This is a genomic window from Pseudoalteromonas sp. MMG022 (genome assembly GCF_021654245.1).
In the GTDB taxonomy this organism is placed as follows: Bacteria; Pseudomonadota; Gammaproteobacteria; order Enterobacterales; family Alteromonadaceae; genus Pseudoalteromonas; species Pseudoalteromonas amylolytica.
Map to the genome: position 1 here is coordinate 1 of NZ_JAKFZQ010000016.1, position 115,343 is coordinate 115,343.

Below are 115,343 nucleotides of genomic sequence, written 5' to 3' on the forward strand. Positions count from 1 at the left end.
CTTGACTCCACTTTCCTACAAGGAGTTTTTGGATCAATTGAACTATTTTAATTGAAGCCAGCTCTATTTTTTTCTTATTTACATCATTGATAAAAAACGGCCAAGGATTAACTCTGTATTCATAGGTCGCCAATCTCCCTGGAGCTAGCTCAGTCAAGTTAGCACTTGATTGAGCCACTCCTTGAATATACTTACTTTGCAGTAACTCACCGTTGAGAACAGAAAGTTTACTCACATAGTTTCTTACAACACTTTCTACCACACAATTCCCCTGTAAATAACTAGATAGCTCTACTTTCCTTGATGTAGAAATGGATAGAATTTAATTAAACTGAAGATAAAATAAAGGAAAAATATAATGAATGTTTGTTCTGGAATAGTTAAACCTAAAAAGGTCCAGCTTACCTCAGAACATTCTGAAGAACCTGCAAACACTTTTGTTATAATCTGAGCAAAACTAAAGGTATCGATGAGATAGTCTAAGCTCGGCAAACAAGACGGTAGCTCCGATGCTGGTGTATTTTGTAGCCATACATGTCGCCCCGCAATCCCCATACCTGCTGCGCTGAAAAAAACACTAAACAGTCTAAAAGTAGCACTTACCTTAGCCTTATTGCGGCTTAGGTATTCCGATAATATGGTTATAAATAGTAAAACAAAAACACCTCTTTGCACTAAGCATAAAGGGCAAGGCATCATTTTAAACCCGTACTGCATAATCACAGCAATAATGAGAAATACTATGGTTAGAAGAGAGGCAACTAATGTTGCTCTCCCATAAATAAAGTCTGAATTCACTCTCGCACGCCCCTATTACTTCAAGCTTGCAACATGTAACAACAACTCTGTGAAGTACTCATCATATTGAGAGCCCTTTTTATAATCACTTACCTTGTATTTACCATTGATAATAAAAGTAGGTGTACCCTCCACTTGATATTTCGAGGCCAGTTTATTGTATTTTTTAATTAACTGCTTTTCTTCGATGTTTTTAAGTGCCTGTTGATACTGAGATTCAGATACACCTTGCTCTAGTAAATATGCTTTAACGCCTTCCATATTTTCTAGCTTGTTATAATGCTTTTCACCTTTAATCGGCATTTTGGCAATGTGGAAAGTATACTCATGTAACTCCTCCATTAAGTCCAATTCGCTTAACAGTAAAGCTGTTGTTGCAAATGAGTCTAATTGACTATATCCAAATGTTACTGGCACATGTTGTAAGATCATTCCTTTTGGCATCTGCTTCTTAAATGCTTTTACACTATGCATCGCTCTATAACAATAATGGCAATGGTAGCTGAATATTTCTATCACCTTACCATTTAAACTTTCATCAACAGTTTCCAGCTGCTCATAATCAACCCCTTCTTTAAATTCAGCAGCAACCACTGGGCCAAAAAGTAGACCAAAAAGAAAAGTAAAAATAACGCTAACTTTTTTATTCATGTTTTATCTCCATATGTAATTTTTTTTATTGATACGACTAAATATAAGGTTTAAAAAAGTAAGTCTCTCGATGACTAATTTTTCCGTCTTTGAGTTGGTAAACGTCTGAGAATCGAGTTTCTAAACTTTGCCCTTTGGAATTTTCTCCCTCAAATGCACCAATACACACCAACTTTTCTCCCTCACAAACTAGGTCATTAATGGTGTGAAGCCCCCGTCTTACAACTCTGACATTTTTATAAAAGTTTTCTAAGTCTTCCAACCCTTCAATATTTGAGTACCCGGGGCGCTGATAAACAACATCCGGATGAAAAACTTCAACTAGTCGATCAAACTCTCCTGAGTCGATAATCAAAAACATATTTTCTATTATTATTTTATTTTCCATAACTCGTCCTAAAGAATATTTAGTTTATAATTCCATCTTGTATAGTTTGGTAACTTTGCTCTTACCATAAGCTGATAGTCATTAATAAATGACTGTGTTAATTCACCTACACAGCCTTTACCAACAGTTCGATTATCAATTTCGCACACAGGCAAAATTTCAGCTGCTGTGCCCGTGATAAATACCTCATCAGCAATATATAACTCATCTCGCGTTATCCGCTTACTAACAACTTCAATTCCCGCATCTTTCGCAAGCTGCATAACGGTTTGTCGCGTTAATCCATTTAGGCAGTTCGCTAGTTCTGGCGTATAAAGCACTCCATTGCTGACCATGAAGACGTTTGCACCTGTCGCTTCGGAAACATAACCATCAGAGTCTAAGAGAAAAACATCATCAACCCCCGCATTCTTTGCTTCTCGTAATGCGAGCTGAGAGTTCATATAATTGCCGTTCGCTTTTGCTTTTGTCATCGCTATGTTGACATGGTGTCGCGTGAAAGATGACACGTTCATCTTTATTCCCTGCGCACCATTGCTTGCGTAGTTATATGCAGACCAAGCTATCACCATTAAATGAACCGTATGCTCTCGAGTATCGAGGCTTAGACTCTCACTGCCTAAATAAACCATTGGCTTGATGTAGGCTTCTTTAAGGTTGTTTGCGACAATTGTGTCTTCAATTGCTCGTTTTACTTCATCATGAGTATACGGAATCGTTATATTCATGATCAGAGCACTATCAAACAAACGCTTAACATGCTCGTCTAGCCTGAAAATGTAACTATTCTCGCCATCCGAGTATGACCGAATACCTTCAAAGACGCCCAAGCCATAATGCAATGTGTTGGTCGCACAATGAACAACCGCATCCTCATTCGATTTCAACTCTCCATCTAACCAGATTTTTTCTATATTTCTTATAGACACACATCCTCCTTCAACATGTTTTTAGTACTTAAATAGTCCTTGACGCACAGCTCTTTACAACTCCCAGCATCAAATTTGATGACGCGATCCGCAACATCAAAATAATGATCGTCATGGCTAATCACGATTAGGGTTTTCCCCTTGCTTTTCAATTCAGGAATCAGGTTTCTATAAAACGCTTTCCTAAACTGAGGATCTTGATCCGCTGCCCATTCATCTAGAATAATGATGTCACGGTCCTCTAAGATGGTATTCACCATGGCAAACCTTTTCTTTTGCCCTTGAGAAAGCGCATTAACCGCAAACCCCTCCTCATCTTCTTTAACACGGTCTGTTAGGCCAAAAACCTCAAATAATTCATTTACTTTATTCCGTTCAGCTCGTTCGCCATTATGGTCAAGAATTTCGCGGAATAAATACATATCAGAGTGAATTGCACTAAATAACTGGACATAGCGCTCGGTGTTATTCTTGCCTATTACTTCACTATCCAGTTTTATCGAACCCTGCTCACTCGCAATAAGACCCATCAATAGCTTTATGAAAGTGGACTTGCCACTGCCATTTCCGCCGATGATGAAAAGTACTTCATTACGCTTGATTGATAGGTTAATTGGGCCAAACGAGAATCCTTGGTCAGATTTTTCGCCATATTGATAAGTTAAGTTCTCGATATGTAGATGAGTCCATTGTGTAAACGACTTTACTTCCTCAGCTTTATAAGCTTCTTCAGCATTTGTTTCTTCAAATACAGCTTCAATTCTTTTCGCTGCAATAACGCCATTTGAATATACTTCGATATAACCTACTAACTCTCTGAAGACACCACTAAAATACATCACCGCGACTAAAAACTGTAATGCCACTGCGTTGCTGACAATTCCCTCACTTTTGACAACAAAGCCAAATAGCAAGAACATTGAAACTACCGCAATTGAGTTGTGCACGCCCCATACAAACTGATTACTTCTTTGTAAACGCTCCAAGTCGCTAAGCTGGGGCATAATACGTTGTTCAATTAAAAACTCATTACGCTTGGCATTTATCTGAAGCTCTTTTTTACCAAAGATAAGTCCTTTATATTTTTCTATTAGCCCATCCTTTTTACTTCTCAGACTATCTCCAATATTGGTCGCAACTTGAAAATAGCCTCTAGATAAAAAGACATTGAGTACCATCACTGCAACCAAAAACATAAATAAATACGGTGACAAACTCGCTAAATAAAGCAGTGCCAGCAGCATCGTGATCATGTTGTAGAAAAGCATGGGTAGGTTCGCAAATGTTTGAGAAACATTGTCTACGTCATTCAATAGCACATTGTAAAGCCGTGTTTCTCCAAGTTGCTGTATTCTTTGAAATCGATTACTGCCAATTTTATCAACCAAAGACTTGCGTAATGCGTACACTATCCCCGACGAAAATTTTGATAAGATATAGCGTGAACCTATCATTATCGTCAGTAGCAATATCAACATCATGAAAAAAGCAGGGTGCAACTGTGTTTGCCCTTGCTCTTGGCTGATGTTATTAGATACTTCAAATAGTAGATAAAGAGACAAAACAGCAGAGATGGTGCTTGTGACAAACGCCAAAGCACCAATGATTACCACTCGCCTATTTAGTAACCAAGTCATTAAATTACTCCTGTGAGCCGCTTGTACCAAGCGTAATAGACTTAACTGACATAGTCAGATCGCCTTGATTCCTCGGCACTGAGCGCTTTCCTCTCGCTTCAATCAGGTGTTGCTTTGACTTCGGCAGACCCATATAACTTGCCACAACCAAGACTTCACCCTTAGGTTCCTCAGAAAAATGCGCTACTAAATTCAGATTTGCACACGTATAGCCTAAACACGAATACGACAGCATGTCTCTATGCTTCGTGGTTTGCGGATCGTACACATGTTGGTGTTCACGACTCACAATTTCTGTCAACTTAGAATCAGCCGCAAAGTACACTTTTACATTCAGAAGATTATGACCTTGCTGAGCATCAATACCTAAGTGCAACTGGTTATCTATCAGTTGTGATTCAAGCTGAATATGTGGGGTTATTTGTTGCGATTCAGACTGCTCTACACGATAACGTTGTTGTTCCCATGCAAAAGGGGTGTCAACTTTCAAGTTTGGTAAAGCTTGACGTAATTCAGGTGCTAACTTTTTACGTGGCACACCCGCAATCACGCTTGCTGTAGAGTCATCTTCCATATACTGCAAGTTTAGCCCCTGAGGTTTATTTTCAGTAAATGGTTTTTGTATAAACGTCGCAGCTAAGAAGATCACACTGAATACGAGGAACAGCCTTCTTAATTTTTTTACCGGCACCTCTTTGACTGGCACAGCACTCAGTAAGCTCGCAAAAATACATCCCCAAATAAGGCCTTGAAATGCAGATAGGTTATAGCTAAATAAAATATCAGCTATTTGAATAACTGGGTAAAAAACAAACAAGACTACACAGATAGCTAATCGGTAACTCCACACCAAAGGTTCTGCATTATCTCGGTGTACAAACAGCATTATGGTTGTTATTGGCAAGATAACGAGTAACGGAATGATAAATAAATAACTCACTCCTACAGCTAGCACGGCTGTTATCGCTGCAAACATAAGGAAAAATGTTAACAAACCTAAATGTAAGTCCATACTCGTCAGCTTTTTCGCAAACAGACGACCAAAGAGCAGCAGAACAAAGCCACAGATAAACCAAATGCTAAGCGAAATGGCAATAATGGAAGAACGCCAAGGCCCTGTGCCAGTCAATGTTTGGACCACTAACTGCCATACCTGAGCGAAAATAGCACACAGTAATACTAACGCTAAAACGGTTAACCAACCGGCTAACACGCCTTTTATTGTAGCTTGCTTATGCTTACGAGCAGCATAAACTGAAGCCACTAATAACACTGACGATATACCCAGAAGCAGCATCGTAGTGCCATTTGCCCAATAAATGAGTAGCCAGCCGAACAGGTCCGTAAAAACAATGTTTTCTTTTTTGAAAGCTAAATCTTCACGCTCTAGGATTGCATCTAAAAACAGCCAGACATTGTCACCGTGGTGCTGTAAAGTCTGAAGGTTTAAGTTGTCAAAATTATCAAGCGGTGTGTGATAATGTGGTTCCATTTCTGCATTGGCAAAATTAAGCCCTGGCAATTCCAATTTATGGTATTCGTTAAAGTCCGTAAAATTTGGCATGAAACGATATACTTCACCAAACAGGGAGTTAGTCCAAATTGGTGTCATTTGCGCTGCATAGGTTTTAACCAGCTCGCCGCTATTCGTGCCCGTTTCAAACAACACACTGTAACCTGCACTGCCACGCGCTTCTATATTCAAAGCCAGTTTTACTTGCTTAGCTAACGGGTGGTGCTGTGTAAAAGCTCGCGCACCAAATAATCCGTCTTCTTCGCCTTCGTTAAATAGTAGGACCATGCCAATATTACTTTGGGGCCGATCTTTCATAAGACGTGCAACTTCAAGCAAAGTGCCCACAGCAACCCCTGCGTCAGCTGCCCCAGGACCAGCCGCTACCGAGTCGTAGTGCGCTGACAACAGCACATTTTCTTGCGGCTTTTTACCAGGTATATGCACCACAATATTACGCACTGTCATACACTCTACAGCAACGTTGCTGTATTCATTACAGTAAAATTGCTCTTGAATATCTGGCTGATACCCTAGGCTAACTAGTTTATCAACGATTGCATTTCCAATTCGCTCATTTTGGGCACTCCCACCTGGATGAGGTTTACTGTCAGGATTTAATGCCTTTAAGTCCACCAATGCCCTATTAGCAGAGAATGAGGTACTGTCACTAGGCTGAACTTCAGGCAAAGCTAAATCTCTCAGTGTCACTTGAAACGTCACCAAGATAACTATCAAGATGAAGCCAATAGTCAGTTCTACCTGACTATTGGGTTTTTGTAGCGCCGCCATTATTTGTTACCAACACGGCTTTCAACTAACGCCTGAAAGACATCCTCTATACTGCGCTTCATTGGGTGATTCGCAAGAATAGCGGGGTCAATATCTTCAGGTGAAGCGGCTTTATAAAACTTGTCCATGACATGTTGTTGATAATTTAATCCAATTTGCTCGCACAATGCCTCGATTTGTGTCAGATACGTGTCATCTTGGTTGTAAATAACGACTTGTGCCTCTTCCTCTTGTGCCCACTTCAATACTGTACGGTTATATCTCAACCAAAGCTCAAGCGCCGAGTCATAGCTGTTCATCCACCCTCTTGTCACTAATGCATGAGCTGCCGACAATGGTGGTCTAACTGAAAAAATACCCTTGGCTTTAATACCTGCCAGCTCAACGCCTTTTGCCCAAATGGAGTATAGAAACGTGATTCGTGGGTCTTTAATCCCAAATGGGAACTCTTTCAATGAAGTCATAGCAAAAGATGAAATAATAGAAAGAACCCTTTCGTCCATCCACAAGCTGTCAACATGAGGAGGATTTAGCATACTGCCAGAGCCTGGGTTTCTCGCTGTTGAGTAATGCTCCCAGCCCGAAATAGCACCTCGTAACATTTGCTCATTTAACGTCATTAGTCCACCAGATTCATACATGTAGTACTTGTCTTCGGTGATAAATTCTTCCCCTGATGACGGCGCAAAAAGCTGTAGATTTGCGTTAACATTACCTAGGTTCATTTCCAAACCCAGTTCATAAAGCGCACCGGCAAGACAAGATGTGCCAGATTTAGGCATGCCGCCCATTAGATAAAGTGTATTATTATTAGCCATTATTAAATCTAAACATCCTTAGTTGATTTACAAATTCGATTAAGATAATTACTGATTTCAGTGACCGCAGGTTGCGTCATAATTGAATAGTGGTTTGCTGATAGTGTGATTTCTTCTAATCCACCATCCGTGTATTGAGATAGCGTATCATCAAGTTTTATATCGCTTTCTCCTGCGACAAAGCGCGTGACTGCACAGGATAACTTGCCATGTGGCGTGTAATTTTCTTGTGCTATTGCATTTAATACTGCGACCTCAGAAAGCGTGTTTGAGCGACTTATCAAAGACAAATTTAGTGAATCTTTGGCGATTTGCGCGATCTCTTTATAGATCCCTTGCCATTGCTCTGAACTAAATGTCTCCTGCTCTTGAAGTGGAGGTAGCTTATTTGCAATAACTCTATGACTTGCAAAATAACTATCAAGCATGATCAAATGCGTGACCTTTTTCCCCATCGCCTCAAGATTTGAAGCCATTTCAAAAGCAATTGTTCCGCCCAAAGACCAGCCAATCAAGATCAACTCCCCATCATAGTTTTGTAAACCTTGGCAGTACGTATTCGCTAGTGTCTCAATCGTCTTGTAGGTAACTGTATCTGAATCCGCCAACTCTGGACGCTCAAAGGCTAATATATTGGCCTGTGCATCAATGCCCTCTAATAGTCGCATATAACCCCCCGCAGTGCCTTCAACGGGGTGAATGGCCACCAAAGTGGGAGCGCTTTGTGTTACTGTTCGCACTTTTTTGACAAAAGCTTGCCCTTTACTTTGCTTAGCCTTATCTATGGTTCTCGCCAATCTTTCAATGGTTGTTGCGTTATAAAGTTCAATGATAGATAGGCTTATACCAAAGCTTTCTCTTATCTGTTCAATTAACACAACCGCTTTTAATGAATCACCACCCAACATGAAAAATTCACTGTCAGCGTTAAAAGATGCTATATCTTGTGCAAATAAAAACGCCCAAATGTTTGCTATCTCTTGCTCTGTCTGTGTCGTTAATGCCCGTTCAGCATTATTCTGTTGAAGCAGCGTTAATAGTTGAGACTCATCCACTTTACCGTTTGGTGTCAGTGGCAAAGCGTCAATTCGCTGATACACGGATGGCAGCATATAGCTAGGTAGAGTGGTGATTAAATCATCATGGATTATCTGAGCTAGGCTGTTTTCATCTTTGGAATTGTCATTTGCAATGTAAAACGCGATGACCTGAACTGAGTTAATTACAACATGACTTTTTAGCACATGTGGATGCGCATTAACTTTTTCATTCACTTCAATAGGTGAAACTCTATAACCCCTTATCTTAACCTGTTTGTCTTTTCGTCCAAGATACTGCAGCTGTCCCTCATCGTTGAGCTTTACTAAGTCACCAGAGCGATAAAGCCTGCCTCCAAATACATTAAAGCGATTTTCTACAAACGTATCAGTGTCGCTATCAGAGTCCAAGTTCAAATAGTTGCCACACACCCCTTGACCACCAATTAACAGCTCCCCTACACCGCCATGAGGTACTACATCGCCTTTCTCATCCACAACAACACAAATGCTGTTGGCCAATGGACGCCCTATCGGCAACTCATTTTTATGTTCTGGAGTAACACGATAACTTGTTGTTACACATGTCGTTTCGGTGGGCCCATAGGTGTTAATTAGATCAGTTCTGTTGGCTGTAACTTTATGCCAACTTGCTGCAACCTTTTCATTCATCGCTTCGCCACCAACAATACACGTTGTTACGCTGGCAGGCATAGTGAGTCTTGCATCTTGCTCGAGCTCCAATACCATGGATGCCCAAAACCCTGTTGGTAAAGTCAGCACTGAAACTTGATGCTTTTCGAACACTTGAAGCAACTGCGCACATGACAATGATTTACTGTTGTCGATAACCAAAGTACCGCCAGCAAAGATAGACAGGCATAGTTCCTCTAGGAATATATCAAAGCTCAAGTTCGAGTATTGCATAACCCTATCTGAGTTACTTATCGCATAATCTTGTTGTGCAGACACTGCATAAGATAAAAGGTTAGCATGATCTAAACACACACCTTTTGGTTTGCCCGTGGTCCCCGAAGTGAAGATCAAACACGCCACAGAATTTGGCTCTATTTGAGTTGTACATTGAAGCTCATGCAAATTGGAGTCCGTAGGCTTTGAGATATCACCAATTGAGAACGTCTCTACCAATGCCTGTGAATTGCTTGAAAATTGTTCCAATGAGTCATGCAAAAGTAGTTTCACATTGGCATCAAGAATTATTTGCGATAAGCGATCAATTGGATGGCGAGGATCTAGGTTTACAAACTTTGCGCCTACTTTAAGTACACTAAGCACTGCAACCAAACTGTCCATTGAGCCCTTTGAATAGATAGCTATCGTATCTCCAGCTTTAACCCCTTTGGCCAACAAAGTGTTAGCAAATAGATTGCTGAGCGATTCATACTCTTGGTACGATAATGATCTATCCCCTTCAATAACGGCAAGGTTGTCTGGAGCATTTTGTAAATGCGCGTTGAATAACGTTAAAACTGACTTTTTCTCTGAAACAATATCCGCAACGCTTTGATAGTCTTCATTGATTAGAATCGAGCTGTTGCCCATGCCTTTATGGCGAGGTAGGCGGCACACCTCTTCTGGCTGAATTGCAGGGGTTGCTTCAACCATTTCTTTGAGTACTAAATTAATAAGAGACTCAAGCTCAAGGGCTTTCTCATCATCAACATGCGTGCTGAGATAACCAATACAACCCTTAATATCGCCATTTGCCATAAAAAAGTCGACACTGAGTGGGATTCCTGTGTCACCCGCAATTGAGCGTGTAATTCGACTGTTTTCGCTTTCTACCTGCTTCAATACATGAAAATCAGTGTAGTTAAACAAAATATTGCTAGCGTGAGAAAGCCCTGTTTGTTTTTGTATTTCAGCTAAAGGGTAAAACCTATGTGAATAAATTTGCCGCTCTAACTGCCATACCGACGTAATTAAATCATCCCAGCCTTGCTCTTTAATCGTCAACCTAAATGGGAGAACCGTCAAAAACAAACCAAGCACTTTATCACCATCTACGCCGTCGTTACGTCCATTAGAAACGTAGCAAGATAAAGCATCATGAGTTTTAAACAAGCCAGATAAAGCAACCATATGCGCAGTTAGCAATAAAGACTTTAAAGGCACATTCAAGCGCTTTGCTGTTGTAACGAGCTGGTTACTCAATGACGATGATAAATCTAGATAAATATCTTTCGCTTCACCCTTCGCTACCTGTGAGTTTAACTCGTTGCTGAAGTCACAATCATTAAGATAGCTGGCCCAGAAATTGCGGTGATCTGTATTATTTAACGCAGCCTGCTCTTTCTCAATGAAGCTACTGTACTGGATAGACAATTTCTCTTCATTAAGCACTCCCATGTCCATGTACTGCTGATATTGCTGCAAAATTTCAGTGACTAGTGCAGCTTCACTCCAGCCATCTAAAAGAGCATGGTGAAAACTCAGGTGTACCATGGTCTTGTCTTGCGGCAATTGGTGAATGACTACACGCCAAGGTGGTGTAACGGCCCAGTCAAAGCCTTCTCTTTTCTCCGAATCTGACCAATTATCTAGCGACCAAGCAACTTCTTGCTCACTAAGGTCCTGTAGATCTATAACAGATAATGGAGTATCAAAGTGCATTAATACTCGCTGACGAGGATTTGCAAGATCTGAGAAATCAAATACCGTACGTAGTATTTCGTGTTTTGTGATAATGGCGTTAAGCGTAACCTTGAGCGCTTCAACGTTAACGTAAAAATCGAGTTCGTAGCTACTTATATCATGGTAACAAGCCGTACTTTGATCCATGTTACTGTGGAACAACATACCTAACTGCAAACTCGATAAAGGATAACTTTGTTTACTGCTCGTTGTGCTGCCACTTTTCTCAAAATCAGCCACCTCTATCTCAGCAGCTATCTCCACTAAACTATCAGCTTCAAATATCTTTTCTATATCAATATCATAGCCAACCTTCTGTAACTCAGATTTGAGTTGAATCGCAGATAATGAGTCGCCCCCCAAATTAAAGAAGTTATCAGCTAAATTAACCTGTGGCAGATAAAGTATCTGTGACGCAATTTTTATCAGTAGCGCCTCAGATTCATTGCTCGCTTCTACAAAGCTAGACTTAGTATCATCTTCTTCCTTAGCTTTAACCATTTTGAGCTTTCTGACATCGAGCTTACCATTGCGAGTGAATTCAAATGATTCAACCTTTTCAAATACACTTGGCTGCATATTTGTCGGAAGTTTGGACTTTAGATGCTTTCGAAGTGCAGATTCTGTGACTTGAACGCTATCTGCCGCGACCCAAAATAGCGTCAGTAGCTTTTTGTCAGGCATCGTTTGTATGATTGCTTTACATTGTGCGACGCCTTCTAGCTCTAGGGCTGCGCTTTCTATAGCGGTTAATTCAATACGATGACCATTAAGTTTTACTTGCTCATCAGTACGGCCCACAAACTCTAGTTCACCAAACTGATTCCATGCTACCAAATCGCCTGTAAAATAAACGCGATCTTCTGATAACTGTCCATGAGACCAAGGTTTAAACTTATGCTTTATTACATCATCCACACCGATATAACCAACACCTACGCCATCACCAGCGATGACAAGCTCACCTATCCCACCTGGTGGTAATAGCTCTTCATTACGACCCAAAATGTACAAACGAGTGTTATCGACAGGTTTACCAATGGGGATGCTGATCCTCGATAAATCTCGTTGCTGAATAAGCTGCATGGACGAAAATACCGTACATTCTGTCGGACCATAGCCGTTGTAAATAGCTAACTCTGAAAGCTGTTCCATCGCCTTTTTGATGTGTTTGGGAGAGACGACCTCCCCTCCAATCATCAACTGTTTAAGACCTCTTAGAGCATCAATTCGATAATCTACAAAGGTATTAAACATGACAGAAGTTAACCATGCTAAAGTAATGCGCTGGTTAACTAAACAATCTTCAATTTGCTCAAGGTCAATTCGATTGTCATTCACGACTACAAGTGCGGCGCCATTTAGAAACGCAGCCCACGTTTCTAACGTACAGCCATCAAACGTAATGGGGGCTGCATGCATCACTCTATCTTCAGCATTAATAGGAAGGTAATTAGGATCACTCAAGGTTCTTAAGATATTTCCATGGGTGATCTGTACTCCTTTTGGCTTACCCGTAGAACCCGATGTAAACATGACATAGGCAAGATCAGAGTTATTGGCTATATAGCCACCCTCAACACAGTTATCGCTACACTGCGCAATGTCTTCTTCTTCCTCATCCACAGCTATGACTTCTACAAAGTTAAGTAAGAAAGAAGGCAGATTATCTAGTACATCCTCTTCACTAATAAGCGCTTGCAAAGCGGCCACTTTAATCGTTTGATCAAAGTATTCGCTGCTGCCCGCTGGGTCTAATGGAACGTAGACTGCGCCGATTTGAAGGATAGCTAATGTCGATATCGCGACTTCCATTTTAGACGTAAGTGAGATCCCTACTTTGGTTTTTGGCTCAACACCAACTTCCAGCAAGTAATGAGATAGGCGATTTGCGCGTGTGAGAACCTGTTGATAAGTAAGCTTGTTCTCTTTATAAACTAGACATTCCCTATCTGGGTGGAGTTGTGCTTGGCGATAAAAGCAATCGAAAAGGTTGTCACCGTGTTTATTTATATCTCTGGTGGTACCTTGATAAACACTGTTTAAAAACTGTTGTTGGCGATCGACCAATTCATAGTCATGCACCCTAGCTTGAGGATGAGCACATAAATTAAGCAGCGCATCGTTAAAAGCCGCGGCCAATTGTTCGATGATAAATGGGTCAAATTTGGTTTCATCAAAGAAAAATGAGCTGTCTAATCCCCGCTCAGAGACTTCAGCTGATAAAGTCAGGTCATACAAGTTTGCAGTTTCATTAAGCATAAGCCTTTGCGAAGTCATGCCAGCAAAGCCACTTTCACCGTCGCCGATTTCTTTTAGCTGCTCCGTCATAAAAAAGTTTGCCTGAAACAGCTCTGAACTTTCTCTTGCACCACTGTTTGAAACAGCTTTCTTCACATGATGGTACGAGACATCCTGATACTTCATTGCATCCAACATGTTGCTTTTCACAGACTCAAGCAGTTGAATGTTATTTGTCGTGTCATCCCATTGGTTTCTAATCACCAATAAGTTCGTAAAGAAACCAACCAGATCATGAAGCTGCTTGTTATCTCTATTCGCCACAGATACGCCAACAGCAATGTCATTTTGACCGCTAAATCGACCCAATACTAGCTGATAGCATGTTAGCAAATACATATTCAAAGTCAGGCGACTATGGTTGCAAAAATCTTTTATCTGCTTGAGTTGCTCTGGGTTCAAATTTACCTTACACAATTTACCCTGCTTTGGTTGCTTTGAATCTTTTTGTGTTTGAAATAGATTCAGTTTAGGTAAATCATGCAGCACATCTCGCCAATAAGCGATTGCTTCATCATAATAGGCTTGGCGCTGCTGACTTCGCTCCCAAATCGAATAATCCAAATAGGACACCTTTGGCTGCTTTGCTGGCAGCTCATGACCATCCGCTAAACAGCGATAGATTTTTTGAAATTCATCAGCAAGCAAAAACGCAGCCCAACCATCACATAGAATATGGTGAACAACAATTGTCATAATATAATCATTGTCACCTAGGCGGGCCAAACTAAAGCGCACTAAGCAATCATCCGTCATATTAAAAGCAGGTAAAATCTGTTCCTGCTCAATTTTCGCTATGGCTTTATCAAGATCACTTGAAAATTCAGGGTTTGACAGATCATAAAATGACACAGGCAAGACGACCTCATCATTGATAATCTGAATATTTTCCCCATCCACCTGGGCAAAGTTGGTGCGAAGTTCCTGATTTCTCGCAACCAGCTTTTCTGCGGCTTGTTTAAACAGATCAAAGTCTACCTCCCCCGTTATGCGATAGGACAGGTTAAGGTTGTAGGCATTGGCCGTAGGTTCCAAAAGGTAATGTAGCCAAAGCCTCTCTTGAGCATGAGATTGGGGACCTTGGGTTTTGTTTAATATCTTAATCTCGTTGCTATTTTCCTGCTTGAACTTTACAGACTTAAAAGCACTCTTAAGTAAATCGCTATCCATTTCTAACCTTGATTCTTATTTGTTTTAGTTATTATTTAAAGTGAGGAATAACAATGCGTTAATGCTCAACTAATTTACTCAAAACCTGTTGAGCGATATCGTTAGGAAGCGACATAAAAAACGCTTCAAACGCTTCTTCTGTTTGCTGCTGCATCGCTATTTTTTCCGCCAGTACTAGCGTCAACTCTTCTATCGTAGCGTTCTCAAAAAGGTCTTTGAGTTCAAGCTTGACATTGAACGAGCTATTCAGCTCAGACAATATCCGAACCGCTAAAATAGAGTGTCCACCAAGCGCAAAAAAGTTGTCATCGACCCCAATACGCTCCGCTGGAATATGTGTTTCCCATTGCTTGAAAACCGCCTCTTCTAAATCGAAGCTGGGCCCCTTTCTTTCTTTGTTGCCAACCTCAGTACAAAACAACTCGGTTAGTTTTTCAGTATCTATTTTATCGTTCACCGTAAAGGGTAAGTGCTCTAACCAAACGAAAGATTGAACCTGCATATAACTGGGAAGTGCAGCACGTAACCTTGTTATGATTTCTTTCTCATGCCGTGCTTTCTCATCATCAGCACATGCACTCGAGTGTGGCACCAAAAACGCAGCTATCACAGGGTGTACAGACGCCGAATTAATGACTAACACTTCACACGCTGAAATGGCATCACTGACGTTGATATGGAATTTTATTTCTTCTAGCTCGATTCGATTACCACGCACTTTTACTTGCTTATCAACGCGACCTAAAAACTCTAGCTTTTCATTGTGATTAAACCTAACAATATCACCAGTGCGATATAAGCGGCGCTTTACCCCATCCGATAAAGTCACCATAGAAAAGCGCTCTGCTGTTAACTCTGGTTGATTAAGGTATTCAATCGCAAGTTGCTCACCGCCAATGTAAAGCTCTCCCACGGCACCAAACGGCACCATTTCCTTGTTTTCATTGAGCACGAAATGGTGTGCTCCCAAAGTTGGTTTACCTATATTTACAGGCTCATTAGGAGACAATATCGAGTAACTAGAAATGACCGTGGTTTCGGTAGGCCCATAGCAGTTAACAAACTGATACTTCTCGCTCCATTCATTACATAACGCTTGTGGTACAGCTTCGCCACCAATAAACAAGTACTTTAAAGTGTATGCTTCTTTGCTTGAGATAAATTTGAATACGTTGGGCGTACAGGTAGCGTGAGTGATTTGTTCATCAATCATCTTGTTTTGCAATGTTTCACTACACAAGCGCTCTTCCTTCGTACAAAGATGTAAAGATGCACCTGAGCATAGTGCCATACACCATTCCCACACACTGGCATCAAAGCAATAAGGAAAATACTGCAGTACTTTACTGTCTGAAGACACGTCAAATGCTTGTTGTTGCCAATGTGCGAACCAAGAAACGCTGCGATGGCTAATTACCGTGCCCTTTGGCTGACCGGTAGAGCCTGAAGTATAAATAATATAGGCCGGATCATTCGCTGAAAGTTGAAAAGCGACATGCACGGAATCAATTTCGCAATCAGCAATATCTTGTCGGACTTGATTCGAATCGATTTGGATTATTTGACACTGGCTCTGAAGCTCAGCAATGTGCTTTGCTTCACCTTCACAAGTAATCAAGACTTGAGGGGCACAATCCTCAAGCATGTAGGAAAGCCTTTGAACCGGATGCTCAGGGTCAAATGGCACATAAACAGCACCAGCTTTTAAAATACCTAACAAAGTAACGAAAAACTCAGCCTGTCTCGTTAATAATATGCCAACGCGCGCATGCTTCTGCACCCCATTTTTTATCAGGTAATTTGCTAGTTGGTTGCTTCGCTCATTCAGAAGCTGGTAGGAAATTGTGCCTTGAACATCTACAATCGCGGCTCTTTTAGGATTGCACTTAGCTTGCGCATTGAACAGCTCATGAATGAGCTCAGTCCGCGGTCTTTCACTGTCGCTTTTGTGACGTGAATTAGACAGCGCCATAAGGTGATCAATCTCATCAGAAGTTGCAGCTAACAATTCAGAAACCGCAACATCATTAAGATTTTCTATCCTTGTAAACTGCCTTAAACTATCCATAGTTTGTTGCGCCATGACTTCCATTCTATGCGTACCAAACAAGTCTGTATTATACGCCCAAATAAGCTCTAACTCATTATCATAGTTACGAAAGTTTATATCAATGTCAAACTTTATTTGTTCACTCTTCGAACTATATCCGCGAGTTCCCTCTAGGACTTCAACAAACTCTTCATCCTCATTTTTCAAATTAAGCATAATTTGAAAAAGTGGATTATATAAGTTACTTCGACTCGCACCTGCAGCTTCTAGAACCAACTCAAAAGGCAGTTCTTGGTTGCTTTGTGATAGTTGATTTACTGACTGCACATGCGATAAATACTGTTCTACCGTGTCGTGACTCGTCGACGTGCGTAGCACAAGGTTATTAACAAAAAACCCCATTAGTCCAGTCGTTTCAGCATTCGTTCTGTTAGCAACGGGGGAACCGATAACAACCGTGTCATGTTGACTGTGCTTGGATATCACCAGTCCCAATGCCGCATGTAACAACATAAATAACGTAACACCACGCTTTTTAGCAAACGCTTTTAACGCCTCGGTGTCTTCACTGCCTAAAAGTAAACGGACTTCACCTGCTCGGTTAGCCGATTGCGCCTTTCTTAGACCATCTAAAGGTAAACAGTGTACATGGGGGGCATCTTTTAGCTGCTCCCGCCAAAATGCCTTCTGTCGCTCAAACCCGCCTCTGTTTTCTAATTCTTGTTGCCACTGGGCAAAGTCAGCATATTGGATCTGTAATTCAGGCAGGTTCGGTTCGCTGCCTTGTAGGAACTTTGTGTAACAGTGCATAAACTCGGTAAGGAAAATGTCGGTCGATACCGCATCTGTAACAATATGATGAAAGCAAAAATTAACAACGGTTAGCTTTTTCTCTTGGTCGTTAGCGCATTCCAATACACAGACACGCATCAACGGACCCTCTTCCAAATCAAAAGACTCTTGGTTCTCTAATTGCAGCTTCGATTGAATTTGCTCGTGTAGCTTTGCGTGCGATATATAGTTTATTACTTCAAAGTGGGTAGGTATTTGAACGCTTTGTTGTATGCATTGTTCAACGCCTACACTTGATGCCACAAATGTAGTTCTTAAGACTTCGTGTCGTTGAACAATGTGTGCCAATGCTTGTTTAAAAGCATTTTTATCTACGCCGTTGTCAATTTGAGTAGTCAAAACAACATGATTGCGAGCACTGCTCTCATCAATTTGCTGCGCAAGCCATAAACGCTGTTGCGCAAAAGATGCTAACAGAGGTTTCGTTCTGTCTGCTTTACCGATCTGGACATGATTCTGGCTATGTTGCCTTAACCAATCCACCAATACACTTTTACTTTCCTTCAGGCGACTCAAAAACTCAGAGTCTGCATTTTTGAGTTCACCTTGTAACTTCAAGTCGCCATTGGCATCTAAAGATACTTTTAAGTCTCTTCGTTGAATATCTCTGACTAATTCCATGATCATATTATTATCTCTGCACTCTCATCAGCCACGGTACCTTCCGTAACTTGGTTCCATTGGTTACCCAATAGTGATAGCTCTATCACCTCAGCTTGGGTTTTAATCGTTTGATTTTGATAAATATCTTGCAGTTCTATAGTGCTAGAAAGCTTACTGTTAATTTCTTTTAACAGCTGTAGCATTAGCAATGAGTGACCGCCTTCGGCAAAAAAGTTTGACGATGCAGACAATGATGTAACCTCAACACCAAGCAGTTCAGACCAAATATCCGCTACAGAAAGCTCCATATCACTTTCTAGACCTCGGCTTTGCTGTGCACTATGCAGGCTTTGAGTCAGCGCATTCAGATCGACTTTACCGTTCGCTGTAAGCTTAAATTCACGCTCAAAGATTATTTCGGAAGGCATCATGTAAAAGGGTAGAACCCGTGACAATGCAGTAAATAATTCATCTTGATTGCATTGGCTATGGGTGGTTATCACATGCGCGATCACTTGCCCTTTGTCCATCCTCACAACAGCGTTTTCTACTGCTTCGAACCGAAGAATTACTTCTGTTATTTCAGACAATTCAACGCGGTAGCCGTGCAATTTCACCTGTGAGTCAACCCGTCCCAAATACTGTAAATTGCCTTCACTATTTAGACGAACTAAGTCACCTGTTTGGTAAAATCTATCTTCTGCGTTTGGTAGATCAAAAATCGAACTGTGGACGAATTTACGCTCACTCTCTTGTTTCATATTGAGATAGCCTTGCGCAAGACCTGGGCTTGAAATATACAATTCTCCAGCTTGCCCTAGCGCGACGAGTTGCCGTTTCTTATTAAGTACCAAGGCTTTAACACCTGGCATTGGCTTACCGATAACAACTGAACCGGTACCACTATCACCGTCGTTTATTTCATGATAAACACAACCAACTGTCGCTTCTGTTGGTCCGTACTCATTAATGACCCTGCATTGAACAAATATCTCTCTTAGTCTCTTTACAAGGTTCCATTCCAAGCTTTCTCCACCAAGTACAAACACGTGTGCAGTTGGAATAATTTGACCCCGTAAAGAAGCGACCAAGGCACTAATGTGAGAAGGCGTTAACTTTAATAGTTGCGGCGTGTGTTCTTCACTCAATCTTGAGCAGAATTGGGCAAATTCATCATCCCCTTCTCTGACGAGTCTACAAACTCCACCCGTTAAAAGAGGCCCAAAGACTGAAGTGATGGTCAGATCAAATGCCATATTTGTGCAAATCAATGATCCAGAACATGCCTGAACATAGCATTGTTCAACGTTCTCAAGGTAATGTGATAAGCTGTGATGACTGATCATCACTCCTTTTGGACGTCCTGTTGAACCGGACGTATAAATGACATACGCCGTCGTATTTTTTGCTGAGCATGGGGTTAGATCTGAGTTCACATTATTTACTACGCCGTCTTCAACAGCACCAAGTACAGCTAAATTGACTGCAAATAACGGTGTGTCTATCCCTTCGTCTAGTGGTGTTTTATCTGTGAACATATCCGTATCCACTAACATTAACTGACTCTTAGTATCTTCAAGGATGTAACGTAAACGATCGACTGGGTTGTTCGGGTCCAATGGGACATAACCGTTGCCTGTTTTAAGCACCGCTAAGATAGCGACAATATACTCAACTGAACGATTCATGCAGATTGAAACATACTGTCCTGAAGTGACTCCTTGTTCGACTAGCTGTTGTGCCAGCTTGGAAGAGTAGTAATCAAGCGCTTGATAAGAAAGCTGTTGGGTTCCATCACAAACGGCCAATTGAGATCCTTTACTTGCTGCTATTGTAGAAAACTGCTTGTGGATCAAAGTGTCTTCATCAAACTTCACTGATTGACCACAAATCAAAGCTGCTGAACTCGCAAGCTCGCTATCGTGGTGCATCTGAAGCACACTAAGCGGCGTGACAGACGCTCGAATCGTTGACACTTTATCCTCTGCACACAGCGCAAACTGTGTAAGTATATTCAGTAGATGGCTTCGCAAGTAATGTATTTGTTCATCACTGTATAGGCCTGGCTGCGTATCTAGACTCACACGTAAACATTCATCTAAATGCGCTATCACACTTACTTTGTAGTTATTGCCTTCATAGTTAGTAATATCATTCACTTCAAGCGCCGCTTGTTGTGCATTTTTACTAATATTTTCGTCAACCGGATAGTTCTCGAAAATAAACAAACTATCAAATAGTTGCTGCTGTGTAGGCGCTAACTGCTGAATATCTGATAAGGGTAGGTAACTATAACTGTCCGCATCGACTAAATCTTTGTGTAGTTGGCGCAACCACTTTTCTAGCGTTTGTGATTCATCCACCGTAACCTTCATCGGCACCGTGTTGATAAATAGCCCCACCATCTCATCAACACCTTTGAGCTGCGCCGGACGCCCCGATACTGTGACACCAAACATTACCTGTGATTCACCACTGTAACGGCTCAATAATAGGCTCCAAGCCGCTTGGACTATCACATTCACTGTTGTTTGACACGCTCGTGCAAGCTTCACCAACGCCGCTGTTTTCTCCGCCTCTAAACTAAACCGTGCCTGATGAATACCGTTTCGTGCTTCTTCGTGCTCACTGACCTCTACCCCATACCCTACAAACGGTAAGGGAGTGACCCCTTCTACGTCCCTAAGGTGGTGCTGCCAATATTCCCTTGCCGCTGTCGCTGGCTGCTCCGCTAACCATTGGACATACCCTTTGTAAGGCTCCACCGCACCAAGCTGTGCTTCACTGCCTGTTTGAAGTGCTCGGTAATACTCTGTCACCTCTCCAAACACCTGCGACGTACACCAACCGTCTAATAGGGCGTGATGGTGTGTCCAAAGTAGTACTTGTTTTGTACCCTCTGCTGCCTCTGACAAGTTGAACACCGTCAATCGCATCAATGGGGCATGAGCCGCTATAAACCCTTTCGCTTTGTCTTCTGTTCGATACTGCTCTATCGCTGCTTGCTGTGCTACCGGCGTCAGCTCTAATAATGAGATCTCCTGCCAATCCAGCGTCACGTCCGATTGTACTAATTGGTGTGCATTACCGTCTTCTACACCCACAAAGCTGGTTCTGAAAATATCATGTCTCGCGATTACCTTTTCCCATGCTTGTCTAAAGTGCTCAACATGTAAATCCGTAAACTCTACTTTCACTTGGGTCGCGTAACTGTCTGACGACAACAAGCTATGGAATAGCATACCTTGTTGCATACCCGTCGCCGGATATAAGTCTAATAGCCGCCCCTTCGTTAAGCTTGACCAGTCTATTAATGCCTGCTCTGTAACCGTGGCCAGCGGAAAATCACTGACAGTAAACCGCCCCGCTAACTCGCCTCGGTTAACTTGCTGACAATGCGCTATTACCGCTGCCAGACCCGCTTCATAGGCCGCCATCCACTGTGCGATAAACGTTTGCGAATAAGCCGCTTTGTCATACCCTAAGCTGATATGAAGCTGTCCCTTTTCTACAAATCCATTCAATGACAAACCATACGCCTGCGTACGACGAACACTCACGCCTTGTCCTGTTGATATATCTGCTCGGCTGAATTTTTGCCGCTCCCCTGTGGACGCATCGAATTGGCCTAAGTAATTAAACAACAGTTCGCTGCCTGCATCACCTTCTGATAGCACCGCATGTCCTTCTACTGAGCCAACCCCATGGCGTAATAAACCGTACCCTATACCACCATTTGGGATCCCTCTATACTGCTCTTTTACTGCACAAATGAGCGCTGCAACATCATCACTGTCATGGCTTAACAAGCATGGATAAATACTCGTAAACCACCCTAAGGTTTCACTTAAGTCAATTTCATCGCTCAGGGCTTCTCGACCATGGCTTTCTAAATCCAATCGGATACCCGATACACCTTGCCACTGCTTCATACCCACAAACAAACCCGCCAACAACAACTCATTGATACGCGTTCTATATGCCTGATTACTCTCGTTAATTAACTGAGATGTCAAAGCCGTAGATAAACTAAAGTTGGCTTCTTCATAGGTGGTCGCCAATCCATGTTCAGGAGCCGATGCTCTCCAACGAGCAACCGGACTAGACACCACCGCTTGCCAATAACCCAACTCATCAACCACACTTGAGCGTTGGGCGTAGTCTTCCAAAAACTCTCCCCACTGTTGGTAAGATGAGCTTTTCGCACCCAGTTTCAGGGCGTTACCCGCTTGGTGTTGCTCAAATAACGTGGTTAAGTCATCCAGCAGCACCCGCCACGATACACCGTCTATCACTAAGTGGTGAACGCAAATAAACACATGCTGATCTTGCTTGGTCGGCTCTAGATTCTTAACTAGCACCGCTTTCATCAAACGACCCGCTGTGATATCTAAACTCTTATGCACTTGCGTTGCGTAATCAGCAAATTCGCTGATCTGCGCTTGAGCACTCGTAAGTGGCCATGTGATCTGTGATACCAGCGATGAGATTGATTGTGTACTGTGTGCTACATACTGTCCCTGCCACTGCTCATCACGCGATTTTGTAAACACTAAGCGTAATGCATCGTGACGCTGATAAAGCTCAGTGAACATAGCCTGTAGTAACTCCAACGTCAGCGTGTCTGGTACTTGTAATAACAAGCTTTGGTTGAAGTGATTAATATCCGTTTCATCCGTGAAGAACTCACGATGAATGGGTAACAAAGGTTGTGCTCCGCTCGTGGCTTCTTGTGGTGCAAGTACCTTTGGTCCCGTGTTCACACTGGTGGCTAAACGACGGATAGTCGGCATATCAAATAGGGCTTTAACACTAAAGAACAGCCCTGCCTTTGCCGCTTTTGAAACTACCTGAATCGATAAGATAGAGTCACCACCAAGCTCAAAGAAGTTAGCATCAATGCTAAGCTGCTCCGCTGCCAAACCTAATAGCTCAGCCCAAATCACCACCAACTGCTGTTCAATATCATTCATTGGAGCAACATAGTTACTGACTGCGATACTCGCCCAATCAGGCATAGGTAATTGCTTTTTATTCACCTTACCATTGGCTGTCAGTGGCATTTCATCCAATACCAAAATCGTACTTGGCACCATGTAATCAGGTAGCTGCTCGGTAAGTCGTAACTTCAAAGACGACACCACCTCCGCGCTAATTGCTTCCTTGTTACTCAATACCACATAGGCAACCAACTGCTTTTTATTCGGCTCATCTTCACGTGCGACCACCACACAAGACTGCACATCACTTGACTGAGAAAGCTGGTACTCAATCTCTCCAAGTTCAATACGGAACCCTCGGATCTTGACCTGATCATCTTTACGCCCAATGAACTCAATATTGTTATCCGGTAGTTGACGAACCAAATCGCCAGTACGGTATACTCTTTCTTCATGACCTTCGTACAAACTAACCGTGATAAAACGCTCTGCGGTTAATTGCGGATTATTGATATAGCCTGAAGCGACGGTCACTCCGCCAATACACAATTCGCCTACGCAGCCAGGCGCAATAACGTGCAATGAGTCATCAAGAATATATAAGTTCACGTTTGCAAACGGTTTACCGATACAAGCAACTGTACTGTCTAACTCAGAGCCTCGTTCACGTATAAAATAGGTACTATCGATCGTACATTCCGATAGACCATACGAATTGACTAAAGTAGCTCCGTCGAGAAGTATGCTTTCAGCTTTTAAATGATCATTAAGATTCCATGCATCAGAACCAACTAGCAAGAACTTGAAAGTAGATAAATGTTTATTTTCGCTAATAACATAATCGACCAAGTTCCGAAGTACCGCTGGTACAAACTCACCAATTTGAACCTGATACTTTTCAATTATGCGCAACAAGTTATTTGGGTTAAGTAGGTCGTTGTGTTGGCAAAGCACGAGTTGCCCACCGGATCCGAGTCCGCGAATTAAATCGCCAATAGAAACATCAAAGCTCATTTCCGCCATTTGCAAATGAACTTTCACGTTGTGTTCTAGTTCATATACCTCTCGCCATGCCAAGTACATTGAAGACATCGCAGCATGGCTAATTTTGACGCCTTTAGGCTTACCAGTCGTACCAGAGGTAAAAATGCAGTATGCAATATCATGATGAATAAGGTTTGGTACTGATGGACACTCACCTTTATTCATTTCAATGCTACTAACAAATATTGATTGAACATTGAGCGCGTCAGCTAAATCACTGTATTGTTCCTGTGTAATGACCTTGCTAAGCCCTGACTCTTCAACGATTGATTTCAATCTATCGGCAGGCAACTTCGGGTTTAGAGGCACATAAACTTTGCCCGATGCCGTAACAGCAATAAAGCTGGCGACCCACTCAACTGATCGTTCAAGAAGTACACCTATGCATTCACCGGTGCCCTCATCTAGAGCGCGTTGAATATGGCTACTTAAAGACATTAACTCTGCGTAGCTAATTTCTCTCGCACCGTCAACTAACGCAAGTTGATCTGGCTGACTGTTCGCGAAACAGATCACGCTTTCTAAAAAGCTGCGCTGCCCGTCTAAAGAACATATTTTCCCTTGTGTACTGGCTACAATTTGCTGCTCTTCAGCGGCACTGAGTATCTTAATATCAGCCACAGTAGATTGAACCAACATATGCTCTAAGACCATAGCGAGTTGCCCTACTAGGCTATTAATTTGGGCCTGTTCAAACAAACTTACCTTACCATCTAATATCAAGTGAAGACGATTCGTTAGGTTGGCCGTTATACACAAATTGTAGTTGGTCTGTTCATCACTAAATATGCTATCGACTTGTAAAGATGCAGCATTTGCTTTGTCACTGATTGCAGCGTCAACCGGATAGTTCTCGAAAATAAACAAACTATCAAATAGTTGCTGCTGTGTAGGCGCTAACTGCTGAATATCTGATAAGGGTAGGTAACTATAACTGTCCGCATCGACTAAATCTTTGTGTAGTTGACGCAACCACTTTTCTAGCGTTTGTGATTCATCCACCGTAACCTTCATCGGCACCGTGTTGATAAATAGCCCCACCATCTCATCAACACCTTTGAGCTGCGCCGGACGCCCCGATACTGTGACACCAAACATTACCTGTGATTCACCACTGTAACGGCTCAATAATAGGCTCCAAGCCGCTTGGACTATCACATTCACTGTTGTTTGACACGCTCGTGCAAGCTTCACCAACGCCGCTGTTTTCTCCGCCTCTAAACTAAACCGTGCCTGATGAATACCGTTTCGTGCTTCTTCGTGCTCACTGACCTCTACCCCATACCCTACAAACGGTAAGGGAGTGACCCCTTCTACGTCCCTAAGGTGGTGCTGCCAATATTCCCTTGCCGCTGTCGCTGGCTGCTCCGCTAACCATTGGACATACCCTTTGTAAGGCTCCACCGCACCAAGCTGTGCTTCACTGCCTGTTTGAAGTGCTCGGTAATACTCTGTCACCTCTCCAAACACCTGCGACGTACACCAACCGTCTAATAGGGCGTGATGGTGTGTCCAAAGTAGTACTTGTTTTGTACCCTCTGCTGCCTCTGACAAGTTGAACACCGTCAATCGCATCAATGGGGCATGAGCCGCTATAAACCCTTTCGCTTTGTCTTCTGTTCGATACTGCTCTATCGCTGCTTGCTGTGCTACCGGCGTCAGCTCTAATAATGAGATCTCCTGCCAATCCAGCGTCACGTCCGATTGTACTAATTGGTGTGCATTACCGTCTTCTACACCCACAAAGCTGGTTCTGAAAATATCATGTCTCGCGATTACCTTTTCCCATGCTTGTCTAAAGTGCTCAACATGTAAATCCGTAAACTCTACTTTCACTTGGGTCGCGTAACTGTCTGACGACAACAAGCTATGGAATAGCATACCTTGTTGCATACCCGTCGCCGGATATAAGTCTAATAGCCGCCCCTTCGTTAAGCTTGACCAGTCTATTAATGCCTGCTCTGTAACCGTGGCCAGCGGAAAATCACTGACAGTAAACCGCCCCGCTAACTCGCCTCGGTTAACTTGCTGACAATGCGCTATTACCGCTGCCAGACCCGCTTCATAGGCCGCCATCCACTGTGCGATAAACGTTTGCGAATAAGCCGCTTTGTCATACCCTAAGCTGATATGAAGCTGTCCCTTTTCTACAAATCCATTCAATGACAAACCATACGCCTGCGTACGACGAACACTCACGCCTTGTCCTGTTGATATATCTGCTCGGCTGAATTTTTGCCGCTCCCCTGTGGACGCATCGAATTGGCCTAAGTAATTAAACAACAGTTCGCTGCCTGCATCACCTTCTGATAGCACCGCATGTCCTTCTACTGAGCCAACCCCATGGCGTAATAAACCGTACCCTATACCACCATTTGGGATCCCTCTATACTGCTCTTTTACTGCACAAATGAGCGCTGCAACATCATCACTGTCATGGCTTAACAAGCATGGATAAATACTCGTAAACCACCCTAAGGTTTCACTTAAGTCAATTTCATCGCTCAGGGCTTCTCGACCATGGCTTTCTAAATCCAATCGGATACCCGATACACCTTGCCACTGCTTCATACCCACAAACAAACCCGCCAACAACAACTCATTGATACGCGTTCTATATGCCTGATTACTCTCGTTAATTAACTGAGATGTCAAAGCCGTAGATAAACTAAAGTTGGCTTCTTCATAGGTGGTCGCCAATCCATGTTCAGGAGCCGATGCTCTCCAACGAGCAACCGGACTAGACACCACCGCTTGCCAATAACCCAACTCATCAACCACACTTGAGCGTTGGGCGTAGTCTTCCAAAAACTCTCCCCACTGTTGGTAAGATGAGCTTTTCGCACCCAGTTTCAGGGCGTTACCCGCTTGGTGTTGCTCAAATAACGTGGTTAAGTCATCCAGCAGCACCCGCCACGATACACCGTCTATCACTAAGTGGTGAACGCAAATAAACACATGCTGATCTTGCTTGGTCGGCTCTAGATTCTTAACTAGCACCGCTTTCATCAAACGACCCGCTGTGATATCTAAACTCTTATGCACTTGCGTTGCGTAATCAGCAAATTCGCTGATCTGCGCTTGAGCACTCGTAAGTGGCCATGTGATCTGTGATACCAGCGATGAGATTGATTGTGTACTGTGTGCTACATACTGTCCCTGCCACTGCTCATCACGCGATTTTGTAAACACTAAGCGTAATGCATCGTGACGCTGATAAAGCTCAGTGAACATAGCCTGTAGTAACTCCAACGTCAGCGTGTCTGGTACTTGTAATAACAAGCTTTGGTTGAAGTGATTAATATCCGTTTCATCCGTGAAGAACTCACGATGAATGGGTAACAAAGGTTGTGCTCCGCTCGTGGCTTCTTGTGGTGCAAGTACCTTTGGTCCCGTGTTCACACTGGTGGCTAAACGACGGATAGTCGGCATATCAAATAGGGCTTTAACACTAAAGAACAGCCCTGCCTTTGCCGCTTTTGAAACTACCTGAATCGATAAGATAGAGTCACCACCAAGCTCAAAGAAGTTAGCATCAATGCTAAGCTGCTCCGCTGCCAAACCTAATAGCTCAGCCCAAATCACCACCAACTGCTGTTCAATATCATTCATTGGAGCAACATAGTTACTGACTGCGATACTCGCCCAATCAGGCATAGGTAATTGCTTTTTATTCACCTTACCATTGGCTGTCAGTGGCATTTCATCCAATACCAAAATCGTACTTGGCACCATGTAATCAGGTAGCTGCTCGGTAAGTCGTAACTTCAAAGACGACACCACCTCCGCGCTAATTGCTTCCTTGTTACTCAATACCACATAGGCAACCAACTGCTTTTTATTCGGCTCATCTTCACGTGCGACCACCACACAAGACTGCACATCACTTGACTGAGAAAGCTGGTACTCAATCTCTCCAAGTTCAATACGGAACCCTCGGATCTTGACCTGATCATCTTTACGCCCAATGAACTCAATATTGTTATCCGGTAGTTGGCGAACCAAATCGCCAGTACGGTATACTCTTTCTTCATGACCTTCGTACAAACTAACCGTGATAAAACGCTCTGCGGTTAATTCTGGCTGCCCATAATAGCCAAGCCCAACGCTTTCCCCACCAACAAATAGCTCACCAATGGCCCCTTGTGGCGCCAACCTCAATTCACTATCAAGTATGTATAAATTAACATTGTCCATCGCCCTACCAATTGGGGTGACTTGGTTTTCCAACCAATATTGCGGGGTCAATATAAAGTCACAGGATATATCCGTACATTCGCTTGGGCCGTACATATTCACTAGGTTAGGACGACTCTCCCCCTCACTTACCCACTTGTTTAACCAAGTTGTATTAATAGGCTCGCCACCAAGCAATATCCATGATACTTCAGGCCATGTATCACCGTTATCTGTGATATGGTACATAGTACTAGGCGCACAGTTAACATGTGATATATGCCATTGTTTGATCTTGTCTCTCGCGTCATCAGCTGCAAAATATTTGTTGCCAATCAAACACACTGCGCCACCAGAAACCAAAGGTGCGAGTAGGTTCTTTTGCGTCAAATCAAAGCCAAGTGAGCTGACAATCAGTGCTCTACTGGCTTGGTTAAAACCATACTTGGTAACATACCAATCTAATAAATTGACCTCATTGCGGTGACTTACAATCGCGCCTTTAGGTCGACCAGTCGATCCCGACGTGAAAATTAAATACAAGATGTTATCGACGTCCTGCCCTTTGGCTCGAGGGAGGTTATCAATGGGTTGGCCTTCAATTTTGCTTTGCACCTCAACATCATCAAGGATAATTTGTTTGGCACTTTCAGGCTTAATAAGGCATTCAGATAAATTCAGTAGATAATTGGGCTTGGCTACCTCCATCATTACTTTGTGCCTTGACGCTGGGTAGTCTTGATCAATCGGAACATAAGCTGCACCAGCTTTCAGGACCGCCAATATTGCAACAATCGCCTGAGCTGTTGCAGGAAGGCACACCGCTACCAAGTCATTTGGTTTGACACCTTCTTCTCTTAAATAAGCTGCCAGTTGATTCGCTCGCGTATTTAAGTCGCGGTTTGACAAAGCGCAGATATCATCAAACACCGCAATATCATCAGGTCGTCGCGCCAAGCTTGTCTCGATTAATTCATGAATCAAAGTATCCTGTTCGCAAACTAACTCAGTGATAGATTGATTAGCCAATACCGCTTGGCGCTGCGTTTCACAGAGCATATTCACGTCAGAGATGTTATTTGACTCACACAATTGAAGTAGGATTTGCTTCAAATGAGTCGCAAATTGCTGTGCAGCTTGGGGGGCATAAACTGAATTCAAAGTCTCCACTCGCAATGACAATGAATCGGCGTGATTTGCGATCACTGTTATTGGGTAGTTTGTTCCTTCAATACTGTGAACATCATCAATACTTAAGTGCTCACCGAAGTCACTTGCAAAAAGGGATTCATCAACAGGAAAGTTCTCGTAAACTAAAATACTTTCAAACAGTTCTTTATTATCATACAGCTTTTTAATGTCACTTAGCGGTAAGAAGTTGTTGTTTTCTTGAAGCGCCACATTATTGTTAATTGATTGTAGCCACGCTTTGATCTGAATCTGTTTCTTGAGATCGACAGTTACAGGTAAGCAATTGATAAACAAACCTACGATGGCATCAGAGTTGGGCATTTCAACAGGTCTGCCTGAACTAATCGCACCAAAGCGTACAATGTCTACATCAGCATAACGCGCGAGTAATATCGACCAGGCCCCTCGCAGTACCGTGTTTAATGACACTTCACTTTGTTTGGCAAACGTCGTCAGTTTTTCAATTTCTAAATCTGTCAGTGAAAACGAATAATCACTAAACCCTTGTGCGTTTGCGTTATCTGTTTTGAAAACTTGCGGCAAAGGTGTTTGCCCTGCCATAAGCGCCAATTCATTTTGCCAATAAGTTTCTAGGCGCTGCATATCCTGTTGTTCAAGCCAAACAACATAATCTTGATATTGAACTACCTCATTGAGAAGTGGTTCACTATTGTAAATTTTGATTAAGTCTGTAAACAACAGCGAACGACACCAACCATCTAATAAAACGTGGTGATAAGACCAAAAAACAATCTGTTTCGCGCCCAGGTCAAAACATGTGATACGCATCAATGGCGGCTTAACTAAATTAAAACTTGTGTGCTTATCTTGTTTTGAAAATGCCTCTATAGCAGCATCTTGTTGTGCCTCACTATGCTGTGATAGATCAACCACTTCAAAAGGAAGTTCAACATTGTCATACACAATTTGATGAATGTTACCTTCATCAAAACCGTCAAAGCCCGTGCGTAAAATGTCATATCTTTGCACTACGCCCTGCCACGCCGACGCAAACTTCTTAAAATCCAACTTTGAGAAAGTAAACTTAGTTTGCGTTACATATTTGCCAGACTCCAACAAACCATGGAATAGCAAGCCTTGTTGCATTCCCGTCGCTGGGTAAATCTCTTTAACTCCCTCTGTGTGCCAATTACTTAGCTCATTCTCAGAAGCCCTTGCCATTTGGTAACAAACACGATTTGAGGGTGTTCGTATCACTTCCTTACCCCAGCGGCAATATAACGCAAGGGAATCGGATAGTGTGTCAACAAACTTTAACGCCTCATCAGCATCAATGAGATTGGTTTGCACTCTCACTTGGCAGACGAGCTTGTCTGCTCTGATAGCAATATTCACACTGATTGGGTGTGTCGCAAAATTGCCATTCTCTTCACGTGCTATATCGACAAAGTCAAAGTGTTCACTCTGTTCTACCTGCAGCCCGACCTCTCCAATATAGTTGAATAAAACGTCAGACTTAGCATTTGCCAAGAGGGAGTCATTGTCTGCATGAGCTTTAAGGCACAAGTAGCTGTCCGCTATCTGCGATACATGATTAATAGCAAGGTCAATCCCGCGAATTTGAGCGAGGCAGTCTTCAGACTCAAATGCTGGCAACACAACGGGATAAATACTGGTAAACCAACCGACTGTGTGGCTAAAATCTTGCCCATTCGCGGCATTCAATCGGCCATGCCCTTCGAGTTCAACTAATGTAGCGCCTCGCCCTTTCCAGGCGCATATCGCATGCTGTAAAGCGCCCAGTAAAACCACATCTGCACGTTTATTTAGTAGCTTAGTTAACCCCGTCTTGAGAACATCTGTTTCTCCCTTACTCAGCTGAATTTCAAATAGCTCAATATGCTGTTCACGCGACAGTGAGTTTTCGTTACTTTCAACTAGCGTTCTAGTCGGTTTAGTTAACAACGATTGCCAACGAGCTTGATGTGCACTTGATTGCTCGCTTTTCGCCCAGTCATGCCAAAACAACGCATAATCACTATAGTTTTTCTCTAAATTGCGACTGTTTTCGTATGGATTACCTGACTTTGCGAACAATTCCAAATCAGCTAACATTATGGTCCATGAAATAGCATCTATGGCTAAGTGATGAACACATATAAAGAAATAATTTCCTTTTTCTGGATGAGATAACCAAACTGATTTAAACAATTCACCTGTATTCAAATTGATTGATTGTTCGCTTAACTCTGCTAAGCGTTGTAATTCGGATTCAACATTGTCATTCGCTGACAAAGTATGAACTGACAATGCCTTTTCGGTTAAAGCCTCATCAACAGGTAAGATATTCGCCCGTACTTGTTCTTCAGACCATAGATATTGGTATCTAAAGCTATCATACTGGGTTAGCCAGTACTTAACCGCAGCCTCGGCCATTGACAGGCTGACAGAGTCGCTCACTTTGATACAAAATGATTGGAAAAAGCGCGCATTTTTTGGAATACCGCTGTTTAAAAACCAACTTTGAATGGGGCTCAGGGGAGTCGTACCTGTGCGTTGCACATTGTCAGCACAATCTAAAAGCGGTTCATCAAGCGAATCAACTATCGCCCTAACACTGCCTTTTTGATATAGATCTGACAACGATATATCAAACCCTGCTTTTTTAGCTTGCGCAACAATTAACAATGCTTTGATTGAGTCGCCGCTTACAGCAAAAAACTTGTCTTCGACACTTATAGATTCATTGCCAATCACTTGGCACCAAACCTCTAAGAGTGCTCTTTCTCTATCCGTTACGTCTGTCGTCTTCGTTTGGCTTTGTATAAATAACTGCGCAACAATTTCCGCTTGGTTGACCTTCCCATTTACGGTCAGCGGAAGGTCATCAAGAAGAAGAAGCCTTTTAGGTATCATATATTCAGGCAAATGCGCTTGCATATATGCGCTTATCTCTTCTTCTGAGTGTTCTGAAACTAGCGCGGCAACCAAAAGCTTACCCGCTTCTTTTAAGTCAGCCTTAAATACCGCAACTTGTGAGGCTATTTTTGCCTGTAGTAACAGTTGCTCAACTTCACCAGGCTCTATACGATATCCATTGAGATCTATCTGCTCATCCGCTCGCCCAATAAAAATCAACTGCTTAGACTCATTCCAACGAACTAAATCGCCAGTCTTATACAGGTGTTTGCCTAACCCATTAACGTTTATAAACTTTTCAGCCGACAGCGACTCTTGACCAAAATATTCTGGAGAAACACTGTCACCACCGATAAGCAACTCACCAACCGCACCATCTGGTACCAAGCGATTTTGCTGGTCAACAACATAGAGTTGGTAGTTTGGTAATGCTGTACCAATCGGAACCGCGTGACCTTGTGGTAATTGCTGTTGTTTACTGTTCCAGTTAGTGCACCCAACAACAGTTTCAGTCGGACCATATTCATTAATGAAGGTCGCTTTTGGGAAGACTTTAACCCACTTAGCTAACTGTGCTGCTAAAAGTTGCGAGCCGCCAATAACGAACACATGCTCAAGGTCAATATGCTCACAGTTCAAAGCGATTGAATCAAGGTGTGCAGGGGTTAGTTTAAATAATTTAGCGCTGTTCGCGTTGTGTAATATATCTTGTAACTCAGATAGATCGCGCTCTTGAGGCAATAACGTAACAGACTTAGAGACTAACAACGGGCTATACAATGTCGTAATGGTGGCATCAAAAGCAATTGAAGAACTAACAACACTTCCCTCTACATCACCTAAATAGCTTTCTTGTGCATGATGCAGGTAGTTCATTAAACCTTTATGTGTGATCACGACCCCTTTAGGCTGACCTGTGGAGCCCGAAGTGAACATGATATACACAGGGTCCGTCTCTTGTACATCAATCGCGTATAAAAACGCCTGTAACTCTGAGATTTCAACAAACTCAGAAAGATTAGCTGCCGTTAATTGCGATAATGACAATAACGTGACTGGCAAATCGGGAGAAACCTGTAAGCCTTGCTCATAAACAAAGAATTTACTGTTGCTTTGTGCTACGACCGCCTTTTGTCTGTTTGCTGGCGACTCAGGATCAATTGGCACATAAACAGCCCCAATTGCTTGAATAGCGAGTAATAATGCCGGTAAATCGCAAGTTCTTGGTAGGCAAACAGATATAATATCTCCCTTGCTAACACCATTTTCGCGTAATTTACTTGCTATTTGGTAAATTCGACTACCTAGCTTATGGTAGGAGTAAGTTGTGGTGCCATCCGTTAGTGCGATGGCCTGAGAAGTGCTCAGTACACTAGAAAATACATTCTTGATCAACACATTATTTGTGGTGCGACGAACGGTGCCCAAGGCTCTGTGCTTACTGAGCTCTAATTTAGACTCTATGCCCAACGTTTCGACCAAATGCAAAGGCAATGCGGGCTGGCGGAGCAACGCGCTTAAAAACTCATTAAATGCCTTAGCAAACTGATCGATCGTATTTGTCGACAAAATAGCAGCGTTGAATTGCCATTCAAGCTCTAATTCATTATTCGCTTCTGTAATATTCAAAATCAGATCTAATTTCGCACTATCAAACTGGCGGTCTAATACCTCAACCGTTAGATCTGATAAATTTACCTGAGCCTTCTCATAGTTGTGCATTGAGATCATAACTTGATAAATAGGGCTGACATGCGTCAATCGCTCTACTGATAAGTTATCAGCCAAAAACTCAAACGGATATCGATTAAATAATGAGGCTTCATATTCCTCATTTTGAGTTTTCATTATGAGCTGGGAAAAGCTCGCCTCCTCGTCTACCTTAATGCGGCAAACTTGGGTATTCATGATCATCCCTACAATGTCCGCTAGCTCTTTTGAGTCTCGACAGGCGATAGGAAAACCTAACACCACATCGTTACACTGGGTCCAACGTGATAAAGCTAGCCCCAGAACCACCTTTAAGGCAGTAAATAAGGTCACGTTCTGTTGATAGCAAAATGCTTTTAGTTGACTCGCTAACTTGCCTGATATTGCTGTGTTTATATGCGCACCGAGATAGCCATTTTCAGTTCGAGAATGATCCAAGTTAAGCGCATGACAAGCAGGGATGTCCGCTAAATATTGATGCCAATACTCTAGCGCGACATCTGCGGCTAGCCCATTTAGCCAATTGTGTTGCGCTTTTGCAAAATCACTATAATCAAGATTGCAAGATTGCTCTACTTGCCCCCCTTGTGACAGTGATTTATAAAAGCGACACAGATCCTTAACAATTATCGAATTTGACCAACCATCCGTAGCAATATGGTGTAAAACAATGACTAATAAATATTCGTTAGGCTGAAGCTCTACTAACGTGACCTTGATCGGGAAGTCTGCGGATAAATCGAACTTCACAGCTGATAACCGCTTAAGCTCAGAGTTCATATCCAATGCTCCCAGCTCATCCCTAGTTTGATGCTCAATAGCAAAGCTATTTGGATCTAGTTCGCGTAGTTCAAGCTCACCTTCCATTTCAAAAATAGTGGTTCTTAACACTTCATGATGTGCTAAAAGCTTTTGAAAACTCGCTTCAAGCACAGCAATATTTAATTCCCCCATTAGCTTAAGAGCGAATGGAATATTAAAAAGATTGCTACTATTACTGAGTTTATTCGCAAGCCATAGTCCTTTCTGCGCGGCAGATAGTACCTTGGGTTCGTCCGTCACCACCAAATCTGTAAATTGATTGTCTGAAGTTAACCACTCAATCAATTCATGTTTTTTTTGTTTGATGGCTGCAATTAAATACTCTGGTAAATCGGTGTTATGAGCAACCAACTTTAACTGAGATTCATAAACCTCTAACTCAATGCCTCGGTTTTTACATTCGAGAATGATTTGCAATAATGTCATAGCAGTACTTCTGTTTTTTTCGTTGTTGGCTGTTGTTCTTTGTCAATTAATGCTGCCAATGCCGCAATGGTTGGTGATACAAGTAAAGATTTAATCTGTATACCAACACCAAACCTGCTACGTATTTCTGCTATTAAAGTCATTGCTAATAAAGAGTGACCACCTAATTCAAAGAAGTTGTCCGTGACACCAACCGCATTTACATCCAGTAATTCACACCAAATTTCCATCAGTGCCTTTTCTGTACCTCCCAAACTTTCAGGCTGTAAAACACTAGACTCTCTGTATAATTTCCACATGGCTGATGGAGAAACTTTTCCACTGGTTGTTCGCAACATTGCATCGACAGGGATCAGTTTGTTTGGGTGCATATAGCTCGGTAACGACGCTCGGATATGTGATTGAATGATGGGTAAGACAGTTGATGCATTCTCAATATCTGCTAAACAAACGAAGCTGATGAGCTGCTCACTTGCATCCTCTCTAAGCCAAGAATGTACCTCTTGAACCTCTGGCATGCTTTTTATTAAGTTATCAATTTCATCTAACTCAACTCTGAACCCTCTTACTTTAACTTGTCTGTCTTTTCGACCAAGAAAGCTCACCAAGCCATTTGGTTGCTTCACACCCATATCACCAGTCAAATAGAAAGCCTGCCCTTTTTTATTATTCTTTGCGTCACTGGCAATAAACCTTTCTTCGAATAGTTGTGCCTTGTTTAAGTAGCTCATTGCCAAACCTGGACCCGAGATTGCTATCTCCCCTCTTGCCCCTACAGGTACTTCGTTTAATTCTCTGTCAACAATGAATAGTTGATGCCCATGAGTCGCAGAGCCAATTGCTGGCATGCTCAACCCATTAACTAAACAATAACTTGCATTCACCGTTGTTTCTGTCGGGCCATAGGCATTGATAGCATTTACGCCGAATTTCTCGTTGTACTTCTTCAATTGCGTCCAAGTTGATTGACCAATATCGTCGCCACTGACAATTAAGTTAACGGCAACTGATTGTCGTTCTAGCTCTTCCAACAAAGCTGGCGCAACAGAAGGCATAGTGTTGAAGATTGGCACTTCATATTTATTCAATAACTCAACCAGTGCACTTGGCGAAACCATCGTATCTACGTCAGGTAAAATGAGTGAAGTACCACTTGCAAGCAATGCAAAACTCTTTATCGAAGCATCAAAAGCGAAAGAGTGAGACCACACCCAACTCTTTGGCAATTCTGGGGTCAATGCCACCAACTGCGCTTGGATTTCTAGCATAAAATGCGCTAACGAATACTGGCTGATTTCAACGCCCTTTGGCGTGCCTGTAGACCCTGATGTATAAATGACATAAGCCGCTTGGTCTGCCTTAGCAGCCGATAGGCTAGGCAACTTTATATCCGCCGGCTTGGTGTGTTCCGCGCTATATACAACCAAAGGTGGCAAGTTAGTTTCTTCCTCCCACCAACTAAACGTTGCGTCAGAGATAACCATTTTTGCAGCAGAGTCTACTACTTGAAAAACCATGCGCTCTTGTGGATAGTGCGGCTCTATTGGCACATAACACGCGCCTAACCTAAGTACGGCTAACACACACACGATGAGGTCTGTGCTGGGTGAAAATACCACCCCTACTTTATCCCCAGATTGAAGCCCTTTTTCCATCAGCAAGTGAGCTTGGCTTTCAACTTGCTCAACGAGCTGTGAATATGTGATGGCTAAATCGCCATCGATCAAAGCCGTTTGATCCGGAAATTTATCCATAGTTCGGTATAGCGATAAGATTAAACTGTCGATATTTTCATCATCGCTGTTAGCTTCGAGCTTCGTTTGCGGCGCTGATAAGGTTGTTTGGTTCACAGGTAAAGCGATTTCAGACAACTTTATTTGAGGAGATTGAGACGTTGTAACTAATAAGTGTAAAAAGTCTTCGGCGAAAGATTCGACCATCGCTCTTTCAAATAGTGTTGCGTTATACAACCACTCAACTACGAGGCCGTCAGTGCTATCTGTGATCAACAACGAAAGGTCATAACGTCCCATGCTGTCGTCAGATTTTATAGTTGAAACCTCAACCCCATCAAGTTCTAGCGCTTCATCAACCAGATCTTGCATTGCAATTGAGATCTGAAAAATTGGGTTATAACCTGTATTACGTTGCGGTGCTAATTCTTCAACAAGCACTTCAAATGGTACTTGCTGATGCGAATAACCTTCCAAACATCGTTGCTTCGTATAACGCAGTAAATCGCTATAGGTTTGACATTCATCTAAATTAATTCGAAGCACCAAGTTATTTACGAACAACCCAAATATATTCTCTAATGCGGGTAAAAACCTTCCCGCAGTCGGCGTGCCGAACACCATATCAGTGTCACCACTGTACCGATTAACCAATAGTGACAAGTTGGCGAGCATAGACATGAATATTGTTGCACCGTGCTCTTTGGAAATCCCCTCAATGATTTGAGCTTTTGAGGCCTCTATGTGTGTAGTAACTTTACCTGCTTCATAAGATTGAAACTCTGGACGAGGATGTTGTAGCGGGATGCTATGACATTTAGGAATACCTGCTAGGGTATTTTTCCAATAGTCCAAATGAGGCTTAAGACTATCGTTATTTAAGGATTCTCGCTGCCACTGTGAAAAATCCAGATATTGTAATTTGGGCAGTGGCAAATCACTCATACCCATTTTAGCAATTTGGTTGTACAGTTTATTGTATTCTTCAACCAACACTTTCATCGACATACCATCAGCTGAGATATGGTGGATGTTTATCTGTAATACCCACTCCTGCTCACCAAGCTGAACAACCGTCACTCGAATTTTTATATCTTGTTCCAGTAGAAATGGTTGATATACGTCCTCTTTTAAAACCGCTTGAACTTGCTCACTGGACCAATCTAATCCAATACAGTCTGTATTAACTTCAAATGGTATATCTGCTTGAGGTAATACATACTGCGCAGGTTCACCATCATGCTCAAAGTAAATCGTTCTCAGTGATTCGTGTCTATCTAAGATTTGTTGAAAAGCAGCTTTTGCAACATCAATGCTGAACTGTCCAGTTAGATGAAATGCCGATGGCAAATTGAAGACCGCATTTTGTCCTTGTAATTTATCTATAAACCAAAGACGCTTTTGTGAATAAGACATTGGATAAATAGCTTGTCTATCTTCAAGTACACGGATCCCACTATCCTCACCTTGAGCACGGATTGACAACCACTCGATCAGCATAGGCTTTTGCTCTTTTAACTGACGCTTTAAATCATCACCTAATGCTTCTTTCGTACCTCGTACAACTAGCTGACCTTGTTCAGACAAGCCTATTTTTATTCCTTTTTCTTTTAGAACGTCAATCAATTCAGATATATTCACAGTACGAATTCCTCTTCTTCTTCACCCAATTCAGTTCCCTGAATGATGAGCATGTTATTTGTTTCAATCAGTGCTGCTATTTCCGCGATGGTTTGTGCAGAAAATAATAGTTGCACTGATAGGTTTACTTTAAATGTTTCTTCAATTCTTTTAGCGACGCGTAGTAGTAATAACGAATCGCCACCTAGCTCAAAAAAGTTGTCAAATATTGCGATGTTTTCGCTCGACAAGCCCAAGCACTCAGACCACACCTGAACAAGCTGTCGTTCAGTATCATTACGCGGTGCCACTCCTTCTTTTTCTGACTGATACTCGATAGCCGACAAAGCTTGATAATCAACTTTGCCATTGGGAGTAGACGGGAACTGTCCCAGCTGTATGAAATACGATGGGAACATGTAATCTGGAACTTTATCAGACATATAGCTTCTCAATTGCTCAGCACTGATCGGTTCCTTATTTTCAGTGGTATAAAACGCAATCAATAGCTTTTGTCCTACGGCTCCCTTTCTCACTTGTACAACACTATTGATAATGTCAGGGTGTTGCATGAGCCAGTATTCGATCTCTTTTACCTCTATCCGGAAGCCCCTGATTTTGACTTGATGATCTTCGCGGCCTAGGATTTCTATATTTCCATCGTCCATGTATCTTGCAAAATCACCGGTCTTATAGATTGGAATTTGTTTAGAACAAAGAGTGACTTGTGTGAAGGTATTTGCTGTTTGTTCTTCAAGGCCTAAATAGCCTTCAGATAAGCCATTGCCTCCAATGCATATTTCACCCACCATTCCTTCGGGAACCAACTGGTTATCTTTGTCTAAAAGGTAAACCTCACAGCCGTACATAGGCTTACCAATTGAAGCAATGCTAGTATTGAGTTCACTGGCATCCAAAATTGGATACAAGGTGACAAATGTGGTCGTTTCTGTTGGCCCGTAAACATTGACTAGTCGCAAATCTCGATTTATCTGCTTTGCCTTTTTAACGTACTCAACAGCTAATGGTTCACCTCCGACGAGTAGTGACTGTAACTGATTTAAGCATTCAGGTTGTTCATCCACCACAGCGTATAACAATACAGGAGTGAAACACGCTGCTGTCACCCCTGTATCTTTAATGCAATGATACAGTTTTACTAGATCTAGCTTGTCTTCACTGTAAATCGACAGAGTCGCGCCAGTTAAAAACGTTGTCCATATTTCAAAAGTTGACGCATCAAAGGTGATTGAGTTAACCATCAAAATAGTTTTCTGCTCGCCTATATGCGTGATTTCCTCCTGCAATGCCATATTGGCAATCGCCTTTTGAGTAATCTTAACTCCTTTAGGACGACCAGTTGACCCAGAGGTATAGATAAGGTTGCTGACACGGTTAAACGATGCTTTAAAATGAACATCGTCGAGGTTTTTGTCCAAATGAACATGCTTGATCTGACAATGCCCAAAAATGTCTTTACGTTGTGCTATTTCCGTATCGGCTCTTTGAGTCAGAACCAAATCCATCGCGGTATCTTGAACTATGTATTCAAGCCTATTATCAGGGTAACTAGGATCTAATGGAACATATGCACCGCCACTTTTAATAACAGCCAATACAGAAACAACAAACTCACATGAACGTCCCATATACAACCCAACATAACGGCCATACAAGTCATGTTCTTGTGCTATCTCCGCTGCGAGGCGGTTAGACATTTTATCGATCTCTTGATAAGTGAATGCCTTACTTCCCTCTTGGATGGCCTCTTTATTTGGAGACTGCGCAACAAAATGAGCAAACCCTTCTATTAGAGACTCGACATTATGCGGATGTGTTTTGTATTCGTTCAGAGTGGTCATTTGACGCTGCATTTCCTGCGGAGTCATCAAATCATTTAACACCACTTGTGTGTCAGGAACACTCAATAACTTATCTAAGATAGCATCCATGTATTTTGCTAAGCGGCTTAGTACACTGGCATCAAACGCAACTTTATCTACTTTCAATCTTATCGATACTTCACCTTGAGCTGAGTGCATCACGCTTGTTTCAAATAAGAAGTTAGTTCTCTCTTGTAGCTCAAAGTCCGTGACTGACACTTTTTCATTAAGTGCGTTATAGACATAAAAGTTGGTGTAATTGAATATTGAAGCGGATAAATCACATTGCGCTAACTTTTGGATCTCGCTGATCGGATAGTAGCGGTGAGGCAACAACTCCACTGATGATGACTCAATTTGCTTTATCAGCTCAACATACGTTTTTCCTCTTACTTCAACACTCAGAGGAACCGAGTTCAAAAACATACCAAGCTTCGTATCTGCACCAGCTAATGCAGGCCGTCCGTTGGTGACAACTGACGTCAATACGCTGTGATTACTATCAATCATCCACAGTAATATCGCATGCATTGCGGTATAAACTGTTTTTTCTTGTACGCCAACTTGCGCAGCTAAGCCCTTGATTGCCACCTGTTGATTTTTACTTAAGTCAATTGAGACTTGCTGAACATCTCCCGATGGCCTTGTTAACCACCAAGGTGTATGAAATTGCTCTGCTTTTGACTGCCAATATGCCTGATGCTCACGAGAATGCAGAGCCTCTTGTTCCAACCTAATATAATCGGAGATTCGAATCGATTCAGGGTCACCTACAGTACTTTGACCATCACAAAGGGCGCGATAAATACTGAATAACTCAGTATTAAAGTTAGCCACACTCCAGCCATCTAGTAACATGTGATGAAAACTGAAATGATAAACAAAATCACCATCGGTTAATTGCTGAATATGAATGCGCCACAACGGCTGCTCATAGTCAAACCCATGCGCCAAGATGGCAGACTTACGCTCTGCTATTTTTTGTCGTCGAGTCGTCGTATCAAAGTTACGTAGATCTTCTAAAATAATAGGCAGTTCGACATTTTCATAGACCATTTGCAATGGTCGTTGAGCTGACAGACTTATTGTCGACCTAAGGACTTCCTGCCTTATCACAACGTTTTGTAATGCCGCCACAAAGTGTTCGAGTTCGAAGGGTTCTGCTATGGTTGCAGAAAATAAATCGTGGTATGTAGTGCCATGTTCATCCATAAGATGATGGAAAATCATACCCTGCTGAAGCGAAGACAGTGGATACGCATCTACAGCGTCTGAAGCTTCAATGATTTGGCGTTCTTCATCGGTTAGCAATTCGAAAGCCGCTAACTTGCACGCATCGACTTGCTGTTGTGAGTGAGCACGGTTATGTCGTGTTAAAAATGCTGCCAACTCAGAAATAGTGGGATGCGCAAACAACTCACTAATTTGACACTCCCCTATTTCGCGCTTAATGCGATTGACTAACGGAATCGACTTAATTGAATCACCGCCTAACTCAAAGTAATTATCCGTAATACCAATCTCATCCAACCCTAAGGTCGTCATCCATATATCTGCTAACTTCGTTTCGAGTGTATTCGTTGGAGCTACTCGGCTACCCTGAAGTTTAACGTCTGGCTTCTCTAGCTTGGCAACATCCAACTTACCGTTTGCCGTCATTGGTAACGCCTCAATCTTAACCCAGTATGCTGGGACCATATGAGAAGGCAGTACTAAAGACAGCGCCTTCTTCAGGTAAGTTAAAAGCGCTGAACTCTCTGACTTATGCTCATCATGAGGCACGATGTATGCGATTAATGCTTTCGTGCCAAGAGGTTCTTGGTGTACAACGACTTTACATATTGATACTTCATCTAGTGCTGTTAATTTGGCTTCGATCTCACCAAGTTCAATCCTGAACCCTCTGATTTTCACCTGATCATCAATTCGCCCCATATACTCGAGCGAGTTATGTTGATTAAATCGTGCTAAATCCCCAGTTCGGTACAATCGAGTGTAAGGAATTTCAGGTATTGGGTTAGAAACAAACTTTTGATTCGTCTTCTCCAAATCACCTAGATACTCTTTTGCTAACCCAGCACCTGTCACATACATTTCTCCTACCACCCCTTTGGGCACCAAACGCATATTCTGATCGAGTACCACAATTAATTGGTCATGTAATGGTTTGCCGATACTCTTATTATCCAAAGAGTCGGGGTGTAGGAAGTTGGCGGTCACATGTACCGTTGTTTCTGTAATACCGTACATGTTGACCAATTGGATTTGCTCAGCACTGTAGTACTGCCACCAGCGCTCTACCATGTCATGATCTAACGCTTCACCACCAAAAATAATTAATCTAAGTTGTTCAAACACAGCCTTGCTTTCTATCGCTGCGAGTGTGAACCCATAAAATGCAGAAGGTGTTTGGTTTAATATCGTGAGGCCATGTTTTTGTGCAAACTCGCCAAACTTATATGGATCTCTAGTGCAGGCATTCGTTGGTAGTAATAACTTACCACCATGTAATAATGCTCCCCACATCTCCCAAACCGAGAAGTCAAATGCCGGTGAATGGAACATAGCCCACGTATCGTCCGATGAAATTGCAAACTCATCTCGCGTTGCATAAAACAGCCTCATCACGTTTTCGTGAGTTTGTACTACACCTTTTGGCTTACCTGTGGATCCCGAGGTATAAATGACATACGCTACTTTAGAGCTAGCTGCTTCATCTACACTTGGCACTTGTGATGCCGAGCAATCCGCTTGTAGTGACTGTAACGACACCGGCAGATTCTGGTATTGATTAGTAAAATCAAAATGATCCTGCTCATGCGTTAACACCAATGAGGTGCCGGTATCACCAAGGATATAAGTAATACGGTCAACGGGGTTATTTGGGTCAATTGGTACATAACCGTTACCAGATTTCAGTATTGCTAGTATTGCTACGATAAGCTCAAACGAGCGATTCATACAAACAGCGATAAGGTTGTTTTGACCAATGCCTGATTGAATGATCTGTACAGCGAGTTTCGATGAGTAATTATCTAATTCAGCATACGATAACTGTTCATCACCAAATACTAATGCTGTTTTATCTGAAAACAACTGCGCCTTATCACTAAAAGCTTGATGAATATGGTGCTTAACCGGATATGATTTTCTATTCGGAACCAAGCCTTTGGACAACTCTTTTTTCTCAATGTCAGACAACATATTGATATCCGACACCGTGCTAACGCACGTCACCATACTTTGCATTATCGCTTGAAGGTGCTTTACAACTTGACTCAGTTTATCCGCATTGAGCAAGTGCTGCTTAACTTCAAAGCTTATTTGCAGTTCTTCCCCAAGGTACGCGATGAGGCTAAGGCCATAATTATTGCCTTCAAAATTGTTAACCGACTGCACCTCAAATTGTGCATGTTGTGCATTTTGCGTAATTGCCTGATCAATAGGATAGTTTTCAAAAACGATCAAACTATCAAATAAACTTTGTCCCAAAGGGTGCTGCTTTTGGATTTGAGATAAAGGCAAGTAGCTATAGGAATCAGCTTCAACTAGATCTGTATGGATACTGTGTAACCAGTTTTCCAATGCAGTTTCTTCATCAACCTCAACAACCATTGGCAATGTATTGATGAATAGACCAATGATCTTATCCGCTCCAACTAAACTGGGTGGACGCCCTGATGTTGTGACACCGAAGGTGACATTTCTCTCTCCCGTATAGCGGCTTAACAACAAACTCCAGGCGGCCTGCAAGATCACATTCACTGTTGTTTGATGACGTCTGGCAAGCTGCACCAACGCCATAGTGTCTGCATGACTGAACTTCAAGCTATCATATATAGTAACGGCTTCAACGTCACCTGCTCTGAATTCACTCACGGGCAAACTGGTCTTTTGTTCAACCTTGGCTAATGTTTGCTTCCAGTATTCTTTCGCTTCATCCATCGGTTGTGTAAGTAACCAATCTACATAATTCCGGTAGCGCTCGCTTTGTTCCAAACGCGCAGTGGAGTTGGTCAATAATGAGCGATAAATTTCGGTTACTTCTGAGAACACAATCGACGTACACCAACCATCCAAAATTGCATGGTGGAAAGTCCAAAGTAAGACCGACTCTCCCTGCTCAGAATCACACTCATTAGATCCACTCAACGTAAAGTGGGTAAAACGCATTAATGGAAAATCTTTTACACTGAACCCTTGACGTTTGTCCTCTTGTAAATGGGTGACGATCGCCTGCTTCTGCTCTACTGCTGTCAAATCCGACAAGTTTACTGAGCGCCAATTCAGTACGCTCGAAGGTCTAACTAGCTGATGAATATTCCCTTGCTCAAATCCAACAAAACTGGTTTTGAAAATATCATGTCGCTCTAATACTTCTTGCCAAGCGGATTTAAATAGAGATTCATTGATGCCCACCAGCGACAATTCAATTTGAGACACGTATGCGGATTTTTCTTCCATGCTATGGAATAACATGCCTTGTTGCATGCCCGTTGCGGGATACAAGTCAATTTTGGCAAGCTCATTTGCATTAAGCGTGTCTAGCCAACTATCTAACCGAGCTTGGTCAACGCTTGCCAGTGAGAAATCACTAGGTGTAGGTCGTCTTGCTATGCTCCCCTCATTAACCAAATTACAATGTGCCACAATATGACTAAGCGCTTGTAAATATGAGGCTGGCCACTGCTGGATAAAATGCTCACTGTATTGATACGCATCATATTGCAACGAAAAGCTAAGTCGCCCATCTTCAACATAACAATCCAAAATTAATGGGTGAGTTTGGGCTCTTTGCTCGCTGAAGTTTTGACCACTACTTTCCTTCGCTAACTCGAAATAGTTGTTCGCTTGATGTTTTGCGTCTAACTGTCCTAAGTAGTTAAAGAGCAACTCACTTCGGTAGTTAGCAAATAATGGTTGAGCCTCTCCACCACAGCGATTTAATATTGCAAACCCAGCCCCTGCCGTAGGCACAGACCTAAATTGCTCTTTAACAGCACAAATAATATCGTTCACACTATTTGACGGACTGTCTAATAGGCAAGGGTAAATATTGGTGAACCAACCGACCGTTTCGCTCAAGTCATATTGGCTTTCTAAATTGTCTCGCCCATGCCCTTCTACATCAATTCTTATTTTTCCTTGCAACGGTGCAGCTTCATTTGTCATCAATAAAGCAGACATAAGCAACTCATTAGTTTTTGTCTTGTATGCTTGGTTGCTAACACTCAACAGGCTTTGTGTCTCTAACACAGGCAAGTCAAACTTAACTTCACGAAATTGCGGCATCTGCTCATGCTTACAAGAAACATCTAAATTATCTCGCTCAATATCAGACCATGTTGATACCGGTTGACTAACTACGTGCTGCCAATAACTGTGCTGTTTTAAAATGATGTCCTGTTTGGCGAGCTGCTGAACATACTCACCCCACTCTTGAAAAGAGGATGTTTTATCTTCCAATTGATATGACTGCTGCTGGCAATGCTGCTGATATAACCTGTTCAAATCATTTAAGATCACGCGCCATGATACGCCATCAACTAACAGGTGATGGATCACAAAGAGCACCCGGTCTTCACTATTTGTATCACCGCAGGTGTCTGCTTCCGCTTGAACAAGGTCACGCAACAAAACCACTTTCATAAGTGGTCCAGATACGATATCCAATTGTTTGTGTACGCTAGTTGCAAACTGCTCAACACTGAGGTTTGACTGCGCTTTTTGATAAGTCGGCCAGTGCACCTCTTCAACGAATGAGCCTAAGCTATCTAATGCTCGATAGTGACCTTGCCAAGTGCCTTGTTCATTCATAGCGAACACCAGCCTCAATGCATCGTGGCGCTTGACAATTTCGGCTATCATATCGCTAAGTGTATCGGCAGCAAGCGCCTCTGGCACAGATAGCATGACGCTTTGGTTGAAGTGATGTAAGTCAGTAAGATCGTCAAAAAACTCAACTTGGACAGGTAGTAATGTCTGAGTGCCATTTACTGACGTTTGGTTCGTTTGTGTCTTTTTCTCAAATGTAACACGCTCTACCAACCCGCGAATCGTTTTACCTTCGAATAGATCACGCACACTGAAATACAAACCTTCATGTGCAGCTCTTGATACCAGTTGAATTGATAGTATCGAGTCACCGCCTAACTCAAAGAAGTTGGCGTTCACACTCAATTGCGCCTTATCTAAGCCGAGCAAGTCAGTCCACATGTCGACAAACTTACGTTCCAACTCTGTTTCTGGTTTCGCAAAGTTTGCCGACGCAATTGCTGCCCAATTAGGCTCTGGCAAACTAGATTTATCAACTTTACCGTTGGCAGTAAGTGGTAACTCTTTTATATCAACAATCGCCGCTGGGATCATATAACTTGGCAAAGTCTCTATGAGACTTTGCTTAACTTCACTGATCACAGCATCAATATTGATATTACTTTGAGTGTTTTGGGCTAGATTTTTTAATTCCTGTTTTGGTGCATCGTAATACGCTTCATTGGCTGGACAAATATATGCAACCAACCTTTTGCGTCCATAATTATCATCTTTAGCAATGACCGTAGCACTTTTAACCTGTGGGCTTTGCAGTAACTGAAACTCAATTTCACCGAGCTCAATTCTGAACCCTCTAATTTTTACTTGATGATCTTTGCGCCCACAAAACTCAATTGTGCCATCCGGCAAATAGCGCCCTAAGTCGCCCGTTCTGTATAGTCTTTCAGCTAGAATTGGATGCGGTAAATATCTTTCTCTTGTACGTTGCTCATCATTGTAATAGCAGCGAGCTACGCCCTCACCCGCAATAAATAACTCACCAGTGACCCCTTTTGGAATAAATGCCAAGTTTTCATCCAAAATATAAAACTTCTGGTTAGCAAGTGGCTTACCATATGGCACAGACTTCAACGCACTTGTATCGCCTACAATAGGGTGGTCTATTGACCAAATTGAACCTTCGGTCGCCCCTCCCAAACTATACACATTGGCCCGCGGGAAAGTTTTAAACAAGCGCGCTGGTAAGTCAGTTGCAATCCAGTCACCACTCATCATCATTACCCTGACGCAAGGTACAACATGCTGTTTTAACTCGGCCTGTTCACATAAAAACGCAGCGGAGGTTGGCACAGTATTCCAAACACTTACAGCATGTTGCTCAACCATTTCTAGCCAATGTTGCGGCAACTCTAGCTTATCAGGGTCAGGCAGCACTATGGCACCACCTTTCGCCAGCAAACCAAAAATATCATATACCGATAAATCAAAACTCAGAGCTGAAATAGCGAACACACGGTCAAGTTCTGTCACGCCATAACGACTGTTAATATCTAAAATTGTATTGGCAGCCATTCGGTGCTCAATTGCTACCCCTTTTGGGTTGCCCGTTGAACCAGATGTAAAGATCACATAGGCAAGATCTGAATCTGACTGTGCCATGAAAAGGTCTGATTTCTCGATTAAATCTGCAAGCTCATCACTGCTGTGTTGAACATGTTCAGTGCTGCACATACTTTTGTGCAATTTATCACCATCAACAGCAACTTGATGAACCCCTTTTTCATCAATGAGTAAAGTACAGTTTGCTTGCCTTAATACCGCCGCATTTCGACTCTCAGGCCAGTCCAATGAAAGTGGTAAGTAAGCGCCTTTTGCCATGTTGACAGCCAGCGTTGCGATGATCTGCTCTGGTGTTTTTGGTAATAAAATAGCGACTAATACTTCCGGCCCTACGCCCAGTGTTTTTAAAGACAATGCCAGTGCATAGGCCCTTTCAAACAGGGTCTTATACGTTAACGTTTGTGTGGATGTAATTATCGCAGGAGAATCTGCATAGTCTCTTAGTGCATCAAAAAACAACTGGTGTAGTAGCCTAGGCCCAGGCAACGTCACTTCCGTGTCATTGAAATCGACCAGTTGCTCTTGCAACTGTGATTCAGATAGCGTCCGAACTTGATTAATTTCATCATGCAATGAAAGCCCAGTAAACGATTCGAGCGTGTTGGTAAGGTGTTGATGAAGCGTCTCGATAAACTCGCCAGTAAAAATACTATCATCGTATATGTACTGTAATCGAGATTCTTCGCTGCTAACTTGCAAGTTTATTTCAAGGTCAAAACGTGAGTTTGTTTTCTCTAACTGCTGACATTTAGTGCTAAATGGCAGTGCCTTTAAACTTTGTTCAATCGCGGCCACCCCATCATCAGCATTCAGGACGATCTGAAATATAGGAGAATACTGGGCATTTCGCTCTACTTTAAGCTCATCAACTAGCTTATCAAACGGCATTGATTGATTGATTTGCGCTTCTACATGGAGCTGCTTCATATCAGCCAAGTACGCCTCAATCGTTCTATTTCTAGTATTTGCCCGCAAAACAACAGGGTTAACAAAAACCCCTACAGCGTCTTCCGCTAACGCGTTTCGTCTGTTTGTAAACGGCGTACCAATTACCACGTCATTACTGGCACTGTGTCTAGACAATACGAGAGACAGGGCACTGTGAACAATAACGAAGGGGGTGGTTTCATTTTGCTGAGCATAATCCAGCAGCTTTCTATTAAGCTGAGCAGGTAGGCTATGGTATTGCGCTAAACCAGTGTTCGATTTTGTTTGAGGTCTGTGTTTGCAAAGTGGCAAATTATGAGTATCGGGAATGCCTTCAAGCTTCTCGCGCCAATAAGCCGATTCTGCGTTAAACGTGTGACTCGATTGCGTAGCATTTTCCCACACTGCATACTCAAGGTAATGATTTTGAGCATCGTTATTGGACGTTTCACAGCCTCCTTCAGTATTTATCAAACCAAGGTAAAAGCGCTTAAAGGCTTCTAACAAGAAGCCTACCGACCATCCATCGGCCACGATGTGATGAATATTAATTAACAACACACCTTCATCAGACCCTAAATCAATGTAACTTGCTTTAAGCTTGACATCTTTAGTTAAATCAAAAGTTTCTCTTTGTGCTTTGTATATGGCAGCTTGTACAGCAGAGTGCTTTTTCGACTCATTTAGCTTGCTTAAGTCTTGCTTGTCTAATTGCCAATTCCAGTGCGCAGGCAGGTATTGAACAGGTACGCCTTCAACCTGCTCAAAGTTTGCTGTTAAGATTGGGTAGTGGTTAATAACATCTCTAAATGCCCGTTCGACCTTGTCAACATTAACCTTCCCTTCGGTATTTAAGGCCACGAACATATTGTATTCAGGGCTGTCGCCTTGCAATTGCTCGACCATCCACAGTCGTTGCTGAGAAGAGGTCAAAGGAATTCTTTCTTCAAGCGCTATACCATTGTGTGTATGTGCTGTACTTTCTCTGCTTTCATGTAGCTTGCTCACCATTTGAGCGAGGTTTTTGCTTGCAAATACATCCTGAACTGCCGCCTCTTTAAAGCCAGATTTACGTAACAGCGAGATCAGTTTGACTGCAATTACCGAGCTGCCACCCAAAGAAAAGAAGTTGCTATGTGCACCAATGTGCTCAACTGATACATTTAAGACTTGCGCCCATAGATGGGCCATATGCTCCTGTTCTTGTGTCTTAACGCCACTCTCTATGCTCGACTCTAGTTGCTTATTTGCAAGTTGCTTTCTATCAGTCTTACCATTTGCTGTTTTTGGTATAGCATCAATATGAAATATCTCAGCGGGTATCATGTAATATGGCAACTGTTGAGATAATGCCTGCTTCGAATAAGTGATAAGCTCCTCAATATCGCCACAAAAATCAGAGGTAATTTCCACATATCCGACTAGAATACCGCTCGGATTGCTTTGCTTATTTACAACAACAACAGCTTCTCGTATCGATTTGTTTTTTCTTAATACTTCTTCAATTTCGGCAAGTTCAATACGAAAACCATTGACTTTAACCTGCTCATCGATACGACCAATATATTCAAAATCATCGGCATCAACTTGCCTGACATAGTCACCTGTTTTATAAAAACGCTCAATGCCATACCTGTTAGATAAAAACTCACTACACAGAAATTGTAATTCGGTTTTGGTTGTGTCACCCAAATAACCGACTGATAGACTCGCTCCACTAATGCATAATTCCCCAACCACTCCGTGCGGCGCTATATCTCCGTTATCCATCAGAACAAAATGCTGATACCCAGGCAATGTACCACCAATTCGCGACATTGCAGCGGTAGATGTCTTCGATATCTGTTTGATCATTGACCATATAGTTGCTTCTGTTGGGCCATAACAGTTCCAGACTTGATGACACGCATTAAGGAGCTGTTGTGCTAAAGAAGCGGTTACAGGCTCACCTCCAACCAATGCATTCAAGTTCGAACTGCCAGACCAACCTGACTCAAATAGCATTTTCCAAGTAGTAGGCGTTGCTTGTAGCAAATTGATATTGTGGCTTTCAATCATCTCACAGAGACGGTCTGGATTAACCGTATCGGTATTGGAAGCAAGATAGAGAGTTCCCCCTTTGATGAGAGTGCCTAAGATTTCAAGCAACGAAATATCAAAGATATAAGTGGTGATTGCCAGCGTTCTTGTTTGCTGCGAAAAACAGCTTGATAACTGCTCAGTTGCACCGATTAAAAAGTTAGCAAGCGCTCCTCGACTGATACTAACACCTTTAGGATGCCCCGTTGAACCTGATGTAAACATGGTATACGCAAGCATCTCATCATCTATCGAAACTGACGAACACGTACCTTGCTCTGCGCTTACCATCACTTGCCAATGAGTATCAAGCGCACAGACAGGTAAAGACAAATCTGCAACCCTAGAAAGCAGTTGGCTTTGTGTAAGTATGCCTTTGAGTTCTGCGGTATCACTAATATGTTTTATTCTGCTAAGTGGGAAGTCATGTGAGATAGGTACGAATGAAATACCACTGTGCAAACATGCCAGCATTGTGACGATGCTTAAGTTGCTACGTTCAAAGCATAACCCCAACGTATCTCCCTTGCTGTAGCCAAGATCTTTTAACTTATTGGCGATGGCATTTCTGTGAGCAACAAGTTGTGCGAACGATAAAGTTTCATTTTCATCAACCAAAGCGAGCTTATCGCTATGTAGCTCCAAGCCATGCTTAATCAATATTTCAAGACTTTCGTTTGAATTATTTAATTGCCCCTGAATCAATTGCTGACGTTCACAGTGGTTAATAACGCTGAGCTCTTTTAACTCTTGGGTTTCATCTTCAAGTATATGCGCAACGTAATCAAGCAACCTATCTGGTATAACTTCAATATCTTTTGGAGAAAAGTATTCAGTTTGTAAATCTATTAACAGCTCAACACCCCCTGTTTGAGCATGTTCCCACACGGTTACCGATAGTGGCAGTTTTTCATCGTTATTTGTAACAAATACAATATCTGAATTGTCATTTTCAAATGCCAGTGCCCTATCCAGTTTTAAGTAATTAAATTGAAAATCAAAGCTGGGTTCTGTTAAGCCTAACTCTTTACGGTTAGTGATTACTTGACTTATAGGATACTGCTGATGACGTAGCAGCTTTTTTTGAACTTTAATAATTCTTTGGGTGATACTCTCTAAATTATCACCTAATTTAATATCTACATTCATGGGCGAATAGCTCAAAAACGCCCCCAACATATTACGTTCAATCGCGCCCTTTCTGTTGTGCACTGGCATTGCGATTGTCACATTATTCTTGCCAAATGTTTTATGTATAAAACCCGTCACCAACGCACAGTAAACGCTGTTTATTGCTACATTCAGCCGCTCACTCACCCTTTCTATTTGAGCGACATAATTTTCAGAAAGTGGCAATTTAACCCTTACACTCGCATCATTTTTTTGACTTTCTTTATATTGGGAGTAAGGAGTAAATAAAGGCTGTTTATGCGGAAAATCATATTCATTCCAAAAATTTTTGTCTTTCTCAGCCTTAGCACTCATCATGTAACGCTTTTCCCGCTCTACAACTTCCTGCCACGGCATGGCTGGCTGCTGAAGTTGTTCACCTCGATAAAAAAGAGATAGGCTTTTGACAAGGTTAGCGAATCCAAATCCATCCATGATCACATGGTGCGCGAGTGCCACATAACGAAATTGTCCAGGCGCGAGTTTTACCAAGTAAAATTTATAAAGTTCCTTACCTATCAGCTCCATAGGAGAAGAAAACACACTTTTTATAAAAACGTCAAACGCGTTATCTGGATTACTTTGCTGACTGACATCAACCAAAGGAAGCTCGGTCGAACGTTCATCTGTGATGTATTGTTCAAATCCATCATCTGACTCGATGATACGAATTCCAAATACATCAAATGTTGAAATGAGCAGTTCATGGGCAGATTGAATTTTCGACAACGACAGCTGTGCTTGGTCGTCTATTTCTATGTAACCGCCAATGTTGTAGCGTGAAGAACATTTATTTTTTAGCTGATCGAAGAGAATATCTTGCTGAATACTACTTAGGTTAAAACTCATTTATCTTTCCGTGACTTATTATTTATATTTTTGTCTTGAACAAGATTAAAAGTTTATAGAATTATTTTCAACAATTAAAATTACACAAATTAGGGAAATTTTGATTAGGCACCCACTTACACCTACATACCGCCACAACCGCTTTTTATTCCATGATTTTCAATTTTAAAGATTTTCGACAAAAATCACCTCTATGTCAGGAAACCTGTGGATCCCAAAGGGAAGACCACGATAACACCCTATTATTAATGAACTTTTTATGAACCTCACAAAGTGTGACAAGATCACACAAGTACTGACTAAAAGGCAAGTTATTGCAGTTTACGGTAAAAAAACTGAGAGAGCCTTATGACACTAAAAAATAGAATAACGGCAATGTATATGGCCTATAGAGAGTTGTTTGCACTGGCTTCCGATGCCTACTTTAGAGAAAGAGACACTCCAATGCATAGTAAATATGCCACGGAGTCTTTAGTATTTTTTTGAATAAAGTTCCAACTTAATTAAGATGAGTGAAAATTTAAACACAAACATTACGCGAAACCACCGTACAGCCTTGATGATTACTGAGCATTTAGATGAAACCAACAAATCTGAGAGTTAAAGAATATTCACGCGTTCACTGTTTATCTCCCCCCAACACTCACAGAAAAACCTCCCCATAAAATTGGCAAATTAGAGAACCAAATAACAACAAAAAGAAGCACCTTAGCAATCAAACTTAAGATTACTATCACCTAGATACATCAACATTAAGCTCTTAGCAAAAGACTTTTATTTAATACCAAGAAAGACTTTTTACTATTGACTAAATCGAAAACAAGGCTTACCGTATTGAAAATTGAAACGCCTACAATTCAATGAGATAGTTTTCTAGACGTATTTTAAAAGGAATTCAGTATGCATAAAAAGGAATTAATCCATAATTGGAATGAAAGCTCTAAATTAAAAAGAAAAGTATCGCTTTTAGATGAATCACTCAGAGACGGCATTCAATCTCCAGGCGTTTGGCTACCTGAATTAGATGAGAAAAAAGAACTCATTTCCTCTATGGAAAAATTAGGTGTAGAGTATCTCGATATCGGCTTTCCATCGGCAAATAAACGTGCTTTTAATAATATTAAATCGCTCGTTTCTCATATCTCAAACTGCCAGCTTAAAATAAAGCCTTGCTGCGCAGGTAGAACACATATCGAGGATATAAAACCCATTATTTCATTATCCGAAACAATGGGGAGGCCAATTGAGCCCCTATTATTTATCGCAGTAAGTCCCATAAGACAACTGGTCGAAAAATGGGATTTAGCACATATTATTTCAATTTCAAGAACAACGCTTGAATTCAGTTTATCCCAAGGATTAACACCAACTTTAGTAATTGAAGATGCCACTAGAGCATTACCTAGCACGCTCTCATCTATGTATGATCTTGCAATTGAGCTAGGCCTCAACAGAATTGTGTTATGTGACACGGTTGGCCAAAGCACTCCTGCCGGTGTACGTGAAATCGTTTCTTGGTCAGTAGCATATTTTGAACAACGCGACTATCAGATCGGTTTTGACTGGCATGGCCACAATGATCGAGGGTTAGCCTTAATAAACTCTATGGAAGCTATCTTGGCTGGCTGTGATCGTATTCATGGGACCGCACTTGGCATAGGTGAACGCACAGGAAATGCGGCTATTGACCAAATCATCGTTAATTTGTTCTTACAGGGCTATACACAATGGGATGTCAGTAAGTTAAAAAATTATGTCGAATTGTCAGCAACTTATTTTAAGCAGACTATCCCCGACAATTATCCTGTGTTTGGTGCCAATGTGTTTAAAACAGCCTCTGGCGTCCATGCTGCGGCAATTAGAAAGTCCAAGCTACTCGAGAACCCCATGTTATGTGATTTGATTTATTCATCAGTGCCTGCCTCTGCTTTCTCCCGAGAAAATGAAATTGAAATTAACTATATGTCAGGAAAAGCGAATGTAATCAATTGGCTAGAACAAAGCGATGTCTTAATTACATCAGAATTAGTGGACAATATTTTGAAATTTGCTTCACAGCGACATCGTCCACTTACCGATGATGAAATATACAGCGTAATTGAAGGTGTGAATTAAGGTGTCAAAAAACTATATTGATACGAATGGGAGAGCATTCGTACTCACAAACACCCCCCAGCAAATAGAAATGCAAATTAATAACCAAGGTGTGAAATCTCTCGATGAATACCTAAAACAAGATATTTGCAACGATTTATTGGATAACATCTCCACAGACGAGATAACTCCCGGTTGGTGCTGCTTTTGGTACGATGAGAAGCTAGCTGACTTTGCCTATCTCGGCTTGAGGCAAGGGGTTGTGCACGAAGGCGATATAAAGCGTATTAACCCGTGTGTGATAGTATCTGGAAACTCAAAGGGCTGTGGCTCTTCAAGAGAACATTCACCTTATGCTGAAAAAGCACTAGGCGCAAAAGTCATAGTCGCCAAATCATTTGAAAAAATCTACTATCAGAACTGTATTAATATTGGGTTGTTTCCTACCACAGATTTTTCAATATTAGAGTATGTGTTTGACAAACAACCGATCCCGCTGGGCAAGTTCAGCGAATCTATGTCGCGAATTGATAGAGAAATCATTTACAAAGGGGGGTTGTTTAAATTTAATATTGAGCACCATAAAAACAAACAGCCGATTACGGTCTTCGATGAGGCTGCCCCCCTAAATTTATTACAAAAAATAGTAAAAAATAGACTCAGTTCCATCTATTCAGATCATCAATCCAATGAAGTGTCTTTTTGTCATGTTGATCTAAGGTTTTCTCACGAATATGTTTCACCTATGTGCATATCACTGTTTGAAAGCGAATTAGGTCATAACGCGACATTAACGGACCCAACGTCTATCGTTTGCTTTCAAGACCATTTAACATTTTTAGAGCAAACGCTACCTGCGCAAAAGCAACACTTGGCCGTCCAAGCCAACAGACTTATTGAGACACAGTTAGAGTTCGTGAAGCTCAATGGCCTAACCTACTACTCAGGACGCTCTGCTAGCGAAAAGTCTGCAATATGCCACAATGCGGTGATGGAAGATCTCGCTCTACCTGGACAGGTAATCATAGGGACTGACAGCCATACTTGCACCGCTGGCGCGTTGGGGTGTTTTGCATTTGGTGTTGGGGCAACGGATATGGCAAATGCATGGTTTACGAAAGATGTAAAATTTACCATGCCAAAGACCGTTGCAATAGAGTTGGTTGGCGAACTCCCCCCATGGTGTACCGCTAAAGATATCGTACTTCAGTTGCTGACATTAGATTTCTTTAAGCATTCAGAAGCACTTGGCTGCGTACTCCTATATAAAGGAGACGGAATCAAACACTTATCAATCGACGAACGCGCGACGATTGCCAATATGGCGGTTGAAATGGGCGCTACCACCGCAATTTTTGAAGTAGATTCTGTGACCCTTGATTACATAGAGAAAATGAGAGATTTACCTGAGCATCAAGTAACTGCTTTGCTTGAATTGGTGAATGATGATGATGCCCAATTTGATCATCAACTTTCATTGGAGCTCAGCTCAGTTAGCCCATCAATTGCATTGCCTGGCGATCCTAGAAATGTGCATTCTTTAGAGCATATTCTTGCTCAAAGACTCAACACAATCACAGTTGACAGAGCTTATGCAGGCTCATGCACCGGAGGAAAAAATTCGGATATGGATCTGTATGCGCAAGTGTTACTTCACGCAAAGAAGCTCGGTTTGGAAAAGCCAGACAATATTGACTTTTACATTCAGTTTGGCAGTGACAACGTCAAATCATATTGTGAAGAGAAAAATTATATATCGCTATTTGAAAGCTTTGGAGCCAAGTTAATCGACCCTTCTTGTGGTGCATGTATCAACGCAGGCCCTGGTGTTTCAAAACAATCGAGTGAGGTAACAATTAGCTCTCAAAATAGAAACTTTCCAGGTCGTTCTGGGCCTGGGAGTGTTTACTTAGCTTCTCCAACGGTTGTGGCTATTGCAGCAGTTGCAGGTAAATTAATGACCCCTTCGGAATTTTTTAGTAAAAATGAACACTGAAAGAAAAATCATCATAATACCCGGTGATGGTATAGGCAAAGAAGTGACCAACGAAGCGGTTAAAGTTATTGAACATATCAATCACTCGAGCTGTGACGTTGTTAATTATGAATATTTCAACCGAGATGCCGACTTTTATCTTGAGCACGGTTACATTCTAAAAGATTCGGATATAAAGAGTCTTACAGATGGTGTAGACGGTATTTTGTTCGGCGCTATCGGTGATCCTCGTATTCCTAATATGGAGCACGGTAGAGAGCTGCTTCTAAAATTAAGACAATCTTTAGACTTATACGTTAATTTTAGGCCTATTAGAGCTGTTAGCAACTGTTACTCCCCCCTTAAGGAAAACCGAGTCGAGGGGGCTGACATGGTTATTTTCAGAGAAAATACCCAAGGGCTCTATACTCAAGTGGGAGGCTCTGTTGCTGGTGTTGATGGCACGCAAGCCGCAATGGATACCGCGTATTATTCAACGCATTCTGTAGACAGAATTATAAGAGAAGCATTTGAATGGGCAGTGGCAAACGATAGGCGTCGCGTAGACTTAGTCGATAAAGCAAATGCCGTGACGAATATCGGTCAACTATGGCGAACACGTTTTCGCAAAATATCTAAAGAATTTAATCACATTGAAACAGGAGAGCATTACATTGATGCGTACTGCCAACGTATGGTCAGCGACCCTAGATCGATAGATGTTGTCGTTTCCAGTAACCTATTTGGTGATATTCTAGGTGATTTAGGCGCGGGAGTTGTAGGTGGTTTAGGAATTACCCCAAGCGCGAATATCAACCCACAGTCGGGTATCGCTTTGTTTGAACCCGTTCACGGCTCTGCCCCCGATATCGCTGGAAAAGGAATTGCTAATCCAGTGGCGTCACTCTACAGCTTAGCCCTTTTATATGATCATTTGCGATTAGACAAATGGGGAAAACGCATCACTGCAGCTGTTGATGAATATCTGCAAATGGCTAGCTCTCACAAAACGCCCGACTTGGGTGGTGAAGCTGGCACATCCGATGTAACAGAACAAATTATTTCTCTAATAGATGTGTCATGACCAATTATGTATTAATCACCCAGCACGTTAAAAGACGACTGTTAATCTCCAAAAATGAAAATATAGAGGTTTTCATTTTTGATCACATAGAAGCCTTACTATGTCGTTAACCCTTTCAAAGCAGGGGAATTTGATGTGCCAAAATTCTCCCATGATCAAACTAGCAAAAGACATCAATATGTCTCTGGCTAGTGACAGTAAACAGTGGTTAAACTTGGGTGTTGGAAACCCTTTAATAACCAAAGAAGTTGAAGAGTATTGGCTATCAGTTATTAAATCTATATCTGCGGAAAAAGTTGCCCAATCAGTAATGAGCTATGGCAGCACTTCGGGAGACTTACTATTAAGAAAAACATGTTCGGAACTACTTAATAAGCATTATGGCTGGGAAACTACCGCTGAAAACATATTGGTAACAAATGGTAGCCAATCTCTTTTCTTTATGCTTAACAATATATTTTCTGGACAATTTAATAGCGACAGTAAAAAGATATTCATTCCAGCCCTGCCCGAGTATGTGGGTTACAGTGGACAAATATTAAATCAGGACGGTTTTGATGCGAGGCTGCCGACGGTTAAAAATATAGATGATAAAGAGTTTATTTATAAACTGGACATTGAAAATTGTCATGTAAACCGTCGTGAGCATGGAGCTATGATATTATCATTTCCCAGTAATCCAACAGGAAAATGCTTGTCTGAACAAGAATGGCAGTTTTTAGTTAAAGCAGCTGAAAATGAAGGAATACCACTAATTATCGACTGCGCATATGGCAACCCTTTCCCAGGGCTATGCCACCAGCCTATTGATTTTAAAATGCTTCCAAATCTAGTTTATAGTTTTAGTTTTTCAAAAGCCGGCATTCCTGGTAGTAGAATTGGTATTGCCGTTGCCGATTCAGCTCTGGTAGCTAACCTATCGCTCAGTCAATGTAATGCAACTATTCAGCCTAATGCATATGCCCAGCTACTGGCTAATCAAGCTATAAATCATCATGACCTAAGTCGCTTTTGTCACCAAGTGTTAAGACCTATGTATTCCAACATGGCACTATTTGCCAAAACATTAATGATGGATTTATTTAAGGGCATTAATTGGAAAATGCATCAATATTCCGGAGGAATGTTTCTTTGGATACAGTTTTCAGACTTAAAATGCAACTCACAAGTTATTTATGAAGAAGCCAAAAAGCATAAATTAATCATTGTTCCCGGTGATGTCTTCTTTTTCGGTGTGGACTCATCTTCGATTGGTGGAGAGCAATGTATTAGAATATCATTGGCCGTCAGTGAGAGAACTTTAATAGAAGGACTATCTATATTGAAAAATATAATTCACAAACTACTAGTTAACAAAAACTAAAGCAGAGCAGCGCTTTAGCCTAAGTTAATATCATGAAAGAAAAAACGAAAGTCACCTAATAAAACACTATGCATGGGATGATAATTCCAATAGCATAATAAAAAACAATAATAGATATAAGTAAGCTGTTATGGATGAAACAAACGTGAACTTAATTACCAATCCAGTAGATGTTTCAACATCACATAAAATAGATTGGTTGCCTGTGATTGAGAATAGAGGTTCTAACACAAGCGCAATACAATGGGCTTCAGATAATATAGATACTATTAATAAAACGATTTTAGAAAGTGGAGCGTTGCTTATAAGAAACTTTGACCTTCAAGATTTGGAAAGTTTCAAAGAAGTGTCAGGCGTGTTTGTTGAAAACTCTACAAACTATGTCGAAGGCGGCACTCCAAGACAAAAGCTAGGGAATAATGTTTACACATCTACTGAATACCCTGAGAAGCTGTCTATTTTCCCTCATAATGAGCTTTCTTATGTGATTAAGGTTCCAGAGAAAATTATCTTTGCTTGCCTACAGGCAGCCATTGTTAAAGGTGCCACACCAATCGCTGATTGCCGAAAAGTGTTAAGTTATATTGATGCTGACATTGTTGAAGAGTTTGAGGCAAGGCAGTGGAAGTTAATTAGAAACTTCGGCACGGGTTTAGGGCCAGATCTCATTCGTGCCTTTGAGACAGAAGACCACCTAGCTATCGAGCAGTATTGCAAACAGATGCAAATGGATTATGAAAAGATTAGCGAGCATCAAGTAAGAACGACTCAAGTTAGGCCAGCTGTTCACACCCATCCTATCACTTTAGAAAAAGTCTGGATGAACCATATCGCTTTTTGGCACCCTTCCTCTATGGAACCAAAGATAAAGGATGAGATGCTCGCGGCTTTTGGTCATGAAGGAATGCCGTTCAATGTGTTTTGGGGTGATGGAGAAACTATTTCAGACGATATCATTGACAATATTAGAACCGCCTATAACAAGGCAACGGTGCGCTTTGATTGGAAAAAGGGCGACATTTTGTTCATGGACAATAAGTTAGTTGCCCATGGGCGGGAACCATTTGCAGGACCACGTAAAGTCGTCGTTGCAATGGGACATAGATAGGACCTTTTACGACCTCTTTGGTGTGTATGGCGATCTTAAACACTGGCACTTTAATGTGCTTCTAAATGACATGGACAAAGCATGAAAACAATTACTAATAAGCTTAAGTTGGTTATTTGGGATATGGATGATACTTTCTGGAAAGGCACTATTTCAGAGGGTGATGTAAGCTGCCCACCGGAGCATATTGCCCTTCTAAAAGCGCTTGTTGATAATGGTATTGTTAATGCAATTTGCTCAAATAATGACTTTGAAATTGTTAAAGCAAAACTCGTTTCTCTAGGCATCTGGGAATACTTTGTATTTCCTCAAATAAATTGGCAGCCAAAAGGGCCATCTATTCGAAAAATAATTGAAGATGTACAACTGAGACCAGATAACACGCTGTTCGTTGACGATAGAATACTCAACCTTGAAGCTGCAAAGTTCGAATTACCAAACTTAATGGTGTTAGATGCGCAATATATTGAGGTATTGAAGTCTTATATTGAAGACAACCCGAAACCTGACAAACAACATACTAGACTTGCCCACTACAAGCTACTTGAGAGAAAAGCAGAGCAAAGAGCGCAAGTTGAATCCAGCTCAGACTTTCTAAAACAATCTGATATAAAAATTGCGTTTGTCTCAGCTGAGCAACACATCGATAGAATTGCCGAATTAATTGAACGGACAAACCAGCTTAATTTCACCAAAAAGCGCATCGAAAAACCAGCCGTTGAAGCATTGGTGATCGATAAATCAGTAACTTGCAAAGCTGTATGGGTAAAAGATAAATATGGTGATTACGGCATTTGCGGCTTCTACGCACTCAAGCAATTAAGTAATGGCACCTCGCAATTAGAGCACTTTGTGTTTTCATGCCGAATTTTGAATATGGGCATAGAGCAACATATATATTATATGTTGGGATATCCTCAACTTAGCACCAATTCAAAACAGCTCGACTCTCTCATGGGTACTGCACCAGACTGGATAGGCGAGATCACACCTGAGCTGTCGTTTTGGCAACAGAAGCTATTCCAAATTGGCGATAAGTTATGGCATTTCGCTCCTATATTAAGGCCAGCATTAACTGCCATACAAGCACGTTTTTTCGCTCAGCCTACTCAGGTTAACGAGCACAATATTTTGTTCCAAGGTGGATGTACGGTTAATGTATTGAATGCGTACATGGAAAATGTATTACCGGACATACTTACAGATGTTTCTGAATGGCGTGCAAGTGCCTCAATGATGAGGTATCAATTTGGTAAGAGCCATGATAAAGCAGAACTAGAATCCGCATTAGCTTGGACGAGTGATGTTCAACCCACGATTGACTTAAGTGATCAAAGGCAAGTACTTATTTTGGACTTAGCTAAGGATTACCGGACAGCTTATTACCAATACCAAAACACCGACATCTACTTGCCTATCTCACCATTTCATGTCGATTTGACCAAGAAAGAAAACTGGCATGTTGTTAAGGAATGGAAGCAGCACCTCGGTTCAGGTCCTTGGTGGGACAAGATCTACTCGCCATCAGGCCTTAAATGGCTAGCCAAAAACTGTACCTATATCGAAAACTCGGAACGACTCGATTTATTTGAACGGTTTTTAACTGAAACGATTCATGCAGTCAAAGCGCGGATGCCAAACACCAAGATTATTTTAATTGACCATAGTGACATAGCACCCAAAGATAATTTTGAAGTCTGGCAAGAGCTACCTCGTGAAATTACAAAATGTAAGCACATTGTCGCAACGACGGCTAAAACATTTAATGTCGCCGTGTTGGACATTGGTGAATTAGTAACATCTGACGGTGATTTCATAGACGGTAACCCATTCCATTTCTCTCGCCAAATTGCGTTTAACGCGTCACATAAACTAATTAAAGAAATTCAACTTGGTCTCTCAAAATCAAAAGACGACGCAACTGAGACACCAACGGAAACAGCAGTAATAGAACCATCGGTTCGTAATTGAAGGAGTATATTGTGAGTAAGCGATTTTATCTTAAAGGAAATATTCAGGCCGAGCCGCTAGTGAATAATTGGTACGCTTGGTCGATGTTAATATCTCCTGCGACTAACGCTATGATAACGACGAAGCAACATCACAGGATCTTAGAATCTTATACAGCAAATCCAGAGATTCACGCGTCTTCAGCACAAAAGAAGTCACTCAAAGGTGGATTATTTGTAGAGAATGCCAATGAGCTTGAACCTGAGTTCATTAAAGACTTTTTAGAGCAAGACAAGCAAAATCGTGCTGAGATTGTCGCCCTAAGTCAAGCAATCGACGACTTACAAAAACTCATCCAAGAAGAAGCTAAAGGCATGTCTTTGGAAAGTTTATATGAACGCATTCCAGAGCCTTTACAAGGTATGGTTGAACTCAATTACGATCTTAATAACTACCCCAGCTTTAGACTGATTGAGCCTTTGTTTTACATGAACCCAAAGTTTTATGATAAAAGCTTACAATCTATAAACCTATGTCATTTAAATTCGGATGACAGACCATTTATTCTCAGCTCGCCTCGATTTGAGGGAGACAATACGGTTAATCTGCAAATTCCTTTTGATTCGCCGTTGTATGAAAAATTATTTGCATCGAAGCAACATGGCTTATCGTTGGAAGAAGTAGAAGAGATCTTGTCACATGCACCAAACAGAGCAACCAAAGCTGAACTGTTCTACTCATTTTTCAGCGAAAAGCCAAGCTACGTGACCACAGAAGCCAATACAATCCAAGATGACACCATCCGCGTGAGATACTTTGGGCATGCGACCATTTTAATAGAGTCACAACACTGCTCAATTTTGAGTGACCCTATCATTAGTTATGATATTACTAATGGACCTGATCGTCTTTCATACAAAGACCTACCTGATGTTATTGATTATGTTGTATTAACTCACAATCATCAAGATCACATCTTGTTTGAAACTATGTTGCAGCTAAGACATAAAGTAAAATATTGGGTTGTTCCACCATCGGCAAGCGGCACCTTACAAGACCCATCCATAAAGTTGATGCTGACACAGTTGGGCTTTAAAAATATCATTGAGCTATCAGAATTTGAAACCGTCACTATCAATTCTGATTCTCGAATTGTAGGTGTTCCTTTCTTTGGTGAACACGGGGATTTAAATATTCAGAGTAAACTGGCGTACTTCATCGAAGTGCAGGGCCACAAACTCATGTGTACAGCCGATTCACGTAACCTATCACCAAAGCTGTACGAAAACGTGAGAACATACCTAGGCCCAATAGATACTTTGTTTATTGGCATGGAATGCAAAGGTGCTCCCCTATCTTGGGTTTATGGGCCACTTTATAGTGGTTCGCTTCGTCGCAAAATGGATCAAGACCGTAGACTGAATGGATCTGACTGTGACAGTGCGTGGCATATCACACAATGTCTTGAACCATCCGCCATTTACATCTACGCAATGGGGGCTGAACCTTGGTTATCATTTGTTTCTAGCATTGCTTATACTACTTCGTCTGAACCGATTATTGAGTCAGATAAATTAATCGCGCGATGTGAAGAAAAGCAGCTAGAAGCGCGAAGATTGTACGGTACGGAAGTGATATCCCTTGGTAATTCTAGGAAGAAATAATGCAATCTATTCAATTGATTATTGCCAATAAAAAAAACGAGCAACACGCTAAACGTGAGATTGAGTACTGTTATGAACATGTCAGAATGTTCAAGTCTCGATTAACGTCGATGGGCCTTACTCCGGATGACTTCCAACGTATTGAAGATCTGTCCAAGTTTCCTATCTTCGAGAAAAAAGAGTTTAGAAAGCATTTTCCTGCAGGAATATTCGCTGGTCGATACAGTTTGGATGATGCGAGGCTTAGCCGCTCACCAAGTTCAGGAACCACTGGCGACAGACTTGTCACCTTTGAGTTTGGCACGCTCTTATTAGAACGTGCAATAAACTGTAGTGAAACACTGCCAAAAATCGCTACTGCATTCTCAGCTACGCCTCGCAAACACGTTCGCTATGCTGCCCCAAACTGTTCTGATGTTGAATGTGCCAACCCAAATAGCACAATGGAAGACAGATTAATGAAGGATGGCACTTTAATTCTGCCTGTGTATCACGATCTTCTGACAACACCTGAGCATATGCTAGATAGAGCGATTGAAGAAATCGAGTCTTATCAACCTAACCTTTATTATATAGATGCTACACATTTTGCATTTCTCGTGAGACACGCGAAAAAAAGGAATAAAGTGCTGCCCGAAGCGCCCATCGTGGCAACATTTAGCAATGTAACCAAAATTGCAAAAGCACAAATTAACGAAATGTTTAGTGAAAACGCAGTCAAACAACTCGTTTCTATGTCGGAGTTTGGCTGGGTTGCTATGGAGTGTGAGCATGGACATTTACACCTCAACAGTAAGAGTTTCATATTTGAATTTATTAATGAGGCTGGAGAGCCAGCTTCAGTCAATGAATTGGCTGAAGTGATCATCACCAGTTTAGACCAAGGTGCCCTTCCTCATGTTCGGTATCGAACTGGTGACATGTACAGATTACAAAAAGGCAACTGTAGCTGCGGCTCTAGCTCACCGGTAGTGACATTTGAAGGCAGAAAGTCAGACTTTATTTACCTGCAAGACACCTTTGTTACGCCAAACGATGTGGATGAAGCCATTGGTGTACCAAGTGGGTTGGCGCTATATCAACTAGTGCAAAAAGAGCAAACGGTCTTCGAGTTAAGGGTGATTGTGAACGAGCATTGGCTGCAAAGTTCAGAACAACAACTAAATCAACGATTATCAACACTGCTGGGCTCAAACACAGAACTTAACATAGTCAAGGTACCCTATATAGAAACTGGACGTTCCGGTAAATTCAGAACGTGTATGCCATGCGAGCAAGGAGAATAAAATGAATAATGCTATGCAGAGCTTTGATTTACGGGATGACTTTCCTTTTCTCAGTCGACAAATAGATGGTGTGGATGTCGTATATTTGGATAGTGCTGCAACGTCGCTGAAACCAAACTGTGTTATAGAAGCGATTACTCATTTCTATCAAAATGTTGCGACAAATGTACACCGAGGGAAAAGTTACGTTACTGAAGAGGCGTCCAATATCTACGAACAAACTCGCTATAAAGTCGCGAATTTCATTCGTTGTAGTGGTAACGAAGTAGTATTTTGCAAAAACACCACGGAAGCTATCAATATGGTGGCACTTGGGCTAGAACTCGACAGCGATGACTGGATTTTAGTTTGCTCAGATGCACACCATTCAAATTTTCTTCCATGGCAACAGAACGCCAAAACGCGCTACGTTGGACTACTTGATGATGGCTCTCTCGATTTAGAGACTTACTATAAATTACTGGAAGAAAAACCTAAGTTGGCAGCAATCACGCACTGTTCTAACGCCACTGGCTTGTATCTGCCGGTGAAAGAAATGATTGAAGCGGCACATAAGCATGGAGTTCTCACATTAATGGATGCGGCTCAGTCAATTCCTCATAAAGCAATTGACGTACAATCTCTAGATGTAGACTTTATGGCGTTCTCTGCCCATAAAGTCCTCGGCCCTACTGGCTTAGGCATTTTATATGGCAAAAAAGCCCTATTGGAAGAACTAAAGCCTATGCAATGGGGGGGCGGCATGGTTGACTGGGTTGCGTTAGATAACACCCAGACAAGAAAGCTCCCACACCGTTTAGAAGCTGGTACGCCCAATATTTCTGCCGTATTTGGATTTAACGCTGCGCTGGATTATATCGACAAGTTAGGAATGGAAAATATTGAAAAATATGATAACTTCCTTTCTGATTATATTGTAAGTAAGATATTGGAAAATAAACGACTTACAATCATCGGTGGTGTCGGACATGCTCGAAGCTCTACAACCAGCTTTTCTATTCAGGGCGTTAGTAATCTAGACGACCTTTCAAGGATTTTAAGTGATTCCTATGGGATAATTTGTCGAACGGGTCACTTATGTGCTCAACCATTAGTCAGTGCAGTTGCTGGCGAACAAGTAATGCGGATCTCAGCATATGTCTACACGACAACAGAAGATATCGATTTCTTTTTCAATAGTCTAAGTGAAATATTGGATTTCATGTAACAAACCTATAACTGTTAAATAGAAAAATGAAAAAAATAAACCTACTAACAATCTTTATCTCGTCGTTCCTTCTTTTCCAAATACAGCCGTTACTTGGGAAAATAATGACGCCTTACTTTGGTGGGTCTGCCGCAACGTGGACCAGCTGTATGTTTTTTTTCCAAACATTTTTGTTAGTTGGTTATTTATATTCACATAGCCTTTCCAAGCTAACTGTACTAAATCAAATAAAGGTCCATTCGGCATTGATAATTATTTGCTTTTTATTCATGCCATTATCCGTTGAGTTGTATCAGCTGAACTTAAGTGAAGAACTGCCCATTTTGGATGTACTTACCACCTTGTTCTTCGCGGTGGGTTTACCATATACACTGCTCTCAACAACAGTGCCTATGCTACATAAATGGTATTCACTGAATCAAAGTGATGCTGAATCTAAAAGCTACTACTTCTACGCTTTGTCTAATGTTGGTGCCGTATTAGGGCTTATTTCTTATCCGTTTTTAATAGAACCCCAACTTACAATTGGTCTACAACAAACTATTTGGAGTGTGTTTTACTGTGTCTACTCTTTCTTTTTGTTATTCATTATTTTCAAAATATTTAGTGATAAAAAGCTCACCAGTAAAACTGTCAAGGTTGACGAACTAGTTACTAAATTACCTCTAAGGTTGCAAGCATATTGGACTCTGCTTGCATTGACCGGCGTTGTATTATTGCTTTCGATTACTAATGCAATGACCCAGAACATTCCGCCTGTGCCATTTTTATGGATTCTTCCCTTGGTCATCTACCTGACGACTTACATTATTAGCTTCAGTAACGTTGATGCATATCGACGTTGGTTGACCGGCGGCGTATTTTTGCTAAGTGCGCTATGTATTGTATTTTTATACCACACAAGCACCATGTTCGACCTGTACAGCCAGATAATAATCTACTGCATTGCACTTGGCTCGGGTTGTATGATTTGTCACGGCGAGCTGGCCAAATCAGCCCCTAAAGAAGAATATTTAACAAATTTTTATTTGACCATGTCTGTTGGTGGTTTCTTTGGTGGATTGCTTGTCTCCGTAGTTTCTCCGCTTATATTCGATGAGTTTTTAGAGCTGCCAATCAGTATCTTCCTTACTATGGTGTTATTGCTGTTAAATGTGAAAGAAGAAAAGTCAGCGCGTCATTTGAAGCTTCAACAAATTGGAGGGGGCACAGCCGTAGCCTTATTCTTGTTGCTGTTTTTCATGGTAAACAGCGCTTATAAGAAGTTTGATGTTTATTCGACGCGTAGTTTCTATGGCACATTAACGGTGAAAGACATCAACATTGGTGATATATCAGAAAGAAGATTGGTTGATGGAATCACTTCTCATGGCGCACAAAGCTTAAATGAAGATGAAAAGCACTTGCCTTTAGCCTATTTCAGTCACCAAAGTGGTATTGGTTTGCTACTAAATTCAGTGAAGAAAGCGAATGACCTTAATATGGGTATTATAGGGCTAGGTACGGGCACACTTGCAGCTTATGGCGATGCACAAGACTCCATTACCTTCTACGAATTAAACCCTGATGTTATCCGCGTTGCTGGCAGCCACTTTAGCTACTTGTCTGATACCAAAGCACAAGTATCAACTATTTTAGGTGACGGAAGGTTATCTTTGTCAAAACGCGATCCTGAACAAGCCCCATTTAATGTATTTGTCGTTGATGCTTTTTCAAGTGACTCAATTCCGAAACACTTACTGACTATCGAAGCATTTGAACTGTATTGGCAGAACTTGGATAAAGACGGCGTTTTAGCACTACATATTTCAAACAACTATATCGACCTACTACCAGTTATAAAGGCCGCAGCGATTGAACTTGAAACTGAATTAGTCTATTTCAGCCAAGGAACAAACGCTGAGGAAGGTAGCAGCGCTGACTGGGTATTAATGACAAAGAATCGCGATCTTTTGTATGACAAAGCGTTACTAAACGCCTCGACAAGAGGCGTCATCGAAAATACCAATGAATTACTTTGGACCGATAACTTTAGCTCTATTGCACCTTTACTCAAAACAAAGTGGGAACTATTTTAATGGATATAAAAAAATCACCTAAACAAAGGAATAACCCGATAATAATAGTTGCTGTGACCGCTTTAGTGCTTGTACTTGCAATCTACTTATACAATGACGAAGGTCACGATGTTTCACTCTCAAGCGTCGAAATAGCAGACGTCCAAAAAGGTAATTTTGACGTCTCTATTAATGCGTTTGGTCAACTTGAATCAAAGTATAAGCAACTGCTAACAGCTCAAAGCGCAGCAACTGTTCAAGAACTGCTTGTAAAACCTGGTGGAATCGTCGAAAAAGGCACTCCCATCGTTGTACTCAGTAACCCAGAATTGATGCAAGAACTAGAGCAAGCTCAACTCCAATTGCTGCAACAAGAAGCAGTGTTGCAACAAACCAAGATTAATCAAAAGATACAAAGACTCGATCAAAGGTCACGACTTGCAGAGCTTGAATCGCAATTTGTTGTTGCCAAAATGCGATTGGAGTCTGAATCATCGTTATCAGACGTGGGGATTATTTCACGAATTGACTTTCAGGCGAGCAAAGTCAATATCGAACAGTTAAAACTAATGATTGATGTTCAAAAAGAACGCATATCACAAGTCGCTGATTTACAAAAAGAAGAAGTCAAGATTGCAGAGAAGCTCATTGAGCAACAAAAGTCGGTGGTTCGCAGCATAGAAAAACGGGTCGACTCTTTAAGTGTAAAAGCTAACTTCAATGGCGTCGTACAAAGAGTATTTGTTGAAGTTGGGCAAAGCGTTGCTACAGGCACACAAATAGCAGAAGTTGGCAGTTCAAATGAACTCGTTGCACACCTGCGCGTGCCACAAAGCCAGGCTCCTATGCTGCAGACAGGTCAAAAAGCAAGCATTTTTCTTAATGGGAAAAAAGCGCTTGGTAGTATCGTTAGAATCGAACCTGTGGTTGTGAATAACAACATTACTGTTGAAGTTGAATTCGAAGATGAAAGCATTGAAGGTGCAAGAGCTCAGCAAAATGTTCAAAGCAATATCAATATCGCTTCTATCAAGGATGCGCTTTACATTGAAACACCTACCAACGCGCAACCAAATAGCTCAGTAACCTTATACAAAATGTCGCAAGACAACAGAAAAGGAGAAGCGAAAACGCTTCAATTAGGTGCCCAATCAGGCAAATATACTCAGGTTTTAGCTGGGGCGAAATTAGGTGAAAAGTACATTATCAACAACCTAAAGACGCTCTCAGAACAAAAACAAGAGATCAATCTGGCGGATTAACATGGAACACAATAACGATAATATTACTATGAACAAAGCCCCAATAATTCAACTTAAAAATATCAGTAAAGTTTTCGACTCTGAAGAAGTAGAAAGTCACGTATTGACCGGTCTAGACTTGTCGATACATCAGGGTGAATACATTTCAATATCGGGACCTTCTGGTAGTGGAAAGTCTACGCTTTTATCAATTTTAGGCCTGCTAGACACCCCAACTAGTGGCGACTATTACATTGATGGCGTTAAAGTTGACTCTCTAAGCATGCACGATAGTGCAAAAGTGAGAAACGAAAAGATTGGTTTCATATTTCAATCTTTCAATTTGATCGATGAATTAAGTGTCCTTGAAAATGTCATGCTCCCACTTAAGTACAACGCGAATTGGAAAGACAAAAGTGCCATTCGTACACAAGCCGAAGAATGTCTTAAAAAAGTTGGCTTGGAACATAGAATGAACCATAAGCCTAACCAACTCTCAGGTGGACAACAACAACGTGTTGGTATTGCAAGAGCATTAGTTGGGTCACCTTCCGTACTGCTTGTTGACGAACCAACAGGTAACTTAGACTCTAAAAGTGGGGATTTAGTATTAGATGTTCTAAATCAGTTACATGCAGAGGGCGCCACCATCTGTTTGGTAACACACGACCCAAGATATGCTGATCTTGCACATATAAAATACAAGCTTTCAGACGGAATACTAGAAACGGCTTAATGTAAGGAATATTAAAATGTTTGGATCCCTATTACAGTTGGCGAAAAGGCTGCTGGTGAAGAAGTATTTTTCTTTTACAGTGATAGTCACTATGTCGCTTGCCATTTCAGCATTTTTAACAGCTACCACACTGGCAAATCTATTACTTTTAGATCCCCTACCTTACCCAGACAGTGAGCGCATCGTAAAGGTTGAACATATATTCGATAGCCCTACAGGTGAAACTAACGCTTATACCTATCCAGGTTTAGTTGACCTTTACAATAACAAACAATTTTTTGAACAGGCTTCAATGGCGCTGTTTACCAGAGATGTCGTTACATCACTCGTGAACAAACCTACAATAGAAACTGCTTATATCACACCTGAGTTCTTCTCTATGATGGCCGCTCAGACCAAACTAGGTAGAACTTTCAGTGACAATGAGGGCTTTCAGAAGAATGTTCCGGCTGCTGTTATTAGCTATGATTTATGGCAAACATACTATGGTCAAAATCCCGATATTATTAATAAAACAATAACGATATCGAACAGGCAGTTTCAAATCGTTGGGGTATTGGACCGCTCATTTGTTGAGCCTGAAATAAATCAAAGAGGTCAAGATACCAAAATTTGGCTAACTTGGGACTTTAACCCGAGCGTACACTTAGCTGAAACTTGGTACAACATTGATGAAAAGCTCATTTTATTAGGAAAAGTACACAAAGGCATCAAGCCGGATTCACTCAACGAGTCGATTTCTCAACACCTTTATAGAACTTGGAAAAGCCAAGTCGAAGGCATTGCATTCTTTAATAGCTGGAGTATCAATGCAAAAACATCGAAAATAAAAGACGTGATTTTAGGCAGCAATATTCACTTGGTTTACTTGTTTATTGTTGGCACATATGGATTAATTTTTATTGCGTGTGTGAACATTTCTAACTTATTTTTAATGCGTACAGTTGAGATGTATAAGCCACTGGCTATTAGAGCCGCATTAGGCGCTTCCAAAACGGACTTATTTAAAGAAATATTTAACGAATCCGCGGTGTTAATAACCCTTTCAACCGTGCTTGGCTTTGTCCTTAGCTATTTTACTTTTGGTTTATTACAACAACACCTAACGGATGTCTTGCCTCGTCTAAAAGAGCTATCTGTAAACGGCTTAACTATCGGCTTAGCGATAGTAAGCGTATTTGCCTTCACTCTTCTCTTTTCTAAGTTGAGTATATCAATAGTGAATTATAAGAGCCTGATCTCAGCGATGCAGACAAGCGGTAAGGGTGCTGGCATTAAGGTGTCGAGTACCGCTCAAAAGGGCTTAATGTCTGTTCAGGTATTTTGCGCAATTATGCTGATCGTGTTTTGTACGTCTGTTCTGCAAAAGCTATACGAAATATCGAAGCAAGACCTTGGCTTTAATAGTAAAAATATATACAGCATTGAATTAAGCCACAGCGAGGGAGAATGGCCAGAGGAAGCCACCTTTTCTATTGTGAACCAGCTTGAACAAGCACTAAACAACTTACCTAGCACCGAATATGTACAGCAAAGTGCTTCTCCATTAGACCCGAGAGACATTTTTGTAATTAAAGACGCACACACAGACTCGCAGTATGCACCAGAGTTTAGTACCGTCAGCTCTGAATATTTCAATATCATTGCACAGCAGTTTATCGCAGGAAAAGCATTCAGTTATGAAGATGTATTTAATCGTAACCCGCTGGTGATCATTAATGAAACATTTGCAAAAGAGCTTTCTAGCGATGGTAATGCGATAGGCAAGCAGCTGACTCCAGATGGCGAACGAATGTTTACTATCTCAGGTATCGTTGCTGATATGAAGTTTCCTGGTCAAGTCGATGATATAAGCCGGATGTATCGACCTGCGCCTCAATCTAAAACGCAGCTGCTCGTTAAGTTCAAGCCAGACCAAGCACTATCAAAGTCTGACTTAGTCTCGATCACCAATAGCGTATCACCTGAGGTCAATATATTTACCTACGACTCTATTGAAGCGAAACTCAATGAGATGAAAGCGCCCTTTAATATAATTGAGTTATCAACAATATTTTTAATGTTGCTATGTACTTTCCTTGCTGTTATCGGCTTGTATGGCCTGCAAGATTATAGCAGCCGCTTAAGTAGTTCGAAAATAGCGACCAAAATGGCAATAGGTGCATCTCCAACTCATATTATCACTGAGCTTCTTACATACAACTTAAAGGCGCTCATCGTCACAATCATAGTTGCCTTAGTGTCTTCTATTATGGCTACACGATTTATAATGCCAGATACATCAATGTCACTATTCTTATTGAGCTTTATCACATCGAGCATCGCTGTGCTTCTTATTTACGTCCTTGTGGTGATAATCACCTCTAGACGATTTGTCAACAGACCGATTGCCGACAGCTTCAACCATGTATAAAGGAGGAACGAAATGAACAGCAGTTTAAAAATACAGGACGATCTCCTCTATACCATTACGACTGAAGATAATGCTGACTTAGAGAGTTGGATAAAAGCACAATGGTCTGAGCTGGAAACAAAGTTGCACTCACATGGTGCAATTTTGTTGCGCGGGTTTGATGTAGCAAACACGGAACTGGATAGTATTCTAAACTGGTGTGGCGAAGCCCCTTTAGAATATAAGTTTCGTTCAACACCGAGGACCAACTTGTCGGGCAAAACTTATACGACAACCGAATATCCTCAGGATAGAGCTATATTGCAACATAATGAGAATGCTTATAGCAATCACTGGCCGAAACGCCTTTGGTTCAAGTGTGTCATTGACGAATTTAGTCAAGGTCAAACACCTTTGACATGTAGCCGTAAAGTACTTGCTAAGATTCCAGCTGAAATACAGCAAGAGTTTGTGAAAAGAAAATTAAGATTTGAACGAAACTTCAATGCGTTCATAGACCTTAGCTGGCAAGATGCATTTTGTACATCCGATAAAGCGGCCGTTGAGCAGTATTGTAACAAAAATAATATCGAGCTCATTTGGACAGACGAAGGCCTTACTACTTTACAAACTTGTGAGCCAATCCAGACCCATCCAGTAACTGGCGAACAAGTTTGGTTTAATCAAGCGCATGTATTTCATCCTTATGCTCAAGGGGAATCATACCGAGTATTGCTTGATAGCTGTGGGGTGTTACCACCTAGAAATGTGGTGTTTGCAGATGATGGTAGTGCTATACCCGATGAGATGATTAAAATCATCAATGATGTCTATCAGGATCTGAGCCTTACTTTCGATTGGCGGAAAAATGATATTCTTATTATCGATAACTTGCTTGTAGCACACGGTAGAGCCCCCTATGAAGGCAATCGTAAAATCGTATTGGCCATGACCTAGTGAAGCTGATTCAAAATTGGTCGGCGAGTGTATCACTCACTTCGGCTAAAAGTAGCTGTTCGAGTTGTTGGTAACGCAGTGCTGTTTGATTGAGAATATGCTATGCAGACAGCCATTCAAATTTGAATGGCTGTCCAGCTATAAAGTGCCTGAAGGAAATTTTAGTGAGCTCTATTCGTGTTCCATTTTGCAAGGATTTAATAAGTATGAAAAATGGGTGGAACGCTAATGTTTAACCCATCGACAAGATAAACATGTTAGAGGCTTTAGTCAGTGACTAGATAAGGCTTGTCGGCTTTGTTTTCGAGTTCAGCCTGTGAAAAAAGCTTGCTAAATACTGAAAAATAAAGATGGCTCAACTTATCAATTTGCGTAACTTCGACCCGCTCATTGATTTGATGAATTGTTTTGTTTGATAGTCCAATTTCAATCACCTGCGAGCACACTTCTTTAAAAAAACGCCCATCAGACGTGCCACCAGATGTTGAGAAAATACAGTCGATAGAAAACATTTCCCGAATGGCTTCCCGAACATGATGAGTCAACGATATTTTAGCGCCATCTTCACAAAAGTAAGGGACACAGCTTCGATAAGATTTAATATTATACTCAGATGTTACTGCACTCACCAATCGTTCTATCGTATTTTTCACTTCCGTTTCAGTATGCTGATGTGAATAGCGAACATTTAAACTGATTACCACTTTCGATGGGATCACATTATCAGTCCAATCTCCAGAGTTGATATAAGTCACCTCTAGGTTAGTCCCAGGTTGATTTTCACACCCTTCGTCCCATTGATGTTGTTTAAGATTTTCAATCACCTGACTCATCAGATGAACGGCGTTAATCCCATATTGTGGGTAAGCTGCGTGGGCCGCTTTACCTTGCACTTCAACATCAAAACTAATTGAACCTCGTCGACCAATTTTGACTACATCACCGACTTCCTGATTTGCTGTCGGCTCACCGATAATACAACAATCTAAATACACACCCTGCTCTTTTAGACGATCAACAATAGCTCGAGAACCATGTTCCGCTTCTCCCTCCTCATCACTCGTTATGAAAAGCCATAATTTTCCAGTAAACGTTTGCTCCTTAACCAGCCTTTCTGCAGCACCAATAAATGCAGCTATGCCACCTTTCATATCCGCAATCCCTCTGCCATAGAGTACGCCTTGCTCTATATGGCCTGAAAACGGTGGAAAGTCCCATTTATTCGAGTCCCCCGCTGGTACTACATCAGTATGCCCACAAAAAGCGATATTAGGCCCATCGCCTTTATCAATCACAGCAATTAGGTTACTGACATTACCCACCTTGAATCGAGTGATATCCGCGCCTAACGCGTTCATTTTTTGTTCTAACCAGTCCTGACAGCCTGCGTCATAAGGTGTTACAGACTCCAGCCTAACTAACGTTTGTGCATACTCTACAGGTGATTTGCACATCGTGTTTGTAACCACTAATGGAAAAATATCTAAAATATGACTACTCATTAACTCCTCCTGAGTTCAAATAATAAGTGCACCGCTCTATGTTCTTCTTAGTCGATTTTGAAAACCTCAGTCTTTCACGTCATCAAAACTTTCATCATCAACCTTTCTAGCCAAGACACTCTATTTGCGTTCGATTTCCCTCAACCCAATTCATATCGAAACAACATAAAATCCTCTGCTGATTAAGGACTTTTTAATGTTCTATCAACGAGCCTATAGAGTAAATCGTTTTAAAATTTATTATTATTCATTAACAAACGATATCTCAGTTCCTATTTTGGTTCAATCATTTAATCAACTATACGTGGAAACTCAAATTAGAAATCCGATGACGCTTTTTTAGCAGGCTATGAGCACTTTTAAAAGGTTAAAAACCCTATTCTCTTGATCACACATGCTCATCAAAAGACAGTCGAATTTGTAGCCCCTAGGATGGCTTGCACCCTGAACCATTTTTCCATATTTTTCGACCTACTATCCTATATCACTCTGCACTTCTGAAACATATGCTGGACTTTCCTCTGACAGATAGATCAAACTTAGCTTCTATGCACTTACCCCTTAGCAAAGCTTTCTGAGTCTTGACATTGAGAGAACTTACCCGCATCAAACTCACTTTGTAACTGTGCTGAAACCTTTTTAGCTACATCTTCAAAGATGTATTCTTCGACTGAAAAAGCAAAAAGTTTGCTGATGGTTTGTTGTTTGGCTTGCTGTGAAAGGTCACTAGTAAATGACACGCTACTTAGTAAGCCACTGAGCACTGGGCCACCAAAAATATGAGTTAAGCCTCGTTTCGTGGTCACTTATCCTGAAGTTACAATCAACGCTTAACGTATCGAAAAAATTGCTTGGAAATTGTATAAAAATAAAGGTCTAGAAATGTATTTTTCGTGTGCGACTTTCTGCATCTATCTAATGGAATAACTTAGACAGCCAGATAATCAGCACACGAACAGAATTAACTTAACCCTTTGTTTTTATTACTTTGAATAATAACCAAAGGCCAAATAGCAGCTCAAATAATGCACCTGGATACATCGCATATTGCAACTCCTTAGGTGCATCGACCATCGCCACATTAACCACACCGTACACAATCATGGTGAGGTAGGTAACCATCCCCCAAATGGCTAACGCTTTTGGCACATAATTAGACTTGTAAAATAAGTAGCAGTAGATGGTAGCACCCACCCCCATCACAGGAAGAAGTATGTAATAAGCAACACCACTGGATTTAATAAATAAAATGGCAAGCGCTCTTAATTGCTCAATATTAAAGGCACCTAAGTAGTCAGCATTACTCAAAATGACCAAAGGCATAATATAAAAAATCAGGGTTACAAAGCCTAAAATAGCTTCGGCTGACCTAAAAGCAAATCCCATTAATGCCATACCTTTATGAACCGGTTTGAGCACCTTATAAAGCCCCCAAGACAACATCAACACCAATGTATACATTACAAAGTCAGCGGCAATGGCAAACCTAAAAGCTTGCTCGAATTGGCTCATTGCTTGTATTGGATCCTCTGCACGAAAAATTACACGTTTATCGAACATGACTCTTGGTAAAAAGCCACATAAAACAATCAGCGAATAAAAAATTCCCGTTATTTTTACATAGTTTAGGTTACTACCTTGTGCATTCTGCGCGTTCATATTATACCTCTTGAATTTCCGTAATTTGATGCGTGCAGTATGCGAAGTTTGTGCTATCGAGTCGTCGTAATGGGCCTATTCGAACGAATTAATTCGCATTTTTTTCCTGTACTTGTGTCTTTTCTTGCTTTTTAAACGCCGAAGGCGTTAAGCCGGTCTGCTTTTTAAAAGCGGTGTTAAAGGTAGATTTTGAATTAAAACCTACCTCGTAAACGATAGTAGACACTAACTTATCTGTAGTTAGCAGCAGCGTTTTAGCCAATTCAATTCGGTAACTGTTTACGAAATGAAAAAAGTTCATTTGTAGGTACTGCGATAGGGTTTCTGAAATATGGTTCTCACTGATACCAATTGCGCTAGAAAGTTTATTAAGCGACAACTCTTCGTCCATAAATATATGATCTTCAAACATAACTTTTTTAAGTTTAGCTGAAATCTGTGTCATTCTCTGTTCACTCAGAGTGGTTGTTCTGGTTTCGCTTTCGTTTGGCTTACCTTTTTCAGAGTCATCTAACACCGCCTGCTTTAACGCCAAATGGGCAAAAGCGATTAACACCACGGCTTCAAATAATGGCAACACAATACCCGTACCAAACCAGCGCCACCCGAAAAATACCATGACGTATTCTACTGAATACATAAACCAAGCAAGCCCCCAAAGAATGAGTACCACTTTGAACCAAGCCATTGATTGACGTTCGATGGATGAGAATTTATCCATTAGTTGTAAGCAGTGGCGACGGTGTAGCTGCAAAGTTGCGGCCAAATACACACCCGTGAAAACAACAAAAACCAACATAGTGCCTACGCACATAAACAGCGCTAATTTGTAATGTTCTGGATTTCGAGTCAGGGGATCAGCCAACGCAAGCTTTTCAGCTGAGCTTAAACCAAACACGAAGGGCAGCATTGGTAAAATCGCCAGCACAGGCCCGGTTAAAGCTATCAAGTAGGTGCGTTGCGAAGGCGCACTATTTGCAGACATACAGGCATAGGCATACAAATATAAAGCTGGCCCCAACAACATTCTAATTGGTAACTGTGCACCAACCAGTGCTGGGGCATATTGATACGCACCTGAATATAAGAACAGCTCCCCCAACACATTGAGTTGCAATAGCAGCAGTAGCCCCGCTAAGAATATACTTGGTTTTTGCTTTTCTTTGCTGAGCACATCAACAAGGGCAAGTACCGTCACCCCCACCATGCTTGAGTAGATGATCGTTTGTACAACATCAATGTTCATTTAACATATAACCATTTGTTTTATAATACTATATTTATTTATCAAACCATTATGACGGCGATAAGTAACACCATGCAAAACCACAACCTAGGTTAATCTTTTTGCTCAATTGGGTTGTATACACCCGCAAAACGTTTGTTTATCTGTGTAATGGTGGCTGAATCAAAACCATTCTCATTAAAGTATACTGTGGGTGTACAATTGAGTATCCCTATGAATTCTAGAATTAAGTGAGCTTGCTCGTAAAATCCTGCCGCTATCGCAGCTTCCGTCATGGACGGCAGTTTACCTGAGTGTGCCAGCATCAAAAAGCGATTAAGCCGCCAAATTTGCGCCAGCTCGCTACATACCGTCTTTGCTGTTTGCCTCTTGTTTTCGCACAATATATTTAAAACTTGGTTGGCGAGTGTATGGCCACCAAAACTGTCAGCGATATTTTGCAGAGTATTTTTTATTTCTAGCGCATTAAACTGAGGAAAGGGTAAAAGTGCGAATGGCTGCAAGCGGATACTGAACACCCAACAGAGAGCTTGCGCGGTTAGTTGATACTGGCAAGTATGCTGCCCCACCAGCCACATTGATGGCTGGAATCTTTGTTTATCGGTGCCGTAATACCGCATGTGTGTGTTGATAAAAATATCAAAGACCCCTTGTGGGATCACCTGTTGATTTCCCACCACCCGCTCTAACCAAAAGCATTCCACATCGTCGATTAAACATGGCATGGGCAAACATTCTAATTTCACTGTACGCTACACCTCATAGCAACCCGGCTGACGTGGACAAGCATTGCCACGTGTACAAATCACTCTAACTTCGCTGCTTAAACCGCGTTCTATCCAGCCTATATTTAAAATGCGCGCCACGCTCAAAAGTTGTTGTTTTAGCGCATGTGGGATCACACTGGCGCCACCGTGTTTAATACACAAAGCTTGTAACTCTGATACAACCGCCTCGGCATCCATTCCCTGCGCGATAATTGCGGGGTTAAGATCAACACCTGCGCACAACACGTGAGAGTTGCCAGCTAAGTCTTTGACTTGTACCGATTCACAACAATACAGCCTTGGCTTGCCATCCACCAGTAAAATTGACAATTGCGTACTGCTTTGCAAAGACAACTCGGCAAACTTTCTAAATACCGCCCAGTGCTGACAAGGGTCTTGCACCGTTCGCATATTTCCCCATGGCAGCGGAATTCCATTACCACGATACACAGCCTTCAACTTGCCAGGCTGGTAGGCATCAAAATAATGCCAGTGTGGGTAAGGTGAAACCACTGTCATACGCCGCATCGCAACTGACGCGGAGATATTCAGTTGCTTATGAATACTCACCTCATAACCGTGACTGTCTAGCAATTGGCGAAAGGGTGCTTTTGGGCATAATAACGCGCCCGCAAAGAAGCTGGCTTCAAAATCACGCCAAGCATTTAAAATATCCTGTGCGTTGGGGGTATCATTGCTGCTGTGTGAATTTTCCTGAGCCCCCCCCACCGTTAGCCGACATTGCAGCCCTTCTTGATTATGTAATACCGCATGACCTATATGCACTGCCAAGTCATACTTCAAACGACTTTCGCGACTTTTCAGTACGCTATTTAAATACACCTTGTTTGGCGCACTAAAATATGAGGTGGTGAGATGTTGAGTCACCTCACCTTCTTCGCCTAACTGCGTGCTGTTGGATTCATCAAACCAGTGTAATTCAAGCGCATGTGAACGGGCAATTGCCATCAAATCATCACTCGTAAGATAGAGGTTTTTGTTACCGACCTCTTCAGCAGCGCGCTCTAAGTCGGGAAAGTGGTTTTGATGATGCTCTTGGTGTGCGCGTATCAACAAATGTGCAAATTGACGGCCACTGATCCCTGTTTGGGATAACATCTCTGGTATAGCAATTTGCAAAATATCGTTCGAGAACAAAAAATTAGGCTCTAATGCCATGCCTACTATGCCCCCATGATTGCCCTTTTCTGGGGTGATATTGGTCGCTTCAGATTCATTGTCTAAAAACCAAGAGATGGGTTTTTGAAACACCTCTGAGAGGTTTTCAAGCATACTTTGGCTGGGTGTGCGTTTACCTCGCTCAATCATCGACAGATAGGACACTGACGGGGCAGATTGCGCGTCTACTCGAACACATCGAGCTGATAAGTCTTCTAAAGTGAGGTGGTTACGTTTTCGCAAGTTACGAATTTTTGTGCCCAGGAAGTGGGATTTTCGCATCAAACTTTGTTCTTTTTTCATTATTTTTATTCCAACAAACGTTTCTGCCTATGTTTAAAAATAACACAATTTGTAAAATTTACACTGTAAAGTTCTTTTTGTGAAATTATCTAAAAAAGTCGCATACACTCATTTTGAACACTCTCACAAATTACCTAAAAAATTAAGCGACCAGGAATGAGGTAACACACTATGACAGCACTCACCCGTTCAAATTTTGAAACACAACCGCAAAGTTGCCAAAAAATCAGCATTGCAAAGCAGTATCTTGATCAGCATTGCCCATTAGATCATGGCTCTCATGAGCAAGCCACCCACTATGTTGTTTACTATAACCATCTGATGGCATTCTTTGCAGATGGTAGTCACTGTGGCCTGAAATACCCCAAGCAATTTGTTGCCCTATGTGGCCACAGAGACGACCCCAGCGCTATTTTGCTTAAAAAAGCCGATAACTTACACATTGAGATAGCGTTCAATCGCTGCGGTGAAACCGGTAAAATTGACCATGCCAACATCGATGATATTCAGGTAGAAACGCAACTAAGCAGTGTGGATCAACAAGCTCAACACACTCAACTTAATCGTTTATGGATGAGCTTTTTAACCGGCGTGCAAACCGCTACGCTTTGTAAACAATACACGGCGAAGGATGGCAACGATTACCTGCTGTAAATGACCGATGTAGACATCAAAAAGGCGCTGAATACGCTGTCAGTGCCCTTTTGATTTTATCGCCGCTTCTAGATTCACCACGCTTTACCCTAAACACACTATCTGCGGCGCTTTTACAAGCTGCCCATGCTGGCATTGTACTTACACCAGTCTTAGCGCTATATTTCTTTCTCTTCATGAAAATTCATAAAAAGAAGGAATTATGGATATGAAAGTACTTTGCGGCCCCATGCTCAGACGAGTTGACTCTCAAACAGCTTGTATATTTTTAGTGTTACATGGGCTATTTGATCAACAAGCGCTTAGTGCCACAACCTCGCTGATGATGGCGCCCCTGAATGACGATTTACACATTGACAGCATTCAAATTGGCAACAATTTAAATGCTGTTATGATCACGCTTAACGCGCCTCAAAGCGGCTGGCCAGAACGCGATTTAATTCACTACGATTTACGCTATAACAATACCAGCCTCTTTCAAAACCAGTTCTTTAATGGCCCGCTGCCCGTTTATGCTGGTCATGCTCTACCATGTTTTCGGTATGTGGCAAACAATCAAAAAATATTAAATGCCTCTTGCCGTAAACCTCACGGTGCCAAGCAAGATGCGTTGGCTGCCTATGATAGAAGCGTTGAACACAGCAACAAGCTAGACACGCTGCCTGATGTGGCATTTTTCACAGGCGACCAAATTTATGCCGATGATGTTGACCCGCAAATTGCTAAATACCTGTTTGAGCAATCGCAGTTGTTATTTAACGATGAAGCGCTGGCAAACCCTGTTGATAACAATACTGCACATTGGCAAAGTCACTTAAGCGAGCTTGGCTGGCAAAATCGACACTTATTACTGAATAAAAAAGAAGGCTTTTACACCACAGCAGGGCACCAACATTTAATTGGCTTTGCGGAATATATGCTGATGTACATGTTGGCATGGGGTGGCTTATGTCATGATCTTCCTCCTCCAGACAAGCAACGACCCAAAAAGCATGATGCTTTGCCATACAAAGAAGCCAAACAGCTCAGTGAGCTTTGGAAAAGTTACAACAATGCCAACACATTTGTAAAACAAAGCTGGCGCGTTAGGCGCTTATTGGCCCATGTGCCAAGTTATATGATGTTTGATGACCATGAAGTGACCGACGACTGGAACCTAACCCAACAAATTACACAGCAACTGAGCCACCCCAGCAGCCTAGGCCAACAGGTGGTGACCAATGCACTGGCGGCGTTTACCATTTGTCAGGCGTGGGGCAATAACCCAGCGCAACAAAAGCCGCTGATTGAGGAGGTTTTACCAGATCTTATCAATGCGTTACCAAGTTATAATGCGCAAAGCTATCAACAGACCTTTGAGCGCCTTAACAACTTGAACTTTACAACGCTTGCGCCAACCTCGCCGCCGGCATTGTTGGTCGATACCCGTACCCAGCGCACTTTTCGCTCAGACAAACCGCTATATCCGCTGCTTGTCGATGATGGTGCGTTAACCCATATTCGCGATTTGCTTGCGAGCCTTGATGAGTCAACGGAGCGATTATTGGTGCTCTCGCCCGCGCCTATGTTTGGGTTTACTGAGCTAGAACAGATACAACTTGGCTCTGTAGATATGCTCAAACACACCGCTGCAACAGCCGTGGATGGCGAATGCTGGATTAGTGACGAGCAGCAATTAGAGAAGTTTTGTGACGCCATTACCTCTGTTAGCAATTTAAAGCAATGTTATGTACTCTCCGGTGATGTGCATTACGGCTTTTGTCGCAAGAAAACGTTAGCGCACCCAGCTAATGCGCATAATGTTAACTTTTGGCAACTGACCAGTAGCTCTATCTCCAACCGCCCCAAAGGCGCGATGGAACTGGCGTTGGGTGCACTGCATAAAAGCACCGTATTGGGTTTATCAGTTAATCCATTTAAGAAAAAACATACCCAGTATCTAAAACCTGAACGCTGGCAAGGCAAGTTCCTCTCAGGACATTTAAATCTGGGCATACTTACGCTTGATGCGCCAGACTCGCATCGTTACTCAATGCATGTGCTTAGGCCAAAAGGCGAATGGAAAAAGTGGGAATATGATTTAAGCAAGCCCGACTTGCTGGAATAGGCAACAACTAGGCACAGGTGTTTGACTCACCCGCCTTAAACTGCCGGTGCCAGTGTGAAGCGTAAAATTGTTCAAGATGTTACCTCTCCCCGTGATGTAACATCTTGAACAATAGATAAATAAACACCTGTCTCTAAACATACTGATGTACGGTAATTTGTTCCGCAGGTTGTGTGTAAAGTTATTTACACACTCACATCACCACAACTGATGTTTACTCTTTGTTGTTCTGTTAATTGGTTGTTATTCTTGGGCAAACTACCTTTAGTCGCATACATAGCAATACTGCGACTTGTGCAAAAGCAGGACAAAACCATGAGTTGCCCATACCATTCTGACAACAAACCTAGTAATTACCGCGCCATGGAAAAAGACATTCATACCGATTTTAAGGATGATATGTCGTATGGTGACTATTTAAACCTTGAGAAAATCCTCAGTGCCCAGCACCCATTGTCTGATCAACATGATGAAATGCTATTTATTGTTATTCATCAGGCCAGCGAATTGTGGTTGAAGCTGGCAGGTCACGAGCTAAACGAAGCCATTATAAACATTAAAAGTGGCGACTTCGGCCATGCTTTTAAGGTGATCTCTCGCGTAAAGCAGATCCTAAGCCAGCTGACTCAGTCATGGGGCATTCTCTCAACGTTAACACCCGTTGATTATCTAAAGTTTCGTGATGCCTTGGGCCACTCTTCAGGCTTTCAATCATATGGCTACCGTAAGATTGAGTTTTTGCTTGGTAACAAAAATACCGAATTGCTCAAAGTCCATGAAAGCAACCCAAGCGTACACAGTGAACTGAGCGATATTTTGCATAAACCTAGCCTCTATGACGAAGCGCTGATCGCACTAAAAGCCCAAGGCTTACCGATCGACCAAAGCGTATTAGACAGAGACTTTAGCCAACCGTATGAAGCCAATCAAAGCGTGTTAGACGCGTGGCTGATGGTGTACCGTGACGCCGATAAATACTTCCATTTATATGAACTGGCCGAAAAGCTGGTTGATATCGAAGATAGCTTTCAACAGTGGCGCTTTAAACATATGTACACAGTACAGCGTATCATCGGAAATAAGGTTGGCACGGGCGGCTCATCTGGGGTTGAGTTTCTTAAAAAGGCGTTGGATATCAGCTTCTTCCCAGAACTATTTGAACTGCGCACGCACCTGTAACCCGACTTGGAGCCAAAACTATGACCACAGATATTGCGCTGGCGCTACAGCCTCACTACAGCGATTTTCAAGTTGATAAGCGCATTTTGCTCTCTGGCCACTCTCACCAAGCTTGGCCTAATGTTGCCAAAAATGGCGTGCTGGAATGCTATCAGGATGCCGCTTTGCATGTTGACGACAAATGGTCGAACGCCTTTGCCAAAGCACAGCGCGTAAAAGACTTCTACGGCGCATTGTTGGGTGAAGGTGATGCTGAGATCACACTGGGTGCCTCAACCCATGAATTGCTGCTGCGTTTTTTATCGGACCTAAACTGTTTCAAACAACCTACCTCACGCGCGGTTAAAATTGTTACCACCGATGGTGAGTTTCACTCCATGCGCAGGCAGTTAAATCGCTTTAAACAACTCAATATGCACATTGAAGTGGTGCCCGTTGCTCCCAGCGAAACGTTGGCACAAAGGCTCATCGACAAAATTGACGCGCAAACCGATGCGGTGATGATCTCTGCGGTGTTTTATGGCACCAGTGAAATTTTTCGAGACGTTGGCACGGTTGCCCAGCACGCCCACACGCTCAATGTACCTTGCTTAGTTGATACCTATCACGCGCTCAATGTGGTGCCATTTGATATCAACGGCTGGCAACTTGAACAGGCTTTTATCGTCTCTGGTGGCTATAAATACTGCCAAGCGGGTGAAGGTAACTGCATGATGCGCATCCCTAAAGGCTACAATGGCAGCCCGATTATCACCGGCTGGTATGCAGAATTTAGCGCGCTGGACCAAGCCCCCGGGCAAGTGGGTTATGGACTGGGTTCAAGCGCCTTTGACGGTGCAACGTACGACCCAAGCAGTCACTACCGCGCCGCTGCGGTGTTTGACTTTTTTACCGAGCAACAGCTCACACCTGAAAAGCTAAGAGCCATCAACCAACAACAAATTGCCCAGTTGAAAAACGGTATTGCCGCGGTGCCCAAGTTAGCAGAGGCCTTTACACTTGCCCCCCACCCGCTTGAAAACAATGGTGGCTTTCTTGCGCTCACCACCAAAAGCGCCAGCCAATGGGTTGCCAAACTGCATGAGTGTGGCATTCAAACCGATAGCCGTGGTAGCCAGTTGAGATTGGGGCCCGCACCTTACATCAGCGAAGCGCAAATTAATCAGGCCTTAAACACAATGGAAGATATTGTTGGCCAATTAGCGTAATCTAACTAACAGCACCCAGCAAAGTAGCTGGGTGCTGTTCTCTTTCAAAGAAGATAAAACCCCAGCCAAAACTCGCTTTGGCACTGCATTAATTAAGGATAAACCGATGTCATCAGAGAAAATAAACTTACAAGACAAGCTGGCAAAATTCAGTGAGCATTGGTCGCCGCGCGTCATAGCACAAATGAATGATTACCAGTTTAAGCTCGCCAAATTCCAAGGCGAATTTACTTGGCACGCCCACACAGATACCGACGAAGTATTTTTGGTGCTTGAGGGCAGTATGGGCATCGAATTTAGAGACAAAGTGGTGGAGCTATCAGCCGGTGAAATGTACGTCGTCCCCAAAGGCGTTGAACACAAACCCTTCGCACAGCAAGAATGTAAAGTGATGTTGGTAGAACCCGCCGGCGTGGTCAACACCGGAGATGCAGGCGGAGAGCTTACCGCCCAAAATGATGTGTGGGTTTGAGGTTATTAACCTCAATAGTTCGCGCTGGGTGTTAGAGTTTAGATTGTGGGATAGTGTTACTTTTGTTGTTATTCCAATACCGCTTTAAACGACTTGAGTAAACGATTTGCTTTCCCGTGACTAATATCAATATAGCCAAAGCAATCCAACCTAATTAATGCCTCTCTTACTTTGGTTCTGCTATAACCTACCTCAATGTCTAAGTCTCTTTCACTGGGTATTTTGTCACCGACATTATAATTCTGACAGAGATAGCCGATTATGTCTCTCAACGCATGGTCTTTATCTAAAAATACTCGTAACCTTTTTTCTAATAACAAGTTTTCTGCATCGCTCATACTTAACTCGCCCCTGAATTCTTTTCCAATGTGGTTATTTCTCTGAAACTTCGACTTTAAAAGCATTTAGACATTGCTGTCCAACATCATTCCTTGATCTGCATTGAACGCTATAGCTTTCACCTGCATATCTAGTCAAATTGAATATATTGCGAACTTCAGTACCACAGTTACCGCAAGTAACAGTGGTTGAGCTGTTTGGGTTTTCTATTTCAGGATGTACCTTTTCTTGCGGATACACTTCCGTAATATTTAACACTAATTTGGTCATCTTGGTTCCTTGGTTATTCCAATATTCATTAAAGAGTAAATTTGTCCAATGGTTTTTCATGAGGATTGGACAGCCCTAAATTCTCAGCAAGCTCAAATGAAACCTAACGTGTGGAACCTAACGTGGAGAAACCTAACGGAAGGAGAAACCTAACGTGGAAAGAAACCTAACGTGGACACCCACTCCTATTTGCAAGTGTGAGTGTTTCATCAGCGCGTTAACTTCTGCAAAAAATCATTTCTAATTCAAGTTTTAAGAAATGAACGATGGGGTCAGGTCGCTCGACAAAATGCCATTACTCACATTGGTGTTTATCAACGTCGGATGGCGTGTCTTCGCCACTTATCCGACCTACTTGGATTAACTGTAGGTTGGATAAGCCTAAGGCGCCATCCAGCAATCTGACAAACCACTCATACATCAATAACCATGAACAAAATGAACAGCCACTTTAAGAAAGAGATAGGCAGTATGTCTTGCTAACACTAAAGCACCAATCCATTCAGCTCGTCTAACAAAATTGTTCCCATTATCAACTAGTAGCGATCCTTCCATACAATTTTTCGAAAAAAAGCCTACTTGCGTGACACACTTACCTCTACTTGTGTCAAAGCATCGTATTAAAGTAAGAATAGAATAGCTATGAGGGTTTAAGCGAACAAAGCTTCGCTACATTTTATACTCCGTCGCCGTTTGTGTTGCTGTCTTTCACAGTACATATCTAGAGTGTGTGCCTTACCTACAGCACCATGAAACACCTTTTCAAACTGTGTGGTAAGTTTTAGCCAGTTTTTTGTCTTGATATTCAGTCGCTCTAGAATAGGCGCTTGGTTGCCGTCAATGTAACCTCGTTTATCTGTACGAATACATTTCCCTGTGAGTTCAACAAGTTCAAGGTAGCTTTTAAGCTCAAAAGGTAAGCCCTTTGGCATGTGTTTTCTTGGGCTGCCCGCAAATCGCGCCAGTTGTTTTGGTTGTTTACCCACTTTGGCATGTTCACAGCGTTGTTTAATACTGGTATGGTTTGATTCTTCCGGTGTTTTAGCTATCTTCGCCCGAATCGGGTTTAAGTCCACATAAGCCATACAAGTCATCAAAGCTGCTTCATCGAGTAAAGCCTGCGATTTAAAGCGCCCTTCCCAAAATCTACCTGTACAATTATCTTCTCGATTTGCCTGGCGTGCTATGCCTTCATTTAACACCCGCATAAACCAGCTAATACTCGATAAACGATTGCGATATTCTTTTATCTCTTTGTTCAAGAAGAACCGCTGCCCTTCGTCTAAACGCTCTCCTTGCAGATATTTATGGCTTAGAATTGAGCCTTTAAACAGTTTGTGCCAACGTATGAGTACCGCTCTGTCACTCAGCCTTTGAGCTTTTTTATCATCCACATACAGCACAACATGGGTATGGTTACTCATCACCGCATAAGCACACACATCAATACAAAATACCTGCGCTAAAAACAGTAAGCGTTCTTCTACCCAACCCCTTCGATGCTCATATGATTTACCCATAAACTTATCTTCACCACATAAAAATGCCCGGCGAACACACCGTGAAACACAATGATAGTATTTAGTATCTGACAAACTGATTTGTCGCTTCCTTGCTAATCCCATCGTTCACTCCTTGAACTTAGAATTTTGAAATGATTTTGAAGAAACTAAAGCTTAGACAAGCCACCCGAACTTTCAAGTTCGAGTGGATGTCCACGATTAGTTCCAGCGTGATCAACACCGGAGATGCAGGCGGAGAGCTGACAGCCCAAAATGATGTATAGGTTTGATATTAGCCTCAGTATATTCGCACTGGGTGTCAGGGTTTGCTAATCCCATCGTTCACTCCTTGAACTTTGAATTTGATTTGAATTTTAAAGAAACTAAAGCTTAGACAAGCCACCCGAACTTTCAAGTTCGAGTGGGTGTCCACGATTAGTTCATTCGATTAGTTAGTTCAGTTCGAGTGGATGTCCACGATTAGTTGGCATCCACGATTAGTTGGCATCCATCAGCGTATTTCTTATGGTTTTCAACTGCTTTGGTTGAGTGTGTTGTCATTCATATTGGTATAGCGGTAAGTAAACAATAGCCAAGCGAAGGAGCTGCCCCCCCTTCGCTCATTTGTTTTACGGTGTTTGTTCACTGGTGATGTTATCAATCACGATGGTCGTTACCTCGTTCAAGGCGTCAAATACTGCACCATTGCTTACATCATTACACATCATTGACAACGACAGCTTCAGTTGCGGGTAACGAGCGAAGTAAGTCAGTGTGCCAAGCCACCCACCTGAGTGCGCATACTTCGTATAGCCTTTAAACTGACTAACAAACTGCCCATTGGCGTAGCCTTCCTCAGCATTGGGTTGAATTTGGGCGTTTGGCGTATTCATCATCTTGATAAGCGCATCTGGGTCTCCCCCCACTTTTGGCTGGTAAAATTGATTATTCCAAATCAACATATCGTCTAGGTTGGTATGTAATCCGCCATCACCGACCCAAAATAGGTTAGTCATATCAATAACATATCGACCTTCATCATTGAGTTTATAACCAGATGCTCGGTTTTTAACTACCTCTAAAGGGTTGTCACTAAAAAACGTGTGCTTCATCCCTAACGGTTTAAAGATGTGCTCATCACTAAATTGACGCAATGATTTACCGGATACTTCCTCAACCAACACAGACAACAAAAAATACGCTAGATTCGAGTATTGAAACTGAGTGTTGGGCGCTCGTGCCAAAGGCACCGTTTTTACCACGTCATAAAATTCGCTAATCGTTAGATAGTCTTGATTGCCCAGCCTAAATTCACCACCTGCAGCCGACTTTAAGGTAATAGCTCGTTCACTCTTTTCGCCTTCAAATGAAGGAGCAATTAAATCGTAATCTCCCATACCTGAGGTGTGATCTAACATCTGGCGAATAGTTACCTTTGCTTTGTAGTCACGTAGCTCTGGCAGATAAGCATGAATATCTTTGTCTAAGTCTATCTTGCCTTGCTGGACCAATATCAAAACCGCCATTGCCGTAAACTGCTTTGACACAGACGCCATACGATGTACTTGATTACCATCCAATGGCACGTCAAGCTCAAGGTTTGCCATTCCATAGCCCGCTTTATGAATAAACTGACCGTTATGGCTTACCCCCAAATTACAACCCGGCGCATCGCTGCCGATGGCCTCCTTCATGATGCCATCAATCTTTGCAGTCAGTGACGACGAAGCGGCTTGCACGTTAAAAGCAAGCAGTAAGCTCAATAAAAACGCCGTATTTTTCATAATATCCCTTTGCAATTCAGTCGTTATCTTTTAGTGGTTTTTTAGGGACTTTACGCGCTAGGCGCAAAGAAAGGAAGCTCTATGGGCTTCCATTTTAGCGACTGAGGCAGCGGTTAAAGTGCAGATTGTGACGTCACGCCCGAGTGGCTGCTTTGTTTGGCTGAGCCCGCACGTCGAATAACCTTTGCAATGGGTCGCTCAAACAGTCGAAATGACAGGTAAGCTACGAGCACACTTAATATCAGCGACAGCGCCAGCTTTAATTCAATTGTGATAGGTAACTGATTGACAGCGTTAATAATTGGCATGTGCAGCAAATACAGTGAATAGGATATTTGACCAAAAAAATCTCCTAATTTATTGGCCAACAATACATTGTTGTCGGGTACTAAGAACACCACACAGAAGAACACCGCGCCCATTGTCAATAACACCTCATAACTGATCCACATGCGGTGTTTGGCGTCAGAAGTAATCGGTGAAAATTCAGGGTATAAAACCGGAATTAAACACAGCGCCAAAATAAACCAGTGACTTTTTAAATAGGTGGGCACCACCAGCGATTTGTAATGCATGCCAAATAGCATTCCAACAAAAAAGAAAGGCAGCGACCTAAGCACATTAAACTCGTTATATGGCACCCCGTTAATGTCTCCGTGTATTTTCGGGAAATTACCAAGAAACAACCCTATCATCAGAGCAACAACTAGCAGATAAATATACCCAGCGCGATTTTTGGCCAGCGCCCAAAATACGATAAAAACAAAGTAAAACTGTATTTCTGGCGGAATTGACCAAAGCACACTTTCGCCATACAAAAACAGTAAGTGACCAAGTAAATTATTAACGTCGGGTATCTCATACAAGCTCGTGTTACCCACCTGCGTTAAAAAGAATGAACACAATACAACCAGCAAATACAAGGGCAACACTCTACCTGCTCGGGCTAAAAAGTAGCGACTGACATTCGTTTTAGTAAACTCTTGATTTAAATAGAGGTAAGACATCAAAAAGCCACTTAGTAGGAAGAACAATATCACGCCATAGGCCCCTGAGCCGCCTCCCAATGCCCCATCGAGCCAGTTTGTAATATCACTAAAATGAGTGAAAAAAACGATAAGCGCAGCAAGTCCGCGCAGAGTATTAAGTTTTCTGATTTGCATAGTACTTCTTTAATTATTGTAATAGTGGCTTGCGAATTGCGAAACGAGTATTTTTACTCTTCTATCAGCGGATTACTTAATGAGTGCCAAGGGTGACTGCCAAACATAAATAAACTCTTTTACTTTATTTCCACAGGGGGTGTGCCAATAACCCTGAGAATGTTTTTGCCCGCCTAACGCTTCATAAAAGCCAATTGCTTTTGGATTACATTCCAGTACCTCCAAATATAATCCGCAATCTTTATAGTAAGTTTGCGCCCACTTAGCGGCTGATGTGATTAACTGGGTGCCAATCCCCTTTCCTTTAGCCTCTGATGTAACATGTAGGTTGTCAATAATACTGCCAAGCTGTGGGTGTTTATCACCAAACACACAAATAAAACCGCTGAACACGCCATCTAACTGAGCAACCAAAACCAACTGATTGTCGCTGAGGGATGTGAGTCGTTCGGTCCATATTTGGGTGCGTTCTTCAAGTACTCGATGTGCTAAATAATCGCCAGACAATACTGAGCTGTAGTTTTCCTGCCAACTTTTGCCATGTAGTTGAGCAATGTTGGTAAGGTCATCCACATTGGCGGGTCTAATATGCATAGGGTAACTCCTTTACTTGATAAAAAGCTTTAACTTTTCTTTGCCAAAAGCTAAATTCAAAAGACCTGAGCGCAGCTCTGTGCTTGCTAAGAAATAATACAAGGAACTAGCTTAACTCTCTGAGCCTTATTGTTTTAGTTTTAGCGCACTTTGTTTTCATGTGATTATTTTTATTAGCTAAACAAAGCGTTTCGACAATAACAGAAAAAATATACCAAACCAACTGAAAGCGCCCAGTAACGCGGTGGGTACGGCTAGATACTGTAACCGTCACAAAGAAGAGGAGTCAAAGCGTGAAATAAAAAGGGCTGTTACCAATCTCATTGCCTTAGCCGGCGTCACCACCCGTGTTGTGTTTACTGGACTCAAAAGCAAGTATTTGGCAAGTACACAGCAACACATTATTTTTAAACATCATGGAGAGTGATTAAGTGAATCGCCTTTTTGTAATTGCTAGCTGTGTCAGGTCGCTGGTAGCTACCGATACAAACAGTACAGCTTAAAGCATCCTCTTTAAGATTGGCTTGCCTGTATAGTGGTGCCATACCACCGCACTGATGTGCACAATAATCAACACCGCCAATATATAACTGGCGTAATGGTGTATTTGTGAAAACAATTCACAAAGCCACACATCTTTGAGTAAAGGCGCTATGTTTACAATGCCAAAAACTTGAAACTCATGGCGCATCATTAGTACCCCTGAGACAATTATAAGCATAATTAACAAATACATAGATACATGCACACAATGCGCACACTTCGCTTGCAAAGCGTTAAGAGAGCCCTGATAGCTAGGCTTTTTTTTTCGTAGTGCATGAACCACCCGCCCAAAAAATATGGGAATAAATACCGTTGTCAGGGAGACATTAAACCCACTTATGAGTACTTGCCATTCTCTTTCTACCTTAACGGCAGCGAGAAACAATCCCGAAAATGTAGCCCAGAGGATCACCACTGCGGATACCCAATGAAACACTCTCGCCAGCCTATCAAATTTAGTCACCGACATTTTCATATTGATGCACTCATAATTACTTTAGATGACACTCTAAAGCCCTTCAGGTTAATTCTTGGTTAAGAATGTAGCCAGTTTGAATATTAGTTATTTTGGGGAAATTTCAAGGGTGATATACCAGCAATGATTACACACAGCGCTTATTGTCTTCCATCTACACACTGCCATGTTTACGACTTTAAATCAGTTATGAACCGTTAGGCGTAATTACATCTGAGGCGTTGCTTGGCAATAACCCGTTCGGTATCTATATTTGAAAGGCTATATTGCTAACCCTTTCTAAGGAATTGAGGATGGTTAAGAAAATAATAGGCATGATAATCAAATGGGTTGGTATTAGCGGACTCATTGCAACATTGATGATATCAGTTGCTATTTGGGCTTTCTACGATATTTCAGATAACAACGCGAGACTTGACGCATCAGAAACCACAGGCATGATGCTTTTTGTATTATTGTTAGTTTCCACGTTGAAAGCGCTGTACCTCTTTGCCAAGAAATTAAAAGAAAACAGAGGTGAAGATGTCTAATTCATTTAAAGCTCTTTTTGTTTCAATAGTTGCAACGATACTTTCATCGTGCAGCTCCTCTCAATATGGTGAGGTAGTTGCACACCAAACAACAAATAAAACAGTGCAAACCGACTCAGTGGATGGAAAAATACAACTGATGCTCAGAGGGTTTCTTGACTCAGGCTATGGTCTTGATAGCTCCTATGCATACTATTCCTACTTAATCATCACTGAGAAAAGCCCTGATAACTTCGGTAAAAGGCTGGCTGCTGCAACAGCATTTATGTGTGAATTTAGCGATGTCTCTAAAGCCTCGGACATGGAGCTTCCCCCTCACGAGCTTGCAATATTTCTAGCGCCGATTAATTCAGGCACGAACACATCCAAACTGAAACAATCGAGATCAGGAGAAGAGCTTTTGTATGTGTACAATTACGATCATTCAAGAACAATAGCAAAAGCAATTAAACGCGTTGAGCCTGACAGTACACTGAATATAGCTATCGTATCTTACCCTAGACCTTTACATTACCCTCACACAAATTTTAACCACATAAGCCGTGAAGCTTTATATGTTGTTGAGTTATCTGGCACGCCTCCAGCACAGATAAGAAAAGTGATTGAAAAGTTCAGAAGGTCAGTGACAGGCTCCAAAGCTAAACAGGTCTCAATTGTTACAGAATGGGACGCTAACACAGGCGAAATAATTACTTCAGAAACCGCCAACGTGCCGAATATAAACTCTGTTGTTTACACAAGCTGGGCTGATAGGATGAGGGTCGTGTTTGCCTCTTTAGGTGCTTTTATGAACTCAGTTGTACCTACAGCGCAAGCATCGACGATGGAGTGTCAATAACCTCCGCTGAGGTTAAGTAACCTGAACTCGGATTAAGCAGTATGTAGGCACTGCAAACACCTACATACTGTGAAATAAAAGCCACCACTGTAATTATTTGCCGCTATCAATCACAGTAAAGGTTCTTTCGATAAAGCGTTTAAAGGCATTTTCGGGGATAAAGTTCTGCTTATTAGCGAGATTGAAATTGTGCAACAGCGCTTTCACGTTATCGTTATTCATGATTTCTTCGACGCTCATGCCTTTGTCTTTTAAGACTTTGATTTGCTCTACCCATGCTTGGGTATGTGTTCTAAACTGGCGTAACTCCACTTTGCTCGTCGGCTTACCATGCCCCGGAATGATAAGACTATCCTCATCGCCTATGTTGAGAATTTTCTCGATGGCTTGATTAAACCCTGATAGACCACCTGAGTAAAATGTTGGGTGCCAACTGGTGTCATAAATATCACCAACAAACACACTATTGCTTTTACTGTGGTAGAAAACTTTATCTTTTGAAGTGTGTGATTTAAATACAAACTCTGTAAATTCAGGTAGCTGACTAACTGTTTCAACAACCTTGCTGCCCTGTTCAACAAAGTAGGTGTTTCCACCTGTATGATCGCTATGTTGGTGGGTATTTAACACGTAGCTCACTGGAACTTTACTGTGCTGTTGTATGATTTGGTATAGCGTGTCTAGGTTTTTCTCACCAGGCATTGGGTCTATCGCCACAACGCCCGCATCAGTTTTGATGAGTCCAATGTTGGTGCCATAATCCTTTTCTGTGATGATAAAAGCACGCTTCGACACGCTAGTGACTTGAAAATTTGACGTATCACAAAGCGCACACGCCGAGTAAAACATCGCAACCAAAAGCAATTGGACTCGCATACCATTCCCTTTCTTATAATTCGGTGAGAAAATTAAAGTATCGTTATTGCAGGTAAAAATCAAAGCCTTATGGTAACTATTATTTCTCCACAGAGCGTTTGCTCAAGTAGGCGAGACTTTACTTTGACTGGCTACGCTAGGTGATTTGAGCAATCAGGTTGTGCCATTAATCAACAAAGAGGCTGGCCTGTGTATTGGGTAGACGTTTCTGTTCATTATCACTAAACATAGACTGTTTAAGTTGCTCTATTGCTTGCGTTTTTTCATCATGGGATAACTCAAACGCGAGTATGTGCGCGCGCTCCTGTTCGAACTTAGCTAGCTTTTGTTGCCAACTTGCTCGCTCTTTTTGCAACGCAATAATGCGCTCAGCAGCTTCATCGCCAAAGCGCGCACTGAGCTGGTTGTAATCTTGCTTCTGCCAGCTATCTGCAAGCTCGTGCAGCTGTGTGCTGTTGTTTATCAAGCGCTGTTCGCGCTCGGGGAGTTGACTGACATGCTGTGCTATAAGCTGCTGCTTTTGCGCCTCACTCAATTGCTTGTCAGCAAGTATCTTCCAACGTTCAATGGCTTGCGCGTTCCAAGCGTTCTCCTGTGCAAACCAAAGCGCTATCACTTGCGCTGAAAAAAAGCGTTGCTGTATTGATTGTAAAAACTCGTGGCGTTCAAAAATATTCAGATTTTCATCTACCTCCGTCAATGCTTGCTTGTAAGCCATGTAAGTTTCAACATAGTCATGTAAACAGTTATCCAACTGCTTTAGGTGTGCACGCCACAGGTGATGTTGATTACTGTTTTGTAGCGCCAGCAACCAATCATCGAGTGTGTTTTTATCAGCTTTAGAAACCGGGTCACACCTTTGGTGGACCCGCTTTTCAACTGCTATTGAGTTGTGATGTGGGGTCTTGTCGGTTTGCGTGAGTGTAGACTCATGCAAAATAATCGTATGCTCAGACAACAGCGTTTGGCTACCCGCAAAATAAAAATAGCCTACGACTAAGCAAATAACAGCGCCAAGACCCCACTTACTCATAGTTCTAACCCCTTAAGACGACGAATATGTTGGCGGTAAAGCGTCAATGGATCTGTTTCAAACAAGTGGTGAATACCGATTGTTTGGTTTACCTGATCAAGGTGGTTCATTTTATAATCGTTACCAATGACTTGGCCTAAGTTGCTTGAACAAGCTGAGACCAGGCCATCGTTAGGCTCATCAAATACTTGTGAAAACAGTGCTAACGCGTTATCGGCGGGGTCTAATAGATTGGTCCACGCTTTGCTGCCACTCCAAGAAAAATAATACACACCATTGCTGGCTAATGCCGAAGTTTGGCCACAATAGCTACTCGGCACTCCTTCTGGGTATTTCTGATTGAATGCCAATGTGCCTTCGGTTGTCAAAGCTGACAAAGCCTCTAGCGCATCTCTTGGTGCAGTGGCTTTGCCAGATAGCAAGTCAATCAAACCCGCTAAACCATTCGCAAGCGAAGCCAAAAACTGCTCGGAGAAAGAGCCTGAGTCAACACTGCCTCTTACCACGTCAGCAAATCGGCTGCCCCAGTTCACCCCACCTATACTGGTCGCTGATGCAACCCACTGTGGCTTGACCGACGCAACATAGCGAATGGTTTGTGCACCTTGGCTATGACCAATCAAATTCACTTTGTCTTTGCCGGTAATCGCTCTGATCAGTGCCACTTGTTCGAGTAATTGCTCGCCACGTAGCTCAGAGTTATGAGCTGAAGACACTTCAGCCACAAACACATTGCCCCCTTCATCTTCAATCACAGAAGGCACGCGATAGAAATAGTCAACGCCCAGCAGGTTATCAAAGCCAAACAGGCCATGCACCAACACCACAGGATATTCAAGCTGCTCACTGCTGTGCGCTGCCTGTGTAAATAAAGTAAATAGGCCAATCACGGCCGCCCAAACATGTTGTTTCATATACTTGCTCCAATTATTACATTTTAATAACAAATTAAAATTAGAGCACAATGGTCAGAGGTCAAGCCAGAATGTTAAAATAATTTACTTTTTGTAAAAGTAAACTCAACAAAAAACATTTATACACACCAAATAGCAAAGCCAAATCACATGCAGGAATATATGCAAACCACTGATATATAATAATAAGAATTTAAAATAATGTACTGAAAACAGGGTTATAAAAAACAACTAAAGAGGCAATTCTAAGAAGTGAATTAATGTAAATACTGATAAGTACTGTATTGTCGTGAAGCGCATAGGTGTCGACCTATGCGCGATTTTCTAGATTAGTTATATGGCTTGAGTGCTAAATTGCATTTGGAATCAAGGTACTCCTCTTTACCTTTACTTAGCTCATTCAAGTCAAGCCAAGGAACAAGCTTTGCACCAACAAAGGCACAGTCAACGTTTATGGTATGTATATCAACTGGCCGCTTTCCTGCTTGATGAGTATTAAAATCAAGTGGGTTCTTGTCTAACACTATAAAATCAGCCAGTTTATTTACTTCAATTGAGCCCAATTTGTCTGCGATGTTATGCTGCATCGCAGGCACAATGGTCAGTGCTCTGATTGCTTCCATGATCTCAACAGACTGCTGTGCATTAAGTGGTGTGCCATTTCCCTCAAGATTTGGGTAATACCAAGTATTACGAGTAACGGCTTGTTCAATAAACCATATTGGGAATAAAGCACTAATGCTTAAATCACTGTGAATCGAAAACGGAATATCATTATCTAGCTCTGTGCGCATTGGGTCAATCATCTTCCCCCTTTGCTCGCCCAGCTCATTTTCCATTGAACGGCCCCAGTAGGCAATGTGGCCGATTAAGTGGCTGGGCGTAAGATTAGGCAGGGTATGACGTGCTGCTAGATATTCCTCAACGACAATGGGTACTCCCGCGTTAGTTGTTCCCCCCTCGCTATTGACCGTTGAATGAATTATTGTGTGTGCCAAACACGCGTAATCTTTTTTATTTTCACTCATTTCACACTCTGATTGAGAACGCTCTCTGGGTGCTCTGTTCATATTACGCAAAGCACCGATTGAATCTTTAATCCCCGCATCACCATTCGCATGAATATTAAAATACCAGCCTGCGTCTGCAAAACCTTGTAAATTATCCCTTATTTGTGACTCATTAAAATCAACATGCCCGGTGTGGAACTGTTCGCACAATCCATCGGTTTCATAATCATGACTCAAGTTAGCGCTACACCCTTGCGTTGAACCATCTGACCACAACTTGACGCCTTCTGCCGATAACATTCCTTTGTACATTGGGCTGTCGAATGGAATTTTATAGCGCGTGCTGCGAGTGTTGTTATTTTCTTGCTGGTCGTGCAAATCTTGCCAATCATAAAGCGCACGAATGCGAGTCGCCGCTTTGCCCGATTTCGCAATACATTTGTAATTGTCGACCATACTGGTCGTAGAGCCACCTTCTACAAAGGTCGTTACACCCTGTTGCGAAGAAGTATTCAGAATGTTCGTCATCACCTTCATAACAGGGTTTTGAGTATCCCCCTTACATAAAAGCTTGTCCGAAGCTTTTATATTGCCAGCGTGTTTGAGCATACCCGCTACGTCAATATGACCAGAGGCGAGGCTTTTCTCGATTGCAACAACGAATGGTCCATATGAACTTTGCTCTTTGAGCAAGCCTGAGTATTGCCACTTGCCTTGATTTTTCACAATTGCCCAGTCTCCATCTGGAAAATACATCGCCTTAACAATACTTTGATATGAAGCCATCTCACTTTCACTGCTTGCCTCACAGCTTAAAGTGACACTACCGTCAGAGTTGATCACTTTGGGGTCTATCTTGTCACCAAGCTTAAGCGCCGCAATCTGAGATTTTGAAATGCGCTTGTTACACAGCCCTGTTTGCTTAAAAGCAGCCATATTGGCATATCCCAAATGACCCGATTGATCCAACATCAACACAGGGTTTGTGGCGAGTACATTACTAGATTGTTGGCGCGCTTTCGCCGCAAATGCATTTGGGTCTTGTATATAGTGCATTGGGAAATTTAAAAACTGTTTGTTGGCATTGAGCGCTTTACCAAACTCAAGTTTATTACGAGCATCAATATCTTTATCGTTATTTGGGTTAGGGATAAATGGGTAGTTGTCGTTTTTTGAGAGCAGCATCCGCGAAGGGTCAAGTCCGTTACCCACTAACCATTGATCAGCACTGTTCACCTTCGTCGTACTCAGTGCATTGATTGCTTCTTCAACATAGAGATAACAGTTCGCTCTAACATCCGCTTGTTCCGTGGGTATGTCCTTGCCTTGATAATACAACCAACCATAATCTTGGTTAAGTTGTTGTTGATATTTGTCTGGTAGGCATGGCATCAGGTTAGGCACAAACGATGTTTGTGCGGTGAGCTGTAAGTGCGCATGTGGTTCCACAAAGCCCGGCATCAGGGTTCTACCTGCCAAATCTAGATAGCGCACGGGAGAGTTTAGGCCAGGATATCTGCCTTTTAGATGTTTGTTAATTGACTCAAGATCACCAATGGCTGCAATGGTATCATCAACTATCAGTACACCTGTATCACCTTGTTCATGGTCAAACACTCGGTTGTCTTTATCGGCAGTGATAATGTCCCCCCCATAAACTACTAAGATACGTGGCAATGTTGCTATGCCATCCTGCTGATTCACATCTACAGCGCTATCTTGGTGTACATCACCTCCAACCAATGAACAGCCAGCAAAAAGTAACGGCGCACAAATCGATGTCGCCCAAACTAACCTTCTCATTATATTTCCTTCTCTATATCAACGTTTTGAAGAACTAAAACCAGTGTGTATGGCGCTTACAAAGAGCAAGCAAACACTTATGGTTAATAACCTTAAACATTAGCGTTGAAAGAAAAAATGTCGATTACGTCACATTACGCTCACTATAACAACACAGCTACTAGGCACGCGTATGTTACATTAGGGTAGGTCATATTTGCTCATGAGATACCCAGCGCATTAACTACACCCACTTTCCACAATTAAACAAAAAGTTCATTCAAATATAATAAAAAGCCAACATATTTACATTCATTTACATAGTTTTTGTAAATAATTCAATACGCATAAGTTACTAATTTAGGTGAATTTATTGCTTCAATTGCCGACAAAAAAACTGGTCATACCATGGTTAACTTTTAATCTTGCTATTGATCCAAAATGTATCTCAGATTATTCCTAGATTACTCATTCACGAGTAACAACAAGGATACAACATGAACAATCTAAAAATGACAACGATAACCTTAGCAGTTTTAGGAACGCTTTCTTCACCAGTATTGATGGCCAACTCACCAGTACATACAGACGTCGATATAAGCATTGTTGGCGGCACAGAAACCCAGCCACAATCAAGACCTTATCAAGTTGCATTGTTAATGAATGGCCGACAGGGTTGTGGCGGTACATTGATTAGTCAAGACTGGGTATTAACCGCTGCACACTGTCTCGATAACGCAACCACAAGTGGTTTAACGGTGCGTGTTGGCGCACACTCTATCAGTCGTAATGATGGTCAAACATTACGTGTATCTCAGATTATTAGTCATGAACAATGGCGTGGTGCGAACAGTATTCGTTCAGGTTATGATATTGCGGTATTACGTTTAGCATCGCCAGCTAGCAGCCAGTACACTCCTGCAAAACTTGCAACACGCGAAATTGAACAACAATACGCTTCAGTTGGTGATGATGTGACCGTATCAGGCTGGGGGTTAACGTCGAACCAAGGCCGTCCAAGCGATGTGCTTCGTGAAGTAGATTTACCAGTTATCAGCAACTCTACTTGTAGCAGCCAGCTAAACTATAGTATTCCTAGCTCTGTGATATGTGGTGGCGGTCAAGGTGGTGTTTCAGCATGTAACGGCGACAGTGGTGGCCCATACGCAGTGCGCGTTGGCAATGAATTCTACAGCATTGGTACTGTAAGCTGGGGTATCGCGTGTCAGGGCGCAACAGCATTTACCAGAACAACCAGCTATTTAGACTGGATCAAAGCAAAAACAGGTATTGGTAACACAGACCCAGATGATGGCGCACCTGTCGCTGACTTTGACTTCTCTGTTGACCAACTATCTGTCAGCTTTACCGACCGCTCACGTGACGATAACGGCATTCGCAGCCATAGCTGGAAATTCGGTGACAACCGTGGTGGTACTTCAACACAAGCTAACCCAACTTATCAGTTCAGTGAAGCGGGTACTTATAACGTGCAACTGACAGTAACAGATACCAAAGGTCAGACGAACACCACTTCTAAACAAGTACGTGTAACCGATGGGGGCGATCCTGGTAGCTGTAATGGTGTTGAAGCTTGGAGCGCATCTAAAGCGTATGCACTAAACGATAAAGTAAGCTTTAACGGGTATGAATACACAGCAATCTGGTGGTCACAAGGTGCTCAACCTGATATGTACCCAAGCGTATGGCAAAAAGGTCAAGCGTGTGGTGACGCATCAGCACCTGTCGCTGACTTCAGTGCGTCTGTGTCAGGCTTGAACGTAAACTTTAGCAATAATAGTAGCGGTAACATTGTTGCTGTACAGTGGAACTTTGGGGATGGAAACAGTAGTTCAACGTTTGCTCCTAGCCACACTTACGCACAAGCTGGCAGCTATCAAGTAACCTTGTCAGTAACAGACAACAACAACCAAACAACCTCTGTGACAAAATCTGTGTCAGTAACGGATGGTGGTACTGGTGACTGTAATGGCATTGATGCTTGGTCTGCACAAACCGTATATCAATCAGGTTCACTGGCACACGTAAATGGTAGTGTGTACCGTGCAAACTGGTGGGTACAGGGTGAACACCCTGAGTCTTCAGGTCCTTGGGGTCCTTGGGTACGTGTTGGCTCTTGCAGCGGCATGTAATTGATTTTTAATTTCTCGACCGGACTTTAAAAAAACCTAAGTCCCATGTAATCTAACTTTTATATTAAAATAACGACTTGATATCATGGGACTTAATCAGCAAACCGCCAGTGAACTTACCAGATTAGGTGAGCGAATTAAAAAAACCCTTAATGCGGCTTTTGCCGAACTCCCGTTACAAGCGCACACTATCAATGGTTTAACGCAATTTTTGAACTATCACAGGTCAAATAGTCAGCGTGTTTTCAATGCCAAAAAAGCAGCAACGGGCGAGCTAGTCCTATTGCAATTACCCGGTATTAAAGCCTTAGAAGAATTCACCAGCAAACTACAAGCACACATTAGCGCTTCGAACCACCAGCAACTTCAGCAAGTATGTCACTTGTTTGCTAAAAGCATAAAAATGTATGCCAGTAGTCACGCAGATCTGAAACGCCAGCTACAAAGCCTGCATGAGCCTGACGTTGATGAAATTCCTCATCAACAAGACAAACGCGCACAACTATATTACGCAGCAAAGTCATTGCTCGGGTTTAGCATTGAGCATATCTTTTGTAGCTATATTTTAACGCGTCAAAGCCCCTCAGCTGACTTTTTACAAGAGATAGCACTTATCAGCAAAACGGGTATTAAACGTCAACGCGGCGCACCACCCTTTGTACAGTTTTACACGCATCCACACCCAACTGATTTCACGCAACCCCAGTTATTAACCCAGGCAAGTCGTATCCACTCGAATAAATTTACCATAGGGATCGCCAGTGAGTTCTCAACGTCTGGGTTAGATCAGGCATACAGTAGTTACTCACCAAGTAACTCAGGGATCGTGTTTGACGAATTACCCGATGCACCCCGCTTTGATGCCACTTTCATTTTTAACAACCCAGATGAATTGGTTAATCCTCTGACACATAAAAGCCAATGTAGCTCTACCAGTATCTCAATTAAAAATCCTACCAAGCGTCTAACCCTGTTAGTTTTGGTCGACAAAGCAATAGATAGAAGCAGCAATGTGAATGTTGGTTGTTATCATGGCAATCAAAAGGTTGAGGAAGGAAAGTTAAACGCCAGTGATATGTGGACAGAACGCCTACCCGACTTTCCAGAGCTTCGCGTGATCAACCTGCAAAATCCACATAACCTATTGAACCAAGATATGAAAATGCAGGCAAAGGTAGAGTACTTACTTAATTATGCGAATCTCAATGCTGAGCACTTTGTCTGCTATCTTATGGATGTTGATTTCCCGATTTGGTCTGCAACCTATCGCATCTATTTTGAACACAATTAAGCTTCAATTCAACTTACTGATTCAACTGCTTATTTCTACCAAAAATTGTAATATCTTTAAGCTTGTATTAAGCCTTAAAGGTTTATAAGGTACGCACAAAATCAGGGTAAGCCTTATTAGCCCACGTTATTATTTGCCTAACTATGTAAGGAACACTCAGTATGCGTTACCTGTTACCTCTTTGTACTTTGTTACTGCCGCTTAGTACGTTTGCAGCAACACAAAACACCTCTGATAAGCAATGGTTTAACACCGCTGAATTCAGTCACGCAGAGCAAAATAGTCTTGACGCGATGGTCCTGTCGAGTAGCTACTATTTCGCACCACAACAAAATACCGGCGTATGGGATGACTTTGGATATTTAGACACGGATTCAAAAGTCAGTGCCAGTTATACCGATACCGACTTTGATAACTATTTTGGACTTTCGGGTGAGGCCTTTTACAACAACTGGTTTGTAAATGCGCAAGTTCAAGACTTAGGAGAAGAAGACAATCATGCCATAGGGTTTGGCTATCTATATAATGACGCGCTCAAGCTATCAATTACTAAGCATGTACGTGAGAACGACTCAGATCCGTTTTGGCTAAAAGCTCAGTATAACCATCAAATCAACGAATCTGACTATTTGGGCGTAACGTTGGATATGCAAGATGACTTAGACTACTGGGCAGTTTCAACCCGCCACTTTAAAAAGCTGCATGGCGGAGCATTCTTTGCTTTGGATGCCAGCCATTCTGATGGCGACGAAAGCGATTCAGTAACCGCATTTATGGCGAGCTATTACTTCAACACCAATTTTGCGGTCGGTGCGGGGCTAAACGACTCTGACTTGCAGTTGGAGGCAAAATACTTTTTCTCTAACACGTATTTCTTACGCGCTTATTATTCTGATAGTGATCAGGGTGATTTAGTTTCAGTGGCGTTCAATGCTTACTTCTAAAGTAATGAGCTATCAAGGTGCGATGTTATAAGCATCGCACATGCACTCCTTATTTCGGGCCAAATGTTAACCAAAGTATCCCTTTAGTTGCCAAATCATCACTAAACCTCAGTATCCCCCTACCCTGTAACCCTTTAAAAGAAACAGAAAAATTCACATTTAATCATCCTAAATGTACTTGATATGAAAATATTTAAACACAAATGCAATAAAAATAGAGTAGAATATCCAAATCTAGTGAACACACTAGATTAGTGCTAAACACGGGAACTATAATAAAATGTTAAAGAAAACAATTCTAGCAACCCTGATCTCAGCGGCTTGCATCCCAGCTCATGCAGAGCTAATCATTTCTGAATATGTCGAAGGTAGCAGCTACAACAAGGCAGTAGAAGTTTACAATACTAGTGAACAAGCCATTGATTTAGCTGACTATGCACTTTCTTTTTACTTCAATGGCAACACCGATGCTGGTCGCACCATTGCTTTAGAGGGTAACTTAGCAGGTAAATCTACCTATGTTGTTGCGCACTCTAGTGCGAGTGAGGCGCTTAGCGCTAAGGCTCAATTGCTCTCTGGTGGCAGCTGGTTTAATGGTGACGACGCGGTTGTGCTTGTAAAAGCAGGCAACATCATCGACAGCTTAGGCCAAATCGGCGTAGACCCTGGTTCAAGCTGGTCTGATGGCGATGCGAGCACACAGGACAAAAGCCTTGTTCGCAAACCACAGTTCATGACCGGTGATGCGGATGCCAGCGACGCATTCTTACCGTCAACACAGTGGCTTGCCAATGCAAAAGATGACTTTTCAAACATTGGTGTACACTCAGATGAATTACCACCAGAGCCTGAAGATTTAATCTGCGACCAAAACAATGTGTTGATCAGCCAAATACAAGGTGCTGCTGATGCAAGCCCGCTAGCTGGCGAAATTGTAGAAGTGCAAGGTGTGGTCACCTCTGCATTACAAGGTGATAACCAGTTAAAAGGTTTCTTCTTACAAGAAGAGTTAAATGACCAAGATAATGACGTATTAACCTCTGAAGGTATTTTCGTTTATTACACTGGTAGCGCTGTAAACAACGGTGATATCGTTAAAGTACTTGGCAAAATTGAAGAGAAATACGGCCAAACTCAGCTAAGCTCAGTCACAACATTGAAGGTATGTGGCTCATCTGCGTCTGTGCCTGCTACGCTAATCACCTTACCGTTAGAAGCGGGCCTTGAGTCTGTAGAAGGCATGTTGGTTGAAGTGAGCAACGAGCTCGTTGTAAACGACACATACGGCCTGAAGCGTTATGGCGAAGTACGCCTAGGTACGGAACGCTTGTACCAGTCAACGCAAATTGCATTACCAGGTGATGCGGCTAACGCGGTTGAAGCACAAAACAAACAAAAAGAGATTTTGCTAGATGATGGCTCATCTGCACAAAACCCTGAGGTGATCCCTTACCCAACTCCTGAGCTTGACGCTTACAACACATTGCGTTTGGGTGACAAGGTAACCAATGTACAAGGTGTATTAGGCTATGGTTACGGTCAATATCGTATTCAACCTACAGCTCAACCAAACTTTATCTCTGCAAACCCGCGTACAGAAGCACCTGAAGTAACAACGCGTGGCGATTTACGTATCGCAAGCTTTAACGTGCTTAACTACTTCAACGGTGATGGTCAGGGCGCTGGATTCCCAACCCCTCGTGGTGCAGATAACGCACAAGAGTTTGAACGCCAAAAAGCCAAAACAGTGACGGCTATGCTAAAACTAGATGCTGATTTATTCGGTATTCTAGAGATGGAAAACGATGGCTTTGGCGAGCTAAGTGCTCTGGCTGACTTAACGGCTGCATTGAACGCACAAGACAGCGAAAACACCTATGCATACGTAGACCTAGGTACTGAAAAAGTAGGTGGCGATGCCATCATGTCTGCCATTATTTACCGTAGCAACAAAGTAAAAGAAATCGGCACCGCTGCATTTACTGAAGCCGTACCATTTGACTATGGTAACCGCCCACCAGTAATGCAAACCTTTACTGATTTGCAAAGTAATGAAACGTTCAACCTTGTTGTTGCTCACCTGCGCTCAAAAGGCAGCTGTTCAAAGGCAACCGGCTTAGACGAGGATCAAAATGATGGTCAAGGTTGTTGGAACCAAACTCGTGTTGATGCGGTTAAAATACTTGCCGGTTGGTTGGATACAAAACCGACAGGCCAAGACGACCCAGATACAATCATTCTTGGCGACATGAACGCATATGGTCAAGAAGATCCTATCCGCGCGTATGTTGAGCAAGGCTATCAAGATATTAAAAAGCAGCTACACCAAAGCACCACTGATTACTCATACGTATATCAAGGTCGTATCGGTAGCTTAGACCATGCCTTTGCCAGTGAATCTATGATGGAAAAAGTAGTAGACATCGCTGATTGGCATATCAATGCTGATGAGCCTGTTGCACTTGATTACAATACGGAATACAAATCAGAGAAGCATCAAGCAAGCTTATACGCAGAGCACGCTTACCGCGCATCGGATCACGATCCGATTGTGATTGAACTACAAACTCAGTCTAAGCAAGATATCATTGAAGGCGAGTTTAGTGCTCTTGCTGGCTGGTTCTGGTGGCAACGTTTTTCAATCGAACTACCTGAAGGGTATAAAAACCTTGAGGTAAGCATCAGTGGTGAAGGCGAAGCCGACTTATATGTTCGTCTTGCTAAGAAAACACACTTCTTCAAATATGACTGCCGTCCATATCTATGGGGTAGCAACGAGAAGTGTACCTTAGACAACCCACAAGCTGGTGTATGGCACTTTGGCTTACGTGGCATTCTTCCTTATGCAAACGTAACGCTTAAGTACAAAGCAAGCAAATAACGCGTGATAACCTCAACCGCCAGCCCAAGCGCTGGCGGTTTTATTTATCAACAAATGATTTCACCTTTCATAAAATCTACCGCACTACCGATTAGGGTCACCCGCTCCCCTTTTACTTCACATAAAATAGTGCCACCGCGCAATGATGCTTGTATCGCCGATAGCTTATTTTTACCCAACTTTTGCGCCCAAAACGGTGCTAACTCACAATGGGCTGAACCCGTCACTGGGTCTTCATCCACACTCAAATTGGGGAAGAAGCAGCGACTTACAAAATCAACCTGATCGCCCGGTGCAGTTACCACAACCCCGCGTAAATCCAAGTTGCGCCAAGTATTGTAATCTGGCTCTAGTGCTCTGACTTGTGCCTCATTTTCGAGTAACACAATATAGTCAAATGCAGTAAAAACTTGTTTTGGTTCAACATTCTTAAGGCCACCAACCAATGATAGAGGTGCGGTGATCTCTTCAAGCACAGCAGCAGGAAAGTTCATGCTGTATCCTTGTGCAGTTTTACACACTTCCAAAACACCGCTTCGCGTATGAAATGATATCGACTCATGCTCGTAACCTAGATGCTCATACAACACGTGGGCACTTGCCATGGTTGCGTGTCCGCACAAGTCAACTTCATCTTTGGGTGTAAACCAGCGCAGTTCGTAACCCGACTCTGCTTGTACAAAAAATGCCGTTTCTGACAAATTATTCTCTTGCGCTATTTTCTGTAACAACGCATCGTCTAACCAGTCATCTAACGGGATCACCGCAGCAGGGTTGCCCTGAAACCGCTCATTGGTGAAGGCATCAACTTGATAAATAGGTAATTTCATAACGCTTCCAAACATTGGCCTGTAAACTCTACTTTAGCGGCTAATCATCAACAGTATCAATAAAATTAAACAATATATTGAGCAACATACCGCTGCCATCAGCTCATTCTCAATCAACTGAAGCTCAGTCACCAATCAATTTAACAAGAACTTCAATGGTTATCCCCCGTCACACAATAGTGCCTCATAGCACATTATCCGAATGTATTTCACATTGTGATGTGAATAGAACACTAAAAATATGAATATCATAATACATTGATTTATATCATTAAAAGTTCACATTCCAACATTGTCAGCGCTGTCATTTAGCCCTATGATCATCTCGCTTAAGCAAGGAAGAGCTCAGTTTTGAACTCACTAGTCAACTTTTATGAAACACAAAAGGATTAAATTGTATGAAAAAGTTAAATTTATTCACCGCCGTAGTCGCTTTAACAGCATCGACAGGCACGCTCGCATTACCTGAACAAGCATTTGATACCGATGGCTTTGAACGTGTCACTGAATATGGTTATGGGCCAATTGCATCGGCTATCATCACCAGCGAATTTGCCCACCAGTTGAATGTTTATTTGCACCCGCGTAATGAAGGTGACTCGTGCCAATATGGTAATGTTTACGCCCAGTCAACCGAAGAGCATATTGCACACGCCTATATCTCTGATGTACAAGCAAATGTTGCTATTCAACAGGCCAATGCAGAGATCCCCGAGCGGTATCTACAGGAAAACAAACGGCTACGAGTCTCTTGTACAAACGCCCAGGGCGAAGACTATGATGTCATTGTAAACATCCCAGGTGCCCCCGTGGTAGATTGGCAAATAAGTGTTGAACCAAAAGGCGGGTTTATTCATCGTCCCAACACCTATGGCTATCACAGCGCCTATGAAGTAACCAGCAAAATAAGCGTGAACAATCAAAGTAACGGTAGCCGCTGCACGACTTTGTCTAACCGTGGCGTAGAGCTTGGATTGTTCCACAACGAAGGCCGAGTTGGCCCCTTTCATTCAGATGTGTTCATGACCAATATCACCATCGATAACTACTATGCTGGCCAGCCTGTTCTATACCAAATCATTGAATGTGAAAACGCTGCGGGCAAAACCATGGCGGTAAAAGTGTTTACACTAACCAACCCTGATAGCATCTATTTGGTTGACGAAGATTTGATTGTTAAATGATGCATTAACATAATGTAGCAAGTGAAAGTAACACCTAATCACATATAAAAGGGCCGCTCACTAAGGCCCTTTTAATCTGCTAACAAATTGAATATTCAAGTTATAAATTCAGAACTTAAGTGACGAATTTTGCATGTAAGTTTGATAGACGGTTTTGTAGTTGTAGTGCCACAATAAATTTGGCTACCTCTAGAGGTAATAGAATCACCTTAACTTGCTTGATTAGATACAAATATGCCTTCATTAGAACTTCGTACCCAACAAACCAAATGTAACAATCGAAATATTAGTATTCGAACAGTTTTGTATGCGTACAAACTGGTGTAACACAAGTTTGTATTGTACAATTCCAAGCTTTTGATGTTTATGTTCAACCCAAATATTGGTTGAGGTCGTTATCAACGAACATTAGTTGTACAGTAGGGTGAATAATAGACCTTGTTACTTTATTTAAGTGGCCGTCAAAGAAGGGAGTTTTGGAGTATAGTTACTCCTCTTTCATACGGCGATGATGTTATCCAATATTCACTTTCACGATATCGGTACTGTATATTTTCCCCTTATGGTTCTCGACAAGAACTCAAAATTGCAAACCATAGAAAGGCAAACATGGACGGCGTTTCAACGGCGTTTAAAATTATTAGTGAAACCATTTGATGTTAGAGAAAAAAACGCTTTTTAGTGTGATTTATAGTTTTGTTGAGCAGCTTGCAAGACGAGGTATTACTGTACTTGTCACTTTAGTTTTGGCTTACTTTCTTACACCTGATGAATATGGCCTCGTAGCTATGATGGCACTATTCCTTACCTTGGGCCAAACCTTAATGGAGTCGGGTTTTCGTTCAGCTCTAATACGAAAAGAAACTCTTACTCAAGTAGATACAAATACTGCTTGCTTTGTCAGCCTAGCGGTTGCAATACTTGCCGTCACCCTACTGTTTTTTTGTGCCCCCGTAATTGCCGATTTTTATCAAAAACAGGAGCTAACGCTAATGATTAGAGTTAGTTCGCTGTCATTAATTTTTAATTCTCTGCATGTTGTACAAATGGCCATGCTGTCAAGAGAAATGCAATTTAAACTGATTTTGCGCGCCAACTTTCCTGCTGTATTTATATCAGGTGTAAGTGCCGTTTTACTAGCTTATATGGGGTTCGGTGTGTGGGCGCTAATAGCACAGATTCTAATCACCGCTATTTTAACTGCTACATTCCTTTGGTGGCAGAGTAAATGGCGTCCAAGCCTATCATTTTCCATGGTATCACTAAGAGAGATCTATAGTTATGGGTATAAAATTTTACTCTCTAGCATACTAGATACATTCTATAAAAACTTCACTGTTATGGTGATTGCAAAAGTCCTGACAGCAGGGGTTGCAGGGCTTTATTTCTTTGCCGATAGAGTTAGAGAGCTATTAGTCTCACAGCTAATAAACTCTATTCAAACGGTGACTTTTCCGGCTCTGTCTTCCATCCAAAACGATATTACCCGATTGAAAAACGGCTACCAACGAGTCATGTCGATAATGACTTTTTTAGTTTTCCCTGTGTTGATTACTTTGTGTGCATTGGCAAATCTAATTTTTGAAGCATTATTACCTCCAAAATGGTTGCCAGCAGTCCCATATCTGCAAATAATGTGCTTAACCAGTATCGCTATCCCACTTGCTTCTATCAATATCAATATCATGAAAGTAAAAGGTCGCAGTGACTGGTTCTTATATGTAGAGCTGTGCAAAGTATTATTGGGTCTGACGGCACTATTTTTCACCTATGAAAAAGGAGTCATAGCGATACTCCTTGGGCAACTTGCCAGTCAGTATATCGTTTATTTTCCAAGTGTTATGTTTGCAAATCGCCTTGTTGATTACCCACTTAGAGAGCAATTCTCTGACTTTGCGCCTAGCTTATTTATCGCTATGTTTACCGGCATAGTTGTATGGTGTTTACAACAATATGTGACTTTCAGCGCATGGTTTGAACTGCTCTTATTCGGTACAGTCGCGATAGTAATGTATATAGCACTTGCTATTGTATTTAGGCTAAAGGCTGCAAAACAAACGCTGCAAATGTTTAAAAACGCAAAAGTTAAAAATTCATAATAGGGGTTATAGATTGAAAACGTTTCTGCTCGTTAATGAGAATGGTTCAGACAACATTGGCGATCATGCCATTAACGAAGGTTTAAAGGCGCTGTTAAGTGAGTTAGGCTGCAGCTATTCCAGCGAGCCCTATTCTACAACACATGTCGATCTTTCAGTTGAAAGTCGCAACAATAATAATCAGGGGTCCGCTTCCTTGATGAGCCGTTTGCGTAAATCGTTGTTACAGTTCAAACCCCTTTATCTACTAATGTGGTTACTCAAACACAAAGGGAGAATTAAACAGTGCTGTGAAGTTAAGTACGACGGTATTATTATTGGTGGTGGACAGTTAATACTGTCTGGTGCGGCATTCCCGCCAGCACTATATGCATGGTCTCATTACGCTAAAAAAAGCGGTACTCCACTTTATCTACTCGGTGTAGGTTGTGGAGAGCATTTCCACAAAAGTGAATCTTGGTTAGTTCGCCGCGCATTAAAGCTAAGCAATCGAATTTGTGTCCGAGAAAACGAATCCATCACTAAGCTAAGCACATACTTTAACGCCAAAGCTGAATTTTGCCCTGATCTAGCATTTGGCTTACAACCGCTTAAAAGTTCAGCTAAACGTTCAGGGCTTATGGTTGGAATGACCGATTATGCAGTATTTCAGCGTTATCGCCATGAGGTAAAAGCGCCAACAATTAACAACTACCAAGAGTATTTAACCGCTTGGTATGACAAGGTGATGTCAGTGCATGTGTCTGGCGAACCGATTGTGTTGGCGTCTACGACACTGACCGATGCCCAGTGCAACAGAGACCTATATCAGCTGTTGTTAAATAGCCCCGCCAGCAATGACGTACGGCTAATAGATGGTGTTTTACCGCTAGATAAGTACCGTCAGGAATTGTCACAAGTCCGCAGTGTCTTTTCAGGCAGAATGCACTCTTTAATTTTAGGAAAAATAGAAGGTGCAACTATAGAGCCTTGGATAATTTCCAAAAAAATAGAAAATTTTTTGGGACTCTATGCACACAAAGATCCAGCTGTTTTAAAGCAACAGCTGCAAGTTATAGCAAGTGAAATTGGGGCCTAAGGTGAGTAAGGCGAAAACAGTCTATCTTTTAAGTCATGAACAACCCCCTATGCTTGGTGGAGCAGGTGTTGTTGCGCTCACTATGTTTGACGGATTGCTTGGGATGGGAGTAAGAGTCAAAAAAAATATAGCGGCTATCGACTTAGAAGCCCACTTAGCACGATTTGCTGGTTTGTTTTTTGTACTGCGAGCAATGTTCGCAGACGTAATCATTTTAAACGACCTGTACTATAAAAAACTTTGGTTAAGACTCTTTCGCGGCCGCTTTTGTCGACGCTGTATCATATACTTGCATGGTTCTGAGCCAGAGTTTTTGATTCACGATACAAGATACCGTAAAGCATTTTTGGCTATGTGTATGAATGCTAAGAAGGTCATCGCTGTTTCAGACTATATGAAAGAGAAATTACTCGATAGCATCACTGACCAGACATGCAAAGCGCAAATAGAGAAAAATATTACTGTGATCCGTAATGGTATAGACACAAGCTGTTTTCAGTTGCAACCAAAGCAAGACATGCATCAGGGTCTTACCATCATCACTGCAAGTCGAATTGTAAAAGAGAAGGGCTACATTGAAGTCGCCCAGCAAATAGCTCTATTACGCGACATGTTAGCTATACCAATTAGCTGGAATATCGTAGGCGATGGCCCTTTTACTAACGAGTTAAAAGCGTATGTTAAATCGTTAGACATGTCACATAATGTCCACTTTCTGGGAAGTTTAAACCATACTGAGTTAGCAAAAGCGTTGAACCAAGCAGATGTTTTTGTACTGCTATCTAACTTACGCGAATCGCTAGGTTTAGTCTTCATGGAAGCAAGCAGTTGTGGCTGCTGGTCTATCGGTTACAACCGCTTCGGCGCCAAAGAAGCCATAATACCGCAAGAGACAGGTAGCTTTGTAGACTCACCAGAGGCACTACCTCAAGCAATAGTAGACTTCTACAGCAATCCAATGAAAACGAGAAGCCAGATCAGCACTTGTGCACAAGCTCACTTTTCTTCAGTTAATGCTGTAACTCAGCTACATAAAACGATTTTAGGAATAGAAGAATGAACGTAATTTTTTACCTTGATGATTTATATGGCGGCGGCGTGCAAAGACGTACAATGCGCCTACTTCAAGGCATTAAAGATAACGATGACAACAATAGCCTTAATGTACAACTCATCGTCAATCAGCCTGGCGGTGAAAACAAGGCTATGGTACCGAAACAAGTTACCTACCACACGCTGGGGGGGATGGCAGGTCGAAAATTGGATCTAGCTCTAGGTGATAAGCTATCATCACTGGCACCGGATATCGTTGTATGCTGTATGGGTCAGCAGTTTATGCAAGCCCTAAAACATCGCTCTCGCTTACCTCAGCACTGCAGATGGTATGTAATTCAGGCTGTACCAGTCAAGCTTATAGCTTATAGCTGGCTCAAAAACAAAATCAGAGAGCTGGCTATGAAGAGATACTACCCCAAAGCAGACAAAGTACTATGTGTCTCAGATGATGTGCGTGTAACCGTTGCACGCCTCAGCCCTGTGTTACAAGAAAAAGCTCAAACTATCTATAATCCGGTAGTTTCAGAAAACCTACTAACACTCGCTCAAGAGCCTGTAGAACATCCATTCTTCAATGCTGGCAATATTGTTTTAGTCGCCGCAGGCCGTTTAAACGTGCAAAAAGACTACGGTACAATGTTACAAGCTTTCGCGCTATTAACTCAACAGCATCCGAATAAACCTTTCAAACTCATTATTCTTGGTAATGGAGAGCTAGAAGCTCAGCTACAAAGACAGATAGAAACTCTTGGTATTAAAGACAAAGTAGATTTGGCAGGGTTTACTGATAATCCTTATAAATATATACGCCAAGCAGATGTATTTGTCATGTCATCTTTGTGGGAAGGGCTACCTAATGCCATGATAGAATCGCTAGCAATTGGTAAACCTGTCGTCTCTTGTGATTGCGTCGCCGGACCCAGAGAAATTCTAAAAGACGGGCAATTAGGCACTTTAGTGCCTATGAAAGACCCGCAAGCCTTTGCTGATGGAATTATCACTGAGTTAAAGCAGCGCAGAGATACCGAAAAGCTTCAAGCAAGAGGCTGGGAGTTCAGTGTGAATAATGCTGCATCAAAATACATCGAATTATTTAAAAGTAAATAGTTACAGGCTATATGGAACTTTAGCCTCAGGTAGTTTGCTATAAAAGTTATCAAACAACCGTCTCATATTAATAGGTGGAGCTATAAATTATGAAAATAACCGTCGTGGGAGCAGGGTACGTAGGTATCTCCAATGCGGTACTACTAGCACAACACAATGATGTCATTGCTTTTGATGTCGATGAGCGCAAAGTGGCAATGTTAAATCAAGGTACATCACCAATTGAAGATGAGTGTGTCACAGAGTTTTTACGTGAAAAAACGCTGTCACTAACCGCGACATCTGACAAACAACTCGCATATGAAGATGCTGATTTCATCATCATTGCCACACCAACTGATTATGATCCCCAAACCAACTACTTTAATACCGAGACAGTAGAAAGTGTGATTAGTGAAGTTCTGGCGATTAATCCAACCGCAACGATGATAATTAAGTCGACTGTACCAGTTGGATACACCGATAGAGTTTCGGAACAATTTAACACAGAGAATCTTATTTTCTCGCCAGAGTTTTTGCGCGAAGGGAAAGCACTATACGACAACTTACACCCATCACGAATTATTGTCGGTGAGCGTAGTGAGCGTGCTCAAAAGTTTGCCGAACTCCTATCGCAAGGAGCATTAAAGCGTGATATT

63 protein-coding genes (1 of these 63 running past the window's edge) are annotated in these 115,343 nt (G+C 42.0%); 32 read left to right on the forward strand and 31 right to left on the reverse strand.

Annotated features, from left to right (window positions below; translation table 11 throughout):
• From L1070_RS14470 to L1070_RS14530, 13 genes are all read right to left on the reverse strand, one after another.
• Window positions 1-262, reverse strand: a 262-nt coding sequence (locus L1070_RS14470; protein ID WP_237126064.1) for a hypothetical protein, incomplete at its 3' end; no start/stop codon positions are given.
• Window positions 263-291: 29 nt separating this feature from the next.
• Window positions 292-798 (reverse strand): disulfide bond formation protein B, encoded by a 507-nt coding sequence (locus L1070_RS14475; RefSeq protein ID WP_237126065.1) that lies wholly within the window; start codon window positions 796-798, stop codon window positions 292-294.
• 15 nt (window positions 799-813) lie between these two features.
• Entirely contained in the window at window positions 814-1,449 is a 636-nt protein-coding gene (locus L1070_RS14480) for a DsbA family protein (RefSeq protein ID WP_237126066.1), read from the reverse strand.
• A 37-nt stretch (window positions 1,450-1,486) separates the two neighbouring features.
• Window positions 1,487-1,837 (reverse strand): nuclear transport factor 2 family protein, encoded by a 351-nt coding sequence (locus L1070_RS14485; RefSeq protein WP_070983520.1) that lies wholly within the window; start codon window positions 1,835-1,837, stop codon window positions 1,487-1,489.
• Between the two features lie 8 nt (window positions 1,838-1,845).
• Complete coding sequence (locus L1070_RS14490) at window positions 1,846-2,766, reverse strand: branched-chain amino acid transaminase (protein ID WP_070983518.1); 921 nt, start codon at window positions 2,764-2,766, stop codon at window positions 1,846-1,848.
• On the reverse strand, window positions 2,757-4,403 hold the full coding sequence (locus tag L1070_RS14495) for a cyclic peptide export ABC transporter (RefSeq protein ID WP_237126067.1): 1,647 nt from the start codon (window positions 4,401-4,403) through the stop codon (window positions 2,757-2,759). Before L1070_RS14495 ends, L1070_RS14490 begins: the two co-directional genes overlap by 10 nt.
• A gap of 4 nt (window positions 4,404-4,407) precedes the next feature.
• A complete protein-coding gene (locus L1070_RS14500) occupies window positions 4,408-6,708 on the reverse strand; it encodes a M28 family peptidase (protein ID WP_237126068.1) in 2,301 nt (766 codons plus the stop codon).
• A complete protein-coding gene (locus L1070_RS14505; RefSeq protein ID WP_237126069.1) occupies window positions 6,708-7,526 on the reverse strand; it encodes a hypothetical protein in 819 nt (272 codons plus the stop codon). The genes L1070_RS14500 and L1070_RS14505 overlap by 1 nt, the downstream gene beginning before the upstream one ends.
• 8 nt (window positions 7,527-7,534) lie before the next feature.
• Entirely contained in the window at window positions 7,535-14,689 is a 7,155-nt protein-coding gene (locus L1070_RS14510) for a non-ribosomal peptide synthetase (protein WP_237126070.1), read from the reverse strand.
• 58 nt (window positions 14,690-14,747) lie between these two features.
• Window positions 14,748-18,212 carry an amino acid adenylation domain-containing protein gene (locus L1070_RS14515; RefSeq protein ID WP_237126071.1) on the reverse strand — a complete coding sequence of 1,155 codons (3,465 nt, stop codon included), beginning with the start codon at window positions 18,210-18,212 and terminating at the stop codon, window positions 14,748-14,750.
• A 2-nt stretch (window positions 18,213-18,214) separates the two neighbouring features.
• Window positions 18,215-35,383: a non-ribosomal peptide synthetase gene (locus L1070_RS14520; RefSeq protein ID WP_237126072.1), complete on the reverse strand. Its 17,169-nt coding sequence runs from the start codon at window positions 35,381-35,383 to the stop codon at window positions 18,215-18,217.
• The gene (locus L1070_RS14525; protein ID WP_237126073.1) at window positions 35,380-38,757 is read right to left on the reverse strand and encodes a condensation domain-containing protein; all 3,378 of its coding nucleotides are present in this window, start codon (window positions 38,755-38,757) and stop codon (window positions 35,380-35,382) included. Before L1070_RS14525 ends, L1070_RS14520 begins: the two co-directional genes overlap by 4 nt.
• A complete protein-coding gene (locus L1070_RS14530; protein ID WP_237126074.1) occupies window positions 38,754-53,039 on the reverse strand; it encodes a non-ribosomal peptide synthetase in 14,286 nt (4,761 codons plus the stop codon). Before L1070_RS14530 ends, L1070_RS14525 begins: the two co-directional genes overlap by 4 nt.
• A gap of 348 nt (window positions 53,040-53,387) precedes the next feature.
• On the opposite strand from L1070_RS14530, the gene L1070_RS14535 reads away from it, so the two are divergent.
• The 15 genes from L1070_RS14535 (at window position 53,388) to L1070_RS14605 (ending at window position 74,153) form a co-directional block, all read left to right on the forward strand.
• Window positions 53,388-53,525, forward strand: coding sequence for a hypothetical protein (locus tag L1070_RS14535; protein WP_237126075.1), 138 nt, complete (start codon window positions 53,388-53,390; stop codon window positions 53,523-53,525).
• A 414-nt stretch (window positions 53,526-53,939) separates the two neighbouring features.
• On the forward strand, window positions 53,940-55,154 hold the full coding sequence (locus tag L1070_RS14540; protein WP_237126076.1) for a LeuA family protein: 1,215 nt from the start codon (window positions 53,940-53,942) through the stop codon (window positions 55,152-55,154).
• 1 nt (window position 55,155) lies between these two features.
• Entirely contained in the window at window positions 55,156-57,129 is a 1,974-nt protein-coding gene (locus L1070_RS14545; RefSeq protein ID WP_237126077.1) for an aconitase family protein, read from the forward strand.
• Complete coding sequence (locus L1070_RS14550) at window positions 57,119-58,192, forward strand: isocitrate/isopropylmalate family dehydrogenase (protein ID WP_070986120.1); 1,074 nt, start codon at window positions 57,119-57,121, stop codon at window positions 58,190-58,192. Before L1070_RS14545 ends, L1070_RS14550 begins: the two co-directional genes overlap by 11 nt.
• Before the next feature lie 100 nt (window positions 58,193-58,292).
• Entirely contained in the window at window positions 58,293-59,555 is a 1,263-nt protein-coding gene (locus L1070_RS14555; protein WP_237126078.1) for an aminotransferase class I/II-fold pyridoxal phosphate-dependent enzyme, read from the forward strand.
• A gap of 130 nt (window positions 59,556-59,685) precedes the next feature.
• Window positions 59,686-60,663 (forward strand): TauD/TfdA family dioxygenase, encoded by a 978-nt coding sequence (locus tag L1070_RS14560; protein ID WP_237126079.1) that lies wholly within the window; start codon window positions 59,686-59,688, stop codon window positions 60,661-60,663.
• A gap of 81 nt (window positions 60,664-60,744) precedes the next feature.
• Complete coding sequence (locus L1070_RS14565; RefSeq protein ID WP_237126080.1) at window positions 60,745-62,634, forward strand: HAD-IIIC family phosphatase; 1,890 nt, start codon at window positions 60,745-60,747, stop codon at window positions 62,632-62,634.
• Between the two features lie 11 nt (window positions 62,635-62,645).
• Window positions 62,646-64,277: an MBL fold metallo-hydrolase gene (locus L1070_RS14570; RefSeq protein ID WP_083330551.1), complete on the forward strand. Its 1,632-nt coding sequence runs from the start codon at window positions 62,646-62,648 to the stop codon at window positions 64,275-64,277.
• Window positions 64,277-65,563 carry a phenylacetate--CoA ligase family protein gene (locus L1070_RS14575; RefSeq protein WP_070986117.1) on the forward strand — a complete coding sequence of 429 codons (1,287 nt, stop codon included), beginning with the start codon at window positions 64,277-64,279 and terminating at the stop codon, window positions 65,561-65,563. Before L1070_RS14570 ends, L1070_RS14575 begins: the two co-directional genes overlap by 1 nt.
• Window position 65,564: 1 nt before the next feature.
• Window positions 65,565-66,770 (forward strand): cysteine desulfurase, encoded by a 1,206-nt coding sequence (locus L1070_RS14580; protein ID WP_083330550.1) that lies wholly within the window; start codon window positions 65,565-65,567, stop codon window positions 66,768-66,770.
• A gap of 269 nt (window positions 66,771-67,039) precedes the next feature.
• Window positions 67,040-68,848, forward strand: a complete 1,809-nt coding sequence (locus L1070_RS14585) for a fused MFS/spermidine synthase (RefSeq protein ID WP_237126081.1) — start codon at window positions 67,040-67,042, stop codon at window positions 68,846-68,848.
• Window positions 68,848-70,089 carry an HlyD family efflux transporter periplasmic adaptor subunit gene (locus tag L1070_RS14590; protein WP_237126082.1) on the forward strand — a complete coding sequence of 414 codons (1,242 nt, stop codon included), beginning with the start codon at window positions 68,848-68,850 and terminating at the stop codon, window positions 70,087-70,089. The genes L1070_RS14585 and L1070_RS14590 overlap by 1 nt, the downstream gene beginning before the upstream one ends.
• A 28-nt stretch (window positions 70,090-70,117) precedes the next feature.
• Window positions 70,118-70,804 (forward strand): ABC transporter ATP-binding protein, encoded by a 687-nt coding sequence (locus L1070_RS14595; RefSeq protein ID WP_237126083.1) that lies wholly within the window; start codon window positions 70,118-70,120, stop codon window positions 70,802-70,804.
• 16 nt (window positions 70,805-70,820) lie between these two features.
• Window positions 70,821-73,217, forward strand: a complete 2,397-nt coding sequence (locus L1070_RS14600; RefSeq protein ID WP_237126084.1) for an ABC transporter permease — start codon at window positions 70,821-70,823, stop codon at window positions 73,215-73,217.
• 12 nt (window positions 73,218-73,229) lie between these two features.
• Window positions 73,230-74,153: a TauD/TfdA family dioxygenase gene (locus L1070_RS14605; protein WP_237126085.1), complete on the forward strand. Its 924-nt coding sequence runs from the start codon at window positions 73,230-73,232 to the stop codon at window positions 74,151-74,153.
• A gap of 266 nt (window positions 74,154-74,419) precedes the next feature.
• Here L1070_RS14605 and dapE read toward each other — a convergent pair whose 3' ends face one another.
• The 6 genes from dapE to L1070_RS14635 form a co-directional block, all read right to left on the reverse strand.
• A complete protein-coding gene (gene dapE / locus L1070_RS14610; protein ID WP_237126086.1) occupies window positions 74,420-75,655 on the reverse strand; it encodes a succinyl-diaminopimelate desuccinylase in 1,236 nt (411 codons plus the stop codon).
• A gap of 554 nt (window positions 75,656-76,209) precedes the next feature.
• Window positions 76,210-76,461, reverse strand: coding sequence for a hypothetical protein (locus tag L1070_RS14615; RefSeq protein ID WP_237126087.1), 252 nt, complete (start codon window positions 76,459-76,461; stop codon window positions 76,210-76,212).
• A gap of 160 nt (window positions 76,462-76,621) precedes the next feature.
• The gene (locus tag L1070_RS14620; protein WP_237126088.1) at window positions 76,622-77,314 is read right to left on the reverse strand and encodes a DUF4386 domain-containing protein; all 693 of its coding nucleotides are present in this window, start codon (window positions 77,312-77,314) and stop codon (window positions 76,622-76,624) included.
• 88 nt (window positions 77,315-77,402) lie between these two features.
• On the reverse strand, window positions 77,403-78,560 hold the full coding sequence (locus tag L1070_RS14625) for a helix-turn-helix transcriptional regulator (protein WP_237126089.1): 1,158 nt from the start codon (window positions 78,558-78,560) through the stop codon (window positions 77,403-77,405).
• Window positions 78,561-78,652: 92 nt separating this feature from the next.
• A complete protein-coding gene (locus L1070_RS14630) occupies window positions 78,653-79,306 on the reverse strand; it encodes a helix-turn-helix domain-containing protein (RefSeq protein ID WP_237126090.1) in 654 nt (217 codons plus the stop codon).
• A gap of 6 nt (window positions 79,307-79,312) precedes the next feature.
• Window positions 79,313-80,809 (reverse strand): DUF3612 domain-containing protein, encoded by a 1,497-nt coding sequence (locus L1070_RS14635; protein WP_237126091.1) that lies wholly within the window; start codon window positions 80,807-80,809, stop codon window positions 79,313-79,315.
• Between the two features lie 171 nt (window positions 80,810-80,980).
• On the opposite strand from L1070_RS14635, the gene L1070_RS14640 reads away from it, so the two are divergent.
• The 5 genes from L1070_RS14640 to L1070_RS14660 all read left to right on the forward strand — a co-directional run bounded on the left by L1070_RS14640 (window position 80,981) and on the right by L1070_RS14660 (window position 86,429).
• Window positions 80,981-81,463, forward strand: coding sequence for a malate synthase (locus tag L1070_RS14640; RefSeq protein ID WP_237126092.1), 483 nt, complete (start codon window positions 80,981-80,983; stop codon window positions 81,461-81,463).
• Between the two features lie 208 nt (window positions 81,464-81,671).
• A complete protein-coding gene (locus tag L1070_RS14645; RefSeq protein ID WP_237126093.1) occupies window positions 81,672-83,570 on the forward strand; it encodes a hypothetical protein in 1,899 nt (632 codons plus the stop codon).
• Window positions 83,571-83,885: 315 nt separating this feature from the next.
• Complete coding sequence (kynA, locus tag L1070_RS14650) at window positions 83,886-84,749, forward strand: tryptophan 2,3-dioxygenase (RefSeq protein WP_070986145.1); 864 nt, start codon at window positions 83,886-83,888, stop codon at window positions 84,747-84,749.
• A 20-nt stretch (window positions 84,750-84,769) separates the two neighbouring features.
• The gene (locus L1070_RS14655) at window positions 84,770-85,957 is read left to right on the forward strand and encodes a kynureninase (protein WP_237126094.1); all 1,188 of its coding nucleotides are present in this window, start codon (window positions 84,770-84,772) and stop codon (window positions 85,955-85,957) included.
• Between the two features lie 106 nt (window positions 85,958-86,063).
• Window positions 86,064-86,429: a cupin domain-containing protein gene (locus L1070_RS14660; RefSeq protein WP_237126095.1), complete on the forward strand. Its 366-nt coding sequence runs from the start codon at window positions 86,064-86,066 to the stop codon at window positions 86,427-86,429.
• Window positions 86,430-86,497: 68 nt separating this feature from the next.
• On the opposite strand, the gene L1070_RS14665 is transcribed toward L1070_RS14660, so the two are convergent.
• The 7 genes from L1070_RS14665 to L1070_RS14695 form a co-directional block, all read right to left on the reverse strand.
• Complete coding sequence (locus tag L1070_RS14665; RefSeq protein ID WP_237126096.1) at window positions 86,498-86,767, reverse strand: GntR family transcriptional regulator; 270 nt, start codon at window positions 86,765-86,767, stop codon at window positions 86,498-86,500.
• Window positions 86,768-86,801: 34 nt separating this feature from the next.
• Entirely contained in the window at window positions 86,802-87,038 is a 237-nt protein-coding gene (locus L1070_RS14670; RefSeq protein ID WP_237126097.1) for a hypothetical protein, read from the reverse strand.
• Window positions 87,039-87,688: 650 nt separating this feature from the next.
• Window positions 87,689-88,663: a transposase gene (locus L1070_RS14675; RefSeq protein ID WP_237126098.1), complete on the reverse strand. Its 975-nt coding sequence runs from the start codon at window positions 88,661-88,663 to the stop codon at window positions 87,689-87,691.
• 506 nt (window positions 88,664-89,169) lie between these two features.
• A complete protein-coding gene (locus tag L1070_RS14680) occupies window positions 89,170-90,324 on the reverse strand; it encodes a serine hydrolase domain-containing protein (RefSeq protein ID WP_237126099.1) in 1,155 nt (384 codons plus the stop codon).
• A gap of 113 nt (window positions 90,325-90,437) precedes the next feature.
• Window positions 90,438-91,487, reverse strand: coding sequence for an acyltransferase (locus L1070_RS14685; protein ID WP_237126100.1), 1,050 nt, complete (start codon window positions 91,485-91,487; stop codon window positions 90,438-90,440).
• A gap of 72 nt (window positions 91,488-91,559) precedes the next feature.
• Window positions 91,560-92,081, reverse strand: a complete 522-nt coding sequence (locus L1070_RS14690) for a GNAT family N-acetyltransferase (RefSeq protein ID WP_237126101.1) — start codon at window positions 92,079-92,081, stop codon at window positions 91,560-91,562.
• A gap of 499 nt (window positions 92,082-92,580) precedes the next feature.
• A complete protein-coding gene (locus L1070_RS14695; RefSeq protein WP_237126102.1) occupies window positions 92,581-93,099 on the reverse strand; it encodes a cytochrome b/b6 domain-containing protein in 519 nt (172 codons plus the stop codon).
• Between the two features lie 293 nt (window positions 93,100-93,392).
• On the opposite strand from L1070_RS14695, the gene L1070_RS14700 reads away from it, so the two are divergent.
• The gene (locus tag L1070_RS14700) at window positions 93,393-93,629 is read left to right on the forward strand and encodes a hypothetical protein (RefSeq protein ID WP_237126103.1); all 237 of its coding nucleotides are present in this window, start codon (window positions 93,393-93,395) and stop codon (window positions 93,627-93,629) included.
• Window positions 93,622-94,467: a hypothetical protein gene (locus tag L1070_RS14705; protein WP_237126104.1), complete on the forward strand. Its 846-nt coding sequence runs from the start codon at window positions 93,622-93,624 to the stop codon at window positions 94,465-94,467. Before L1070_RS14700 ends, L1070_RS14705 begins: the two co-directional genes overlap by 8 nt.
• A gap of 93 nt (window positions 94,468-94,560) precedes the next feature.
• Here the strand turns inward: L1070_RS14705 and L1070_RS14710 are convergent, their stop codons facing one another.
• The 4 genes from L1070_RS14710 to L1070_RS14725 all read right to left on the reverse strand — a co-directional run bounded on the left by L1070_RS14710 (window position 94,561) and on the right by L1070_RS14725 (window position 100,103).
• Window positions 94,561-95,343, reverse strand: a complete 783-nt coding sequence (locus L1070_RS14710; protein ID WP_237126105.1) for an MBL fold metallo-hydrolase — start codon at window positions 95,341-95,343, stop codon at window positions 94,561-94,563.
• A gap of 166 nt (window positions 95,344-95,509) precedes the next feature.
• Window positions 95,510-96,376 carry a lipase chaperone family protein gene (locus tag L1070_RS14715; RefSeq protein WP_237126106.1) on the reverse strand — a complete coding sequence of 289 codons (867 nt, stop codon included), beginning with the start codon at window positions 96,374-96,376 and terminating at the stop codon, window positions 95,510-95,512.
• Complete coding sequence (locus L1070_RS14720; protein WP_070986092.1) at window positions 96,373-97,290, reverse strand: triacylglycerol lipase; 918 nt, start codon at window positions 97,288-97,290, stop codon at window positions 96,373-96,375. Before L1070_RS14720 ends, L1070_RS14715 begins: the two co-directional genes overlap by 4 nt.
• 329 nt (window positions 97,291-97,619) lie before the next feature.
• Complete coding sequence (locus L1070_RS14725; RefSeq protein WP_237126107.1) at window positions 97,620-100,103, reverse strand: amidohydrolase family protein; 2,484 nt, start codon at window positions 100,101-100,103, stop codon at window positions 97,620-97,622.
• Window positions 100,104-100,579: 476 nt separating this feature from the next.
• Here L1070_RS14725 and L1070_RS14730 point away from each other — a divergent pair, with 476 nt between their 5' ends.
• The 4 genes from L1070_RS14730 to L1070_RS14745 all read left to right on the forward strand — a co-directional run bounded on the left by L1070_RS14730 (window position 100,580) and on the right by L1070_RS14745 (window position 107,351).
• The gene (locus L1070_RS14730) at window positions 100,580-102,235 is read left to right on the forward strand and encodes a trypsin-like serine protease (protein ID WP_237126108.1); all 1,656 of its coding nucleotides are present in this window, start codon (window positions 100,580-100,582) and stop codon (window positions 102,233-102,235) included.
• Window positions 102,236-102,320: 85 nt separating this feature from the next.
• Window positions 102,321-103,526, forward strand: coding sequence for a hypothetical protein (locus L1070_RS14735; RefSeq protein WP_237126109.1), 1,206 nt, complete (start codon window positions 102,321-102,323; stop codon window positions 103,524-103,526).
• A gap of 161 nt (window positions 103,527-103,687) precedes the next feature.
• Window positions 103,688-104,470 carry a putative porin gene (locus L1070_RS14740; protein WP_237126110.1) on the forward strand — a complete coding sequence of 261 codons (783 nt, stop codon included), beginning with the start codon at window positions 103,688-103,690 and terminating at the stop codon, window positions 104,468-104,470.
• Between the two features lie 280 nt (window positions 104,471-104,750).
• The gene (locus tag L1070_RS14745) at window positions 104,751-107,351 is read left to right on the forward strand and encodes an ExeM/NucH family extracellular endonuclease (RefSeq protein WP_237126111.1); all 2,601 of its coding nucleotides are present in this window, start codon (window positions 104,751-104,753) and stop codon (window positions 107,349-107,351) included.
• A gap of 47 nt (window positions 107,352-107,398) precedes the next feature.
• Here the strand turns inward: L1070_RS14745 and L1070_RS14750 are convergent, their stop codons facing one another.
• Window positions 107,399-108,181, reverse strand: coding sequence for a PhzF family phenazine biosynthesis protein (locus tag L1070_RS14750; protein WP_237126112.1), 783 nt, complete (start codon window positions 108,179-108,181; stop codon window positions 107,399-107,401).
• Window positions 108,182-108,579: 398 nt separating this feature from the next.
• On the opposite strand from L1070_RS14750, the gene L1070_RS14755 reads away from it, so the two are divergent.
• From L1070_RS14755 to L1070_RS14780, 6 genes are all read left to right on the forward strand, one after another.
• Window positions 108,580-109,365, forward strand: coding sequence for a hypothetical protein (locus L1070_RS14755; protein ID WP_237126113.1), 786 nt, complete (start codon window positions 108,580-108,582; stop codon window positions 109,363-109,365).
• 656 nt (window positions 109,366-110,021) lie between these two features.
• Window positions 110,022-111,464: a lipopolysaccharide biosynthesis protein gene (locus L1070_RS14760; RefSeq protein ID WP_237126114.1), complete on the forward strand. Its 1,443-nt coding sequence runs from the start codon at window positions 110,022-110,024 to the stop codon at window positions 111,462-111,464.
• Between the two features lie 13 nt (window positions 111,465-111,477).
• Window positions 111,478-112,542 (forward strand): polysaccharide pyruvyl transferase family protein, encoded by a 1,065-nt coding sequence (locus L1070_RS14765; protein ID WP_237126115.1) that lies wholly within the window; start codon window positions 111,478-111,480, stop codon window positions 112,540-112,542.
• Window position 112,543: 1 nt separating this feature from the next.
• Window positions 112,544-113,602, forward strand: coding sequence for a glycosyltransferase (locus tag L1070_RS14770; RefSeq protein WP_237126116.1), 1,059 nt, complete (start codon window positions 112,544-112,546; stop codon window positions 113,600-113,602).
• Window positions 113,599-114,705, forward strand: coding sequence for a glycosyltransferase (locus L1070_RS14775; RefSeq protein ID WP_237126117.1), 1,107 nt, complete (start codon window positions 113,599-113,601; stop codon window positions 114,703-114,705). Before L1070_RS14770 ends, L1070_RS14775 begins: the two co-directional genes overlap by 4 nt.
• 89 nt (window positions 114,706-114,794) lie before the next feature.
• Window positions 114,795-115,343 carry the 5' portion of a nucleotide sugar dehydrogenase gene (locus L1070_RS14780; RefSeq protein ID WP_070986080.1) on the forward strand. Its footprint extends 618 nt past the window's final position, so 549 of the gene's 1,167 nt are visible here — the first part of the coding sequence; it begins with the start codon at window positions 114,795-114,797; the stop codon falls past the right edge of the window.

Excerpts from the sequence above, each read along its gene's own strand:
- L1070_RS14480 (WP_237126066.1), bottom strand. The coding sequence starts at position 1,449 with ATGAATAAAAAAGTTAGCGTTATTTTTACTTTTCTTTTTGGTCTACTT.
- L1070_RS14485 (WP_070983520.1), bottom strand. The coding sequence starts at position 1,837 with ATGGAAAATAAAATAATAATAGAAAATATGTTTTTGATTATCGACTCA.
- L1070_RS14495 (WP_237126067.1), bottom strand. The coding sequence starts at position 4,403 with ATGACTTGGTTACTAAATAGGCGAGTGGTAATCATTGGTGCTTTGGCG.
- L1070_RS14500 (WP_237126068.1), bottom strand. The coding sequence starts at position 6,708 with ATGGCGGCGCTACAAAAACCCAATAGTCAGGTAGAACTGACTATTGGC.
- L1070_RS14505 (WP_237126069.1), bottom strand. The coding sequence starts at position 7,526 with ATGGCTAATAATAATACACTTTATCTAATGGGCGGCATGCCTAAATCT.
- L1070_RS14510 (WP_237126070.1), bottom strand. The coding sequence starts at position 14,689 with ATGGATAGCGATTTACTTAAGAGTGCTTTTAAGTCTGTAAAGTTCAAG.
- L1070_RS14515 (WP_237126071.1), bottom strand. The coding sequence starts at position 18,212 with ATGGAATTAGTCAGAGATATTCAACGAAGAGACTTAAAAGTATCTTTA.
- L1070_RS14520 (WP_237126072.1), bottom strand. The coding sequence starts at position 35,383 with ATGACATTATTGCAAATCATTCTCGAATGTAAAAACCGAGGCATTGAG.
- L1070_RS14530 (WP_237126074.1), bottom strand. The coding sequence starts at position 53,039 with ATGAGTTTTAACCTAAGTAGTATTCAGCAAGATATTCTCTTCGATCAG.
- L1070_RS14535 (WP_237126075.1), top strand. The coding sequence starts at position 53,388 with ATGACACTAAAAAATAGAATAACGGCAATGTATATGGCCTATAGAGAG.
- L1070_RS14540 (WP_237126076.1), top strand. The coding sequence starts at position 53,940 with ATGCATAAAAAGGAATTAATCCATAATTGGAATGAAAGCTCTAAATTA.
- L1070_RS14550 (WP_070986120.1), top strand. The coding sequence starts at position 57,119 with ATGAACACTGAAAGAAAAATCATCATAATACCCGGTGATGGTATAGGC.
- L1070_RS14555 (WP_237126078.1), top strand. The coding sequence starts at position 58,293 with ATGTCGTTAACCCTTTCAAAGCAGGGGAATTTGATGTGCCAAAATTCT.
- L1070_RS14560 (WP_237126079.1), top strand. The coding sequence starts at position 59,686 with ATGGATGAAACAAACGTGAACTTAATTACCAATCCAGTAGATGTTTCA.
- L1070_RS14565 (WP_237126080.1), top strand. The coding sequence starts at position 60,745 with ATGAAAACAATTACTAATAAGCTTAAGTTGGTTATTTGGGATATGGAT.
- L1070_RS14575 (WP_070986117.1), top strand. The coding sequence starts at position 64,277 with ATGCAATCTATTCAATTGATTATTGCCAATAAAAAAAACGAGCAACAC.
- L1070_RS14580 (WP_083330550.1), top strand. The coding sequence starts at position 65,565 with ATGAATAATGCTATGCAGAGCTTTGATTTACGGGATGACTTTCCTTTT.
- L1070_RS14585 (WP_237126081.1), top strand. The coding sequence starts at position 67,040 with ATGCCATTATCCGTTGAGTTGTATCAGCTGAACTTAAGTGAAGAACTG.
- L1070_RS14590 (WP_237126082.1), top strand. The coding sequence starts at position 68,848 with ATGGATATAAAAAAATCACCTAAACAAAGGAATAACCCGATAATAATA.
- L1070_RS14595 (WP_237126083.1), top strand. The coding sequence starts at position 70,118 with ATGAACAAAGCCCCAATAATTCAACTTAAAAATATCAGTAAAGTTTTC.
- L1070_RS14600 (WP_237126084.1), top strand. The coding sequence starts at position 70,821 with ATGTTTGGATCCCTATTACAGTTGGCGAAAAGGCTGCTGGTGAAGAAG.
- L1070_RS14605 (WP_237126085.1), top strand. The coding sequence starts at position 73,230 with ATGAACAGCAGTTTAAAAATACAGGACGATCTCCTCTATACCATTACG.
- dapE (WP_237126086.1), bottom strand. The coding sequence starts at position 75,655 with ATGAGTAGTCATATTTTAGATATTTTTCCATTAGTGGTTACAAACACG.
- L1070_RS14620 (WP_237126088.1), bottom strand. The coding sequence starts at position 77,314 with ATGAACGCGCAGAATGCACAAGGTAGTAACCTAAACTATGTAAAAATA.
- L1070_RS14625 (WP_237126089.1), bottom strand. The coding sequence starts at position 78,560 with ATGAACATTGATGTTGTACAAACGATCATCTACTCAAGCATGGTGGGG.
- L1070_RS14635 (WP_237126091.1), bottom strand. The coding sequence starts at position 80,809 with ATGAAAAAAGAACAAAGTTTGATGCGAAAATCCCACTTCCTGGGCACA.
- L1070_RS14640 (WP_237126092.1), top strand. The coding sequence starts at position 80,981 with ATGACAGCACTCACCCGTTCAAATTTTGAAACACAACCGCAAAGTTGC.
- L1070_RS14645 (WP_237126093.1), top strand. The coding sequence starts at position 81,672 with ATGAAAGTACTTTGCGGCCCCATGCTCAGACGAGTTGACTCTCAAACA.
- kynA (WP_070986145.1), top strand. The coding sequence starts at position 83,886 with ATGAGTTGCCCATACCATTCTGACAACAAACCTAGTAATTACCGCGCC.
- L1070_RS14655 (WP_237126094.1), top strand. The coding sequence starts at position 84,770 with ATGACCACAGATATTGCGCTGGCGCTACAGCCTCACTACAGCGATTTT.
- L1070_RS14660 (WP_237126095.1), top strand. The coding sequence starts at position 86,064 with ATGTCATCAGAGAAAATAAACTTACAAGACAAGCTGGCAAAATTCAGT.
- L1070_RS14665 (WP_237126096.1), bottom strand. The coding sequence starts at position 86,767 with ATGAGCGATGCAGAAAACTTGTTATTAGAAAAAAGGTTACGAGTATTT.
- L1070_RS14670 (WP_237126097.1), bottom strand. The coding sequence starts at position 87,038 with ATGACCAAATTAGTGTTAAATATTACGGAAGTGTATCCGCAAGAAAAG.
- L1070_RS14675 (WP_237126098.1), bottom strand. The coding sequence starts at position 88,663 with ATGGGATTAGCAAGGAAGCGACAAATCAGTTTGTCAGATACTAAATAC.
- L1070_RS14680 (WP_237126099.1), bottom strand. The coding sequence starts at position 90,324 with ATGAAAAATACGGCGTTTTTATTGAGCTTACTGCTTGCTTTTAACGTG.
- L1070_RS14685 (WP_237126100.1), bottom strand. The coding sequence starts at position 91,487 with ATGCAAATCAGAAAACTTAATACTCTGCGCGGACTTGCTGCGCTTATC.
- L1070_RS14690 (WP_237126101.1), bottom strand. The coding sequence starts at position 92,081 with ATGCATATTAGACCCGCCAATGTGGATGACCTTACCAACATTGCTCAA.
- L1070_RS14695 (WP_237126102.1), bottom strand. The coding sequence starts at position 93,099 with ATGAAAATGTCGGTGACTAAATTTGATAGGCTGGCGAGAGTGTTTCAT.
- L1070_RS14700 (WP_237126103.1), top strand. The coding sequence starts at position 93,393 with ATGGTTAAGAAAATAATAGGCATGATAATCAAATGGGTTGGTATTAGC.
- L1070_RS14705 (WP_237126104.1), top strand. The coding sequence starts at position 93,622 with ATGTCTAATTCATTTAAAGCTCTTTTTGTTTCAATAGTTGCAACGATA.
- L1070_RS14710 (WP_237126105.1), bottom strand. The coding sequence starts at position 95,343 with ATGCGAGTCCAATTGCTTTTGGTTGCGATGTTTTACTCGGCGTGTGCG.
- L1070_RS14715 (WP_237126106.1), bottom strand. The coding sequence starts at position 96,376 with ATGAGTAAGTGGGGTCTTGGCGCTGTTATTTGCTTAGTCGTAGGCTAT.
- L1070_RS14720 (WP_070986092.1), bottom strand. The coding sequence starts at position 97,290 with ATGAAACAACATGTTTGGGCGGCCGTGATTGGCCTATTTACTTTATTT.
- L1070_RS14725 (WP_237126107.1), bottom strand. The coding sequence starts at position 100,103 with ATGAGAAGGTTAGTTTGGGCGACATCGATTTGTGCGCCGTTACTTTTT.
- L1070_RS14730 (WP_237126108.1), top strand. The coding sequence starts at position 100,580 with ATGAACAATCTAAAAATGACAACGATAACCTTAGCAGTTTTAGGAACG.
- L1070_RS14735 (WP_237126109.1), top strand. The coding sequence starts at position 102,321 with ATGGGACTTAATCAGCAAACCGCCAGTGAACTTACCAGATTAGGTGAG.
- L1070_RS14740 (WP_237126110.1), top strand. The coding sequence starts at position 103,688 with ATGCGTTACCTGTTACCTCTTTGTACTTTGTTACTGCCGCTTAGTACG.
- L1070_RS14745 (WP_237126111.1), top strand. The coding sequence starts at position 104,751 with ATGTTAAAGAAAACAATTCTAGCAACCCTGATCTCAGCGGCTTGCATC.
- L1070_RS14750 (WP_237126112.1), bottom strand. The coding sequence starts at position 108,181 with ATGAAATTACCTATTTATCAAGTTGATGCCTTCACCAATGAGCGGTTT.
- L1070_RS14755 (WP_237126113.1), top strand. The coding sequence starts at position 108,580 with ATGAAAAAGTTAAATTTATTCACCGCCGTAGTCGCTTTAACAGCATCG.
- L1070_RS14760 (WP_237126114.1), top strand. The coding sequence starts at position 110,022 with ATGTTAGAGAAAAAAACGCTTTTTAGTGTGATTTATAGTTTTGTTGAG.
- L1070_RS14775 (WP_237126117.1), top strand. The coding sequence starts at position 113,599 with ATGAACGTAATTTTTTACCTTGATGATTTATATGGCGGCGGCGTGCAA.